The organism is Streptomyces sp. NPDC051907, from assembly GCF_040681075.1.
GTDB lineage: Bacteria > Actinomycetota > Actinomycetes > Streptomycetales > Streptomycetaceae > Streptomyces.
Map to the genome: position 1 here is coordinate 1 of NZ_JBFAYB010000010.1, position 98,595 is coordinate 98,595.

Below are 98,595 nucleotides of genomic sequence, written 5' to 3' on the forward strand. Positions count from 1 at the left end.
AACACGTAGCCCCAGCCGCCGTGGCGCTATTTTTCACGTGAAACATCGCCCCTCGGCGTATCTAGTGGCCGCCCATGTTTCACGTGAAACATGGGCGCCGATGCGCGCTCAGCCCTGTGTCGCCCACCACTCCTTGAGCGCCGTGACCGCCGCGTCCTGCTCCATCGGTCCGTTCTCAAGCCGAAGATCCAGCAGGAAGGCGTACGCCTTGCCGATCACCGGACCGGGACCCACGCCCAGGACCTGCTGGATCTGGTTGCCGTCCAGATCCGGGCGGATGGCGTCCAGCTCCTCCTGCTCCTTCAGCTGCGCGATGCGCTCCTCGAGCCCGTCGTACGCCTTGGAGAGGGCGCCTGCCTTGCGCTTATTGCGCGTGGTGCAGTCCGAGCGGGTCAGCTTGTGCAGCCTGCTCAGCAGCGGCCCGGCATCGCGTACGTACCGCCGCACCGCCGAGTCGGTCCACTCGCCCGTCCCATAGCCGTGGAAGCGCAGATGCAACTCCACCAGACGGGAGACGTCCTTGATCATCTCGTTGGAGTACTTGAGCGCGGTCATCCGCTTCTTGGTCATCTTCGCGCCCACCACCTCGTGATGGTGGAAAGAGACCCGACCGTCCTTCTCGAAGCGGCGCGTCCGCGGCTTGCCGATGTCGTGGAGCAGCGCGGACAGCCGGAGCACCAGGTCCGGGCCGTTCTCCTCCAGGTCGATGGCCTGCTCCAGGACGATCAGCGAGTGGTCGTACACGTCCTTGTGCCGGTGATGCTCATCGCTCTCCAGACGCAGCGCGGGCAGCTCGGGGAGCACATGGTCGGCCAGACCGGTGTCGACGAGCAGCGCCAGTCCCTTGCGCGGGTTCGCGGAGAGGATCAGCTTGTTCAATTCGTCACGCACGCGCTCGGCGGAGACGATCTCGATGCGGTCCGCCATCTCCTTCATCGCGGCGACGACCTCGGGGGCCACCTCGAAGTCCAGCTGCGCCGCGAAGCGGGCAGCGCGCATCATGCGCAGCGGGTCGTCCGAGAAGGACTCATGGGGCGTGCCCGGGGTGCGCAGGACGCGGTCGGCGAGGTCCTGCAAGCCGCCGTGGGGGTCGACGAACTCCTTCTGCGGCAGCGCGACGGCCATCGCGTTGACCGTGAAATCGCGCCGTACGAGGTCTTCCTCGATCGAGTCGCCGTAGGACACCTCGGGCTTGCGGGAGGTCCTGTCGTACGCCTCTGAGCGGTATGTGGTGACCTCGACCTGAAAGTCCTGAATGGTGTCCCCGACCTGGGCCCGCTTCTGCGACCCGACCGTGCCGAAGGCGATCCCGACCTCCCACACCGAGTCCGCCCAGGGACGGATGATCTTCAGAACGTCCTCGGGACGGGCGTCTGTGGCGAAGTCGAGGTCATTGCCGAGCCGCCCGAGCAGTGCGTCCCGGACCGAGCCGCCGACCAGGGCCAGATTGAATCCGGCCTCCTGAAAACGGCGGGCGAGGTCGTCGGCGACTGGGGAGACCCGCAGCAGTTCGCTGACCGCGCGGCGTTGCACCTGGCTCAGTGCGGTGGGGTTGTCTTCATTGGCGTTCGGCACAACAGAAAAGGGTACGTGCCCGGGCCGACCGGAGCGCCCCTGTTTATGGCGGCCCCAGAGGTGCCTTCCGATCATGTGGGGCACTCCGCGGCACTTCGGCGCGGCGCACCTCGTTACCATGCGTGGACGCAAGAACCGAGAACGACCAGCGGCAGCAGACGACGAGGGACGGGCGAGCGCGTGGCCGAGGCGGCAGACTTCCAGGGGATGAGTCCTTCTCCTGCCCGCCGATGGCTGCGTCGCACAGCCTCCTTGTTCCTCGGCGCTCCGCTCTTGGCCGGCCTGCTCTACGGCGGCCCGGCCACGCCCGCCGCTGCCTCCGAGCACACGGTTCAGGAAGCCACCGGCTCCCGCACCGTCGATGTGTCCCTCGACACGCTCACCCCGACCGCTCCGGAGAAGGACGACACCCTCACCGTCTCCGGCACAGTGATCAACAAGGGCAAGCAGACCGTCACCGACGCCCAGATCGATCTCCGGGTGGGCCCGAAGCTGTCCGGCAGGAGCGCGATCGACACCGCGGCCGAGCGGACCGGCTTCTCCTACGGGGTGGATCCGTCGCCCATCGGCGGCAAGCACACGGTCAAGATCCCCCGGCTCCCCGCCGGCATCAGCCAGGACTTCACGCTCTCCATCCCGGTCAACGACCTCGAGCTCGACGAAGAGGGGGTCTACCAGCTCGGCGTCTCCCTGTCGGGCCAGACGCCGAGCGAGCCCTCGAGCCGCGTTCTGGGGATCGAGCGGACGTTCCTCCCCTGGCAGCCCGAGGCCACGGAGAAGAAGACCCAGCTCACCTATCTCTGGCCGCTCATCTCGTCGACTCACCTCACCGCGGAAACCGGGTCGGACGAGCAGCAGACGCCTGTCTTCGAGGACGAGACGCTGGCAAAGGAGCTCGCCCCCGGCGGACGCCTTGACCAGCTGGTCTCGCTGGGCAGCGAGCTGCCCGTCACCTGGGTCATCGATCCCGACCTCCTGGCCACGGTCGATGCGATGACCAGGAACTACCAGGTCAAGAGCGGTACCTCCACCGTCGCGGGCAAGAACCAGGCCATCGCCAAGCGGTGGCTGAGCGCCGTCGAGGCCGCCGTACAGGGCCGCAAGGTGGTCGCGCTGCCCTTCGCCGATCCCGATCTGGCCTCCCTGGCCCACCGCGGCAAGAACGTCTCCGGCTCACTCAGCCATCTGCAGCCGGCCACGGAGGTGGCCGAGACGACGGTGGAGACGATCCTGCATGTGAAGCCCTCGATCGACTTCACCTGGCCGGTGGACGGAGCGATCGACTCCTCGATCGTCGACGTCGCCACGTCGGCGGGCGCGCACAAGGTGATCGCGCGCAGCGACAGCCTCGAGGACGATCTGACCTACACGCCTACGGCCGCACGGCCGATCGGCGGCGGTACGACAGCGGTGGTCGCCGACGCACGGCTCTCCACCGCCTTCCAGGGCGACATGCTCCGCTCTGAGAACTCCACGCTCGCGGTCCAGAAGTTCGCGGCCCAGTCGCTGGCGCTCACCCTCCAGCAGCCGGAGAAGCAGCGGAGCATCGTGGTGGCCCCGCAGCGGATGCCGACCGCGGCCCAGGCACAGTCGATGGCGAACGCACTGCGGGCCCTCGACTCGCAGCGCTGGACGCAGCCTCTCGACCTGATCGCGGCCGCCGGCGCCAAGCCGGACGCGGGGGCCACCACCAAGGTGCCCGCCGCCTCGCGCTACCCCGAGGGGCTGCGCAAGCAGGAGCTGCAGGTCCAGGCGTTCCAGGACATCCGCAACACGCAGAACACCCTCGACAACTTCAAGGTCATCCTCACGGCCCAGCACCGGGTCGTGACGCCCTTCGGCCGGGCCATCGACAGGGAGATGTCCTCGTCGTGGCGAGGCCACCAGGGCGAGGCCAAGCTGTACCGCGGCAGCGTGAGCGGCTACCTCCAGAGCCTCACCGAGGAAGTACGGCTGATCGAGAAGTCGGACGTGACCCTTTCGGGGCGCAGCGCGACCATCCCGGTCACCGTGCAGAACAAGCTGGTCCAGGGCGTCGACCACCTCGTGCTCCGGCTCCGCTCGGATATGCCCACCCGCCTGAATTTCGGGCAGGACAAGGGCATCACCGAGCAGCCCATCACGGTCGCCGGCGGCCACAGCCAGTCGGTGAAGTTCACGGCGGAGGCCAACGCCAACGGCCCGGTGTCGATGACGGGCCAGCTCTACACCGAGGACGGCAAGCCCTACGGCAAGCCCATGAAGTTCACGGTGAAGGTGTCCGAGCTCACTCCCACGGTGATGCTCGTCCTCGCCGGAGGCGTTCTGCTGCTCGTCCTCGCGGGTGTCAGGATGTACAGCCGACGCAAGCGCGCGGCGGCCCGCACCGCGGCCGCGCATGCGGCCGAGACGGCAGAGACAGCCGAGGACACCGCCGAGGCCGGCGCCCCCGAAGCCGATGCCCCCGAAAGTGGCATCGACAGCCCTGATCCCGGGCAGGCGAGTGACCCGACACCGGACACCGAACCGGAAAGCGGCGACCCGTCGGGCACGGGTGAGAAAGTGGACCGTTGAGCGATGTCGTGGCCGGCCGGCCGGGGACGATGAGGTGGGGTAGCAATGAACGCGCCGTACGACGGTGACCGCGGTCAGGACGCGGGCAGCGCTGCGCCCACTCCTGGCGCGGACCCCCAGCGCCCTGTGCCGGGCCAGGGCGCTCCGCCGCCCCGTCCCGCCGCTGATCAGTACGCCCAGGACCCCTATGTCCAGGACGCCTACGCCCGCGATCCCTACCAGGCGCAGGACCTGTCCGCTCAGGACCCGGTGACCGAGGCGCTCTACGACCGCGCGTCCCACCCTCCGCCGCCCCCGGGCACCTACCAGGACCCGCAGCCGCTCTACCAGCAGCCTGCGGCCTCTCAGTACGCCCCGGACCCCCGGATCTGGGCGCAGACCCCGCCGCCCGAGCCGGACGGCCCCTCGCGGCACCTGCCGTACGGGGACGATGCGCGGACCACCCAGTTCACGGGCGTCGACGAGCTGGTCACCCAGGCCGGCGAGGAGGAGCCCGAGCCTGACGCGTTCGCTCACCTCTTCCGCGATCAGCAGGCCTCCCCCCAGCCCGCCGCTGTGGCCCCGGAGCCGCCGCCCGCGCCTCCGGCCCCCCAGAAGTCCGGCGGCCGGGCCTCCAGCCTGCTGAAGTCCAGCGCCATAATGGCGGCCGGCACGATCGTGTCCCGACTCACCGGCTTCCTGCGGACCCTGGTGATGGCCGCCGCCATCGGCGTCGGCACGCTCAACGACTCGTACCAGGTCGCCAACGTCCTGCCGACGATGATCTACGTCCTGGTCGGCGGCGGCGCCCTCAACGCGGTCTTCATCCCCCAGCTGGTCCGCGCGATGAAGGACGACGACGACGGCGGCGAGGCGTACGCCAACCGGCTGCTGACCCTGGTGGTGACGCTGCTGGCCGGCGTCACGATCGTCTGTGTGCTGGCCGCACCGGTCCTCATCCGCATGATGTCGACGCCGATCGCCTCCGACCCGCAGAAGATGGAGGTGGCGGTCGCCTTCGCCCGCTACTGCCTGCCCACCATGTTCTTCATGGGCCTGCACGTGGTGCTCGGCCAGATCCTCAACGCCCGCGGCCGCTTCGGCGCGATGATGTGGACCCCGGTCCTCAACAACATCGTGATCATCGCGACCTTCGGCGCGTTCATCTGGGCGTTCGGCAGCTTCACCGAGTCGGGCGTCAACGCCGGGAGCATCACCCCGGAAGCCGTTCGCCTGCTGGGCCTGGGCACGCTCCTCGGCCTCGTCGTCCAGGCGCTGGCGATGATCCCGTACCTGCGCGAGGCCGGCTTCACGATGCGGCTGCGCTTCGACTGGAAGGGCCACGGCCTGGGCAAGGCCGTCGGGCTCGCCAAGTGGACGTTCTTCTTCGTCCTCGCCAACCAGCTCGGCATGGTCGTCGTCACCCAGCTCGCCACCGCGGCCGGCTCGCTCGCCGAGGACAAGGGCTTCACCGGCGCCGGCATCACGGCCTACAACTACGCGCTCCTGCTGTGGCAGATGCCACAGGCCATCATCACGGTCTCCGTGATGACCGCCGTGCTGCCGAGGATCTCCCGCTCGGCCAGCGACGGAGACCCCGCCGCGGTCCGAGACGACATCTCCTACGGTCTGCGGACCTCAGCCGTCGCGATCGTCCCGTGCGCGTTCGCCTTCCTCGCCCTCGGCGTGCCGATGGCGACGCTGCTCTACGCCGGCTCGGGAGCCGACGGCGCCCGAGGCATCGGCTTCGTCCTGATGGCCTTCGGCCTCGGCCTCATCCCGTACTCCGTGCAGTACGTCGTCCTGCGCGGTTTCTACGCCTACGAGGACACCCGGACCCCCTTCTACAACACCGTCATCGTCGCGGCGGTGAACGCGGCGGCCTCGGCCCTGTGCTTCCTGGTGCTGCCCTCGCGGTGGGCGGTCGTGGGCATGGGCGCCTCGTACGGCCTCGCCTACATCGTGGGCGTTGGCGTCGCGTGGCGCAGGCTGAAGAAGCGGCTGGGCGGCGACCTGGACGGCGCTCACGTCATGCGGACGTACGCACGTCTGTGCATGGCCTCCGTCCCGGCGGCGATCGTGGGCGGCGGGGTCGCCTTCGCCGTCACCAAGACACTCGGCAGCGGCGCCGCGGGCTCGTTCGCCGCGCTGACCGCCGGTGGAATCGCACTTCTGGGCGTCTTCTTCGTCGCGGCGAAGCGGATGCGCATCGAAGAGCTCAACGCCATGGTCGGCATGGTCCGCGGACGTCTCGGACGTTAGTGGCGACCGCACACTGCACAACCATCGGCTGGCGCCGTGTGTCGTGCATAGCACCGGACTGTGGGCACAATTGGCATGGCTGTTGGATATGGCGCAACGGATGGGGAGGCAGGAACGACGGTGGCGGAACGTAGCACGGCTGCCGTCGACGTGGCCGACAACAGCGGAGACGACCCGCTGACCGCACAGGCGGGCAAGGCCACGACCGACGGGGCGGCGGAATCCCAGGACTCGGCGGAGAAGACCGCGCCGGACACCAACGGCGAACGCCAAGGCGGCGAAACCGCCATCGCGACGCCCGAACTGCACAGCGGGCACAAGCTCGCCAGACGCTACCGACTCGAGGAGTGCGTCACCCGTCTGGACGGTTTCAGCAGCTGGCGTGCAGTCGACGAGAAACTGCGCCGCGCTGTCGGGGTTCATCTGCTCCCCGCCGACCACCCGCGGGCCCGCTCCGTCCTCGCGGCGGCGCGCTCCTCGGCGCTGCTCGGCGACCCCCGGTTCGTACAGGTCCTGGACGCCGTCGAGGAGAACGACCTCGTCTACGTCGTCCATGAGTGGCTGCCCGACGCCACCGAGCTCACCGCGCTGCTCGCCATGGGCCCGATGGAGCCGCACGACGCCTACCAGCTCGTCGACCAGCTCTCCCAGGCCATGGCCGCAGCCCACCGCGAGGGCCTGGCGCATCTGCGCCTCACCCCGGGAGCGGTGCTGCGCAGCTCGACGGGGCAGTACCGCATCCGCGGCCTCGCCGTGAACGCCGCCCTGCGCGGCATCACCGCGGACGGCCCGCAGCGCACGGACACTGAGGCCATCGGCGCTCTGCTGTACGCCGCGCTGACCCAGCGCTGGCCGTACGAGAACGACGCCTACGGCCTCTCAGGGCTGCCCAAGGGCGTCGGGCTCATCGCCCCCGACCAGGTGAGGGCCGGCGTCCACCGCGGGCTGTCCGAGCTCGCCATGCGCGCTCTGGTCAACGACGGCGCCACGGCCTCCCGCCAGGAGCCGCCCTGCACCACCCCTGAGGAGCTGGCGAAGGCCGTCGCGGCGATGCCGCGCATCCGTCCGCCGGAGCCTTCCTTCACCTCTCCGCCGGACTACCAGCGCACGACGTACCAGCAGGGCACCTACGGCCGTCCTGCGCACCGCCCGGGCTCCGCCACGACCCAGGCGGTGCCGACCCCTCCCGCACCGCTCCAGAGCCGCACAGGCAGGGTTCTGAAGTGGGCTGTGGCATCGCTTCTGATCGCCGCCCTGGGGCTGGGCAGCTGGCAGATCGCCGACAAGCTGATCAAACCGGACAACAAGCCGGTGGACCCCGGCACCACGCAGTCCAATCCGGGCGGCGAGAAGAACCCCGACGTGAAGCCCGTCAAGCCGATCCCCATCGTGGCGGCTCGCGACTTCGACCCGCTGGGGGACCAGTCCGAGAAGCCGGACGGGATAAGGAACAGCTACGACGGGAATCCGTCGACGTTCTGGAACACCGACGGCTACATCCGCAGCAGCGACTTCGGGGGCCTCAAGTCGGGCGTCGGGATCATGCTGGACCTGGGCCAGGTCCAGCAGGTCGGCTCCGTGAACGTCTCGTTCCTCGGCGGAGACACCTCCGTGGAGCTGCGGGCGGCCTCGGAGAGCGCCCCAGCCCAGCCGACGACGCTCGACGCCTTCACCAAGGTGGCCCAGGGGACCGGCACAAATGTGTCCCTCAAGCCCAAGAAGCCCGTGCAGTCGCGGTACGTTCTGGTCTGGCTGACCAACCTGCCGCAGACCAGCGAGGGCAACTTCCGGGGCAAGATCTCGGAGATCAAGATCACCAGCTGACGGCACCAGGGGAGGGGGCTCACCGTTGGACGACGCGACACTCGGCGACACAAGCGACCAGGACCTGCTGGCCCGCCACGTCGCGGGGGACCCGGATGCCTTCGGTGAGCTCGTACGGCGCCACCGCGACAGGCTGTGGGCCGTCGCCCTGCGCACGCTCGGCGACCGCGAGGAAGCCGCCGACGCCGTCCAGGACGCGCTGGTCTCCGCCTTCCGGGCCGCTCACACCTTTCGCGGCCAGTCCGCCGTCACCACCTGGCTGCATCGGATCACGGTGAACGCCTGCCTCGACCGGGCTCGCAAGGCCGCTTCACGCAAGACCTCCCCCGTGGACGACACCGAGCGGCTCGAGCAGCTGCTTGAGCCGCATGAGTCCGCTGAGGCCCCAGCCGAGCGCCAGGACCTCCACCGTGAGCTCCTCGCCGCACTGGCGAAGCTCCCCCCGGATCAGCGAGCAGCGCTGGTTCTGGTGGACATGCAGGGCTACCCGGTAGCCGAGGCCGCTCGCGTCCTCGATGTGCCGACCGGAACCGTCAAAAGCCGCTGCGCACGGGGGCGAGCACGCCTGTTGCCGATGCTCACTCATCTGCGCAGTGATGCAGGGGATAACCCCGACGTCAGCGTGGGAAGGAACCGGACGCCGGGGCAATCCGTCCCACCGGCATCGGGACCAAGGGACACAGGGCCGAGTGACCCTGCAGCTGTGAAGGGCGGAGGTGGGCGCGCGTGACATCGACGACCGACACGACTCAGCACCCGGACGTCTCGGAGATCTCCGACCTCACCGAGGGGCTCCTGACGCCCGAGCGCACAGGCGAAGTGCGCGAGCACCTCAATGACTGCCCCCTGTGCGCGGATGTCCGCGCGTCCCTCGAGGAGATCCGCGGGCTGCTCGGCACCCTGCCCGGCGCGCCGCGGATGCCCGCCGACATCGCCGGCCGCATCGATGCCGCTCTCGCCGCCGAAGCCCTTCTGAACGCCACGGCACCCGACGAAGCGGCTCATGTTTCACGTGAAACATCGCCCGCTGCCGAGCCGCCGGAGACCCCGCCCGCCGACCGTCCCGCAGGACACCCCCGCGCTGCGACCGGACCCGGCCGCAACCGCCGGACCCGTCGCCGCCGCACTGTGGTCCTCGGCACCGCCTTCAGCGCGGCCGCCGTCGGCGTGAGCCTCCTGCTGTTCCAGTCCATGCAGACCACGAGCAGCGACGGGGTGAAGAAGGAAGCCGGCGTCAGCGCCGCCGAGAGCGGCGCCCACGACTACTCCCAGTCCGGCCTCGAGGGCCGAGTGGAGGCTCTGCTCGCCTCTCAGCCCCAGCAGCCGCAACCGCGGATGAACAAGGAGCACGAGAAGGGGCCGTCCATCGACACCCAGTCGAGCCCCACCTCCCCTCTGAAGACTCCGAGGGTCGAGGTGCCTGCCTGTGTCCAGCAGGGGACGGGCCGCGCCGACTCCCCCCTTGCGGTGGAGCAGGGGACGTACGACGGCGACAACGCCTACCTCGTCGTGCTCCCGCACACCACGGACGCCACCAAGGTGCAGGCATACGTGATTGACGCCTCCTGTGTCGATGCGACCGACGCGCGCACCGGGAAACTGCTGCTCACCGACGCGTACCCTCGCCGCTGACATCTGCCGCCGCGCCGCGCTGCCGTCTCGGGAATGCAAGCCCCGTAGGATCCGTTGGGTGGGGTGAGAGTCGTTGACCCGCCCCGGTGGCAGTAAGCAGTCTGCAGAGACGAGGAAGAAACCCGTGAGCGACGTCCGTAACGTGATCATCATCGGCTCCGGGCCGGCGGGCTACACGGCCGCGCTCTACACCGCGCGCGCATCGTTGCAGCCGCTGGTGTTCGAGGGAGCAGTCACCGCCGGCGGTGCGCTGATGAACACGACCGAGGTGGAGAACTTCCCCGGTTTCCGCGAGGGCATCATGGGTCCGGACCTCATGGACAACATGCGCGCCCAGGCCGAGCGCTTCGGCGCCGAGCTGGTCCCGGACGACGTCGTGGCCGTCGACCTCAGCGGTGAGATCAAGACCGTCACCGACACGGCGGGCACCGTCCACCGCGCCAAGGCGGTCATCGTCACCACCGGCTCCCAGCACCGCAAGCTCGGCCTCCCCAACGAGGACGCGCTCTCCGGTCGCGGCGTCTCCTGGTGCGCGACGTGCGACGGGTTCTTCTTCAAGGACCAGGACATCGCCGTGATCGGCGGCGGCGACACCGCGATGGAAGAGGCCACGTTCCTCTCCCGCTTCGCCAAGTCCGTCACCATCGTCCACCGCCGCGACGCGCTGCGTGCCTCCAAGGCCATGCAGGACCGCGCCTTCGCCGACCCGAAGATCTCCTTCGCCTGGGACAGCGAGGTCGCGGAGATCCATGGCGAGCAGAAGCTCTCTGGTCTGACCCTGCGCAACACCAAGACGGGTGCGACCTCCGAGCTCGCCGTCACTGGTCTGTTCATCGCCGTGGGCCACGACCCGCGCACCGAGCTCTTCAAGGGCCAGCTGGAGCTGGACGACGAGGGTTACCTGAAGGTCGAGGCGCCGTCCACGCGCACCAACGTGACGGGGGTCTTCGCCGCGGGCGACGTCGTCGACCACACCTACCGTCAGGCCATCACCGCCGCCGGAACCGGTTGCTCGGCCGCGCTCGACTCTGAGCGCTACCTCGCCGCCCTGGCCGACAGCGAGCAGACCGCTGCGGTCTGACCCTGCGGTCGGATCCCTGCACACCACCCCCTCACACCCCGTAAAGAAGTAAGGAGGCCGCCGTGGCCGGCGCCCTGAAGAACGTGACCGACAGCTCCTTCGAAGAGGACGTCCTCAAGAGCGACAAGCCCGTACTGGTCGACTTCTGGGCTGCCTGGTGCGGTCCGTGCCGCCAGATCGCTCCGTCCCTCGAAGCCATCGCGGCCGAGCACGGCGAGAAGATCGAGGTCGTGAAGCTCAACATCGACGAGAACCCGGCCACCGCTGCCAAGTACGGCGTCATGTCCATCCCGACGCTGAACGTCTACCAGAACGGCGAGGTCGTGAAGACGATCGTCGGCGCCAAGCCGAAGGCCGCGATCGCCCGCGACCTTGAGAGCTTCATCGGCGAGTAGTCGCAGCCATCTGTGTTTCACGTGAAACACCAATGGGCTCATCCCCTTCCCGGGGATGAGCCCATTGTCGTTCTCAGGGTCACAGCGGCCGAAGCACCGGCTCCTTCTGCACGGCGCCCAGCAGCCGGTCCAGCGCCAGCTCCACGTCTTCCTTCCAGGAGAGCGTGGTCCGCAGCTCAAGCCTCAGCCGTGGGTACGTCGGATGCGGGCGCACGGTCTTGAAGCCCACCGCCAGCAGATGGTCGGCAGGGAGCACACAGGCGGGCTCCTTCCAGCGGGCATCGCCGAACGCCTCGATCGCCTTGAACCCCCGCCGCAGCAGATCCTTGGCGACGGTCTGCACGATCACCCGGCCGAGACCCTGCCCCTGATAGCCCGGCATGATCCAGGCGGTCATCAGCTGGACAGCATCCGCCGACACGGGACTCGTGGGGAACGCCGTCGAGCGCGGCACATACGCCGCAGGCGCGTAGAGGACGAAGCCGACCGGCACCTCGTCCACATAGACGACGCGGCCGCAGGAGCCCCACTCCAGCAGCACAGCCGAGATCCACGCCTCTTTCTCCAGCTCGGGCGTCCCCGCTTTTACTGCTGCTTCCCCGCTGACCGGATCAAGCTCCCAGAAGACGCACGCACGGCAGCGCTTGGGAAGGTCCGAAAGGTTGTCCAGCGTGAGCGGTACGAGCCGACGTCCCATGGCGGCACTTCCTCACTTCCTTCGCCTGCCGCCGCGTTTCGAGCAGCAGCGAGTGCGCTCCTCTCCCGGAGCAGGCTGCTGACGAACCCGCCGACGGCCCCAAGGCCCAATCCTGCGGTCACCAGTTGGCTGCGACTCACCGATCGCATGGCCCTCGCCCTCCCTCTGAGGTGGATCAAGGTGGATGCGCCATACCAGAACGCATCGTATCCACCCAGCACTGGCGCGGATACCGCCAGACGACAAAGGGCGGATCGTGTTCGGTAACAACCGCACACGGCCCGCCCTCAGTGTCGGCGTGGGAGGGCTCAGCCCTCGTCGCCGTCCTCGCTCTCCTCGTCGAGCCCCTTCTCCAGGACGCGTCCCTCGCCAGGGGCAAGGGTTCCGAGGATGCGCTCCAGATCGTCTATCGACGCGAACTCAACGACGATCTTTCCCTTCTTCTGACCGAGATCGACCTTCACTCTTGTCTCGAAGCGATCCGAGAGTCGGGAGGCGAGGTCCGTCAGCGCCGGCGACAACCGCGCACCGGCCCGAGGGCTCTTCGGCTTGGGCGTGCTCTTGGAGCTCGAGTTGAGCAGCGTCACAAGCTCTTCGACCGCGCGCACCGAGAGACCCTCGGCCACGATCTTGTGCGCCAGACGGTCCTGCTCCTCGGTGTCCGCCACCGAGAGAAGGGCCCGCGCATGGCCGGCCGACAGCACGCCCGCGGCGACACGGCGCTGGACCGGCGCCGAGAGACGCAGCAGCCGGAGTGTGTTGGACACCTGCGGTCGCGAGCGCCCGATCCGGTCGGCGAGCTGGTCGTGCGTGCAGTTGAAGTCCTCGAGCAGCTGGTCGTAGGCCGCGGCCTCTTCCAGCGGGTTCAGCTGAGCGCGGTGCAGGTTCTCCAGCAGCGCGTCCAGGAGGAGCTTCTCATCGTCCGTGTCCTTGACGATCGCGGGAATCCGCTCCAGGCCGGCCTCACGGCAAGCCCTCCAGCGGCGCTCGCCCATGATGAGCTCGTACCGCTCGGGACCCAGCTGCCGTACGACGATGGGCTGGAGGAGCCCGACTTCCTGGATGGAGGTCACCAGCTCCGCGAGAGCGTCCTCGTCGAACACCTCACGGGGCTGACGGGGGTTCGGCGTGATCGAGCCCAGTCGCAGTTCGGCGAAGTACGCCCCCGCCGTCGGGGCCGGCTCAGACGCCGCCTCCGGCTCGACGGGCATGCTCGCGTCCGGCGCTGTGGCAGCGGCGGGCAGCGTCGCCACCTTGGCCGCGGCCACACCGCGCTCGGCGGTCAGCACCGGCACCGCTCCCGGAGACGCCGACGCCCCAGGCTGGGGCGCCTGCTTCTCCTGTGGGGCGCCAGGGATCAGCGCGCCGAGCCCACGCCCCAATCCTCTACGTCGCTCACTCACTGGATCCCCTCCGAGGTGTTCTGGCGGTTCTGGCTGCCCACATGGGCATGCTGCGGGTCGTACTGCACCCCGACCCCCCGCAGCGCGATCTCACGGGCCGCCTCGAGATACGACAAGGATCCACTGGAACCCGGGTCGTAGGTCAGCACCGTCTGTCCATAGCTCGGGGCCTCCGAGATGCGTACCGAGCGCGGGATGCTCGTCCGCAGCACCTCCTCCCCGAAGTGGCTGCGGACCTCGTCCGCGACCTGGGAAGCGAGCCTGGTTCTGCCGTCGTACATGGTGAGCAGGATCGTCGACACATGAAGATGGGGGTTGAGGTGCCCCCGCACCAGGTCGACGTTCCGCAGGAGCTGGCCCAGCCCTTCCAGCGCGTAGTACTCGCACTGGATGGGGATGAGCACCTCTGCGCCGGCGACCAGTGCATTGACGGTCAGCAGGCCGAGCGAGGGCGGGCAGTCGATGAGGATGTAGTCCAGCGGCTGCTCATACGCCTGGATCGCTCTCTGCAGTCGGCTCTCCCGCGCCACCAGCGACACCAGCTCGATCTCCGCACCGGCGAGATCGATGGTGGCTGGGGCGCAGAAGAGACCTTCGACGTCCGGGACCGGCTGGACCACTTCGGAGAGCGGCTTGCTCTCCACCAGGACGTCATAGATCGAGGGGACTTCGGCGTGGTGATCGATCCCCAGCGCCGTGGAGGCGTTGCCCTGTGGATCCAGGTCGACCACCAGGACGCGCGCGCCATGCAGCGCGAGGGAGGCCGCGAGGTTGACCGTGGTGGTGGTCTTGCCTACGCCGCCCTTCTGGTTGGCGACAACCATGACGCGTGTCTGCTCAGGCCGAGGCAGACCCTCGCCGGCGCGCCCCAGCGCTTCCACTGCCAGTTGGGCAGCGCGACCAATGGGGGTGTCGTCCATCGGGGGCGGTGTTTCACGTGAAACATCCTCCCCCGCCGACTCGGTACGGGGACCGGGGACCGGATCGGTCATCGGTCCCGCGATGTTGGCGTCGGACCGCAAGGATTCACTCTCCTCGACTTCAGGCTCGCAATGCACAGAGCCTGCCATGCTTTCGGGGTCGTGAACCAGCGAGGCCCGTTGTTCTGTGGATGAATCCACCTCTGTGGACATCTCCGTAGCCCGCACGAGGGGCTTGCGGCCCTTGGACGGCGCGGCAGCACGGCCGCGGCTGATGATTCCGTGCAGCAGTGAGCGACGTTTCACGTGAAACACGATGCACGCGCCGCTTCACCACACCGGCTCGACACTCCGAAATGCGTACGTATGGCAGCTTGTATGGAGCATCGCTGATAGTCAGTACGGACAGACCAGATCGTTATCCAGCGGAGCGTCGCGCGGATCACATCGCGGAGCTCAGCGCCGCCGACGCGTACGGCTCGTCCGGGCCGCCTTAGCCCGCTTCGCGGCGAAGCGCACACCGCCGGGGCTCTCGCCGACCTCGACCCGCACCACCGTGGACAGCGGATCGACGATCCCCTCACCCACATGCAGCACCGACGTCTGCACGACGCCGAGCTTGCTCAGTGCGGCCCGGGCGCCCTGGATCTCCTCTTCGGCCGTGTCGCCCTTGAGGGCCAGCATCTCTCCGTACGGACGGAGCAGGGGCACCCCCCAGCCGGCCAGCCGGTCCAGGGGCGCCACCGCGCGGGCCGTCACCACGTGCACCGGCGGGAGCTTGCCGAGAACCTCTTCGGCGCGCCCGCGGACCACGGTGACATGGTCCAGCCCCAGCAGCTCGACGACTTCCTGGAGAAAGTTCGTACGCCGCAGCAGCGGCTCCAGAAGCGTGATCTTCAGATCTGGACGGACCAGCGCCAGCGGGATGCCCGGCAGGCCGGCCCCGGAGCCGACGTCGCAGACCGTGACGCCTTCCGGCACGACCTCGGAGAGCACCGCGCAGTTCAGCAGGTGCCGCTCCCACAGCCGCGGCACTTCTCGGGGTCCGATCAGCCCGCGCTTGACCCCGGCGTCCGCGAGCAGCTCGGCGTACCGCACGGCTTCCGGAAAGAACTCTCCGAATACCGTCTGCGCCTCTTCGGGCGCTTGGGGAAGCTCTGCTGCCTCCGTCACGGGAACCGTCCTTCCGTACCGCACTGCCGCTATGTGGACTGTGGTGGCTGACTATCAGGCTGACAAAGATCGGCCCCGCCTGCGAACAGACGGGGCCGAGTAAACGATGGAGGTCAGGCAGGGAGTACGACGACGAAGCGCTGCGGCTCCTCGCCCTCGGACTCGCTGCGCAGACCCGCGGCCGCGACCGCGTCGTGCACGACCTTGCGCTCGAAAGGCGTCATCGGGTTCAGCTTCACCGGCTCGCCGGTGCTCTTCACCTCGTTGGCGGTCTTGGCGCCGAGCTCGGCGAGCTCGGTGCGCTTCTTGGCTCGGAAGCCGGCGATGTCCAGCATGAGCCGGCTGCGGTCCCCGGTCTCACGGTGCACGGCGAGACGGGTCAGCTCCTGGAGAGCCTCCAGGACCTCGCCGTCACGGCCCACGAGCTTCTGCAGATCACGGCTGCTCGAGTCGCTGATGATCGAGACCGCAGCCCTGTCGGCCTCGACGTCCATGTCGATGTCGCCGTCGAGGTCGGCGATGTCGAGCAGACCCTCGAGGTAGTCGGCCGCGATCTCCCCTTCCTGCTCGAGGCGGGTCAGGGTGTCGCCACCCTCAGCGGCGGCGGAGGTGGTGCCTTCCGTCACGGATGGACTCCTTTTTACTTCTTGGACGACGGGTGCTTGGGCCGCTGCTGGCCCTTGCGCTGTCCGGGCTTGGGCTGGCGGGCGGAACCGGAGGCGGGCTTGGCGCCCTGCTTCGGCTTCGCGTCCTGGGGCTCGTCCTTCGTGAGCGAGGTCTTCGACACGGAGTCGGTCTCCTCGGCGTCCTTGGCCGCGGCCTGCTGGGCGGCGGACTGACGCTGGGCCTTGCTCTGGCGCTTGGGCTGCTGCCGCCTGTGCGCCGCGCCGCCCTCGGACTCGGCCTCGGCGACGTCGCTCTTGGCCACCGTGCCGTCCGCCTGGGCGGCGAAGCCGGCCTTGGCGAGGCCCGTGATGAACTTGCGCTCGTTGTCGTTGCGGTCCGTGCCCTTGGCCACGATGGCCTGGACGACGCCCCGCCTGCGGCGGCCGCGCACCTCGCCGTGGGAGGCGACGCTCTTCAGCAGACGCTGCAGGTAGTTGTCCTGCGCCTTGGAGCCCGGGGTGGGGTTCTGGTTGATCACGTACATCTGCTGGCCCATGGTCCACACGTTGGTGGTCAGCCAGTAGACGAGGACGCCGACGGGGAAGTTGATGCCCATCACGGCGAAGATGACCGGGAAGATGTACATCAGCATCTTCTGCTGCTGCATGTACGGCGTCTTGACCGTCAGGTCGACGTTCTTCTGCATCAGCTGGCGCTGCGTGTAGAACTGCGACGCGGACATCATCACGATCATGACCGCGGTGACGATGCGGACATCGGTCAGGGAGGCGTTCAGCGCCTCGACCTTCTCCGGGCTGTCCATGAACTTCGCGGCGATGGGAGCGCCGAAGATGTGGGCCTGCCGGGCGCTGTCGACCAGGCTCTGGTTCAGAACACCGACCGGGTTACCCGCGGCGATCTCGCTGAGCACGTGGTAGAGGGCGAAGAAGAACGGCGACTGCGCGAGGATCGGAAGGCACGAGGAGAGCGGGTTGGTGCCCGTCTCCTTGTACAGCTTCATCATCTCTTCGGACTGACGCTGCTTGTCGCTCTTGTAGCGCTCCTGGATCGCCTTCATCTTCGGCTGGAGCGCCTGCATGTTCCGGGTCGCCTTGATCTGCTTCACAAAAAGCGGAATCAGACAGATCCGGATGAGGATCACCAGGGACACGATGGACAGTCCCCAGGCCCAGCCCGTATCGGGGCCGAAGAGCGCACCGTAGAGGGAGTGGAACTGGACAATGACCCATGAAACAGGCGTGGTGATAAAGCTGAACAGACTGGCAAGCGTGTCCACTAATCAGGCTCCTTGAGCATTGGGCGAGGTCTCTGCGGCCGGGCTCGGGGGTTCGGGAGCCGACCTCAGGGGAGGCACATCAGCGGCGGAGTGCCCGCCCTTGCTGCCGCGCAAGGCGTCGCGCAGCATTTCGTGCCATCGCGGCCGCTTACGCGGAGGCACATGGTCCACGCCGCCCGGCGACCACGGATTGCACCGCAGGATGCGCCAGGCAGTGAGAGCTGTTCCCTTCACCGCGCCATGCCGGTCAATGGCCGTATACCCGTAGTGGGAACACGATGGGTAGTACCTGCAGACGGGCCCCAGCATCGGGCTGATCGTCCACTGATACAGCTTGATCAGAGCCAGCAGCGGGTACTTCATCGCGCGCCCCCTCCCAGCAGCCGCTGGAGAGCGGCGTCCAGGTCTCGGGCCAGCTGTGCATGTTCGGCGTCGCCCGCTCCGGGCAGCGCCCGTACGACCACCAGGCTACCGGGGGGCAGCAGGGCGAGCCGGTCGCGTATGAGGTGGCGCAGTCTCCGCTTGACCTTGTTGCGCACGACCGCCCCGCCCACGGCCTTGCTCACGACGAAACCCGCACACGTCGGGGGAGCGCTCTCCCCAGGCGCGTGCGGGTCCGTTGAACCGCTGCGTAGATGGACGACCAGGAGCGGGCGGCCTGCCCGGCGTCCTCGTCGTACCGCGGTCGCGAAGTCCTCGCGCCGCCTCAGCCGATTCTCGGTAGGCAGCACGTCATGACCTGTTAACGATCAGGCGGACAGGCTGGCGCGACCCTTGCCACGGCGGGACGCGAGGATCGCGCGGCCGGCACGGGTCCGCATGCGGAGACGGAAACCGTGGGTCTTCGCGCGACGACGATTGTTCGGCTGGAAGGTGCGCTTGCTCACTCGGGGGCTCCAGAAATGATTCGTAGATGGCGGGACATCGCCTGGCTGTCACCGTGCGCCCACGAGAAGCTCGCGATTACGCCCCAGTGCACACCGCTTCACGATCACAGACCGTGATCATTGCCCATCGGAGGCAGGCGGCAGCAGCCATCGACAACTCGACCTGGTTACGGTACGCGCGGCTACGCCATCCGGTCAAACCAGGCCGATGACGGGCTCCACTGTGCACAGGCTGTGGACAACAACTTGAACCGTACGGGTCGGCCTGACTACCGTGGCTGAACTCCGATTCATTTCCTGCCTGTCTTCCCATCCCGTCCCGAGAACCACACATTCGTGGGACGGGACCTGTGAGAGAGCGTGCCTTGTGGCTGATGTACCTGCTGATCTTGCCGCAGTGTGGCCACGAGTGCTGGAGCAACTCCTCGCAGAGGGCCAGCAGGGCATCGAGCCAAAAGACAAGCAGTGGATCGAGCGCTGCCAGCCGCTCGCGCTGGTAGCCGACACCGCGCTGCTCGCCGTGCCCAACGAGTGGGGCAAGCGCGTCCTGGAGGGCCGGCTCGCCCCGCTGATCAGCGAGACGCTCAGCCGTGAGTGCGGCCGCCCGATCCGGATCGCGATCACCGTCGACGACTCCGTGGGCGATGCGCCCGGCCCGCAGGCCCCGCCCGCTCAGCAGCCGCAGGCCCCTCGCTATCAGGGTCCGCAGCACGACGAGCGGCAGAACGATCCGTACGACAGCTATGGGCGCCGGCCCTCAGACGACGGGCTGCCGGACGTCCGCCCCGCCTACCCCGAGTACCAGCAGCAGCGCCCGGAGCCCGGCGCGTGGCCGCGTACTCAGGAGGACCTGTCCTGGCAGCAGCCGCGGCTCGGCGGCTTCCAGGACCGCGACCCGTACGCCACGGCCCGGCCGCGTCAGCCGCAGCACGACTACCGGCAGCCGCAGCCGCCCGAGCGCCAGCCGTACGAACAGCAGCGGCCCGAGCGCCATGACCTCCACGACCACCAGGGCCCGCACCGCGGCGGGCCCGGCGGCTCGACGGGCGGGGCCCCCGGACCGCTGGGAGCGCAGCCCGCGCCGGCGCCCGGCCCGGGAGAGCCGCACGCCCGGCTGAACCCGAAGTACCTCTTCGACACATTCGTCATCGGCGCGTCCAACCGGTTCGCGCACGCCGCGGCCGTGGCGGTCGCCGAGGCGCCGGCGAAGGCGTACAACCCGCTGTTCATCTATGGCGAGTCGGGGCTCGGCAAGACCCACCTGCTGCACGCCATCGGGCACTACGCGCGCAGCCTCTATCCGGGCACGCGGGTGCGGTACGTGAGCTCGGAGGAGTTCACCAACGAGTTCATCAACTCCATTCGCGACGGCAAGGGCGACACCTTCCGCAAGCGCTACCGCGATGTGGACATCCTGCTCGTCGACGACATCCAGTTCCTGGCGAGCAAGGAGTCGACGCAGGAGGAGTTCTTCCACACCTTCAACACGCTCCACAACGCCAACAAGCAGATCGTGCTCTCCTCGGACCGGCCGCCCAAGCAGCTGATGACGCTCGAGGACCGGTTGAGGAACCGTTTCGAATGGGGCCTCACCACCGACGTACAGCCGCCGGAGCTGGAGACGCGGATTGCGATCCTGCGCAAGAAGGCGGTGCAGGAGCAGCTCAACGCTCCACCGGAGGTGCTGGAGTTCATCGCGTCCCGGATCTCGCGGAACATCCGCGAGCTCGAGGGCGCGCTGATCCGTGTGACCGCCTTCGCCAGCCTCAATCGGCAGCCGGTGGACCTCGGGCTCACCGAGATCGTGCTGAAGGACCTGATCCCCGGCGGCGAGGACGCGGCGCCCGAGATCACGGCGAGCGCGATCATGGCGGCGACGGCCGACTACTTCGGGCTGACAGTGGAGGACCTCTGCGGATCCTCGCGCAGCCGCGTGCTGGTGACGGCCCGGCAGATCGCGATGTACCTGTGCCGCGAGCTCACGGACCTGTCGCTGCCGAAGATCGGCGCGCAGTTCGGCGGCCGCGACCATACGACCGTGATGCACGCGGACCGCAAGATCCGCGCGCTGATGGCCGAGCGCCGCTCGATCTACAACCAGGTCACCGAGCTCACCAACCGCATCAAGAACGGCTGACACAGGGCACGGGGCACAGGGCACACCTGGCAGGGCAGTCCGCCGGCCGCCCTGCGCCGGGCCTGCGGCCCCGCCTCACGGCCTCCACAGCCGCCGCGGAACGCCTTCGAGGGCGCTCTGGGACTCACGTCCCGGGGCGCCCTTCGTCGTTCCGCGATCTATAGCGGCTCCCGGGCAGTCGCTGCCCACGCTCGCGGACGTGGCCGACCGGGCCCGTCGCGCCGCAGACATCGCCGCAGGCGTCGCTGGGGAGGTCTCTGTGGACGTCGCCATAGGCGTCGCAGGAGCGCTCGCAGACACCGTTCCGGGCCCTGAAAAGGCTCCGCAGAGGCTCAGAGGAGGGCCCGCCGCGCCCCCACCGCCCACCCGCGGACGCCTCCCGGACGCCCTCGGGACACCAGCAGTGTTCGAATACGTGCCGAGGGGAAGCCTTTCTCCACAGATCTGGGGACGATCTTCCGTCCACAGCCTGGGGACTGGGAAGTTGTCCAGACTGCGTCCACAGGTGCGTCCGCCGAGACTTGATCACCCCAGGTCAGGCGCTTGTGGATTTGTGGTCAACCGCGTTCCACAGACTGTGGACACAGAAATCGTCCACAGGGCTCGATCGCGCTTGTCCACCGGCGGCCCACAGGCAGGGCCGTGTTGCCCACAGCTTCTCCACACCCCTGTCCACTGTTCGGCAACGAAACGCCCGTGCTCACCGGGTCGAGTGAAAGCCGTCACACCAACGAGGCCGGTTGGGCTGTGGGGAACGTGGGTAAAGCTGGGGACAGCTCTGGGGAGAAGTCCCCTCGGGCTGTGCATCGGATGTGCAGAACTTTCGCGCGTCCACAGAAGGACCGGGTTGTCCACCGGTCCCACCCACAGGCCCGGTGGACAAAAAAGTGGGTCTGACCTGCGCAGACGACGTTATCCACCGTTTCCACAGGCCCTACTACTACTCCCACTTAGAGTTACCGGGAAATTCGCTTCGAAGAAGGCCCTGTGCACAACTCGAGCCCGGAGCCCCCCACGCCTCTCGCCACGACTTGACCCCGACCCGCACCGACTGTCAGCGGCGTACGTCAGACTGGTCCCCGGCGATACAGCCGACGACGAAGGCCAGCAGGGCGAGCCAGCAACAGCAGGAGGCGGTTCCGGTGAAGATCCGGGTGGAGCGCGATGTACTCGCGGAGGCGGTGGCCTGGGTGGCCCGTAGCCTTCCGGCCCGTCCGCCGGCGCCTGTGCTCGCCGGCCTCCTTCTGAAGGCCGAGGACGGCGCGCTCAGCTTCTCGAGCTTCGACTACGAGGTCTCGGCCCGCGTCTCCGTCGAGGCCGAGATCGACGAGGACGGCACCGTCCTGGTCTCCGGCCGGCTGCTCGCCGACATCTGCCGCGCTCTCCCCAACCGCCCGGTGGAGATTTCCACAGACGGTGTACGGGCGACCGTGGTCTGCGGCTCCTCGCGGTTCACACTCCACACCCTGCCTGTGGAGGAGTACCCGGCGCTGCCGCAGATGCCGACCGCGACCGGTACCGTCCCCGGCGAGGTCTTCGCCTCCGCCGCCGCCCAGGTCGCCATCGCCGCGGGCCGCGACGACACGCTGCCCGTCCTGACCGGCGTACGGATCGAGATCGAGGGCGACACCGTCACCCTCGCCTCCACCGACCGCTACCGCTTCGCGGTCCGCGAGTTCCTGTGGAAGCCGGAGAACCCGGACGCCTCCGCCGTCGCCCTGGTGCCCGCCAAGACGCTGCTGGACACCGCCAAGGCACTGACCAGCGGCGACACCGTCACGCTGGCGCTGTCGGGCTCGGGTGCGGGCGAGGGTCTGATTGGTTTCGAGGGCGCGGGCCGCCGGACCACCACCCGTCTGCTCGAAGGCGACCTGCCGAAGTACCGGACGCTGTTCCCCACCGAGTTCAACTCGGTCGCCGTCATCGAGACCGCGCCCTTCGTCGAGGCCGTCAAGCGCGTGGCCCTGGTCGCCGAGCGGAACACCCCGGTGCGCCTCAGCTTCGAGCAGGGCGTGCTGATTCTGGAGGCCGGCTCCAGCGACGACGCACAGGCTGTGGAGCGAGTGGACGCGCAGCTGGAGGGCGACGACATCTCGATCGCCTTCAACCCGACGTTCCTGCTCGACGGACTGAGCGCGATCGACTCGCCGGTCGCCCAGCTCTCCTTCACGACCTCCACCAAGCCGGCGCTGCTGAGCGGCAGGCCCGCCGTGGACGCCGAGGCCGACGAGGCGTACAAGTACCTGATCATGCCGGTGCGCCTGAGCGGCTGACCCCACAGGTGTGCAACCGCGTCCGGGCGTAGGCTCGGACGCGGGAACGAACAGCACACAACGCTTAAGGAATCTCTGATGGAGCTCGGTCTCGTCGGTCTCGGCAAGATGGGCGGCAACATGCGCGAGCGCATCCGCCGCGCAGGCCACACCGTCGTCGGTTACGACCGCAACCCTGACCTCGCCGACGTCCACAGCCTCGAGGAGCTTGTGGGCAAGCTGAAGGGTCCGCGGGTCGTATGGGTGATGGTTCCGGCCGGAGCCGCGACCCAGTCGACCGTCGACGAGCTGGCCGAGCTGCTCCAGCCGGGCGACGTCGTGGTGGACGGCGGGAACTCGCGCTGGACCGACGACGAGAAGCACGCGGAGGAGCTCGCCGCCAAGGGCATCGGCTTCGTCGACTGCGGAGTCTCCGGCGGCGTCTGGGGCCTGGAGAACGGCTACGCCCTGATGTACGGCGGCGACGCCGAGCATGTCGCGCGCGTCCAGCCGGTCTTCGACGCCCTCAAGCCCGAGGGCGACTTCGGCGCCGTGCACGCCGGCAAGGTCGGCGCGGGCCACTTCGCGAAGATGGTCCACAACGGCATCGAGTACGCCATGATGCAGGCCTACGCCGAGGGCTGGGAGCTCCTGGAGAAGGTCGACTCCGTCACGGACGTACGCGAGGTCTTCCGCTCCTGGCAGGAGGGCACGGTCATCCGTTCCTGGCTGCTCGACCTGGCGGTCAACGCCCTGGACGAGGACGAGCACCTGGACAAGCTGCGCGGTTACGCACAGGACTCCGGCGAGGGCCGGTGGACTGTGGAGGCGGCGATCGACAACGCCGTTCCGCTGCCCGCGATCACCGCGTCGCTGTTCGCGCGGTTCGCGTCGCGTCAGGACGACTCCCCGCAGATGAAGATGATCGCGGCGCTGCGGAACCAGTTCGGCGGCCACGCGGTCGAGAGCAAGTAGCAGTCCCTTAGCCGGGGGAGGTCGGCGCACATCCATGCACGTCACGCATTTGTCGCTGGCCGACTTCCGCTCGTACGCCCGGGTCGAGGTCCCGCTCGATCCGGGCGTCACCGCTTTCGTGGGGGCGAACGGGCAGGGCAAGACCAATCTCGTCGAAGCGGTCGGCTATCTCGCGACGCTGGCGAGCCACCGGGTCTCCTCGGACGCGCCGCTGGTGCGGATGGGGGCGGACCGGGCCGTGATCCGGGCGGCCGTGACGCAGGGCGAGCGCTCGCAGCTGATCGAGCTGGAGCTCAACCCCGGTAGGGCCAACCGCGCCCGAATCAACCGGTCCTCGCAGGTCAGGCCGCGTGACGTGCTGGGGATCGTACGGACTGTGCTCTTCGCGCCGGAGGATCTGGCGCTGGTGAAGGGCGATCCCGGCGAGCGACGACGCTTCCTGGACGAACTGATCACCGCGCGCTCGCCGCGGATGGCCGGGGTGCGGTCGGACTACGAGCGAGTGCTCAAGCAGCGCAACACCCTGCTGAAGTCGGCGGCGATGGCGCGGCGGCACGGCGGGCGCGGAATGGACCTGTCCACGCTGGACGTGTGGGACCAGCATCTGGCGCGGGCGGGGTCGGAGCTGCTCGCGCAGCGGATCGATCTGATCGCCACGATGCAGCCGCTGGCGGACAAGGCGTACGAGGCGCTGGCGCCCGGGGGCGGTCCGGTCTCGCTGGAGTACCGTTCCTCCGCCGATGGCGTGGGCGGAGGCTTGGGCGCGAGCGGGCGGGTCGAGCTGCGGGCCGAGCTGTACGAGCAGCTGATCGGCGCGCTCGCGGAGGTCCGCAAGCAGGAGATCGAGCGGGGCGTCACGCTGGTGGGACCGCACCGGGACGAGCTCGTGCTCAAGCTCGGCGAGATGCCGGCCAAGGGGTACGCGAGCCATGGCGAGTCCTGGTCGTACGCGCTGGCGCTGCGGCTGGCCTCGTACGACCTGCTGAGGGCGGAGGGCAACGAGCCCGTGCTCGTCCTCGACGACGTCTTCGCGGAGCTGGACGCGCGGCGCCGGGAGCGGCTGGCGGAGCTGGTGGCGCCCGGCGAGCAGGTGCTGGTGACGGCGGCCGTCGACGACGATGTGCCAGGGGTGCTGGCGGGCGCGCGGTACGCGGTGGCGGACGGGGCGGTGGAGCGCGTATGAGCGAGGAGCCCGAGAAGGTCCCCGAAGCCTCCGGCGTCGACCTGGCGCGGGTCGCGCTGCGCGCGGCGAAGGAGCAGGCGAAGGCGCGGGGCGCGGCCGCGCAGCAGAAGAAGCAGGCGAGGCGGGGCGGCGGGCTGCGGTCCGGGGCGCGGGCGGACGGACGGGATCCGCTTCCGCTGGGCGCGGCGATCAACCGACTGATCACCGAGCGCGGCTGGGAGACGCCGGCGGCGGTCGGCGGGGTCATGGGCCGCTGGCCGCAGATCGTGGGCGAGGACCTGGCGAAGCACTGCGAGCCGCTGCGGTACGACGAGGACCCGGAGGAGCGGGTGCTCACGGTGCAGTGCGACTCGACGGCGTGGGCGACGCAGCTGCGGCTGCTGGCGCCGCGGCTGGTGGCCCGCCTCAACGAGGACCTGGGCCATGGGACGGTCCGTCTGATCAAGGTGCTGGGGCCGGGGGGGCCGCGAAAGGGGTATGGGCCGTTGCGGGCGCCGGGGAGCTTGGGGCCGGGGGACACGTACGGCTGAGGCGGGGGGTTCTCCCCCACCCCGCCCCTTCCCGAAACCGTGGGCTCCGCCCCCGGGCCCCCTCTCCGGGGCTCCGCCCCGGTCCCGAGGGCGGAGCTTCGCGCCGCGGGGGCGGCGGAGGGCGGGTTCGCGGCGATCCCGCCGCCTTCGGTACGGCAGCTTCGCGCCGTGAGGACGAGGCGTCTTGGCTGGCGGTGCGTGCCGGGCCGGCGCTGAGGCGTCCCGGTGGGGCAGGGGCTCCCCGTTCTCCTGCCCCCGGCGCGGCAGCTTCGGGCCGGTCCCGAGCCGTCCAGCGCTCACGGCGATCCCGCCGCCCTTCGGTACGGCAGCTTCGCGCCGGGGCCGACGAGGTCTCTCCGCTGGCAGTGCGTGCCAGGCCCCGAGCCGTCCACCGCCACGGCGAGCACGCCCCCTCCCTGAAGCGGCAGCTTCGCGTGCGGCCCGAGGAGGAGTTGCCCGGTGCCCCCGCCCCCCCTCGAAGCCGCCGCTTCCCGCAGCATCCCGAGCCCGCGGCCCGGACACCGCGTCAGCCCGAGGTGGAGCCCTCGAGCTCACTCCCCCCGTGGCCCAGCGCCGCACTATCGCGCCGTTCCGTCCGGCCGCCGCTCCAGCCCCCTTTGCCCGCAGATCCGGGGCCCTTGAGGCGCAAGGGGTATGTGTCCCACTGTGGGAGAAAGCGCGTGGGATGTGTGAGGCGTCCCTCACCGTAGCCAACGGTTGACAGGCCGAAGCGCTCAATGCCCGTGTGAGCCTCTTGGAGCCCCTTCCCGAATATGGGGAGTCGGACCGACTGGGTTCAGGGCGGCACATGCGGACTCAGCTACCGGCAAACCCCCATTCGTGTCAGCGGTACCGGTAGACTGGTGCACAATCCCGCCCACTCGCGGAACATGTCGAACGACGCAGCCGCTCCCGCCTGCCCGGAGAACGGCTTGTGCTGTGCCAGAAAGGGCGCTTCGTGGCCGATTCCGGCAACCCCAACGAGAACATCCCGTCCACCGACGCCGGCGGGAACGGCGAGGTCACCGCCTCGTACGACGCCAGCGCCATCACCGTCCTCGAGGGCCTGGACGCGGTCCGCAAGCGCCCCGGTATGTACATCGGCTCCACCGGCGAGCGCGGTCTTCACCACCTCGTCTACGAGGTCGTCGACAACTCCGTCGACGAGGCGCTGGCCGGTCACGCGGACACGATCGACGTGACGATCCTGGCCGACGGCGGCGTCCACGTCGTGGACAACGGCCGTGGCATCCCGGTGGGCATCGTCCCCTCCGAGGGCAAGCCGGCCGTCGAGGTCGTCCTGACCGTGCTGCACGCGGGCGGCAAGTTCGGCGGCGGAGGCTACGCGGTCTCCGGCGGTCTGCACGGCGTGGGCGTCTCCGTAGTGAACGCGCTGTCGTCGAAGGTCGCCGTAGAGGTGCGGACCGACGGGCACCGTTGGACGCAGGACTACAAGATGGGCGTCCCCACCGCCCCGCTGGCCAAGCACGAGGCCATCGAGCAGACCGGTACCTCGGTCACCTTCTGGGCCGACCCGGAGATCTTCGAGACCACCGAGTACTCCTTCGAGACGCTCTCGCGGCGCTTCCAGGAGATGGCGTTCCTCAACAAGGGTTTGACGATCAAACTCACCGATGAGCGCGAGTCGGCCAAGGCCACCGCGGGCGCCGACACCGCCGAGGAGCCGGACGAGGAGCAGGTCCGCACGGTCACGTACTACTACGAGGGCGGCATCGTCGACTTCGTGAAGTACCTCAACTCCCGCAAGGGCGAGTTGATCCACCCGACCGTCATCGACATCGAGGCCGAGGACAAGGAGCGCATGCTCTCGGTCGAGATCGCGATGCAGTGGAACTCGCAGTACACCGAAGGCGTGTACTCCTTCGCGAACACGATCCACACGCATGAGGGCGGCACGCACGAAGAGGGCTTCCGAGCCGCTCTGACGGGCCTGGTCAACCGGTACGCGCGCGACAAGAAGCTGCTGCGCGAGAAGGACGACAACCTCTCCGGCGAGGACATCCGCGAGGGTCTGACCGCGATCATCTCGGTCAAGCTGGGCGAGCCGCAGTTCGAGGGCCAGACCAAGACCAAGCTGGGCAACACGGAGGCGAAGACCTTCGTCCAGAAGGTCGTGCACGAGCACCTCACCGACTGGTTCGACCGCAACCCCAACGAGGCCGCGGACATCATCCGCAAGTCCATCCAGGCGCAGACCGCGCGCGTCGCGGCCCGCAAGGCCCGCGATCTGACGCGCCGCAAGGGCCTGCTGGAGTCCGCCTCGCTGCCGGGCAAGCTGAGCGACTGCCAGTCGAACGACCCCACGATGTGCGAGATCTTCATCGTCGAGGGCGACTCCGCCGGCGGCTCCGCGAAGTCCGGCCGCAACCCGATGTACCAGGCGATCCTGCCCATCCGAGGCAAGATCCTGAACGTCGAGAAGGCGCGGATCGACAAGATCCTGCAGAACACCGAGGTCCAGGCGCTGATCTCGGCCTTCGGCACCGGAGTCCACGAGGACTTCGACATCGAGAAGCTCCGCTATCACAAGATCATCCTGATGGCGGACGCCGACGTCGACGGTCAGCACATCAACACCCTGCTGCTGACCTTCCTGTTCCGCTTCATGCGGCCGCTGGTCGAGGCCGGGCACGTGTACCTCTCGCGTCCGCCGCTCTACAAGATCAAGTGGGGCCGGGACGACTTCGAGTACGCGTACTCCGACCGTGAGCGCGACGCCCTGGTCGAGCTCGGCAAGCAGAACGGCAAGCGGATCAAGGAAGACTCGATCCAGCGCTTCAAGGGTCTGGGCGAGATGAACGCCGAGGAGCTGCGCATCACCACGATGGACGTGGACCACCGCGTCCTCGGCCAGGTCACGCTGGACGACGCGGCGCAGGCCGACGACCTGTTCTCGGTGCTGATGGGCGAGGACGTCGAGGCGCGGCGCTCGTTCATCCAGCGCAACGCCAAGGACGTTCGCTTCCTCGACATCTGAGTCGGTCTCAGCTGACCGCACGAAAGGACTGACGACCAGCAATGGCCGACGAGAACACCCCTGCCACGACTGAAGAAGAAGAGCCGACTCTGCGGATCGAGCCCGTCGGGCTCGAGACCGAGATGCAGCGCTCTTACCTCGACTACGCGATGTCCGTCATCGTGTCCCGCGCGCTGCCCGACGTACGGGACGGCCTCAAGCCCGTTCACCGGCGCGTGCTGTACGCGATGTACGACGGCGGCTACCGGCCCGAGAAGGGCTTCTACAAGTGCGCCCGCGTGGTCGGCGACGTCATGGGCACGTACCACCCCCACGGCGACTCCTCGATCTACGACGCCCTGGTCCGCCTCGCCCAGCACTGGTCGATGCGGATGCCGCTGGTGGACTCCAACGGCAACTTCGGATCTCCCGGCAACGACCCGGCGGCCGCCATGCGGTACACCGAGTGCAAGATGATGCCGCAGTCCATGGAGATGCTGCGGGACATCGACGAGGAGACCGTCGACTTCCAGGACAACTACGACGGCCGCAACCAGGAGCCGACGGTCCTCCCGGCGCGCTTCCCGAACCTGCTGGTCAACGGCAGCGCCGGCATCGCCGTCGGCATGGCCACCAACATCCCGCCGCACAATCTGCGCGAGGTCGCGGCCGGCGCCCAGTGGGCGCTGGAGCACCCGGAGGCCACCCACGAGGAGCTCCTCGACGCGCTCATCGAGCGGATCAAGGGCCCCGACTTCCCGACCGGCGCGCTGGTCGTGGGCCGCAAGGGCATCGAGGAGGCGTACCGCACCGGTCGCGGCTCCATCACGATGCGCGCGGTCGTCGAGGTCGAGGAGATCCAGAACCGCCAGTGCCTGGTGGTCACGGAGCTTCCGTACCAGACCAACCCGGACAACCTCGCGCAGAAGATCGCCGACCTGGTGAAGGACGGCAAGATCGGCGGCATCGCCGACGTCCGCGACGAGACCTCCTCGCGCACCGGCCAGCGCCTGGTCATCGTGCTCAAGCGGGACGCGGTCGCCAAGGTCGTCCTGAACAACCTGTACAAGCACACCGACCTGCAGACCAACTTCGGCGCCAACATGCTGGCCCTGGTCGACGGGGTGCCGCGCACGCTCTCCCTGGACGCGTTCATCCGTCACTGGGTGCACCACCAGATCGAGGTCATCGTCCGGCGGACGAAGTTCCGCCTGCGCAAGGCCGAGGAGCGCGCGCACATCCTGCGCGGTCTGCTCAAGGCGCTGGACGCGATCGACGAGGTCATCGCGCTGATCCGGCGCAGCGACACGGTCGAGGTCGCGCGCGAGGGCCTGATGGGCCTGCTCACGATCGACGAGATCCAGGCCAACGCCATCCTCGAGATGCAGCTGCGCCGGCTCGCCGCCCTGGAGCGGCAGAAGATCGTCGCCGAGCACGACGAGCTCCAGGCGAAGATCAACGAGTACAACGCGATCCTGGCCTCGCCCGAGAAGCAGCGCCAGATCGTCAGCGACGAGCTGGCCGTCATCGTCGAGAAGTTCGGCGACGACCGGCGCTCCAAGCTGGTGCCCTTCGACGGCGACATGTCCATCGAGGACCTGATCGCCGAGGAGGACATCGTCGTCACCATCACGCGTGGCGGCTATGTGAAGCGTACGAAGACGGACGACTACCGCTCGCAGAAGCGCGGCGGCAAGGGCGTACGCGGTACGAAGCTGAAGGAAGACGACATCGTCGACCACTTCTTCGTCTCCACCACGCACCACTGGCTGCTGTTCTTCACCAACAAGGGCCGGGTCTACCGGGCCAAGGCGTACGAGCTCCCGGACGCCGGCCGTGACGCCCGCGGCCAGCACGTCGCCAACCTGCTGGCCTTCCAGCCGGACGAGCAGATCGCCGAGATCCTGGCGATCCGCGACTACGACGCCGCTCCCTACCTGGTGCTCGCCACCAAGGGCGGCCTGGTGAAGAAGACCTCGCTGAAGGACTACGACTCGCCCCGCTCCGGCGGCGTCATCGCGATCAACCTCCGGGAGACCGAGGACGGCAGCGATGACGAGCTGATCGGCGCCGAGCTGGTGTCGGCCGAGGACGACCTGCTGCTCATCAGCAAGAAGGCCCAGTCGATCAGGTTCACTGCGACGGACGATGCGCTTCGCCCGATGGGCCGTGCGACATCGGGGGTCAAGGGGATGAGTTTCCGCGAGGGGGACCAGCTCCTCTCGATGAATGTCGTCCGGCCCGGTACGTTCGTGTTCACTGCCACTGATGGCGGGTACGCGAAGCGGACCGCCGTCGACGAGTACCGCGTCCAGGGACGCGGCGGCCTCGGCATCAAGGCCGCCAAGATCGTGGAGGACCGCGGTTCGCTCGTGGGCGCGCTGGTGGTCGAGGAGACCGACGAGATCCTCGCCATCACGCTCGGCGGCGGTGTGATTCGTACGCGAGTCAACGAAGTCAGGGAGACGGGCCGTGACACCATGGGCGTCCAACTGATCAACCTGGGCAAGCGCGATGCCGTCGTCGGCATCGCTCGTAACGCCGAGGCCGGCCGCGAGGCCGAAGAGGTCGAAGGGGCCGACCCGGTCGAGGAGACCGAAGAGGTCGAAGGGACTGAAGCGGCCGACGTCGAGACGGCTGAGGCGGTGGCGGAGGGCACTGAGCCCTCGGCCGGGGAGCACGAGGAGTAGAGCGTGAGTGGAGCCACGGGCGCCGGATCGGCCGCATCCGGAGCGAACGGTGCCCGTGGCCCTGCCGCGGACTCCCAGGCTGGGGACGCCCCCGCCGACAGCAGGGGGAATACGGTGACGGACACCAGGGGGGCACAGCCGCCCTACGAGATGTACAGCGGCGAGCAGCCCGCCCCGCAGCAGGGCGGCCAGCCGTACCACCCGCCGCAGGCGTATCCCTCGCCCCAGGGCGGCGGCACGCAGGGCGGTCAGCAGCAGCCCGGTCAGGCCGGACAGCCCGGACAGACGGCCGCCGCGGTGCGCCATCCGCGGACGGGCGCCAGGACGACTCCGCGTACGCGCAAGGCGCGGCTGCGGGTGGCCAAGGCCGACCCGTGGTCGGTGATGAAGGTCAGCTTCCTGCTCTCCATCGCGCTGGGCATCTGCACGGTCATCGCCGCCGCGGTGCTGTGGATGGTCATGGACGCCATGGGCGTCTTCTCCACGGTCGGCGGAACGATCAGCGAGGCGACCGGGTCCAACGAGAGCAACGGGTTCGACCTTCAGTCGTTCCTCTCGCTGCCGCGGGTCCTCATTTTCACCTCGGTCATCGCCGTGATCGATGTGGTGCTCGCCACAGCCCTGGCGACGCTCGGGGCCTTCATCTACAACCTCTCCGCCGGTTTTGTGGGCGGCGTCGAGCTCACGCTCGCCGAGGATGAGTGAGCACGGACAACCGATTTTGGGACTGGCCCCGACGTGCGCTAATCTTCATGAGTCAGCGCGCAGCGCGGCGGGGCTATAGCTCAGTTGGTTAGAGCGCATCCCTGATAAGGATGAGGCCACAGGTTCAAATCCTGTTAGCCCCACTTTCACAGATCGGCCCGGACGGTGATTCACCGTCCGGGCCGATCTCGTTGTCGTCTCAGATGGCTCTATAGCGATCTCCAGCTGATCCCTTTGCCCATGGCTGGAGTTGAGACGTACGTTGGTGTGTACGTAGGTCACCGATCGGTATCGGTCGGTGTGTATAGTCGAGCGCCAGAAGTCCTCATACGTCAAGGAAAGACGAGGTCGCGCGGTGAAGAAGCTTCTCCTGGTCGCACTGGCCGCCATCGGCGGGCTCCTCGTGTACCGCCAGATCCAGGCGGATCGCGCCGAGCAGGATCTGTGGACGGAGGCGACCGACTCCGTGCCCGCAGGTTCGGGTGTGTGAGACGTAAGCTGTCTTGATCACGAAGCCCCGGTCGCGCAAGCGGCCGGGGCTTCGTGCTGCCTGCCCTTCGGGTGGGCTTTCGTGTTCTTGAGGCCGTCGGCGGCCCCCGGGTGCCGTCGGCCGCGCGCTGGCCGTCTGCGACCGATGTTGATGTTGCGTGACCGTGACAGCCGCAGTCTTGAGTTCACCTCCGCAAATCACTAGCTTGCGAGAGCAAAGCTGATGGCTATAGCGGCTGCGCAGCGGGGGCTGCTCGGGAGGGGACGCGAGTGAGGACACGACGACGCCTGGGGGGACGGCGCCTGGCCGGACGACTTCTTGGGGCGGGGGCGACGGTCGGAGCGGTGCTGCTGGCCCTGGCAGCGGGGCCGCTGCCGACCGCTGGGGCCGCAGGGGTCGATGGGGCCCGTGGGGCCGCTGAGGCCGCTGGACGGCCTCTCAAGGCCTATGGAGGGGCCGAGGCCGTCGCCCTGCCCGCCGAGGCGAAGAACGGGCTGGTGATGGTCCTCGACTCCTCCGGCTCCATGGCCGACGACGACGGCGCTGGCAGAAGCCGGATGGAGTCTGCCCGCTCGGCCGTCGCAACCGTCGTGGACGCCCTCCCCGACGGCTTCCCCACCGGACTGCGGGTCTACGGCGCGGACCAGCCGAAGGGCTGCACCGACACCCGCCTCGCCCTGCCCGTGCGCCCGCTCGACCGCGCCGGCATGAAGCAGGCCGTGGGCGCCGTGCAGCCCAAGGGCGACACGCCCATAGGGCTGTCGTTGCAGAAGGCCGCTCAGGACCTGCCGAAGGCCGCCGGCGGGGCGATCGGGACGCGCACGATCCTGCTGATCTCCGACGGCGAGGACAACTGCGGTGCTCCGCGGCCCTGCGAGGTCGCCGAGCGGCTCGCCGAGGACGGCGTCGGGCTGCGCATCGACGCCGTCGGATTCCAGGTGCGGGGCGCGGCGCGGGAGCAGCTTGAGTGCGTCGCGAAGGCGGGCAACGGCCGCTACTACGACGCCCCCGACGCCCAGTCGCTCGCCCGCCAGCTTCAGCGCTCCGCGCAGCTGTCGGCGGACGGGTACCTCTTCCGCGGCAAGCCGGTCGGGGGCTCGCTGACGCGCGACGCGGCCCCCGCCCTGGTGCCGGGGCAGTATCTGGACACGATCGGTCCCGGCGAGAAGCGGTACTACGCGGTCGACTTGGACGACCGGTCCACGGTCGACTTCTCGGCGACGGCGGTGCCGCAGCCCGGTGCGACGGTCGACGTCTTCGACGTACTGCGCACGAGGATCGCGTACGACGACGACAGCGCCTGTGAGCAGAGCGCCGAGCAGTTCCTCCAGAAGGAGGGGGCGACTCCGCTGACCTCGGCCGTCGCCCGGATCCCGAGCGCGAAGGGGAGCTCGCGATGCGACGAGGCGGGCCGGTACTGGCTCGTCGTCGAGCGCGAGACCCAGCGAGGATCGGATGCCGCGCGCTGGCCGCTGGAGCTGACGTACGGCGTCGAGGAGCCGCTGGCCGCGGAGGTGACGCCCGCTCAGTCGCAGCCGGAGTACGGCAAGGGCGGCAAGGACGCCACGCTGCCGACCGGCGACCCCCGGGACGTGCGGGGCGGCACCGGCTTCAACGACGCGCAGGAGATCGGTCCTGGCGTGTGGCGCGACAGGCTCCTGCCCTCGCAGACCCTCTGGTACAAGGTGCCGGTCGGCTGGGGGCAGCAGCTGAGGTACGACGTGGAGTTCGCCAACGAGCCGACCGTGGACGGCGGTTCGGTGCTGTCCCACGGAGCGACCGAGGTCTATACGCCGGCGAGGTCGCCGGTCGGCGGCGGCACCGGGGAGTTCACCCAGCAGACGATCTATGACGGCCGTCCCGCGGCGCTGGAGATGGGCACCGTGCCCGTCGCCTGGACCAACCGCTATGAGCCCCACCCCAACGTCTTCCCCGTCCACGCCACGGGCGGCTTCTACATCGCCGTCACGCTGGGCGCGAGGGCCGCGGAGATCGCCGAGAACCCGCGGATCGGCGTGGTGCTGCGGGTGGCGGTCCTCGGCGACGAGCTGGCCGGGCCGCAGCACAACGCTCCCGTGCTGGCTGAGAAGCCCGACAAGAGGGGTGATTCGGCGGCCAGGAGGGACAGCGAGGCGACCGCCGGGGCAGGATGGTCCGGCACTGCCCTCGCAGCGGCAGGCGGCGCCGCGGTCGTCCTGATCGTGATTCTGGTGCTCGTACTGGTACGGCGGACAAGGAGAAGCGCGTGAACAGGCGGCGCGAGCGCGGCTGGGGCCGGGCGACGCTGGCATCCATAGCGGCCATGTGCGCGGTGGCGGCGCTGCCCGGGCAGTCGTGGGCGGCCGCGGAGCACCCGTACGCGTTCGACAGCGAGGCGAAGCCCGTCCAGGGCGCCGCGGTCAACAGCGACGGGCCGACCCTGGAGGCCGGATCCGTCTACAAGGACACGATCAAGCCGGGCGAGAAGCGCTACTACCGAATCGACCTGGACGCCAAGGCCAGCGCCTATGTGTCGGCCGTGGCCGTCCCCAAGCTCGGCACGAAGGTCGCCTATGGCGACAAGCTCGCGGTGAGCATCGAGGACCGCTCGGGCGTCAAGTGCGGCGACGACGACGCCATGTTCCGTACCGGGGCGTTCGCCCGCCCCGTGGCCGCCTACGCGGACCGCACGATCGACAAGTCGAGCAGCAGCTGCCAGGAGTCCGGCGCGTACTACGTCCTCCTCCAGCGGACGAGCCAGGCCACCTCCACACCCGAGCCGTGGGAGGTGGAGATCCGTTTCGCCTCCGAGCCCGGGCTGACGGAGTCCGCGCCCACGGCGCCGCCCGAGAACTGGCCGTCCGCCTCCCCTGCCGCGCCCGCCGGAGGCCCGCAGAAGCGCGCCGGAGGCGCCGGCTTCGCGGAGGCCACCAGCCTCAAGCAGGGCGAGTGGCAGGACGAGATCGTCCCCGGCCAGACGCTCTTCTACCGCGTGCCGGTGGACTGGGGGCAGCAGATCTTCGCCAGCGCCGACCTGGGCAGCAGCACGGCCACCGACAGCTCCAAGAGCGTGTCCAACGCCCTGGTGCTGTCCCTGCACAACCCCGCTCGCGGGCACGTCGACGAAGAGGCGGGAGTGATCTACGACGGCAAGCAGAAGTCAGTCGCCCTGGAGCCGCTGCCGCCGGTGGCGTACGAGAACCGGTACGACTCCGCCGGCAGCGACGCCGCCATGCGCTTCGCCGGCTGGTACTACCTGTCGGTCACGCTCAGCCCAGAGATCGCGGATGCCTACGGCAAGCAGGCGCTGCCGTTGACCCTGCGGGTGAACGTCGACGGCAAGCCCAAGCCCGCTCCCGCGTATGCCGGGCCCGCCGGGGAGTTCGAGGTCTCCGACGACGACAAGAAGGCGGCGGACACCGGGAAGAGCGCCTCCGCGGCTGCCGACACCAGCACGATGAAGCTGGTCGGGGCGGCCGGGATCGGGGCCGGGACGGTGCTGGTGCTGGGCCTCGGGGCGTGGATGCTGCTGGCGCGGCGCCGGACGCCGGAGCCGGCTGCGCCCGGGGGCTACCCTGCGCCGATGCCGGGGCAGCCGGGTCTGGGGCAGCCGATGCCGGGGCAGTTCGGTCAGCCGCCGGTGCAGGGGCACGGTATTTCGGGGCCGTACGGTCAGGCGCCCGGGCCCTACGGCCAGCCGCCCGCCCAGTAGCCCAGGGCGCGGACCGACCAGCCAGCCGAGGCCAGAAAGGGTCAGGCCAGGCGTGGGTCAGGACTGGGTCAGAGCCCAGATGCCGACCGCGAAGCAGACCAGGGCCACCAGCAACACCGGGATCGCGACCCTCGGGGGCGGTCCCGGTCGTTTCTGTGCCGCGGAAGGTGGAACCTGCGCGCTCTGAGCGGTGTAAGCACGAGTAGGAGCAGGTTCGTACTGCACCGGGGCGATCTGCTGAGGAGGGGGGAAGCCGTGCGCGGGTACGGGGGCGGTCGTGGGCGTCGGGGTGGGCGTTGGCGTTGGCGTGGGGGTCGGCGTGGGCTCCGAGGCCGCGGGCATGGGAGGCGGTGTGGACGGCTGGGCCGCGTAGGGCAGTTGTGGAGGCTGCTGGGCGGGGTGCTGGGCCGGCTGCTGCACATGCTGCTGTACGGGTACGGACTGCTGTACGGGAGGCTGTGCCGCCTGCTGGGCGAACGGCTGCTGCTGCGGCGGCGGGGCCAGGTGGAAGCTGCCCGTCTCGGACGGCGGAAGCGGCGGCTGCGCGGGGACCTGGAGGGAGGGCTGTACGGGGGGCTGGGAAGTCTGTCCTGTCAGCGGGGCCTGGGCCTGGGGCTGCGGCGGGATCTGAGGGGCCGCCGCCGGGCTGGCGGGGCTCGCGGCCGGGCCGGTGGGGTCGAAGCCGGAGGGGAGCGGACCGATCTGGTCGAAGACCTCGACCGGCTCGTCGTCGGCGCCCGCGTCGGGAAGCAGTTCGACGGCCGCCGTGAGCGCCTTGCGCGCGCCCGTGGCCGTACGGAACCTGGCCTGCGGATCGGGCTGCAGCAGACCGGCGAGGACCTGCCACAGCGGCTCCGGGATGCCCTGGGGAGCGCCCGGGGTGCCGTTCTTGGCGAAGTGCTCGATCAGGGCGCGGGAGTCGGGCTTCTTGCCCTGGAGCAGATAGAGCGCGACCAGACCGACCGCGAAGAGGTCGGCTGTGAAGTCCGGCTCCGCGCCCATCATCTGCTCGGGCGCGAAGTAACCGGGCGTGCCCACCACATAGTTGGTCTCGGTCAGCCGGGGCTCGCCCTTGCGCATGGAGATCCCGAAGTCGGACAGCCGCAGATGCGGCCGCCCGGTTCCGGTGGCCTCCAGCAGGACGTTGGCCGGCTTGATGTCGCGGTGCACGACCCCCTCCGCGTGCACCGCGGCGAGTCCGGACAGCAGCTGGTCGAGCAGGGTGCAGACGAAACGGGGAGGCAGCGGGCCGTAGTCGCCGATGAGGTGCGCCAGCGATCCGCCGCTGACCAGGTCCATCGTGAACAGCACCTTGTCGTCGTCCGCGGCCCAGCTGGCCGGGGCGAGGACATGGGGATGGTCGATCCGCAGAGCCTGCTCCCGCACAAAGCGCAGCAGGGTGTGCGCATCGCTCTGCTGCAGGACCTTGGCCGCCACATAGCGGCGCCGCCGATGGTCCCAGGCACGCCAGACCGCACCGACGCCACCACGTCCGATCGGGTCGATCAGTTCGTACCGACCAGCGAAGACCTCACCCATTGTGCTGCGCCAGCTCCCGTTCCCTCGTGGAGGCGTGCTGCTGCCTCGGTCAGCCCTGGTGCGACTCGTAGTGGGCGACGGCGTCCGCGGTGCGTCCGGCGCCGTATACCCGGAGGAACTCTGCCAGTTCGGGGTGGCTCGGGGCGAGGGAGTCAGCGGCATCGATGATGTCGCCTGCCGCGGAGACGGAGCGCAGCAGCGACTGGATCTCCCGTACGACGCGACGCACGGTCGGGGCGCCGGAGCTGCTGGTGCTCTGGCTGGTGCCGGTGAGAACGGAGCCGCCCTGGGACTTCTTGACCTCTTCCATCCGGTCGGTGGCCTCGACGGCGCTGACGCTGCCGTCGGCGACCTGGCTCGCCAGCTCCTGGAGCGCCTGGACGCGCTGGACGACCGCTGGATTGCCGATCTTGGCCCGCTGACCGCTCATCAGCTGCGAGAGCATCGGCGCCGACAGGCCCAGCACGCCGGCGAGGCGGGCCTGGTTCAGGCCCAGGTCGTCGATGAGACGGCGGAAGAGCGCCCCCAGCGGCTCTCCGTACCAGCTGCGCTGCAGCTCTCTGGCTCTGGCCGTCGTTTCCTGCTGTGCCGCGTCCATGTGCGTCTCCCCATCGCTTCCCCAAGCGGGCTTCGCTGCTGCGAACCTCGACGAGCATCTTACGGAGCGTGGTCGCCCACCGGGAGTCCCAATCCTTTTGCAGGATCCAGGGGGTGAACCGGTACTCTGGTCTGCGGCGGTGGCCGAGGCAGTGATCTGCTCGGCTGTCTCCGCACTTCCGGGGCCTTAGCTCAGTTGGTAGAGCGCTGTCTTTGCATGGCAGATGTCAGGGGTTCGACTCCCCTAGGCTCCACTTGACTACACCCCTCTGACCTGCGAAAACGCGGTCAGAGGGGTTTTTCTGTTCTATTTGCCGTGCTGATGTGCCGGCACGGGAGTGCTGACGCGATCTCCGAGTGGCCCGCACGTGCGGGGCTTGGCGTGGGCTTCGTTCGCCCGATGGATCCTCCGGGTGCGAGGCCGTGCCTCCACCCAGGGAAGCGAAACAGCTTTGTCATGCCAGCCGCATCCCGTACTCGCGCCGCGGATCGGGCCGGGATTGGCCCGTCCGGGTGGTGTTCATCCGAAGAACTGCGCACGCGCGGCGTCGGTCCCCCACTTCTCGAGATGCGTACACATCATGAGAAAGGTATGTAGATCGCTCAACCCGAAAGCGAGGGGTCATGGCCGCCCTCAAGGTCAGGAATCTGTGGACCGTCTTCATCGCAGCGTTCGTCGCGCTGCTTGCCTCGGTGGGACTCACCACCGCTGCCGCCGCCGTGCGGCGGTCGTCCGCGCCGAAGCCGGCGCAGCCGCAGCAGCCGGGTCGCGCCGGAGAGCAGACCGCCGAGTCGACCGCTGAGTCGACCTCCGAGCCGACATCCGAGTCGACCGCCGGGCGGATCGCTCAGCGGACCGACGAGCGGGCTGAGGGGAGGACCGGCAGAAAGCGGGCCGACGGGCGGGCCAGCCGGGTGTTCGTGCCCGCGCCGAGTACGCGGACCGGCGTCAGGACGAGTACGCGGCTGACGGCGAAGCCCGCCGTTCGGCCCAGTACACGGTGGGTTCCCACCGCGCGCGACCGGTCGCTGCCGCCGACGATCAAGCAGCGCATCGGCGCCGAGGCGCACGGCGCGTGTCCGGCCGCCCGGCAGCTGCCCGTGCTCGAGTCCGACGGCGCCGATACGGGCCGCAGCAGCTCGGACTCCGCACCCGCGCCCGCCGCCGAGCCCGAGCTCGCCGCGGCAGCGTGAGGCGCCGGGAGCGTCTGTTCCTCCCGGCGCCTTCAGCCCCACGGGCGGTGTCCGATCAGCGACGTTCGTCGCGGTCAGAAGCCTCCGCCTCGGCCTGCTTCGCCTGCACCTCAGGGTCGAGATCCTGCGGGCTGCCGTCGACGGACGACAGCCGGCCACGGTCTGAGACCTCCGTGGCAGCGGGCGGCTCGACCAGCCAGTCGGGGTTGGCCTGCTTGTCCCACCACTTCCAGGCGATGAAGACGCCTCCGACCACCGCGCCGACGATCGCCAGCACCTTGGCCGCATGTCCGGCCTTGGCGCGCCGTTCGCGCTTCCTGACCAGCTTGTGGATGTCCTTCGCCGTCACCTGTCCGCGCAGCGCGGCCAGTGCGGCGACAGAGCGAGCCGTGGCCTCTTCCTTTACGGGCTGAGCGACGGCGACCGCGTGCTCGACACGCGGAACGGTGTAGTCAGCCGCCTGACGAGCGGCCTTGCGGGCCTGATACGCGGCCCGGTGGGCGGCCTCGTCGACCTTCGGCGGCACATGCGGCGCGACGCGCGCGTCGTACTGAGCACGGGCCTGACAAGCGGCCTGAGAGACTTTTGGCGCGAGCCGTACGCGCGCCTCGTGTGCGTAGTGCGCGGCCTGGTCCTTGGCCGTGCCGGCGTAAGGCGCCACCACTTCCGCGGCGTGCAGCACGCTGTCCTTCGCCGAACCGGTCGCGGCGCGCACGCTGTCCATGCGGGTCACGGGATCCTCCTCCTCGGTGGCGTTCTCGGGTGCTCGGGGTTCATCCCCTGTGGGGCACAGATTCGCCTTTCCACCCGTTTGAAAATCATGCCTGTAGAGAGCTGCCTCGGCATGCGGGGCGGGCATCCGGGTCATGTCGGGACCTTTGTGGACGACGATGCCACCTTTCGCCGCGCCGTGCGCCGCTTGTGGGTGGTCTCGGCGGCTTTTCTCCGTCGGGGGCGCTCCACGTGCGAGGATCGTCGGACGCAGGGAAGACGTCAGCGTGAGACGTCGGCGGAGGATTTACGGAAGGCGAATCGTGGCCGAGCAGCTTTACGCCACCTTGAAGACCAGCCAAGGCGACATCGAGATCCGGCTCCTGCCGAACCACGCGCCCAAGACGGTCAAGAACTTCGTGGAGCTCGCGACGGGCGAGCGCGAGTGGGTCAACCCGGAGACCGGCAAGAAGTCGAAGGACCGGCTGTACGACGGCACGATCTTCCACCGGGTGATCAGCGGCTTCATGATCCAGGGCGGCGACCCGCTGAGCAACGGCACCGGCGGCCCCGGCTACGAGTTCGCCGACGAGTTCCACCCCGAGCTCGCCTTCGACAAGCCGTACCTGCTGGCCATGGCAAACGCGGGCCCGGGCACCAACGGCTCCCAGTTCTTCATCACCGTGTCGCCCACCGCCTGGCTGACCCGCAAGCACACCATCTTCGGCGAGGTCAGCACCGATTCGGGCAAGCGGGTGGTGGACGCCATCGCGGGCGTCCGCGCCAACCCGCGCACGGACCGCCCCCTCGACGACGTCGTGATCGAGTCCGTCGTCGTGGAGCGCCGAGAGCGCTGAGTCCCCCGGGGAACCAATCCGCCCCGTCCGTCCGTAAGGATGGACGGGGCGATGTGTTGACCTCGTCGGATCGACCAGGAGATTGAGGGGACCTCATGGACCAGGCGCCAGGCAGTCCGCAGGAGTCGCAGGGCGCCCCCGGCGTGCCCAGCTGCTACCGCCATCCGGACCGTGAGACCGGCATCAGGTGCACCCGCTGCGAGCGGCCGATCTGCCCGGACTGCATGGTCAGCGCGTCCGTCGGGTTCCACTGCCCGGACTGTGTGCGGACCGGCTCCGGCACCGGCCACTCGCCGGGCGCCAACCGACCGCGCACCATCGCGGGCGGCGCGGTGGTGCCCGACCCCCATCTGGTCACCAAGATCCTCATCGGGCTCAATCTGGCGCTCTTCGTGGCGGTGCTCGTCACCAGGGACCTCGTCGACCGGCTCTATCTGATCGGGCTCGCCGGCAACCCGCGGATCGGCGAGGTGGTCGGGGTGGCGGACGGCGAGTGGTACCGCCTGTTCACCTCGATGTTCCTGCACGAGGCGATCTGGCACCTCGCCTTCAACATGCTGGGCCTGTGGTGGCTCGGCGGCCCGCTGGAGCAGGCGCTGGGGCGCGTGCGCTTTCTCGCGCTCTATCTGCTCTCCGGGCTGGCCGGCAGTGCGATGACGTACGCCCTCACGGAGCCCTACGAGGCCTCGCTCGGCGCTTCCGGCGCCATCTTCGGCCTGCTCGGAGCGACCGCCGTGCTGATGCGCCGGCTGAACTACGACATGCGGCCCGTCATCGCGCTGCTCGCGCTGAACCTGCTCTTCACCTTCACCTGGTCGGGCATCGCCTGGCAGGCGCACATCGGCGGTCTCATCGCAGGCGCCGTCATCGCCTTCGGCCTGGTGCACGCGCCGAGCAAGCGCCGCGATCTCGTGCAGTTCGGGACCTGTGCCTTGGTGCTGGCGGCGAGCCTGGTGACCATCGTGGTCAGGACCGCCTCGCTCACCTGAGCGGGAGCTTTCCCCAAAGTTGTCCACAGCGTGTGCTGGATCTTGTGCAAGCCGTGGGGAACACGTGTGCCCCTTGTCGCCGATCTGGGTTTTCCCAGTAGGGACAAGGGGCCGCGTACTTCACCGGCATGGCCGATGCGATCACACCGGCGTCAACGTTCAGAGAGTTATCCACAGATCGTCTGACCTTTTCCCCACTGTGGACAACGCTGTGGATAACCTCAGGGCAGGGCTTGACGGGCGGGCCGTCGAGCAGCTAGCTCTGCTACTTCCACTGGGTGGAGACGCCGAAGCCGGCGGCGATGAAACCGAAGCCGGCGACGATGTTCCAGTTGCCGAAGCTCTCGATCGGCAGCTCGCCCTCGGTGACGTAGAAAAGGACGATCCAGGCAAGGCCGATCAGGAAGAGCGCGAGCATCACCGGAGCGACCCAGCTGCGACTGGTCAGCTTGATGTTGGTCGCCTGCTTCGAGGACGGCGGCGGCGTGAAGTCGGCCTTCTTGCGGATACGTGACTTCGGCACGAGGGACTCTCCTGTCGATGCGCTGCGTTACCGCGCAGGGAAACTGGGCTGGCGCCGGGGCTGGAGCAAAGGGGGACCACTGCCTCCCCCGGGCGTCCGTTAGCGTAGTGCTTCCGCGGCGCCGAAGGAGATAAGGGTACGTTGAGCAATTCTGCCGACTCTCCCCAAGGGCCGCTTCGCCGCTCCGGCGCGCGTCCGGTCCGACTGCTCACCGCTGCCGTGTTCGCCCTTGCGGGCCTGATCTTCGTGACCAGCTTCAACACCGCCAAGGGCACCAATCTACGCACTGACGCCTCATTGCTGAAGCTCTCCGACCTGATCAAGCAGCGCAGCGCCAAGAACGGCGACCTCGAGGAGTCCACCGGCGCCGTGCGCGACGACGTCGACGCCCTCGCCCGGCGCGACGCCGGCTCCACCAAGGCCGAGGACGCGAAGCTGGGCGCCCTGGAGAAGGCCGCCGGCACCCGCAAGCTCAGCGGCCCGGCCCTGACGGTCACCCTGAACGACGCCCCGCCCGACGCCCAGGCCGCCCCCGGCTACCCCGAGCCGCAGGCCAACGACCTGGTCATCCACCAGCAGGACCTGCAAGCCGTCGTGAACGCCCTGTGGCAGGGCGGCGCCGAGGGCATCCAGGTCATGGACCAGCGGCTGATCTCCACCAGCGCCGTACGCTGCGTGGGCAACACGCTGATCCTCCAGGGCCGCGTCTACTCCCCGCCGTACAAGATCACCGCTGTCGGCGACCAGAGCGCGCTGAAGAAGGCGCTCGCCGAGTCCCCGGCGATCCAGAACTACCAGCTGTATGTGAAGGCGTACGGCCTCGGCTGGAAAGTGGACGAGCGCGATGCGGTGACTCTCCCCGGCTACTCGGGCACAGTGGATCTCCACTACGCGAAGCCCGTGAAGTAGCCCCCGGGAGGCGCCTCCCGGGAGCGGACGTCGGGGAGGGGCGGCCCGTGCCGGTGCGACTGATCGTCAGGACCTTCAGCGAGCTCTGCATCACCGTCGGCGCTGTGATCATGCTCTTCGTGGTCTACCTGCTCTTGTGGACCGGAGTGAAGGCGCAGACCGCTATGGACGGCGAGATCGACCGGCTGCTGGAGCAGTGGGGCCAGGGCTCGATCACGGTCCCCGAGCCGCCGGCGCCCGGTCCGGGGCGCGCCACGAGCCCCATACCGACGCCCACGGCGTACAAGAGCGGCGAGCCGTTCGCCGTCATGTACATCCCCCGCTTCGGCAAGGGCTGGGACTGGCCCGTCCTGGAGGGCACTGGGGTCGGCACCCTCAAGAAGGGCCTCGGGCACTACGCGGCCACCGCCGCGCTCGGGCAGCGGGGGAACTTCGCGGTCGCCGGCCACCGGCGCACCTATGGCGACCCGTTCAAGGACTTCCCCAAGCTGCGGCCCGGGGACGCGGTCCTGCTGACGGACGGGACGACGTGGTTCACGTACCGCATCGACGCCAAGCCCTACCGGACCGTTCCGGGCGACGTGGGCGTCGTCGACCCCGTGCCGCGCAAGTCCGGGTACGACGGTCCGGGGCGCTATCTGACGCTGACCACCTGCGACCCTGAGTGGGGCAGCAGCCACCGGCTGGTCGCCTGGGCGCATCTGGACGCCGCCCAGCCTGTGACCGACGGCAAGCCCGCAGCTTTCCACAGCTGACCCATGTGCCCCTGCGGCCCTTTAGTCTGGTGCGGTACCGAACGGAAAGGGACAGCATGTACGGCTGGATCTGGCGGCATCTGCCGGGCAACGCATGGGTGCGGGCGCTCATCTCGCTCGTGCTCGCCCTCGCGGTCGTCTACGTGCTGTTCCAGTACGTCTTCCCCTGGGCGGAGCCACTGCTTCCGTTCAATGACGTGACGGTCGACGGAGCGGGGGCCGCCCAGTGAGCGCGCGCATTCTGGTGGTCGACAACTACGACAGCTTTGTGTTCAACCTCGTTCAGTACCTGTACCAACTGGGCGCGGAGTGCGAGGTCGTGCGCAATGACGAGGTAGCCCTCTCCCATGCGCAGGACGGCTTCGACGGGGTCCTGCTCTCCCCCGGACCCGGTGCGCCCGAGCAGGCCGGCGTCTGCATCGACATGGTGCGCCACTGCGCCGACACGGGCGTCCCCGTCTTCGGCGTCTGCCTGGGGATGCAGTCGATGGCGGTGGCGTACGGCGGCGTGGTGGACCGCGCGCCCGAGCTGCTGCACGGCAAGACCTCCCTGGTCGAGCACGAGGGCAAGGGCGTCTTCGCCGGGCTGCCCTCGCCCTTCACCGCGACCCGCTACCACTCGCTGGCCGCCGAGCCGGCCGACCTGCCGGACGAGTTGGAGGTCACGGCGCGCACGGCCGACGGGATCATCATGGGCCTGCGCCACCGTGAACTGGCAGTCGAAGGAGTGCAGTTCCACCCCGAGTCGGTTCTGACCGAGCACGGCCACCTGATGCTCGCCAACTGGCTGGAGCAGTGCGGCGACATCGGGGCGGTCGGTCGTTCGGCGGGGCTCGCACCGGTGGTGGGCAAGGCTGTGGCGTGAGTGCCGTGCGCCCTGAGCACGAGCACGAATACGACCCGCTGACCGACCCGCTCCCGCCGGGGGAGCCTGGCTCGCCGTGGTACCGCGCGGCGGACGGACCGGAGGCCGAGGAGGCCCGCCGCCAGCCGCAGCCGCAGCCCGAGGAGTGGTACGACCCGCAGGGGTACCAGCAGGACTGGTACGCCCAGTCGGCGTCGGATCCGATAGCGCAGCCGGCGGACGACTACGCCGCCGCGTCCCGGCGGACGGCCGAGCCCTTCCCCGAGCAGCGAGCGACGGATCCCTATGCCGAGCAGCGGACTGAGTCCTTCCCCGGGCAGCGGACGGCCGAGCCCTTCCCCGGGCAGCGGGCCGCCGAGTCCTTCTCCGGCCCTTTCGCCGACCAGCGGACGGCCGACCCGTACGCCGACCAGCAGGCGGCCAAGTCGTACGCCGACCCTTTCGGGCCCATACCGGGGCCCGGGGGGACGCCCGTGCCGGACGACGAGACCGTCGCCCTGCGCACGTCAGACACGCGCCGTGCCACGGAGGTCCCCGGCCGGCTTGCGGCGGAGGTTCCGGCTGGGCCGGGGAGGGCCGAGCGGCGCAGGGCGGCGGCCAAGAGCCAGAGCCGGGGCCGACGACGCCCTGAGCCCGCCACCGGGGCCCAGACGGCCTCGGCGACGGCCTCCGACGCCCCCTCCCGGCCTCTCACCCGCATGGAGGCCCGGCGCGCCGCGCGGGCGCTGAAGGACAGCCCCGCCGTCGTCGCCAGCCGTGTCATCGGTGAGCTCTTCATCACCTTCGGCGTGCTGATGCTGCTCTTCGTCAGCTACCAGCTGTGGTGGACGAACATCCTGGCCGGGCAGCAGGCCAGCCGCGAGACGAACAAGATCCAGGACGAGTGGGCGAAGGGCCGCAAGCCCGGCGCGTTCGAGCCCGGTCAGGGCTTCGCCATCATGTACATCCCCAAGCTGGACGTCGTCGTCCCGATCGCGGAGGGCATCAACAAGCCCAAGGTCCTCGACCGCGGCATGGTCGGCCACTACGGCGAGGGGAAGCTCAAGACCGCGATGCCCGCCGACAAGCAGGGCAACTTCGCGGTCGCGGGCCACCGCAACACCCATGGAGAACCGTTCCGTTACATCAACCGGCTCGAGCCCGGCGATCCGATCGTCGTTGAGACGCAGGACGCGTACTACACGTACACGATGGCGAGCATCCTTCCCCAGACCTCGCCGAAGAACGTCGGCGTGATCGCCCCGGTTCCGGCGGGATCGACCTTCACCGGGCCCGGCAGGTACATCACGCTGACGACGTGCACGCCTGAATTCACGAGTACGTATCGAATGATCGTGTGGGGCAAGATGGTCGAGGAACGGCCGCGCAGCAAGGGCAGACCGGACGCGCTCGTCGGCTGAGGCGCAGCGCCGCCGAACGCCGGACCGCGGGGCCGACGAGGGACTTTCACGCTTCAAGACGGGAACAGGTGCAGTGGCACGTGCACGAGGCCGGATCGCCGGCGCCATCAGCGTCTTCGGCGAACTGCTGATCACCGCCGGCGTGGTGCTGGGACTCTTCGTCGTCTACTCCCTGTGGTGGACGAACGTCCTCGCCGACCGCGAAGCCGCCAAGCAGGGCGACAGGATGCGCAACGAGTGGGCGAGCAGGGGCCCCGGCGAGCTCGACACCAAGGACGGCATCGGCTTCCTGCACGTACCCGCCATGGGCAACGGCGAGGTGCTCGTGAAGAGGGGCACAGACCCCAAGCGCCTCAACGACGGCATCGCCGGCTACTACACCGACCCGATCAAGTCGGCGCTCCCCTGGGACGCCAAGGGCAACTTCACGCTGGCCGCGCACCGGGACGGGCACGGGGCGAAGTTCCACAACATCCACAAGCTCCAGGACGGCGATCCGATCGTCTTCGAGACGCGGGACACCTGGTACGTCTACAAGGTCTTCGACAAGCTCCCGGAGACCTCGAAGTTCAATGTGGACGTGCTGCAGCCGGTCCCGAAGGAGTCGGGGAAGAACAAGCCCGGCCGGTACATCACGCTGACGACCTGCACGCCCGTGTACACCTCGAACTACCGGTACATCGTCTGGGGCGAGCTGGTGCGCACGGAGAAGGTCGACAAGGACCGTACGGAGCCGACGGAACTGCGCTAGCGCAGTCGGCAGGCCACGGAGGCCGCGCGGCGGGGCGCGGGGGCGGTACGGGGGCTGCTGAGCGGCGCCGACGGCTGTCGGACGGGGGGCGGGCGGCCGCGGAGCTCGGGAGGGTGCCCCAGGGGCCCCCAGCGCCCCTCCCGGCCCACGAGCATCAGCCGCGGGGCTTCGGGCAGCCCCCCCCCACACACGCCCCTCGGCCACGAAGAAGCCCCGGCGCCCTTCAAGGGCGCCGGGGCTCTCCGCTGGTGCGGGCGTGTCGGGCTAGCCGCCGAGTCCGCCGTTGACGAGTCCGCCGTTGTTGCCGCCGTTCTGACCGCCGCCGTTCTGACCGCCGTTCTGGCCGCCGCCCCCGATGGTCGTCAGGGTGATCGTCGTCGTCTTCGGGTCGACCTGCGTGCCGGGCTGCGGGTCGAGGCCGGTGACGAACGCGGCGTCGTCCGGGGAGCTGCCGGGCTGGAACGTGATGTTCGTGAACCCGCTCTGGGCCAGGATCTGCTTGGCCTCGGCGACCGTCTTCGTCCTCACCTCGGGGACCGGGACCTGGACCTGCTGCGGGCCCTTGGAGACCTGCAGGGTCACCTGGCTGCCCTTCGCCGCGTTGGAGTTGCCCGGCGGGGACTGGTCGACGACCTCGCCCAGGGGCTTCTCCGAGTCGACGTCGACCCGCGCGACGGTGAAGCCGAGGGTCTCCAGCTGGCTCTTGGCCTGGTCGAACTGCTGACCGATCACCGGGGGCACCTCGCGGGTGGCCTTCTTGGCCACGGTGAGGGTGATCTCGGTGCGCTCCTCGGCCTGGGAGCCGCCCTTCGGGTCCTGCTTGAGGACCTCGCCGGGCTCTCCGTCGTTCTCGACCTCGATGATCTTGACCCGGAACTTCTTGTCCTCGAGACGCTCCGTCGCCCGCTCGACCTGCTGGTCGACGACGTCGGGAACCTCGATGGTGGGCGCGCCCTCGGAGACGACGACCTGGATGGTCTCGCCCTCCTTCATCTTGCCCTTGGACGGCGTCTGGTTGCAGATGCTGCCCTTGGGCTGGTCGCAGCGCTCCGTGCCCGACTGCGCGACCTTGACGCCCGCGTTCTCCGACAGCTTCTGGGCCTGCTTGTAGGTCTTGCCCACCAGCTGCGGCACGGGGAGGTCGCCCTTGCCGCCGGTCTCGCCGAAGACGGCCTTGCCGATCAGCACCGCGCCGACCAGGACGAGGACGCCCGCGAGCACCAGCAGGATCGTCGAGGTGCTGGACCTCTTCCCCCGTCGGCGGTCCGGACGGTCGTCGTAACCGCTATAGCCGCCGTCGTCGGGGTTGACCGGCGGCATCATCGACGTCTGGCCGCCCGGGTCGGCCTGGCGCAGGGCGGTGGTCGGCTGATCGTCGGGGGCGTAGCCGCCGCCATAGCCGACGGCGCCCATGGCCGCCGTCGCCGCGACGGGCTGGCCGTCGAGGCAGGCCTCGATGTCGGCGCGCATCTCGTCGGCCGACTGGTAGCGGTAGTCGGGGTCCTTGACCAGGGCCTTGAGGACGATGGCGTCCATCTCGGGCGTGATCTCGGCGTCGAAGTTGCTGGGCGGCTGCGGCTCCTCGCGCACATGCTGGTACGCCACCGCGACCGGGGAGTCGCCCACGAAGGGCGGCCGGACGGTGAGGAGCTCGTAGAGCAGACAGCCGGTGGAGTACAGGTCGGAGCGCGCGTCGACCTGCTCGCCCTTGGCCTGCTCGGGGGAGAGGTACTGCGCGGTGCCGATCACGGCCGCCGTCTGCGTCATCGTCATGCCGGAGTCGCCCATGGCGCGGGCGATGCCGAAGTCCATGACCTTGACCTGGCCGGTGCGCGTCAGCATGACGTTCGCCGGCTTGATGTCGCGGTGGACGATGCCGTTGCGGTGCGAGTACTCGAGCGCCTGGAGGATGCCGATGGTCATCTCCAGCGTGCGCTCGGGGAGCAGCTTCCGGCCGGAGTGCAGCAGCTCACGCAGCGTGGAGCCGTCGACGTACTCCATCACGATGTACGGGATGGAGATGTTGTCGACATAGTCCTCGCCCGTGTCGTAGACCGCGACGATCGCCGGGTGGTTCAGCGAGGCGGCCGACTGGGCCTCACGGCGGAACCGGGCCTGGAAGGACGGGTCACGGGCGAGATCGGCCCGCAGCGTCTTCACGGCGACGGTGCGGCCGAGCCGGGTGTCGTGGGCCAGGTAGACCTCGGCCATGCCACCACGGCCGAGCACCGAGCCCAGTTCGTACCGGCCGCCGAGGCGACGCGGCTCTTCCATAACTGTTCCAGCCCTCTCCGTCAGTCCCGACCGCACCCGTGTGTGGTCCGGCGGTGCGCTGTTCGCGCATACGCTACCCGGCACGTCCGACGCGATCCGCTCGCGACCGTCGTCTGATACCTGACCGGTATAGCAATGTGCAGGTATGGACGCCGTGCGTGAGGTGCGTCACTTCTTGCTGTCGAGCACCGCTTTCATCACAGCCTTGGCGATCGGGGCGGCCAGACCGCCGCCGGAGATGTCGTCCCGCTTCGCCTCGCTGTCCTCGACGACGACGGCCACCGCGACGGGCGATCCGTCGCCGACCTTCGCGTACGAGATGAACCAGGCGTAGGGGTTCTTGCTGTTGTTCTCGCCGTGCTGGGCCGTGCCGGTCTTGCCGCCGACCTTGACGTCCCCGCCGATCTTGGCGTTGGAGCCGGTGCCCTCCTCGACGACGGTCTCCATCATCTGCTGGAGGAGCTGCGCGTTCTTCGGGGAGAGCGGGCGGCTCATCTCCTCCGCCTCGGTGCGCTTGACGACGTCAAGGTTCGGGGCTTCCAGCTTGTCGATCATGTACGGCTTCATCAGCTTGCCGTCGTTGGCGATGGCCGCGGTGACCATGGCCATCTGCAGCGGGGTGGCAGCCGTGTTGAACTGGCCGATCGAGGAGAGCGCGTTGCCGGGGCGGTCCATGTTCTTGTCGTAGACGGACGCCGAGGTGCGCACCGGAGTGAACTGCTCGGCGTTGAAGCCGAACTTCTCCGCCGTCTCCAGCATGTCGTCCCGGCCCACCTTGTCGCCGAGCTTGGCGAAGACGGAGTTGCAGGACACCTTCATCGCCTGGTTCAGAGAGGCGTTCTCGCAGCCCGTGGCGTGGTTGACCATCTTCGTGCGGGTGTTGGGCAGGATGTACGGCTCTTCGGTGTCCGTGGCAGCTTCGATGTCCTCGACCTGGCCGTGCTCCAGGGCGGCGGCCGCGGTGACGACCTTGAAGGTGGAGCCGGGAGGGTAGACCTCGCGCAGCGCGCGGTTCAGCTTCGGCTTGTCCTTGTCCTTCTCCAGCGCGATCCAGGCCTTCTCGTCCTCGCGCGCGTAGCCCGCGAACGACGCGGGGTCGTACGAGGGCGTGGAGGCCAGCGCGAGGATCTTGCCGCTCTGCGGGTCGATCGCCGCGACGGCGCCCTTCTTGTCGCCGAGGCCCTTGAAGGCGGCCTTCTGGGCGGCGCCGTTGAGGGTGGTGACGACGTTGCCGCCCTTCTTCTTGTCGCCGGTGAACATCGCCATCGTGCGGTCGAAGAAGAGCTGGTCGCTGTTGCCCGTGAGGATGCCGTCCTCGATCTTCTCGATCTGGTTGGCGTCGTAGGCCTGCGAGGCGTACCCGGTCACCGGCGCCCACATGGGGCCGTCGACGTAGGTGCGCTTGAACTGGAAGTCGGTGTCGTTCGTCTCGACGGAGCCGGTGATCGGCTTGCCGTCGACGATGATGTTGCCGCGCTCGTTGGCGTACCGCTCGATCTGGACCCGACGGTTCTTGTCGTTGGCGTTGAGCTCGTCGGCCTCGAGGTACTGGAGCCAGTTGGTGCGCACCAGCAGGGCGAGGACGAGCAGGCCGCAGAAGATCGCGATCCGGCGCAGGGGCTTGTTCACGGTCGGACCACCTGGGTCATCTCGGCGTCGGGGGACGGAGCGGGCGCGGGCGCGGGCCGGCGGGCGGTGTCGCTGATCCGGATCAGGATGGCGATGAGCGCCCAGTTCGCGAGCACGGACGAGCCGCCGTAGGCGACGAACGGCATCGTCATACCGGTCAGCGGGATGAGACCCATGACACCGCCGGCGACGACGAAGACCTGGATGGCGAAGGCGCCCGAGAGCCCGATGGCGAGCAGCTTGCCGAACGGGTCGCGGGCGGCGAGGGCGGTGCGCACGCCGCGCTCCACGATCAGTCCGTAGATCAGCAGGAACGCCATCATCCCGGCGAGCCCGAACTCCTCGCCGAAGGTGGAGAGGATGAAGTCGGAGTTGGCGGCGAAGCCGATGAGGTCGGAGTCGCCCTGGCCCAGACCCGTGCCGAGCGTTCCGCCGGCGCCGAAGGACATCAGCGCCTGGCCGATCTGGTCGCTCTGCTCCCAGGTGCTCTGGGCGAAGGGGTTGAGCCAGAACTCGACGCGCTGCTGGACGTGCGGCTCGAAGGAGGCGACGCCGACCGCGCCGACCGCGGACATCACCAGGCCGAAGACGATCCAGCTGGTGCGCTCGGTGGCCACGTAGAGCATGATCACGAAGAGGCCGAAGAACAGCAGCGAGGTGCCGAGGTCGGTCTCGAAGACGAGGATCAGGATGGACATCGCCCAGACCACGAGGATGGGACCGAGGTCACGTCCGCGCGGCAGGTACAGGCCCATGAAGCGCCGGCTGGCCAGGGCCAGGGCGTCTCTCTTCACCATGAGATAGCCGGAGAAGAAGATCGCGATGATGATCTTGGCGAACTCTCCCGGCTGGATGGTGAACGGGCCGAGGCTGATCCAGATCTTGGCGCCGTTCACCGCCGGGAAGAACACCGGCAGGATCAGCAGGACCAGGGCCGCGGCCATCGAGATGTAGGTGTAGCGCTGCAGGATGCGGTGGTCCTTCAGCAGCATCAGCACCGCCACGAACAGCGCGATGCCGATGGCGGAGTACAGCAGCTGCTTGGGCGCGTCCGGGCTGAAGGCCCCGAACTGCGCTTTGGCGCGCTGGATCAGCCGCGGCGACTGGTCGAGGCGCCAGATCATCACCAGCCCGAGCCCGTTGAGCAGCGCCGCCAGCGGCAGCAGCAGCGGGTCGGCGTACTTGGCGAACTTGCGCACCACGAGGTGGGCCACCCCGGCGAGCAGGCCGATGCCCAGCCCGTAGCCGAGCACTCCCGTGGGCAGCTCGCCGTCGAGGGCGAGGCCCACGTTGATGTACGCGAACACCGGGATGACGACGGCGAAACCGAGCAGCATCAGCTCGGTGTTCCGTCGACTCGGTGCGTCGATCGCGCCGATCGTGGTCGTGTTGGTGACAACGCTCATGGTGGAGAAGGCCCCCTACGGCCGTTTACTGCTTACTGCAGTTCGAGGCCAGCTTCTGTTCGTCCTCCGAGAGGGTGGGACCCGGAGTGGGAGTGGCTGCGGTCGGCTTGGTCTTGGCGTTCTGGGACAGAGGCGTGCCGGCTGAGCCGCCCGCCTCGCCCTCGCCGGGCGGCGGAGTGCTCGCGCGGTCGGCCGCCTCGCGGCGCTGCTCTTCCTTCTTGCAGGCGTCCGCCTGGCTGGCGAGCTCGGTGATCTTCGCGCGGGCCTTGTCGAGGCTGTCCTCGGTGATCGTCGCCTCGACCTGCTTGCGCTGGTAGGGCGGGAGGTACTTGAGTTCGATCTCGGGGTGATCCTTCTCCACCTCCGAGAGCGAGACCCAGGCGAGGTCCTGGCTGATGCCCCGGTAGAGCGCGACGTGCTCGTTGTTGGAGCCGACGTAGTACTGGGTCTGGGTCCAGCGGTAGCCGCCGTACAGACCGCCGCCGACGACCGCCAGCGCGAGCCCGATGAAGAACGTTCTCTTCAGCCACTTGCGGCCGCCGCGCTCCTTGACGAAGTCCTCGTCGCTGTACGCGTCGAAGCTGCCCTCGGGCGGCATGCCGCTATAGCCGACGCCGTCGCCGCTGCCGGGCGGGCCGAAGCTGCCGGGCTGCGGGGGGACGGGGCGGCCGAGGCCGGCCGCGCGCCCCGCCGGGGTCTGCATGGCGCCGCCGTCGTTCAGCTGGAGCTGGTTCTCGGCGACCGCTCCGACGACCACCGGGGTGTCGCTCAGGCTCGCGGCCAGGGTGTCGTGGGAGTCGGCGTCGAGGACGTCGGCGACGATGCACGTGATGTTGTCGGGACCGCCGCCGCGCAGCGCCAGCTGGATCAGATCCTGGATCGTCTCCTGCGGGCCCTGGTAGCTGGCGAGGGTCTCCTCCATCGTCTGGTGGGAGACCACGCCCGACAGGCCGTCGGAGCAGATCAGATACCGGTCGCCGGCGCGGACCTCGCGGATGGAGAGGTCGGGCTCGACGTGGTCGCCGCTGCCCAGCGCGCGCATCAGCAGGGAGCGCTGCGGGTGGGTGGTGGCCTCTTCCTCGGTGATCCGGCCCTCGTCGACCAGACGCTGCACCCAGGTGTGGTCCTGGGTGATCTGCGTCAGCACGCCGTCGCGCAGCAGATAGGCGCGCGAGTCGCCGACGTGCACCAGGCCGAGCCGCTGGCCCGTCCAGAGCAGGGCGGTCAGCGTGGTCCCCATGCCCTCGAGCTGGGGATCCTCCTCGACCATCACGCGCAGCTGGTCGTTGGCCCGCTGCACGGCGGTGCCGAGCGAGGTGAGGATGTCCGAGCCCGGCACATCGTCGTCGAGCTGGACGAGAGTGGAGATGACCTCGGAGGAGGCCACCTCGCCGGCGGCCTGGCCGCCCATGCCGTCGGCGATGGCGAGAAGGCGTGGGCCGGCGTAGCCGGAGTCCTCGTTGCCTTCCCGGATCATGCCCTTGTGCGATCCGGCGGCGAAGCGCAGAGACAGACTCATGCGCACCTCGCCCGTCGGCTCGGGGTACAGCCGGTCTCGAGCCACACTGCCCACCCTCCGGTCGGGAGCCCGTCCCGGTCCGCTGTCGGGACCGCTGCGGCTCGCTCGCTCCGCTCGCTCATTGTCGTACTACTTCCGCAGCTCGATGACGGTCTTGCCGATGCGAATCGGCGCGCCCAGCGGAATCGGTGTCGGGGTGGTGAGTCGGGTCCGGTCCAGATACGTGCCGTTGGTGGACCCGAGATCCTCGACGATCCACTGGCCGTCACGGTCGGGGTAGATCCTGGCATGCCGGCTGGAGGCGTAGTCGTCGTCCAGCACGATCGTGGAGTCGTGTGCCCGGCCCAGCGTGATGGTCTGCCCCTGCAACGCCACCGTGGTACCCGTGAGGGTGCCCTCGGAGACGACGAGCTTGGTAGGCGCCCCGCGGCGCTGGCGGCCGGCGGGCTGCTGGCGCTGCTGAGGCGGCGCCGCCGCCTGGTTCTGGCGCGGCTGCTGGGTACGCGTGTCGGCATTGCGGCGTGAGCCGCGCTGCGTGACGCGCGTACCGAACAGGTCGCTGCGGATGACCTGAACGGCCACGATCACGAACAGCCACAGAACAGCCAGGAATCCTAGCCGCATGACCGTCAGGGTCAGCTCTGACATTGCCCCCGCTTCACCCTTCGGCTTGCCGGTAAACGATGGTGGTGCTGCCCACGACGATCCGCGAGCCGTCGCGGAGCGTAGCGCGGGTGGTGTGCTGCCCGTCTACCACGATGCCGTTGGTAGACCCGAGATCCTGGATCGTCGAGGGCGTTCCGGTCCGGATCTCACAGTGCCGGCGCGATACGCCGGGGTCGTCGATCCGCACATCGGCGTCGGTGCTGCGACCCAGCACCAGCGTCGGGCGGGAGATCTGATGGCGGGTGCCGTTGATCTCGATCCAACGTCGTACTTGAGCGCCCGCCATCGGGCCGGGGCCCGGTGTCGGGCGGCGGTCCGCGACGGGCGCGGGACCGGGCCGTCCGCCGCCCGGAGGCGGCGCGGCGGGCATGGGAGGCGCGGCGGTGGGCGGGTAGCCATAGCCGCCGCGGGCGCCGCCCTGAGGGGCGGCGGGGCCGGCCGGGGCGCGCTCGGGGGACTGTGACGTACTCGACGCGAGAGTGCGGCTGCGCACTCGGTACAGACCGGTGTCGAGGTCGTCGGCCTTCTCCAGGTGGACCTTGATCGGTCCCATGAAGCTATAGCGCTGCTGCTTGGCGTAGTCGCGCACCAGCCCGGAGAGCTCGTCGCCGAGCTGGCCGGAGTACGGGCTCAGGCGCTCGTAGTCCGGCGCGCTCAGCTCGACGATGAAGTCGTTGGGGACGACCGTCCGCTCGCGGTTCCAGATCGTCGCGTTGTTGTCGCACTCCCGCTGGAGGGCGCCCGCGATCTCGACAGGCTGGACCTCGGACTTGAACACCTTGGCGAAGGTGCCGTTGACCAGACCTTCGAGACGCTGCTCGAAACGCTTCATGACTCCCATGGGGCACCTCCTCCGTCGTTGCCGTCCTGGTACTGCTTACTGATCGTATCCACGCGTCGGGAAATCGGCTGGTTCCCCTTGTCTGCCCCGTCGATGAGTGTCACCTCTCACACGGATCGTAGAGGCGGCCTCATGACAGTGTCCCGCACCCGGCGGGTACCGAGGAGGAGTGGGGGCGGCCGCCTTCCGTTCCCCCTGTTCCCCGGTCGGGTCCCCGAAACAATCAGATGTGAATCCACCCTGTGCAGCGTGCTAATCTTCTGCATGTCGCCAAGGGGCCGCACCGAACAGGTGAGGCGCCGAGGAGCACACCCAATGCGCGGGTGGCGGAATAGGCAGACGCGCTGGATTCAGGTTCCAGTGCCCGAAAGGGCGTGGGGGTTCAACTCCCCCCTCGCGCACAGAGAGAAACCGATGAAACGGGTTCTCGCCAGAGACGAAAGTCCTGGTGAGGGCCCGTTTCTCGTTGTCCGGGCGCGAGGCTGCGGCTAGGTGGCCGGGCTCGGGGCGTTCCGGGCAGGCGGCTGCGGCTGGGCGGCGGACTCCGGGCGTTTCGACGTGAATGAACCCACATCGTGCTATCGGTCACGATGCGGGCTCTGATCTTCAGTCGATCTTCAGTCGATCTTCATCCGGCGCCCCTGGCCGTGATCGCCAGACGGTCGGTGCGACGTACCCGATAGAAGTCAGCCTGCCCAGTGGCGCCCGCCCGGCGTCACGCCCCCGAGGAGCCCAGAGCGGCTTCCGTGTCCTGGCCGCCCCACCCCTCTGGGGTGCGCCACAGGACGTGGACCTGGAAGACGTCGCGGACGGTGTCGGCCGCCCAGTCCTCGGCAGGCGGTTCGGACAGGACCAGATAGAGGCAGTCGGCCGAGGCGGCGAGGGTGTGGTTGATCTCGAGGAGACGGGTCGCTCCCGAGCGGAGGTCCGCGTACGTCGAGCGGCCCGCGCCCAGCGCCTCGTAGAGGCACAGGCCGCGCTCCGTGACGCAGCTGACGTCGACGACCGGCGAGTCAGTCGGCTGCAGGTCCGCCCAGAAGAGCTCCGACTTCAGCGCGTGGCGCACCGCCTCGTGCTTCTTGCACGTGCGGTCGGCTGCCGCCGAGGTCTCCAGCGCACGCAGGAAGCCCTCTTTCTTCGTTGTCACGGCCGCCTTCGTCGTCTCGGCGGCTTTCGTCGTCACGGCCGGTGTGGCGGGAGCTTCTTCGACGATGTGCACGGGTTCGACTTCCTTCTGCTCGGGTTGGTGCGCCGCGATGGAGGGCGCGCTCTCGGAGCCTGGGCTCGCGGCGTCGGAGCCTGGGTTCGCGGCGTCGGCCAGGCGGGCGCGGAGTGTCTCTTCTGCGTCGGCCAGGGCGCCGGCCCAGCCGGAGTTCGCCAGCCCGTCCGCCAGGGCGACGGCGTCCAGCGCGTTGTCCTTGAGGGCGCGGCCGGCGCCTGCCGCGAGGTCGCGGAGCACGGCCACGCGGCGCCTGTCCGGGCAGCCGAGCACACGCCGTACGTCCACCCAGTCCGCCTGGTCGCGGCGGAGGACGCGGTTGGCCATGCCCTGGAGCTCGGACAGACGGGTGCGGGAGTCCTCGGGAACGGCGCCGCCGCCGGTCGTCAGCTCGTCGAGCACGCTCAGCGCCGCTCTATAGCGCTCCGCCATCCTGGGCGAGATGGGCCGCCGGCCGCGCTGGTCGGCGGTGAGCACGCTCTGGTTCGTCTCGTTCGCGAAGACCCAGCAGTCCAGCTCGTCGCCCGGACGCGGCGGGGCGGAGCCGTGGCGGACCGTCAAGACCAGCAGGCGGTCGGTGTCGGGGGACAGCGCCTTGACCCGGTAGCGGCCGCCGGGCCCGGGGCCGAGAACCCGGACCCGGATGTCGGCCCCGATCTCGGGGACGTCGCCCGGTTCCGCGTCGGATCCCGTCTCGGCGGAGGGGGGTTCGGCGGTGCCGCCGGGGTCGGTGAGGACCTCCGGGAGCGGGGAGGTGTGCAGCACGGTCAGGCTCTGCGTGCTGCGGGTGAGGGCGATGTAGAGCTGACGCAGGCCGGCCGGGCCGCGGTCGGCGATGGTGGCGGGCTCGACGACCAGGACGTGGTCGTACTCCATGCCCTTGGCCTGGGCGGCGGCGAGGACGGACACCGCTTCGCGGCGCGGTCCGGTGATGTCGGCGCTCTGGTCGAGGTGGCGGCTGATCTCGTCGAGCCACCCGGAGTCGTCGGGAACGATGACGGCCACGGACCGCAGAGTGCGCCCGTCGCTCGTGCCCACCAGCCGGGTCACATGGGCGACGGTGTCGTCCAGGAGCTTCCACGGCTCGGTCGCCTGCGTTCGTACGGCGTTCTCGCCCGCCGCCCGGACGGCCTGCGGGTACGGGAGCGCCGGGGCGACCGTCCGCGCCAGCGGTGCGACGAACTCCATGATCTCCGCCGGCACGCGGTAGCTGGTGCTCAGCTCGGCGACCCGCCAGTCCCCGTCGTCGGACAGGAGCGTGCCGAGCCGGTCCCAGCTGACGTGGGTGTGCGGGCCGGTTGCCTGGGCGAGGTCGCCGAGGATGGTCATGGAGCCGCCGACAGCGCAGCGGCGGCGCAGCGCGCGGGCCTGCATAGGCGTGAGGTCCTGAGCCTCGTCGACGACGATGTGCCCGTAGCGCGGGGGGACCTCCCCGGTGATGAGGAACTGGAGCTCCTCCAGGCAGACGTGGTCGTCGAGGGTCCAGGGGTCGGCGTCGGCGGTGTCGGCCCGGGGGCGGTGCAGAGCCGCCTGCTCTTCCTCGTCGAGGACGCCGTCGGCGCAGGCGCGGAGCAGGTCGGGCGAGTCGTAGAGGCTGCGCAGGGCCTCCCGGGCGCCGGGCGACGGCCAGAAGCGTTCGACGAGCCGCTCGACCCGGCGATTGCGTTCCAGGTCGCGGCGGATCGTGCCGCCCTGCCCGCGGCGGGGCGCTATGGCGGCGAGCTCCTGCAGGAGGCGGTCGACGAACAGACTGCGGAAGCGGTCGCGGCGCTGCCGGTAGGGGCCGTCGCCGCCGCGGGCCTCGTCGAAGAGAGCGAGGACCTCGGACCGCGGAACGCGCAGGGTCGTGCTTCCGGCCGTGATGACGACGGCGGGCTCGTCGCCCTCGAAGGAGGGCGCTGTGGTGAGCTCGTCGAGGGCCTCGGGGCGGCAGTCGTTCTCGACGCGGCGCCGCAGGACCGCTGCCATCCGCTCGTCGGACTTCACCTGCCGTACCCGGGGACTGTCGGCGCCGAGGATCTCGCCGTCCCAGAGACGGGCGAGCTGGACGGCGTTGACGTCGCGGGTGCCGAGAGTGGGCAGGACCTGGCCGACATAGTCGAGGAACCGCTGGTGGGGGCCGATGACGAGGATGTCCTGGGCCTTGAAGTGGTTGTTGTTGACGAGCCAGGTCACGCGGTGCAGACCGACGGCGGACTTGCCGGTGCCCGGGCCGCCCTGGACGACGAGGATGTCGGCAGGGGAGCCGGTGACCAGCTTCATCTGGTCGCGGCGGATCGTCTCGACGATGTCCCGCATACGGCCGCTGCGCGAGCGCTGGAGCTCGCGCAGCAGGAAGTCGTCCGGCTGGAGCGGCTTACGGCGCTGGATGCGGGTGACGTCGCCGGGCGTGGGAGCCGGCTGGCGCTCTCCTCGCTGCGCCGGGACCGCATCCGGCCGCGTCGCGACGGGAGCCTCGGGTCCGGCTGCCCGCCCGGCCTCGTCCGCGGCCGGGCGGGGGTGCGGGATGGTCGCGGGCGCCGGGGTCGCGGGCGACGCGAGGGCGATCTCGTCGAAGTAGCCCTCGACGACCCGCTGCACGCAGTGCAGTCGCCGCCGCAGGACCACCTCCCCCGGCTCCTCGGGCAGCGCCTCGGACCAGAGTCTCGCCCGCGGGCTCGTCCATAACAGGACCACCGGCTCGTTCGCCGCGTCGCGTACGCCCCGGCGGCCGATGTACCAGGGGCGGGGCTCCTCGCTGGGATCCCCCGGCGCGTCGACGCGGGAGAAGACCAGCGCCTCGTCGCCGAGTCCGCCGTACGCCGTGGCCCGTGCCTCCGCGTCGATCCGGTTGGCGATGCCGTCCTTGCCGCTCGCCGACGCGGTGGCGGCCGAGGTCCCGCTCATCTCGGCCAGCCGCGCCGTATAGCAGTCGTATGCGTGATCCACCGCCTTCTGCTCGACGGCGATGGTCTCGTCGCGTGTGGTGGTGCTCATGTGCATCCTCCCTGCGGCGCGCCCGTGGGGCGCCGCTACGGGCCTGCGCCCGTACCCCGCTGAAACAACTATCAGAGACCGGACGGTGACCAACAGTCAGGACGACAGTTCTCGGGCGGGTTCTTGGATCTCCGTTCTCCGGGCGGGGACTTGGGGGAGGATGGCGCGTTTGGCCAGGGGCGCGGGTGGTGGCTTGGACGGGTGCACGGTCCGAGGCTCGGGCGGGTGCTCGGTCGGGCGTGGGGGCGGCCGAGGGCTGCTGCGCGGCATGGGCTCACGGGGGGCCTACGGGCGTTGTTCGCCGGTGGCCCTGGGGCCCGCCTACAGGCCGCTCACGCTCGCCGGAGCGGGCTCCGAGCCGCCCATGTCCAGCCTGAAGGGCGGGTACTCGTCCGTCATGAGGCTCGTGTAGGCGGCGACTCGGATCACCCAGCGGTCGAACCCGACGACCAGGTCGAAGATGTCCTTGGGGTACTTCTCGGTGAAGGCGAGGACGACGGCGGCGATGACCGTCAGCACGGCGATCAGACCGCCGCCCCACCAGCCGGCGCTGGCGCCGCCGGCCAGGAACGCGATCACGATGTAGTGCGGGATCGCCAGCAGCCACCACTTCACCAGGACGAGCCCTCGCGAGAGCCGCTCCGGGTAGGCGATGTCCAGGCGGGCCGGGTAGTCGGGTTCCGGGCCGAGGCTGAAGGGCGGGTAGCGGTCCGTGCCCAGCCCCGCGTAGCCGTAGTAGGAGACGCGCCAAGTCCACCGCAGGACACCGACGTTGAAGTCGAACAGCCCGCGCGGGTAGCGCTCGGTGAACAGGATCGCGAAGAACGCGACGATGCTGACCAGCGTGAAGGCGATGTAGAGGAAGAACAGCACGACATAGTGCGGGATCAGCATCAGCCACTTCACCAGCCATAGCCAGCGCGAAAGCGGTGCTTCCAGCACCGCTTCCACCCTGACGGGCGCGTATGAGGCAGGAGCCGTGCTCATGGCTCTCAACTCCCTCGAGCCGGGAATGCGCGGTCGCGGGTGGGCCGACTCCTACCCGCTCGGGTAGCGCTCGCAGGCGGACGTGCCCTGTGCGGTGCTGCCGTCGGGCCGCAGGGCGGGGGGACTGGGCCGCACCCGCGTGCGCGGTCGGCTCCGCACGCGCGTGCAGGGTGTGCTCGCGGTCAGTGCCGCACCTCCAGTGTGTTCCGGCACGGGAGCGAGCGCATGAGCAGGACGAATCCGCAGGCCGGGCCGGTGGTCTCACCCGTCGGCGGCTCCTGTCGCGAGGCTCAGGCTCAAGGGGTCGACCTTCGTCGCTCCAGGACGAGACGGAAGGAGGGCGAGGAGAGCAGGGCCCGCTGCTTAGGGTGCGGACGTGACAGCGGCGACGAAGAACCTGGCCCACGGGAAGATCTGGAAGATCCGGACCTGGTGGAAGTGGCTGGCGGCCCCCGAACTGTGGTCCCGGCGGCGGATCGCGGGCGAGACGGTCCTCGCACTGGTGCTGGGGCTTATGGCGGCCGGCACCGAGGAGGTGCTGGGCGGCACGGGCGTGCGGCTGTTCGCCGTGGGCGCGGCGGCGGCCGTGCTGTCGATGCTGCGCCGGCGCATGCCCATGACCGTGCTGGCGGTCACGGCCGCGCTGACCCCGCTGCTGGGCGGCTTCGCGCCGCTGACGATGCTCGTGGGCTGGTCGGCGGGCCGCAGGATCGTGGGTGCGGGACGCGCGCTGGCCGCATTCACGGTCGCGTACGCGCTCTTCGTGGCCGGCATGTTCGTAGACAGCTGGCCGGCGCCCGCGCCGATGACCCTGGTGCTGTTCACCACCCTGTACTTCCTGGCGACGAATGTCGTGCCCGGGCTGGCCAGTCGCTACTGGACACAGCGCCGCACCCTGCTGCACACCCTTCAGGAGCGCAACGGCCAACTGCTGCGGGAGCGGGCGATGGTGGCCGGGCAGGCGCGGCTGCGCGAGCGGCAGCGAATAGCCCAGGACATGCACGACAGCCTGGGCCACCAGCTGGCGCTGATCTCCGTGCACACGGGGGCGCTGGAGGTCGACCCCGAGCTGACCGCACGTCAGCGGGAGGCGGTGGGCGTGCTGCGGGACGCGTCCGTGACCGCGATGCACGAGCTGCGCGAGGTCGTCGGCATCCTGCGCGACGGCGTCGAAGCGCCCGCGCCGGCGGACGAGGCGGGGCGCCCCACGCGCGGCGCGGCAGGGATCGAGTCGCTGGTCGAGGCGGCCCGGGCCGCGGGGAACACGGTGGAGCTGCGGAGCACGGGAGGGATCCGGCCGCTCGCCGCCGCCGCCGACCACGCGGCGTACCGCATCGCGCAGGAGGCGCTGACCAACGCCTACAAGCACGCTCCTGGCGCTCCGATCACCGTGGAGCTGAGGTACGAGCCGGACTCGTTCGTCGTCGAGGTCGTCAACGGAGCGATGGCGCCGCTGGGGCCCGGGGAGGTCGTCAGCGGCGGGCAGGGGCTGACCGGGCTGCGCGAACGCGCACGGCTCGTCGGCGGGATGGTGCACGCGGGGCCCGCGGACGGCGGCGGGTTCCGGGTGGCGGGCGTGCTGCCGTACGGAGTCGTGGAGGCGACGCCTCTGGTGGGCGCCGAGGACGACTTCCGGCAGCAGGCGCCCATGGTGGGGCGGGGGATCGACGCTGCGGTCTGGAGCGGACCTGCGGGCGGTGGGCGTGCTTTTGGGCCTGGCGGTCCTGCCGGGCCGGCGGGTCTTGGCGGGCCGAGCGGTTACGCAGGGGCCGGTGGCGCCTACTTCGACTGGACGCTCTCTGAGCGGGAGTTGGCGAGGATCGGCAAGGGCAGAAGCAGGTCCAGCGGGATCGCCAAGGGGTGTGGGGTGGCGGCCGTGGCGTTGCTGGCGCTGGTGGTGGTCGGCGTCTTCGGGCTGCTCTTCCTGATGGGGCTGTTCAGCAAGGGAATGATCGACCCGGGGCAGTACGAGAACATCAAGGTCGGGGCGCCCGAGGACGAGGTGCGCGATCGGCTGCCCAGCGGGGACACCGTGGTGACGACCGGCCTGCATGGGAAGGGGCCGAAGGAGCCGGAAGGGTCTGAGTGCCTCGTGCTGATGTCCTCGGAGGTGGGGGAGAACATCGACACCGAGCCGGTGTTCCGCTTCTGCTTCAAGGACGGCAAGCTGATCGAGAAGCAGTCGTACGAGGTCAGCCGGTAGGCGTGCAGGCGTGGGGGTAGATGTGGCGGGTCCGTCGTCGGGCGCGGGGCAGCAGTTGGGATCCGCGGGTCCGTCGTCGGGCGCGAGGCAGCAGTCAGGATCCGCGGGTCCGTCGATCCGCGTCCTGGTCGCGGATGACGAGCCTCTGATCAGAGCCGGGATCCGCATGATCCTCACCTCCGACCCCGCCATCGAGGTCGTCGCGGAGGCCGCCAACGGGCGCGAGGCGGTCGACCTGGCGCGTGCGCACAGCGCGGATGTGGTCCTGCTCGACATCCAGATGCCGGTGATGGACGGGCTCACGGCGCTTGGCGAGCTGCGCAGAGCCGTGCCGGCGGCCCGGGTGATCGTCCTGACGACCTTCGGCGAGCGGGAGAACGTACTGCGGGCGCTGGAGTACGGCGGCGCGGGGTTCCTGCTCAAGGACACCGCGCCCGCCGAGCTGATCGGGGCGGTACGGGCGGCTGCCGCGGGTGACGCGTACCTCTCGCCCGGCGCCACCCGGCATGTGGTGGATCAGCTGGCCTCGGGGCGTGCCGCAGCGCGCAGTGAGGCTGCCCGGGCGCGGGTGGCTGCGCTGAGCGGGCGGGAGCGGGAGGTCCTGGCTCTGCTCGGCGAGGGCTTGTCCAACGCCGACGCGGGGCGGCGGCTGCATATGAGCGAGGCCACGGTGAAGGCGTACGTGAGCCGGATCCTGGCGAAGCTGGAGTGCGATAACCGGGTGCAGGCGGCACTGCTGGCGCGCGACGCCGGGCTGTAGCGGGTGGCGCACGGCGGGCGGTGTCTGTGCGGGTGTCTGTGCGGTGTCTACGGGCCGCAGGTGTCGTAGGCGATGTTTCACGTGAAACGTGCGCGGGGCGGTCCCCGCGGGCGTTCGGTCATCGGCCTGAGCGTGGCCCGGGGCGCGGGCCTGTCCCTGGCATGGGGCGCGCCGGGAGGCGGCGTGGGGGCTCATGGGGCTCGGCCGGTGGGCAGAGGCGCATCTGGGGGACGCGAGCATGACAAGCGCTGCCGCTGGCGCGGTGACGTGCTGACGTGGGCTGCTGGTGGGGCTTCTGGCCAGGAGTGCGTCGTCCGAGGTCGCTGAGGTCGGCGCGCCGTGCCGAGGTTATCCACAGGGGGAGACGATTGCCGGGCGTCGGCTGTACGGTCGGTGCCAGTTGATGTTGAAGGTGTACGGCGACGGGGGAGTGATCGCGTCATGAGCGAGTCCGAGACGGTACCGCAGCAGTCCGACGGCCCCCGGGGCGGTGGGCGCATTCCCGAGGTGCCCGGCTTCGCGCCGCGCACGACACACGGCGATCCAGACAGCGCGCCCTCCCCCAAGAGGGAGGGGAAGGCGCTGCGGGACCGGATCCCGCGGTCCTCGCACGACTCGCTGGTGCTCGCCGTAGCGCGCCCCGACGCCGTCCAGGCCGTCGAGGAGTCCAGCCGGGGCCGGGTGCCGGAGCTCGCTCCGATACGCGTCGGCCGCATGGCGGCCTCGCCCTTCGCCTTTCTGCGCGGCTCCGCCGGCCTGATGGCGCACGACCTGGTGGGCACGCCGGTCACCGGCGTCAGCGCACAGATCTGCGGCGACGCGCACGCGGCGAACTTCGGGATCTACGGCGACGTCCGCGGCGGTCTCGTCATCGACCTCAACGACTTCGACGAGACCGTCGTCGGCCCGTGGGAGTGGGACCTCAAGCGGCTCGCCGCCTCCCTGGTCCTGGCCGGCCGCGTCGCGGGCGCGGACGAGACCGTCTGCCGCGCCGCCGCCTTCGACGCCGTGGGCTCCTACCGGCGCACCATGCGGCTGCTGTCGAAGCTGCCCTCGATGGACGCGTGGAACGCCATCGCGGACGAGAAGCTCGTCTCCCACACCGACGCGCGGGACCTGGTGGGCACGCTGGAGAAGGTGTCGGCGAAGGCCCGCAACAACACGGGCGCACGGTTCGCCGCCAAGGCCACGGAGGAGTGCGGAGACGGCGGGCGGCGCTTCGTGGACGCTCCGCCGGTGCTGCGGCGGGTGTCCGACGCGGAGGCCGCAGCCGTCGCCACATCGCTCGGCGGGTATCTGAGCACGGTCTCGGAGGACCGGCTGCCGCTGCTCGCGCGGTACACCATCCACGATGTGGCGTTCCGCGTGGTGGGTACCGGCAGCGTCGGGACGCGGTCGTATGTGGTGCTGCTGCTGGACCACCGCGGCGAAGCGCTGGTGCTCCAGGTGAAGGAGGCGCGGGCGTCCGCGCTGCTGCCCTACCTCCAGGCCGCCGGGTTCCCGGAGCCGCAGGCCGAGCACGAGGGCCGGCGGGTCGTCTTCGGCCAGAAGCGGATGCAGGTGATAAGCGACATTCTGCTCGGCTGGACGACGGTCGACGGACGGCCTTTCCAGGTGCGGCAGTTCAGGAACCGCAAGGGCAGCGTGGACCCCGCCGCGCTCACCCCCGACCAGTTCGACGACTACGGACGGATGACCGGCGCCCTGCTGGCCAGGGCGCACGCGCACAGCGCCGACCCCCGGCTGCTCGCCGGGTACTGCGGCAAGAGCGAGGAACTGGACGAGGCGGTGGCCCACTTCGCCGTGGCGTACGCCGACCGGACGGAAGCGGACCACGCGGAGCTGCTCGCAGCGATCAAGAACGGCCGGATCGAGGCTGAGATGGGTGTGTGACGGGCCGCTCGGCCGCGCCCGTACGCTGGACGCGTGAGCCAGGATGCAGCCGGTGGTCCGACCACCCGGAACGACGAAGAGCAGGACCCGCAGGCTCGGCCGGAGGCCCGGCTGGAGAAGGCGGTGTCCGCGGCCGAGCAGGCGCTGATCGAGTTCGAGATCGCGCTGGAGACGTTCCGGGTGGAGGTGGAGAACTTCTCCCGGCTGCACCACCAGAGGCTCGGCCCGATGTACGCGCGCCTGGACGAGCTGGACGCCCAGATCGCCGAGGCCCGGGCCGCCCAGACCGGCGACCCCGAGGACCTGCGCAAGGCGCGGGAGGCGCGGGCCATGGTGATGCCCATGCCCGGCGTCGACGAGTTGTTCAACGACTGGATGGACTCCGACGGCCTGTCCCCCGAGGCCGCCGCGATGCTCAACGAACAGCCCGTGCGGGCGCCCAAGCGGGTGCGGCCCAGCGAAGAGGCGCGCAAGCTCTACCGCGAGCTGGCCCGCAAGGCCCACCCGGACCTCGCGCAGGACGAGACGGAGCGGGCGCGCCGCGAGGAGTTCATCACGCGCGTGAACGCGGCGTACGGACTCGGGGACGCGACGATGCTGCGGGAGCTGGGCGAGGAGTGGGCCGCCGGGCCTGTGCCGCCTGTGTCCCAGCTCAGCGAGAGCGAGGAGCTCTACGCCCGGCTCGAGTGGCTGTCGCGGCGCAAGGAGCTGCTGGCCGCGGTCGCCAAGGAGCTCGAGGAGAGCGCCATCGGCGCGATGCTGAAGATGGCGCCCGACGACCCGGACCGGCTGCTGGAAGAGATCGCCGAACAGCTCCTGGCACAGGTCGCCGAGCGTGAGGCAGAGCTGTCAGGACTGGTGCAGTAGGTTTTCTGAGGTCGCCCACAAAGCGCCGGAAGCCTGCTGAATACCCACGAGAGAAGGCATGACCATGAACTTCGCCCCGCTGCCCTCGGTGGAAGCCGCGGCGGTACCCTCCGACGCTCTCGTGCTGGACGTCCGCGAGATGGACGAGTGGGCGGCCGGGCATGTCGAGGGTGCGCTGCACGTTCCGATGAGCGACTTCGTGGCCCGCTTCGGCGAGGTGACCGAGGCGGTGGCCGAGGGCGGCCGTGCTTATGTGATGTGCCGGGTCGGCGGCCGTTCCGCTCAGGTCACCCAGTACCTGGTGCAGCAGGGCATCGAGGCCGTGAACATCGACGGCGGCATGCTCGCGTGGGAGGGCGCCGGACGCCCGATGGTCACCGACAGCGGCGCAGCGGCCGTCGTCCTGTGACCTCGGCGTACTCGGCGCTCTGACGCCCCGAGCTCTCCAACCGTCGACCTGCCGGAGCGCTCAGCCGAGGGGGTGCGCGGCCAGGAGGTCGCCTAGGGCCTCCTCATGGGCCGCCGCCGGGCCGAGCGAGAGCTCCAGCTGCTTGGCCCAGGCGTGGTAGCGGTGCAGCGGGTAGTCGGTGTCCGCCCCGAACCCGCCGTGCAGATGCTGTGCGGTCTGGACGACCCGTCGTACCCCTTCGGACGCCCAGATCTTCGCGACCGCGACATCCGCCGCCACGGGCAGCGGTCCCCCGACGCCCGCGCCGCCCCGTGGCGGGGAGAGCCGCCACGACGCCTGCCAGAGGGTGGCCTCCATGGCGCGCAGGTCGATATAGCGGTCGGCGGCCTGGACGGCGACGGCCTGGAAGGTCGCCACCGGGTAGCCGAACTGTTCGCGTTTGCCGGTGTACGCGCTGGTCATCGCGAGCACGCCCTCGCCGAGCCCGAGCGCGAGCGCGCAGGTCCCGGTGGCCAGGAGCTGCCGCAGCCACTCCCAGGCGCCGTCGGCGTCGACGATCTCGTGACGTTCGAGCCGTACGGAGTCCAGGGAGACCTCGGCGAAGCGCTCGCCGCTGGTGGAGATCTGCTCGGCGAGTGCGACCCCCTCACGGTCCCGGGGGACCAAGGCGAACACGGCCCGGCCTTCCTCGGTGTGCGCCGGCACCGCGATGCGGTCAGCGGAGTGAGCCCAGGGCACCCCCGTCTGCACGCCGTCGAGCAGCCAGTCCCCCCGGTCGTGGTCTCCGTCGGATCCGGCCCGGCGGGCGGCGACGGCCAGCTCGGCCGGGTCGTGGCCGGTGCGGCCGTTGGCCCCGACGGTGAGCACCAGCTCGCCGCGGCCGACGCGGGGAAGGATCTCGTCGCCCAGCTCCGCACTGCCGTACCGCTCCACGGCCATGGCGACCGCGCTCGTCTCCAGCAGCGGCACCCGGGCCAGCACCTTCGCCGACTCGCGCAGCACCAGACAGAGGGCGATGGGGTCGAGACCGGCCCCGCCGTGCTCGGGGGACACGACCAGACTCAGCAGATCGCTGTCCGCCAGCCTGGCCCACAACGGCCTGTCGAACTCCTGGGCCACCGCGCCCGCGGTGAGCGCGGGGCTCGGCACCGCGTCGGGCGCGACGCCCGAGAAGACCGCCTTCGCGGCCTCGACAGCCGCCTGCTGCTCCTCGGTGAAGGTGAAGTCCACAGCCCTGTCCTCCCACACGCACCGGCATCCGACGGATCTGACGGACCGTCAAGATAGAACAGGTTCTGGAAAAAGAACACAGCGTGGGGAGGGGAAGGGACGGCGGCGGGCCGTGGCGCCGAGGAGGTCTTGGCCTTCGCGGGCGTCAGCGGTCGAAGTCCAGCTCCACTTCCGGTGTGGCCGGGTGCGACTGGCAGGCCAGCACATAGCCCGCTTCGGTCTCCTCCGGCTCCAGCGCGAAGTTGCGCTCCATCCGCACCTCGCCCGAGACCAGGAACGCCCTGCACGTGCCGCAGACCCCGCCCTTGCACGCGTACGGCGCGTCCGAGCGGCTCCTGAGCACCGTCTCCAGCAGCGACTCCCCTTCCTGCACCGGCCACTTGCCCGACCGGCCGTCAAGGGTCGCGGTCAGCGAGGCGTGCGCCGGGGCGGCCGTCGTCGCCGGGCTGGGCGACGGGCTGTCGTCGACATGGAAGATCTCCTGGTGGATGCGGCTCCGGCTGACTCCGAGCCCGCGCAGGGCGTGCTCGGCGCCCTGGACCAGGCCCAGCGGCCCGCACAGATACCAGCCGTCCACATCCGCCACCGGAAGCAACGCCGGCAGCAGTCCCGTCAGCCGCTCCTGGTCCAGCCGTCCGGACGGCAGACCCGCCTGCTGCTCCTCCCGGGAGAGCGCCGTGACCAGCTGAAAACGGTCAGGGAAGCGGTCCTTGAGGTCGGCCACCTCGTCCAGGAACATCGTCGAGGCGGCGGTCCGGTCGCTGCGTATCAGACAGAACCGGGCCTGCGGCTCCCGTGCGAGCAGGGTCGCCGCCATCGACAGCACCGGGGTGATCCCGCTGCCGCCGACGATCGCCACGAAGTACCCGGGGCGAGGCGCGAGGAGGAAGCGGCCCATCGGGGGCATCACCTCGACCGTGTCGCCGACTGCGAGCTCCTTGAGGGCGAACGTCGAGAACTCGCCGCCGTCGACCAGCCGGATGCCCACGCGCAGCACAGGATCGTCGCCGGGGAGGGGAGCCTGGGCGCAGATCGAGTACGTACGGCGGATCTCCTCGCCGTCCACGAGCCGGCGCAGCGCCAGATGCTGGCCGGGGGTGTGGCGGAAGGCCTCGCGCAGCTCGGGCGGCACCTGGAAGGTGACGGCCACCGAGTCGTCCGTGAGCTGTTCGACGCTGCTCACCCGGAGCGGATGGAACATCTACAACTCCTTGAAGTGGTCGAAGGGTTCGCGGCAGGCCACACAGCGGCGCAGTGCCTTGCAGGCGGTGGAGGAGAACCTGCTCAGCAGCTCGGTGTCGGTCGAGCCGCAGTTCGGGCAGCGCACGGAGAGCGTGAGCGGCACCGGACCGTCCGCGGGGTGCGGGCGGGGCGGGGCTATCCCGAACTCGGCGAGCTTGCGTCGCCCTTCAGCGGTGATGTCGTCCGTCGACCAGGCCGGGGAGAGAACCTTGACGACGGAGACGTCCGGTATGCCGTGTGCGTGCAGCGCCTGCTCGATGTCCGAGGTCATGGCCTCGATCGCCGGGCAGCCCGTGTAGGTGGGCGTCAGCTCGACCTCGACCCTGCCGGGTCCGAGCAGCTGCACCCCGCGGACCACGCCGAGCTCTTCCAGCGTCAGGACCGGCAGCTCAGGGTCGGGCACGGAGCCGGCGACCTTGCGCAGCTCCTCTTCGAGCCGGGTCTCCGCCAGCAGGCCGTGGACCTTCGTCGGGTCGGTCGCCTCGGCCTGGTCGGTCACGTCGGTCACCATGACGCCCCCGGGTGGCTGCGGTGCAGATGCTGCATCTCGGCGAGCATCCGCCCGAACGACTCGGTGTGCAGACCCTGCCGGCCGGCTCCCGCCGCCCATCCGCCGGAGTGCGGCCCGGTCGGAACGGTCAGCGTGGCGCGCTCCAGGACAGCGGTGACCGTCGCGAGCCAATTCCTCCGCAGCGCCTCCCAGTCGACGTCCAGGCCCTCGACGGGCTGGAACATCTCGCCGGTGAACCGCCACAGCGCGTCGCACGCCCGCTGCATCCGCTCATGGCTCTCGGCGGTGCCGTCGCCGAGGCGGTCGGTCCAGTGCTCGGCGTGGTCCTGGTGGTACGCGACCTCCTTGACGGCCTTCGCCGCGAGGCCGGCGAACTCGCTGTCCCCGGCCGCCAGCTCGCTGTACAGCAGCCGCTGGTAGACGGAGAAGTAGAGCTGGCGGGCGATCGTGTGCGCGAAGTCGCCGTTCTCCTGCTCGACCAGCTGGAGATTGCGGAAGGCACGCTCCTCGCGCAGATACGCCAGCTCGTCCTCGTCCCCGACGAGGGAGAGCAGCAGACGCGCCTGGCCCAGCAGGTCGAGCGCGATATTGGCGAGGGCGACCTCTTCCTCCAGGACGGGCGCATGGCCCGCCCACTCCCCCAGTCGGTGCGAGAGCACCAGGGCGTCGTCGCCGAGGGCGAGAGCCGCGACGTTCACGGTCGTGGTCACAGGTGCTTCACTCCTTCCGGGATCTCGTAGAAGGTCGGGTGGCGGTAGGGCTTGTCGGCGGACGGCTCGAAGAAGGGGTCCTTCTCGTCGGGCGACGACGCGGTGATCGCGGTCGACGGCACGACCCAGATCGAGACGCCCTCGTTCCGTCGGGTGTAGAGGTCGCGGGCGTTGCGCAGGGCCATCTGCGCGTCCGGGGCGTGCAGGCTGCCCGCGTGGGTGTGGGCCAGCCCGCGGCGCGAGCGCACGAAGACCTCCCACAGCGGCCATTCGGTCGAGCTGCTCATACCGTCGCCTCCCCGGGCTTCGTGTCCTGCTGCGCTGTGGGCTGAGCGCCGTCCTGCGCCCGGTGCTTGGCGGCGTAGGCTCCGGCGGCCTCCCGGACCCAGGCGCCTTCCTCGTGCGCCCGGCGGCGCTGGCTGATCCGCTGCTCGTTGCACGGACCGTTGCCCTTGAGGACCTCGTGGAACTCGGACCAGTCGATCGCGCCGAAGTCGTGGTGGCCCCGCTCTTCGTTCCACCGCAGATCCGGGTCGGGGAGCGTGAGCCCGAGGGCCTCGGCCTGCGGAACGCAGATGTCCACGAAGCGCTGGCGCAGCTCGTCGTTCGAATGCCGCTTGATCTTCCAGGCCATCGACTGCGCCGAGTGCGCCGACTCGTCGTCGGGAGGGCCGAACATCATCAGCGACGGCCACCACCAGCGGTTCACCGCGTCCTGGGCCATCTCGTGCTGAGCGATCGTGCCGAGGGAGAGAGCGTGCAGCAGCTCATACCCCTGGCGCTGGTGGAACGACTCCTCCTTGCAGACCCGGACCATCGCGCGGGCGTACGGGCCGTAGGAGCAGCGGCAGAGCGGCACCTGGTTGGTGATCGCCGCGCCGTCCACGAGCCAGCCGATCGCGCCGACGTCGGCCCAGGTCAGCGTCGGGTAGTTGAAGATCGAGGAGTACTTCTGGCGACCGGTGTGGAGCTTGTCGAGGAGCTCGTCGCGGCTTGCGCCCAGGGTCTCGGCCGCGCTGTACAGGTACAGGCCGTGACCGGCCTCGTCCTGCACCTTGGCCATGAGGATCGCCTTGCGCCGCAGCGAGGGGGCGCGCGTGATCCAGTTCGCCTCGGGCTGCATGCCGATGATCTCGGAGTGGGCGTGCTGCGCCATCTGGCGCACCAGCGAGGCCCTGTACGCGTCGGGCATCCAGTCGCGTGGCTCGATGCGCTCGTCGGCCGCCACAGCGGCGTCGAAGTCCGCCTCGTACGTATCCGTAGTCACTGCCGTCATCCCGGCTCCCTACCGACCGATCGTTCGGTTCATTGACTTCAATGGTGGGTCGAGGGCCCGTAGGGTGTCAACCCTGTGGATAACTGACGTGGACCGATGGGGATCGGGGCGGGATGGACTCCTACGAGGACGAGGACGTCGAAGGCGTCGGGGGCTCGAGCTCCCAGCCGCCGTCCGCAGACGTCCCGCAGCCCCGTGACCAGCACGAATCCCTACCTGAGCGGTCTGCGGACGCGTCGCGGCCCCAGCCTGAGGATCCGCCGTCGGCTCTGGTCCCGCCCTCGCTCCAGCCCCAGAGCTCCCCCCGGAATCCCTCCTTGCCGGCTGCCGCCCCCGCCGTCGGCTCGGCCCCCGAGCCACCCGCCTCCCAGGGCATAGCCGCGCTCTCCCTCCCCTACCAGGTGGTCGCCGCCATCGCCCTCGCGGTCATCGGCGTCGTCGCCGGAATCCACCTGGTCATGGTCTTCCTGCACGTCGCCCCCTCCAACACCGTGACCAAGCAGCACGGCAAGGCGGTCGACGACTGGGTCTACCCCGAGTTCGAGCAGAACTGGAAGCTCTTCGCCCCCAATCCGCTCCAGCAGAACGTCTCCGTGCAGGTCAGGGCCGAGATCACCGACTCGGACAACAGCCGCCAGAGCACCGACTGGATCGATCTCTCCGCCGAGGACGGCAAGGCCATACGCGGCAGCCTCCTCCCCAGCCACGTCCAGCAGAACGAGCTCCGCAGAGCCTGGGACTTCTACCTCGGCTCCCACGACAGCGAGAACCGCCCCACCGGACTGCGCGGCCAGCTCTCCGAGTCGTACATCCGCCGCATCGTGATGCTGCGCCTGGAAGGGCGCGATCTGGGCGGCCCCGTCGAGCGCATCCAGCTCCGCTCCTCGACGCGCTCGGTCAAGGCCCCGGAGTGGAGCGACGAGAAGATCGACACCCGCCCTGCCCTGCGAGTTCTGCCCTGGTGGACGGTGACGGCAGCGGATCTGCCGCTGGACGTTCGCAACGGCCGCACGGAGGCAGGCGAGTGAAGGACACCCTCGACCGCAGGGTCGCCCACGCCGTGCAGCGCATCACCGCGACGGCCCTCGGCCCGTACCAGAGCGCGATCATCCGGATCGGCTTCGCCGGCACCTGGCTGCTCTTCCTGCTCCGCGAGCTGCCCCACCGCCATGAGCTGTACGGCCCCGAGGGGCCGTGGGGCTGGGACATGGCACGCCAGCTGATCGCCGACAACGACGCCTTCACCGTGCTCCTGTGGTCCGACGGCTCGCTCTGGTTCGAGTTCGTCTACGGCGTGTCCGTGCTGTCCAGCGTGCTGCTGATGCTCGGCTGGCACACCCGCGCCATGTCCGCGCTCTTCATGGTCTGCGTGCTGTCGCTGCAGAACCGCTCGATCTTCGTGGGCGACGGCGGCGACAACGTCATCCATCTGATGGCGATCTATCTGGTGTTCACCCGCTGTGCGCAGGTGTGGTCCCTCGACGCCCGCCGGATCGCGCGCTCGGGCGGGCCGGGCGGACCGGTCGGGGCGGGACGGCAGGGCCCGGTCCTGTGGACCGTCCTCGGCCTGCTGCTCCTCATCGGCACCGTCGTGGGCGGGCTGGGCGGCGAGTCGTGGCTCTTCGCCCTGCTCTGGGCGCTGTGGGTCCTCCACGGCGTGTGGTGGGCGGTGAACCGCTACGCGCCGGACAGCGAGCCGCGGCTCCTCCTCGACGTCGTCGCCAACCTCGCCCACAACGGCGCCCTCGTCGTGATCATGGCCGAGGTCTGTGTGATCTACGCGACCGCCGGCTGGTACAAGATCCAGGGCTCGCGCTGGCAGGACGGCACCGCGCTGTACTACCCCCTCAAGCTCGACTACTTCACGCCCTGGCCCGCCGTGTCCGACCTGCTCGCCTCGGGCGGAGTGATGGTGATGGTGCTGACGTACGGCACGGTCGTCGTGCAGGTCGCCTTCCCCTTCACGCTCTTCAACCGGCGGGTCAAGAACGTCCTGCTCGTGGCGATGATGCTGGAGCACGCGGCCATCGCCGTGCTGCTCGGCCTGCCCTTCTTCTCGCTCGCGATGATCGCCGCCGACGCGGTCTTCCTGCCGACCGCCTTCCTGCTCTGGCTCGGCGCGCGGGCGGCCCGGGGGCGTGCCCGGCTGCTCTCCCGGCGCCGGGCGGTCCCGCCGCAGCTGCCGGGGCGCCAGGACGAGCCCCGTACGCTCGTTGGGTGAGCACCACCGAGGAATCCACTCAGTACGACGAGGGCTACGGCTCCGAGATCGGCGTCGGGCCGCACCCGCAGCCGTGGCCGCAGGACGAGCGGTACGACCCCGAGCTGCTGTCCGGGGGCGACCGGCGCAATGTCGTCGACCAGTACCGCTACTGGTCGCGCGAGGCGATCGTCGCCGACCTGGACACCCGGCGGCACGGCTTCCATGTGGCCGTGGAGAACTGGGGCCACGACTTCAACATCGGGTCGGTGGTGCGCACCGCGAACGCCTTCCTCGCGCAGGAGATCCACATCGTGGGCCGGCGGCGCTGGAACCGGCGCGGAGCCATGGTCACCGACCGGTACCAGCATGTGCGGCACCACCCGGACACCGCTTCGCTGACCGAGTGGGCGGCCGCGGAGGATCTGCCGATCATCGGCATCGACAATCTGCCGGGGGCGGTGCCGCTGGAGCGGACCGAGCTGCCGCGCCGGTGTGTGCTGCTCTTCGGGCAGGAAGGCCCTGGGCTCACTGAGGAGGCGCGCAAGCACGCGGCGATGGTGTGCTCGATCGCGCAGTTCGGCTCCACGCGGTCGATCAACGCGGGCGCGGCGGCGGCGATCGCCATGCACGCGTGGGTGCAGCGGCACGCGGACATCCCCGCGCCCTAGGCCTTCGGTATGCGTCTGGGGCCTGTCACGGCGACCGGCCTACGACAGCGACCGGCCCATGTCAGCGACCGGCCCACGTCGGCGACTGACCTGCGACAACGGCGGCCCTGCGACAACCGGTGGACCTACGACAGCGGCGCTGCGTCAGGAAGGCCGCGCCGCTGCCTCCGGCGGGGCACGGCCTTCCGTCTGCCGCGTGCTGCTGTCGCGCCCTGGGGCGTCAGGCCTGGCGGCGGACCTCCACCACCCGGAAGCGGTTCGAGACGAACGCTCCGTCGCACAGGGCGGCGTTCGCCGCCGGGTTGCCGCCCGAGCCGTGGAAGTCGGAGAACGCCGCGGTCTGGTTGACGTACACCCCGCCGGTCAGGTTCAGCGAGAGCTGAGCCGACTCGTCCAGGCAGACCTCCTCGACGGCCTTCTCCGTGTCGGCGGAGGTGGTGTACGCGCCGACCGTCATCGCGCCCTTGTCGCGGACCGTGCGCCGCAGCAGTTCCAGGCCCTCCGTCGTGGAGTCCACGGCGACCGCGAAGGCCACCGGGCCGAAGCACTCGGAGAGGAACGCCGCGTCGGCGTCCGCGCCCTCCCAGAGCTTCCGCGCGCCGTCCAGCTTGACGATCACCGGCGTGCGCACGACCGCGCCCGGGAAGTCCGGGTTGGCGACCTCGCGCGAGGCCAGCGCCACCTCGCCCAGACCGGCGGCCGCCTCCAGGCGGGCCTTCACGTCGGGGTTGACCAGCGCGCCCAGGAGGGCGTTCGCTCGGGCGTCGTCGCCGAGCAGGCCGCTCACCGACGCGGCGAGGTCGGCGACCACCTCGTCGTACGTCTTCGCGCCGGCGTCCGTCGTGATGCCGTCCCTGGGGATGAGCAGGTTCTGCGGGGTGGTGCACATCTGGCCGCTGTACAGCGACAGCGAGAACGCCAGGTTGGAGAGCATGCCCTTGTAGTCGTCCGTGGAGTCCACGACGACGGTGTTGACGCCCGCCTTCTCCGTGTAGACCTGGGCCTGGCGCGCGTTGTCCTCGAGCCAGTCGCCGAAGGCCGTGGAGCCGGTGTAGTCGATGATCTTGATCTCGGGGCGGACCGCCAGGGTCTTGGCGATGCCCTCGCCCGGGCGCTCGACGGCCAGGCAGACCAGGTTCGGGTCGAAGCCGGCCTCGGCGAGGACCTCGCGGGCCACGCGCACGGTGAGCGCCAGCGGGAGCACCGCGCGGGGGTGCGGCTTGACCAGGACCGGGTTGCCGGTGGCCAGGGAGGCGAAGAGCCCGGGGTAGCCGTTCCACGTCGGGAAGGTGTTGCAGCCGATCAGCAGCGAGATGCCGCGTCCGGCGGTGGTGAAGGTCTTCCGCAGCTCCAGGGGGTCGCGCTTGCCCTGGGGCTTGGACCAGTCGGCGGCCGCGGGGGTGCGGGTCTGCTCCGCATACGCGTACGCCACGGCCTCCAGGCCGCGGTCCTGGGCGTGGGGGCCGCCCGCCTGGAAGGCCATCATGAAGGCCTGTCCGCTGGTGTGCATGACCGCGTGCGCGAACTCATGGGTCCGTGCGCTGATGCGGGCGAGGATCTCCAGACAAACCAGGGCGCGCGTCTCCGGGCCGGCCTCGCGCCAGGCGCTCATGCCGGCGCGCATCGCGGGGAGCAGGACGTCCACATCGGGGTGTGGATACTCGATGCCCAACTCCTGGCCGTACGGAGAGACTTCACCGCCTGTCCAGCCGTCTGTGCCCGGCTGGTCCAGCTCGAAGCGGGCGCCGCGCAGGGCCTCGAACGCGGCGAGGCCGTCGGCTGGCGCGCTCTCGCCGTAGGCCTTGGGGTGCTCGGGGTGCGGAGACCAGTACGCGCGAGTGCGGATCGCGTCGAGGGCCTGGTCGAGCGTCGGCCGGTGGGTCTCGGTCAGCTGCATAAAGGACCAACTCCTCGTCGAGCTGGGCAGGGGAGGAATGACAGAGTTAGAGTAACCGAACGATCGGTCGGTACAAGGGGGCCTGTCAATCCTGTGGAAAACTCATCGGGGAGGATCGCACCCATGACCGCCATCGCTCTCAGTCGCACCGTCGCCGTAGTCGGGACCGGCACCATGGGGCAGGGCATCGCCCAGGTCGCCCTTGTCGCGGGCCACCTCGTGCGCCTTTACGACGCCGTTCCCGGGCGCGCCGCCGAGGCCGCGGAAGCCATCGGCGCGCGCCTCGACCGGCTGGTCGAGAAAGGCCGGATCGACGCGGCCGAGCGCGACGCCGCCCGCGCTCGCCTGCATCCGGCCGCCGACCTCGCGGAGCTGGCCGACGCGGCCCTGGTCGTCGAGGCGGTCCTCGAAGACCTCTCCGTCAAGCAGGAGCTGTTCACCGCGCTCGAGGGCGTCGTCTCGGACGACTGCCTCCTGGCCACCAACACCTCCTCGCTCTCGGTGACGGCCATCGCGGCTGCGCTCAGCACGCCCGGCCGCTTCGTCGGCCTGCACTTCTTCAACCCCGCGCCGCTCCTTCCGCTGGTGGAGGTCGTCAGCGGCTTCGCCACGGAGAGCGCGGCCGCCACGCGCGCGTACGACACCGCGAAAGCGTGGGGCAAGACGCCGGTGCGCTGCACCGACACCCCTGGGTTCATCGTCAACCGCATCGCCCGGCCCTTCTACGCGGAGGCGTTCGCGATATACGAGGAGCGCGGCGCGGACCCGGCCACCATCGACGCCGTGCTGCGCGAGTGCGGCGGCTTCAAGATGGGGCCGTTCGAGCTCACCGACCTGATCGGCCAGGACGTCAACGAGGCGGTGACCCGGTCGGTCTGGGAGTCCTTCTTCCAGAGCCCCAAGTTCATTCCTTCGCTCGCCCAGCGGCGACTGGTCGAGTCCGGGCGGCACGGACGCAAGAGCGGCCATGGCTGGTACGCGTACGAGGACGGCGCCGAGCGCCCCGAGCCGCACACCGCGCCGCCCACCCAGCCGCCGGCCAAGGTCACCGTGGAGGGAGACCTCGGGCCCGCCCATGAGCTGCTCGGGATGATCCGCGAGGCGGGCATCGCCGTCCACGAGACCGACGAGGACAAGGGCACCAGGATTCTGCTGCCCAGCGGCGGGCAGCTCGTGCTCGCCGACGGGCAGACCTCGGCGGAGTTCCGCGACGTCGTCTACTTCGACCTGGCGCTGGACTACCGAGCGGCGACGCGGATCGCGCTCTCCGCCTCCGAGGTCACCGGCTGGGAGACGCTCAGGCAGTCGATAGGCCTGTTCCAGGCCCTCGGCAAGAAGGTGAGCGTCGTCGGGGACGTCCCCGGGATGATCGTCGCGCGTACGGTCGCGATGCTCGTGGACCTCGCCGCGGACGCCGTCGCCAAGGGGGTCGCCACGCCCGAGGACATCGACACGGCGATGCGGCTCGGCGTCAACTACCCGCTGGGGCCGGTCGAATGGGGCCGCAAGCTGGGGCGCGCCTGGGCGCATGAACTGCTGGACGAGCTCGACGCGCGCGTGCCCACCGGGCGCTACGCCCCTTCGCTGGGGCTCTACCGCCAGTCGTACGTCCAGATGGAGAAGGACGAGGCGGGCGCATGACCACGGCCAGACGCGACACGTACACGCCCGAGACGCTGCTGACCGTCGCCGTGCGGATCTTCAACGAGCGCGGCTACGACGGCACGTCCATGGAGCACCTCTCCAAGGCCGCCGGTATCTCCAAGTCCTCGATCTACCACCATGTGGCGGGCAAGGAGGAGCTGCTGCGCCGGGCTGTGAGCCGGGCGCTCGACGCGCTGTTCGCGATCCTGGACGAGCCGGGAGCCGTGCGAGGCCGCGCCATCGAGCGGGTCGAGTACGTCACGCGGCGCACCGTCGAGGTGCTGATGGACGAGCTGCCCTATGTGACGCTGCTGCTGCGGGTGCGGGGCAACACCAACACCGAGCGGTGGGCCCTGGAGCGGCGCCGTGAGTTCGACCAGCGGGTCTCCGATCTGCTGAAGGCGGCCGCCGCCGACGGCGATCTGCGGGCGGACATGGACATCCGGCTGGCGACCAGGCTGCTGTTCGGCATGGTGAACTCCCTGGTGGAGTGGTACCGGCCGCACGCGGGCGGCGGATACGACGGCGACCAGGTCGCCGAGGCGGTGGTGCGGCTCGCCTTCGACGGGCTGCGCACGGCCTCCTAGGGCGCGACCGGCGCCTATGGCGGCTCGGCCCCGCCCTCAGGGACGGCGTACGGGTGCTCCTGGGGCTCGTACGGGACCGTCGGCGCCCGCGCAGACTCGCCCGCAGCCGTACCGCCGCGCAGCCCCGTATCCCTTGGCCGTACCGCCCAGCCGTGGCCCGGCCGCGCCGCATGCCTCCCTCGCCCCTCGGGGGCTGGCCACGGCTCCTGAGGGCTCTATAGCGCTCGCCCCCTAGAGCGAGGGCTCAGAGCAGGGGCTCCGTCCCCGGGCCGGGGTCGAGGTCCGTCTCCTCGAAGACCAGCAGCGTGCGCGTCGACAGCACCTCCGGGATGGACTGCAGCCTGGTCAGGACCAGCTCGCGCAGCGTGCGGTTGTCCGATGTGTGCACCAGAAGCAGCACGTCGAAGTCTCCGCTGACCAGAGCGATGTGGACCGCCCCCGGCAGCGCCTGGAGCTGCTCGCGCACCGTGCGCCAAGAGTTCTGAACGATCTTGAGCGTGATGTAGGCGGAGGCGCCCTGGCCCGCCCGCTCGTGGTTCACGCGTGCGCTGAAGCCCCGGATCACCCCGTCGTCGATGAGACGGTTGATACGGGAGTAGGCGTTCGCGCGCGACACGTGCACCCGTTCGGCCACGGAGCGGATCGACGCACGGCCGTCCGACTGCAAGATCCGCAGGATGTCCCGGTCGATCGCGTCGAGCGGACGCGCTGGAGGCCCTTGCTCCGCGCGGTCCCCGCCTTCAGCCATTTGTTCAGCTGCCATGTCCCCCCGCCTCCCTAGCATGGACGACCTGTCTCTATCCCAAGCTGTGGAGAACCGTTTGTCCACAGGCTGAAGCCGCCTGTAGCCAAAATGCGTCCACGACCGAACAATCGGTAGGTGAGGCGGGCCACACTCGCGTGCCGTCTTCGTCGTCGCTCCCACGAGGAGGTGCTCGCGTTGAGAAAGAGCAGCATGACGGTCCAGGAGCTGCCCGGTGCCGCCGCCGGCTACCGGCCGACCCCGCCCCCGGCGTGGAAGCCCCGTACCGACCCTGCGCCCCTGCTTCCGGACCCGGAGCCGTACCGCGTGCTCGGCACGGACGCCGCGGCCGAGGCCGACCCCGAGCTGCTGCTGCGGCTGTACGCCCAGCTGGTGCGCGGCCGCAGGTACAACGCCCAGGCGACCGCTCTGACCAAGCAGGGCCGGCTCGCCGTCTACCCGTCGAGCACCGGACAGGAGGCGTGCGAGGTGGCGGCGGCGCTGGCGCTGGAAGAGCGGGACTGGCTCTTTCCCAGCTACCGCGACACCCTCGCGGCCGTCGCACGCGGCCTGGACCCCGTGCAGGCGCTGACCCTGCTGCGGGGCGACTGGCACACCGGGTACGACCCGCACGAGCACCGCATAGCGCCCCTGTGCACCCCGCTCGCCACCCAGCTGCCGCACGCCGTGGGCCTGGCGCACGCGGCCCGGCTCAAGGGCGACGACGTCGTCGCACTCGCCATGGTCGGCGACGGCGGCACCAGCGAAGGCGACTTCCACGAGGCGTTGAACTTCGCCGCGGTATGGCAGTCGCCCGTCGTCTTCCTCGTGCAGAACAACGGCTTCGCGATCTCCGTCCCGCTGGCCAAGCAGACCGCCGCGCCCTCCCTGGCCCACAAGGCCGTCGGGTACGGCATGCCGGGCCGGCTCGTCGACGGGAACGACGCCGCGGCCGTGCACGAGGTCGTCTCCGAGGCCGTGGCGCGAGCCAGGCGCGGCGGCGGACCGACGCTGATCGAGGCTGTCACCTATCGCATAGACGCCCACACGAACGCCGACGACGCCACGCGCTACCGCGGCGACGGAGAGGTCGAGGCCTGGCGCGCGCACGATCCGATCCGACTGCTGGAGCGGGAGTTGACGGAGCGAGGGCTGCTCGACGAGAGCGCGAAGCAGGCGGCGGCGGACGCGGCCGAGACGATGGCGGCCGACCTGCGCGAGCGGATGAACGCCGACCCGGTGCTCAACCCGATGGACCTGTTCGCGCATGTCTACGCCGAGCAGACCAGCCAGCTGCGCGAGCAGGCGGCGCAGCTGCAGGCCGAGCTCGATGCCGAAGGAGAGGCGAGATGACCACCGCCGCGGTGAAGCCCGCCTCCATGGCGCAGGCCCTGCAGCGCGCGATGCGCGACGCGATGGCCGAGGACCCGACCGTCCACGTGATGGGGGAGGACGTCGGCACGCTCGGCGGAGTCTTCCGGGTCACGGACGGACTCGCCAAGGAGTTCGGCGAAGACCGCTGTACGGACACCCCGCTCGCGGAGGCCGGCATCCTCGGCACCGCCGTGGGCATGGCGATGTACGGACTGCGGCCGGTCGTCGAGATGCAGTTCGACGCCTTTGCCTATCCCGCGTTCGAGCAGCTGATCAGCCATGTCGCGCGGATGCGGAACCGCACGCGGGGCGGGATGGCGATGCCGATCACCGTGCGCGTGCCGTACGGCGGCGGAATCGGCGGCGTCGAGCACCACAGCGACTCGTCCGAGGCGTACTACATGGCGACTCCGGGGCTCCATGTCGTCACGCCCGCGACGGTCGAGGACGCCTATGGGCTGCTGCGGGCCTCGATCGCCTCCGACGACCCCGTGGTCTTCCTGGAGCCCAAGCGGCTGTACTGGTCGAAGGCGCAGTGGTCGCCGGAGGCGCCGACCGCGGTCGAGCCGATAGGCCGGGCCGTCGTCCGGCGCTCCGGGCGCAGTGCCACGCTCATCACCTATGGGCCGTCCGTGCCGGTGTGCATGGAGGCCGCGGAGGCCGCCGCGGCCGAGGGCTGGGACCTCGAGGTCGTCGATCTGCGCTCGCTGGTGCCCTTCGACGACGAGACGGTCTGCGCGTCCGTGCGGCGCACGGGCCGGGCGATCGTGGTCCACGAGTCGACCGGGTTCGGCGGCCCCGGCGGAGAGATAGCCGCCCGGGTGACGGAGCGCTGCTTCCATCACCTGGAGGCGCCGGTGCTGCGGGTCGCGGGATTCGATATTCCCTATCCGCCGCCGATGCTGGAGCGGCACCATCTGCCGGGAGTGGACCGTGTGCTCGACGCGGTCGCACGGCTGCAGTGGGAGGCGGACAGCTGATGGCCCAGGTTCTCGAATTCAAGCTCCCCGACCTCGGGGAGGGGCTGACCGAGGCGGAGATCGTTCGCTGGCTGGTGGCCGTGGGCGACGTCGTCGCCATCGACCAGCCGGTCGTCGAGGTGGAGACGGCCAAGGCGATGGTCGAGGTGCCGTGCCCCTACGGGGGCGTGGTGACCGCGCGGTTCGGCGAGGAGGGCACGGAGCTTCCGGTGGGCGCCCCGCTGTTGACCGTCGCCGTCGGCGCGGTCGATCTGGGCGGCGCGGCGGGCACGGGCTCCGGTCCCGGGCAGTCGGCTCAGACCGCCCCCGCGAACGGATCCGGATCCGCGGGCTCGGCAGGGCCGGCGGGCTCCGCGAGCTCCGACGGTTCAGCCGCCGAGTCCTCCGGCAACGTCCTCGTGGGCTATGGGACGGGAGCGCCCGCAGCGCGCCGACGGCGGATACGTCCGTCCGCGCCCGCCAAGGCCCCGGCCGCCGTCGCGGCGCAGGCTGCCGCTCCCGCCGCGGCGCCCGCTCGGCGAGCGGCCGGCGTGGGCGTGGCACCAGGGGGGCCGGTGCCGGTCATCTCGCCGCTCGTCCGCAAGCTCGCCCGGGAGAACGGTCTCGATCTGCGGCAGTTGAGCGGGTCCGGGCCGGAGGGCCTGATCCTGCGGGCCGACGTCGAGTACGCCGTGCGCGCCGGTGGGACGGCCGTCGCGCAGGAGCCCGTGACCGCGCCCGCGTCCGCGCCTGTCGCCGCTTCGGCGTCGGCCGGGGCGCAGCCGCGCGGGGAGCGCATACCGCTGCGCGGGGTCCGCGGCGCCGTCGCCGACAAGCTGTCCCGCAGCCGGCGCGAGATACCCGACGCCACCTGCTGGGTGGACGCCGACGCGACCGAGTTGATGGCCGCGCGCGCCTCCATGAACGCCGCGGGCGGACCGAAGATCTCGCTCCTCGCGCTGCTCGCCCGGATCTGCACGGCCGCCCTCGCCCGCCACCCGGAGCTCAACTCCACGGTGGACATGGAGGCCAGGGAGATCGTGCGGCTGTCCGAGGTGAACCTCGGGTTCGCGGCGCAGACCGACCGAGGCCTGGTCGTCCCCGTCGTACGGGATGCTCACCGGCTGTCGGCCGAGGCGCTGACCGCGGAGTTCGCCCGGCTGACGGACGTGGCCCGGGAGGGCCGGCTGACCCCGGCGGATCTGACGGGCGGGACGTTCACGCTGAACAACTACGGCGTGTTCGGCGTCGACGGCTCCACGCCGATCATCAATCACCCGGAGGCGGCCATGCTCGGGGTGGGGCGGATCGTGCCCAAGCCATGGGTGCACCAGGGCGAGCTGGCCGTACGCCAGGTCGTCCAGCTCTCCCTGACCTTCGACCACCGGGTCTGCGACGGCGGCACCGCGGGCGGCTTCCTGCGGTATGTGGCCGACTGCGTCGAGCACCCCTCCGTGCTGCTGCGCACCCTCTAGACGTTCTGAGTCCGGCGGGCCCCACCGGTCCGTCGGTCCGCAGAACGAGATCCACCGAACGAGATCCGCAGAAGGAGACAGACCCCACAGAGATCGAATCGGGGCTCCCCGCCCACACGATCGCGGCTCATACTTCAGGGATGACCGCGTATGACGCCATCGTGCTCGCCGGCGGCGCCGCCAAGCGCCTCGGCGGCGCCGACAAACCGGCGGTGAGCGTGGGCGGGCGGGCGCTGCTCGACCGTGTGCTCGGAGTCTGCTGTGACGCCGGGCGCACCGTCGTCGTCGGCGGACGCCGGGCCACAGCGCGTCCCGTGCTCTGGGCGCGCGAGGACCCCCCTGGCGGCGGGCCGCTCCCCGCGCTCGACGCGGGAGTCCGGCAGGCGCAGGCCGAAGCCGTCCTCGTGCTCTCGGCCGATCTCCCGTTCCTGGGCGAGGGAACGGTCCGACAGCTCCTCGACGCCCTGGCCGCCGGCGGGCGAGACGCCGTCCTGCTCACCGACCCCGACGGCCGTGACCAGCCGCTTGTGGCCGCCTACCGCACCGAGCCGCTCCGCCGTGGACTGGGCGCGCTCGCGGCCGAGCACGGGAGCCTGACCGGGCTCCCCCTGCGGCTGCTGACACAGGAACTCGATCTCGCCCGGGTCTCCGCGGACCCCCTCGCCTCCTTCGACTGCGACACCTGGGAGGACATCTCCGCAGCCCGAGCCCGCATCAGGGAGCATGGGAACGTGCTGGACGAATGGATCACCGCAGTCAAGGACGAGCTGGGCATCGAACTCGACGTCGACACCGGCGTCCTGCTCGACCTCGCTCGCGACGCCGCGCACGGCGTGGCCCGCCCCGCCGCGCCGCTCACCACCTTCCTGGTCGGCTACGCCGCGGCCAAGGCGGGCGACGGCAGCCCGGAGGCGGTCGCGGAGGCCGCCCGCAAGGCCGTCGCGCTCGCCGCGCGCTGGGCAAAGGAAGCCGAGCAGGGCAGCGGGTCGGAGCCGGCCCCCGGCAGCGGTGGCTCCTCCGCGACCGGCGAGGCCGAGGCAGGATGAATGGTCGAGGGCACGAGGTGGACGCCGTGAACGGCATGGGCGAGGACGATCTGGACGGAGTCGAGGACGCCCTCGCGCTGGTCGGCAGGCAGACACGGCAGGAGCCCGGCGCCCGGCCACGGCCAGAAGGCGCCGCCGCGCCCGGTCACGGCCCGAACTCCGGCGAGCACACCGGTGAGCGCCCGAGCCCAGGCTCGAGCCCGGCCACCGCCGAGCACCCGAACTCCGGCGAGCGCCCCAACTCCGGCGAGCACCTGGCCACCGGACAGCACCAGGCCACCGGTGAGCGCCCGGCCACCGCCCGGCACCCGAACCCAGGCGAGAACCAGGCCACCGGAGAGCGCCCGAACCCCGGCGAGCACCCGGCCTCCGCCGAGCACCCGAACTCCGCCTCGCACCCCGCCTCCGCCTCGCGCCCCACCACCGCCCCGCATGCCGCCGCGACCCCCGACCGGAACCCCGGCGGGCGCCCGCCAGGCGATGCGGATTCCGGCGCGGATCCCGGCACGAAGCAGACAGACGACGCCGGCACACCCCACGACCCGGTGCCCGGCTCCCAGCCTGCCGCTGCCCGGCAGCGCGCCACTCCCTGGCCGCAGGCGCGCGCCCTCGCCGCCCGGATCGGCCGTGCCGCGCCCTCCCGAGCCGGCCATGTGCCGCTCGGTCAGGCCCTCGGCCGGACGCTCGCCGAGCCGCTCAACGCGCTCTGCGACCTGCCTTCCTTCGACACCTCCGCCATGGACGGCTGGGCAGTGGCGGGCCCCGGCCCCTGGACGATCCAGGAGGGCGACTCGATCCTCGCCGGGCACGGCGCGAGCGCCCCCCTCCCCGACGGCGCCGCCGTGCGGATCGCCACCGGCGCCCGCATCCCGCCCGAGGCCACCGCCGTGATCCGCAGCGAGCACGCCCGCGTCGACGCGGGCAAGGGCCAGCTGCACGCGGAACGCCAGGTGACCCACGGTCAGGACATCCGGCCGAGGAGCCAGGAGTGCCGCTCAGGCGAGCAACTTATGCCCGCAGCAAGCATGGTGACCCCGGCTGTGGTGGGCCTCGCCGCCGCGGCGGGCTACGACGAGCTGCTCGTCGTAGCCCGCCCGCGCGTCGAGGTCCTCGTGCTCGGCGACGAGCTTCTGACGGCCGGACTTCCGCACAACGGCCTCATCCGCGACGCGCTCGGCCCGATGATCGGCCCCTGGCTGCGGGCCCTCGGGGCCGAAGTGATCGCCACCCGGCGACTCGGCGACGATGCGGCAGCCCTCCATGAGGCCGTCGCCGCCTCGGACGCCGACCTTCTGATCACCACCGGCGGCACGGCCTCCGGCCCCGTCGACCACGTCCACCCCGTGCTGCGGAAGGCGGGCGCGGAACTGCTGGTCGACTCCGTCGCCGTACGCCCCGGCCATCCGATGCTGCTGGCGCGCCTCGCCCCGGACGCCGGCCGCCCGGCCCGGCATCTGGTCGGCCTGCCGGGCAATCCCCTCGCGGCCGTCTCCGGGCTGCTCACGCTCGCCGAGCCGCTGCTGCGGGGGCTGGCGGGCCGGCAGGACCCCGTCGCGTACAGCGTGCCGGTACGCGACGACGTGCACGGACATCCGTATGACACACGCCTCGTGCCCATCGTGCACCGCGGCGACCAGATCGCACCGCTGCACTACAACGGGCCGGCGATGCTGCGCGGGATCGCCGCCGCGGACGGCCTCGCGGTCGTCTTGCCGGGTGGGGCGCGGTCCGGGGACGAGCTGGAGGTCCTCGATCTTCCCTGGACGCCGATAAGCGCGTCGAACGTGCCGGGCACGTCCGACGCGCCGGGCGCCGACGGAGGATGTTTCACGTGAAACTTCCCGGTCAGGACACCATTGCCCGGGGAGCGGACGAGCATCTCGTCACCAGCCGGGTGAAACTCCCCCGTCGCGTCATCGAGCGCCCGCTGCGCCAGGTCGGCAAGCGGCTGCTGATGGCTCTGGGCGTGCTCATACTCACGGTGATGCTCGTCTGGATCGACCGTGAGGGCTACCACGACAACGCCGACGAGTCGGTCGACTTCCTCGACGCGGTCTACTACGCGACCGTCACCCTCTCCACCACGGGCTACGGCGACATCGTCCCGTACAGCGACGGGGCCCGGCTCATCAACGTGCTGCTGATCACGCCGCTGCGCGTGCTCTTTCTGATCATCCTGGTCGGCACCACCCTGGAGGTCCTCACCGAGCGGACCCGGGAGGAATGGCGGCTCAACCGCTGGAGGCTTCGCTTGCGTGACCACACCGTCGTCTGCGGCTTCGGCACCAAGGGCCGTTCGGCGATACAGACACTGACGGCCACGGGCCTGAGTCCCGAGCAGATCATCGTGGTCGACCCCAGCGGCAAGGTGATCGAGGCGGCGAACGCCATGGGCTTCGCGGGCGTCGTCGGCGATGCGACCCGCAGCGATGTGCTGCTCAGGGCCGAGTTGCAGCGGGCGCGTCAGGTCGTCATCGCCACGCAGCGCGACGACACGGCCGTACTGGTGACGTTGACGGCCCGGCAGCTCAACCGCGGCGCGAAGATCGTCGCCGCGGTGCGGGAAGAGGAGAACGCGCCGCTGCTCAAGCAGTCCGGCGCGGACGCGGTCATCACCAGCGCCAGCGCCGCGGGCCGACTGCTGGGCCTGTCCGTGCTCAGCCCCAGCGCGGGCGAGGTGATGGAGGACCTGATCCAGCAGGGCAGCGGTCTCGATCTGATCGAGAGGCCGGTGATAAAGGCGGAGGTGGGCCGCAGCGTCCGGGAGACGGACGACCTGGTGGTGAGCGTGCTGCGCGGTCACCGGCTGCTGGGGTACGACGACCCGGCGGCGAGTCCGTTGCAGCTCACCGACCGCGTCATCACCATCGTGCGTGCCGCGAACAAGTCGGCGGAAGGTCTGCCGGAGTAGCCTCGCCGCCATGCATGCGATCACGATTCCCGAACCTGGCGGTCCCGAGGCGCTCGTCTGGGCCGAGGCCCCCGATCCCGTGCCCGGCGAGGGAGAAGTCCTCGTCGAGGTCGTCGCGAGCGCCGTCAACCGCGCCGATGTGCTCCAGCGCCAGGGCTTCTACGATCCGCCGCCCGGCGCCAGCGCGTACCCCGGGCTCGAGTGCTCGGGCCGGATCGTCGCGCTGGGGCCCGGGGTGTCCGGCTGGGCGGTGGGCGACGAGGTGTGCGCGCTGCTGGCGGGCGGCGGGTACGCGCAGAAGGTCGCCGTCCCCGTGGGACAGCTGCTGCCGGTGCCGGAGGGGCTCGATCTGGTGACGGCGGCGGCGCTGCCCGAGGTGACGGCGACGGTGTGGTCGAACGTATTCATGATCGCGCACCTGCGGCCGGGGGAGACGCTGCTGGTCCACGGCGGTGCGAGCGGAATCGGCACGATGGCGGTCCAGCTCGCCAAGGCGGTGGGCGCGCGCGTGGCGGTCACGGCGGGCGGACCCCAGAAGCTGGCGCGCTGCGCCGAGCTGGGCGCGGACATCCTGATCGACTACCGCGAGCAGGACTTCGTGGAGGAGATCCGCAAGGCGACCGACGGGGCAGGGGCGGACGTAATCCTCGACATCGTCGGGGCGAAGTACCTCGACCGCAATGTGAAGGCGCTGGCCGTGAACGGCCGGCTCGCGGTGATCGGCCTCCAGGGCGGGGTCAAGGGCGAGCTGAACCTGTCGGCGCTGCTGAAGAAGCGCGCGGCGATCACGGCGACCTCGCTGCGGGCCCGCCCGTTGGGCGAGAAGGCGGCGATCGTGGCCGCGGTGCGGGAGCACGTCTGGCCGCTGATCGGCGCGGGGCGCGTACGGGCCGTGGTGGACCGTCAGGTGCCCCTGGACAACGCGGCGGAGGCGCACCGGGTGATGGAGTCGGGCGCCCACGTGGGGAAGATCCTGCTGGTGGCCCCGACGCAGTGACCGAGCGGCGACGAGGTGCGGGGGCGTACGGCTGCCCCCGCACCACGTCCCGCACCACACCCTCGCACCACGCCCCTGTACCACGCCTCGGCGGCCGACGAAGGGCAGCGGCGCCTTCAAGAGCGCTCACGAACCGCCCGTACGGGCCCGAGCGGACTGACGAGCGGACTGACTAGAGGTACGGGCCCGAGCGGATCGCGCCGTGCGGGGACTCGTCGTCCTCGTGCGAGGCGCCGGGCGGAAGAGCGCGGCGCATCTGCTCCAACTGGGCGCGGGCCGCCATCTGCTGTGCGAACAGAGCCGTCTGGATGCCGTGGAACAGGCCCTCCAGCCAGCCCACCAACTGAGCCTGAGCGATGCGCAGTTCCGCCTCGGAGGGGATCGCCTCGTCGGTGAAGGGGAGGGAGAGGCGCTCGAGTTCCTCGACGAGCTCCGGGGCGAGGCCGTCCTCCAGCTCCTTGACCGAGCTGTGGTGGATCTCCTTGAGCCTGACGCGGCTCGCCTCGTCCAGAGGAGCCGCTCTGACTTCTTCCAGCAACTGCTTGATCATGCTGCCGATCCGCATGACCTTCGCAGGCTGTTCGACCATTTCCGTCACCGGGACCTCACGCGACTCGTCGTCACCGTTACCGCCGCCGACTGCCATTCCGTCCTGTCCCACGACAAGGATGTGGGGGCTCTCCTGCGACCGTTCATTCCTCGGCATCTCCATGCCGCCATTCTCTCGCACGTGTGCGTCACCACACGGTGTGCCCCCGTACGAGGGTGATCCACCCTCGTACGGGGGCACAAAACGGCTGGCTATGGCCGTCGAGACCCGTTCCGGCCCGTCAGGAGGTCCGGAGCCCGGCAGAGCCCGCCCGGGGCCACTAGGCCGTTCGGGTGCCGTCAGCAGCCGTACTGGCCGCTGACGGCACCCTCCCGTCCCTTATAGGTCCTCCGGGGCTCCAGGGCCCTTTCCGAGCCCTTCGGCGCTGCTCCCGTCAGGTCGCCTCGCGGCGGGCCAGGGCGCCGCGCGAGCGGGTCACCAGCGCCGCCAAGAGCGCCGCGCCCACCGGGACCGCGACGAGCAGGGCCGCCAGAGTCGGCCAGGGCACCACGATCGGGACGTACGGCGCCGCGTCGGCGCCATAGCCCTCGTCCAGCGCCTTCTGGTGCCACGTCTCCTGTTGGCGCTGCTCGGTGAGACGCAACCCGATCGCCGGCAGTACGCCGGCCGCCGAGCCCAGCAGCACGCCCATGATCGCCACCACGCCGCACTGGAACCCGCTGAGCGTCCTGCGCACGCGCGGCGGCGCGCCGACCGCGGCCAGCGTCTTGAGATCCGCCTCGGCGTCCGCCTGTGCCAGGCCCGTGGCGATGCCCGCCGCGCCGATGGTGATCAGTCCGGCGAAGATGGTCAGCGACAGCAGGACGATGTTGTTCTCGCTGGTGTAGCCCTCCTCCACACGGAGGCTGATGTTCGAGCCGGTCTTGTCCAGCTCGCTCTCGAGCCGCTGGCGCTGCTCGGTGCTCGGCAGCTTGTCGGTGGAGAAGTAGGCCCCCAGGGGAGCCGTCTTCAGGCCCGCCGTCTTGACCGCCGAGGGCGGCACGATCATCGAGAAGCCATAGGAGTCGATCGTGTCGCTGACCTGGTGGGCGGCCAGCTTCTTCACCTCGCCCGGCGCCTCCTTGCCCGCGCTCGCCGCTTCCTGGGCAGCCTTGGCGTCGGTGATCAGACGGAGGGCGACCGTGCCGTCCTTGTGGAGGTTTTGCTTGTCGAACGAGACGATCTTGCCGGCTGCCAGCGCTTTCTCCGCTTCCGGGTCCTCGATCTCGAGGATCTTCAGCAGATTGGCGTCGGCGACCATGACACCGGCGTTGATGTAGTTGCCCCCGCCGAACACGCGGCTCGTGCAGCGCCAGTCCTTGTTGAGCTTGCGACGCTCGGCCACGGTGAACTTCTCCGCGGGGTCCTCGTCCGGCCTGGCCGGGTCGGTCTTGTACAGCGGGCACTCGTTCTCGTCGGGCACGATCACTTCGTAGTGACCGCAGCCCTCCTTGTCCGAGTACATCGGGCAGTTGGGATTGCCGACGGCGATCCGGTCCACATCGGCGCGGACGTCGATGGGCAGCATCTTCTGCACGGTGGCCCGCACCCCCGGGACGTCCCGGCCGCCGTCCTCTTCGAGGATCACGGAGACCGCGCCGTGCGGGAGCTCGGCCCGGTACTCCGCCTCGCCCTGGGCGTCCGTGCTCGCCGTGTACGTCGCGACGGCCACGGTGCCCGCGACGGCGGCCAGGACCGCGGCGACGGCAGGAGCCGTACGTCCCCGGTTGCGCACCGCGTCCCGCAGAGCCAGGCGCGGCGAGAGCGGAAGGATGCGGCCGACCCGGCCGAACAGCCCCACCAGGGCGGGGGTGAGCGCGACCACGCCCAGCTCCGCGATGGCGCTGCCGCCGGCGACGATGAGGAACTCGTCGGACATGATCGAGCCGTACAGCGCGATCACCGCGCCCAGAATCGTCGCGATCAGTCCGATCACCGGCAGCACCCGGTTGCTCTTGCGCACTCCGCGGCGGCCGGTGAGGGAGGCCAGCACGGTCTGACGAGAGGAGGTGATCGCCGGGACGATCGCCGCGAGCACACCCGTCAGCACGGCCAGCAGGCCGATGCCGAGCAGTTCGAGCGGACGGATGTCGAAGCTGCCGAAGCGCTTGCCCAGGTAGTCCTCGAGCCACGGTTGCAGTGCGAAGGTGAGGGCTATGCCGAGGACCGTGCCGATCACGGCCGCGGCCGCGCCGATCACCAGACCGCCGCCCAGGACGATGGCGCGGATATGACGGCGGTCGCCGCCGTTCGCGCCGACCAGGCCGAGCTGGCGGCGCGAGCGCCGGGCGCCGACCGCGAACGCGGGCCCTGCCAGCAGGCAGATCTCCAGCATGGCGAGGCCGACGACGGTGCCGAGCGCGGCGAGCTCTGCCGCCTGGGCGGCCGTGCTCTGCTTCCAGCTGCCCCAGCCGTCCTTCTGGAAGAGCGGCACCTCGGAGTCAGCGGGCGGGTCGAGGGCCACGGCGCGCGAAACGACCGTCACGCCCTTGGTGTTGGCCTCCTGGACCATGTTCCACGTGAAACCACCGGACAAGCCCACCAGGTAGGTGGTGGTCGACTCCGTGCCGGGAAGGCCGGCCTTCTCCAGAGCCTTGTCCAGCGGAGCGAGAAGGGCGCCCGGGAGGGCGTTGACCTGGTCGGTCTTCAGGGAGTCGGGGAGCTCGTACGAGCCGACGATCTTGTACTCGCGGTCGAAGCCGCGTGCCGTGAGCGTGCCGCCCACCTTCAGCCCGCTGGACTCCAGGAAGTGGGTCGTCGCGGCGACCTCGTCCGGCTTCTGCGGCAGTCGGCCGCTGTCGAGGACCATGATGCCCTTGGCCAGCGGGTCCGAGGACTTGAGCTCACGGATCTCGGTGTTCAGCAGTCCGTGCGTGGTCTTCAGCTTCGCCGAGCCGGAGGTGTCCGTCAGCGAGGTCGAGCCCTCGGGCATCGCCTTGGTGACGTTCGTCTCGCCGTCCGGCCACGGCTTGTTGTCGTAGTCGTCCGACGCCGGGGCCATGTTCTGGCCGTCCGGGCTCTGCAGGATGGGCGTGCCGCCCGTCTGGGCGTCGGAGATCTGGGCGTCGGCCGCGCCCAGCGTGCGCTCGAGCTTCTGCTCGGCGGAGAGCTCGGCGCTGCGCACGGTCAGGTCCGCGGCGCTCACGCCGAGGATCGGCAGGGCGATCATCGCGAGGACGAGGAAGCTGCGTCCCTTGGAGCGCCAGGCGTCGCGGCGGGCGATCCGCAGGGCGGCCCGCCAGGAGTGGTACCAGGCGTTCACAGTTCGGCCGCCTGGCCGAGGAGGGAGTCAGCCTGGCTGCGCACGGTCTGGTCGACGACCCCGCCGTCGCGGAGGAAGACCACCCGGTCCGCCCAGGCGGCGAAGCGCGGCTCGTGCGTGACGAGGATGCCGGCCGCGCCCGCGTCGCAGCGGGAGCGCAGCAGGGCGAGCACGGACTCGCCGGTCTCGGAGTCCAGCGCACCGGTCGGCTCGTCGGCGAGCACGAGGCGGCGGTCGCCGACGAGGGCGCGCGCGATGGCGACGCGCTGCTGCTGGCCGCCGGACATCTCGTCGGGGAAGCGGTCGGCCAGGTGGCCGAGCTCCATCTCCTCCAGCGCGGCGACGGCTTCGACGCGGGCCTTGCGGGCGGAGACGCCGTCGAGCTCGCGGGGCAGGGACACGTTCTCGGCGGCGGTGAGCGCGGGGATGAGGTTGTAGTCCTGGAAGACGTACCCGATGCTGCGGCGTCGCAGGGCGGCCAGCGTCTTGCGGTCGCCGGTGGTGATGTCGGTGTTCTCGACGATCACGCGTCCCGAGCTGGGGCTGTCGAGTCCGCCGGCGATGGTGAGCAGCGTCGACTTGCCGGAGCCCGAGGGGCCCATGACGGCGACGAGTTCACCGGGGAAGACGTCGAGGTCGATGCCGCGCAGAGCGTGCACCTCGGTGGCACCGCTGCCGTGTACGCGGGTGACGGCCTGCATCTGGAGCACGGGCTGCTGTGACGCCTGTGACTGGCGTGACATCTGGGACTTCTGATCGGACATGGGTGGGTCCCCCTTGGACGTACGCGAACGCACGAGCGGATGTACAGGAGAAAGCGGAGTGGAAGGAGAGTCGGTGGTGCGGAGACGCTCAGAGACGGGCGGCGGGGCGCCCGTCCCGCCCGGCGAGTGGGGCTTCGGCCGGATGAGCGGGCGGAGCCGTCGTCCCGGAGGCTCTGGGAGCGAAGCCCCCGAAGGAGGCTTTCGCCCCGGGAGGCTCTGGAGTGGAGGCTCTTGGAACGGAGGCTCTCGGCACGGCGGTTCGTGGAACGGCAGCCGGTGGACGGGAGCCGGAGGGTGGTGCCGGTAGCCGGTAGCCGGTAGCCGGTAGCCGGTAGCCGGTAGCCGGTAGCCGGTAGCCGGTAGCCGGTAGCCGGAGGGCGGAAGCGGGCCGACGGACGCGTCCGGGCCGGAAGCCGCCCCGCTGGAAGCCGCCCCGCCGGGAGCGGTCGACCGGAGGCCGGTCCACCGCAGCCGCCCCGGGCCGTGTGGGGCGGCGAGCTAGGTCGGTCGTGTGGGTCGTGCGCGTTGTGCGGGCTGCCCTCCCCGTGCGGACGCCGAGGTCGCCGGCTGGGTCGCGGGTGCGATCAGGGGAGGTGTCGCGGCCTTCGTGGGCCCGGCTCCCCGCTCGGCCGCCGCGGAGAGCCTGATGAGCCGCACTTCGCAGTGGTCGAGCCAGCGCGCCTCGGCCTCGGTCTGGAAGATCAGCTGCTCCAGGACGAGCAGCCAGGCCACGTCGTCGCGCTCCTGAGAGCCTCCGCTCTCGATCGCGGCGAGCGCCTGGGCCTTGAGCCGGGTGTAGTCCTGCATCGCCTTCACGGTGTGGTGGCGCTGGGACTGGATGACGTTGCGGATGTCCACGCCGGGTGCGCCGACCGCCATGGCGAGCTTGATCGAGAGCTCGTCGCGGGGCGGGCTGGTCCGGTCCACGGGCGTCTCGAACCAGCTCTTCAGCTCGGTGCGGCCGCTCTCGGTGATGACGTACAGCGCGTGGCCGGCGTCGTCCTCGCCGCTCTGGGCGACCATGCCGTCGCGTTCGAGGCGGTTGAGGGTCGTGTACACCTGGCCGACGTTGAGCGGCCAGGTGGCCCCTGTGCGGGACTCGAACTCCGTACGGAGCTGAGAGCCGTAGCGAGGGCCGTGCTCAAGGAGGGCGAGAAGCCCGTGGCGGATGGACATACTCAGTATGTATACCGAGTATGCCCGTCCTGGCAACCGTCCTGAGGCGGACCCTGGGCATACGTCCTGAGTCGGACGAGAAGATCACCGGCGGCGCAGGCGCACCCCGAGGAAGCCGATTCCCAGCCCCATGAGCGCCATCCCGACCCCCAGCGACAGGGGCGAGATCTGGTGCCTGACCGGCTGCGGGAGGGCCTGAGGCCCCTGGTCGCGAGCCGCGGCGGGCACCGTCCGGATCGGCGTGGGGGTCGGCGGTGCGACGCTCGCCGCAGGCGCCTCCTCCTCCAGTGCCTCGTCCTCCGTAAGGGGGGCCTCCGGTTCCGGCGGGCGCGTACGGGAGGGCGTGGTGGAGGCGGACGCGGGACGCGAAGCGGAGCCGGAAGGGGGCGCGGAACGGGTCGGGGAGTCGGACGCGCGTCCCGGCTTCGCGGACGGTCCGCGGCTGCGGTCCGCGTCCCCCTCCCGCGGAACCTTCCGCCCGGGCCGCGGCCGGCCCTCCCCGGCCGGCCGGCCGGCGAGCGACGAGGCGGCCGTGGGCTTGGCCGTGGGCGTGGGGCGGGGGCTCTCGCGCTCCTCGGCGCTCACAGCCCGCGGGTTCTCGCGCTGGTCCGCCTGCGCGGGGCGCGGACGGCTCTCGCGATCCTCCGCGTGGGCGGGCAGGACGGTCAGTACGGCCAGAGGCGGCAACAGCAAGGAAGCGAACGTGACAGCGCACCGCGTGCGGAGCTTCGGAGCCACCGGGTGACCCCCTCCCGTGCCGGGCTAGCCGAGGTCGAGATACCGATTCGGATATCGGACTCAGCGTCACATGCCATGAGACTTCTGGCATCTCGGGCGGTTGGGCAGTACACCGGACGAGATGACGGCCGTACGCGCATACGAACGGCCCGGCACGCGGTGCGCGTGCCGGGCCGTTCGTGTCCGTGTCACTGGATCGGCGGACCCCGTCCAAGAGCCCGTCCAAGAGCCCCGCCCCGAAGCCCCCCGAAGGCCGATGCCCGCCGAAGCGGGGACGGTCATTCCGGGAACGGCTGCTCAGGGAACGGCTGCTCAGGGGACGGCTGTTCAGACAGTTCCTCGGACGGCTACTCCGGATCGCCGGTGGAGACCTCGATGGTGAAGGAGGCGTTCTCCTCGTCGATGTCCGAGCCGGCGATCGGGAACTGCGAGACGACGACGTCCTCGCCCCACTGGTTGTTCGCCTTCGCCTTCACGTCGAGCTTCCAGCCCATCGTCGCGGCGCACGCCTTGACCGAGAGGATGTCCTTGAAGACGAAGTCCGGAGCCACGACCTTGGACGGGTCGTAGCGGCTCTCGTTGGCGTCGGAGCATTCCTCCGCCTTCATCGTGCGGTGCCGCTCCGGGCCCTTGTGGCCGGCCACGGCCGACTCGCTCGTGCCCGGGTCCGCCGTGCCGCCCTCCGGCTCGTCGTCCTTGTTCAGCGCGATCGCGGTGATCAGACCGCCGATCGCCAGAATGGCGACCGCGATGGCGCCGACGATGACCGGGGTGTTCCGCTTGCCGCCGCCGCCCGCGCTCCCCTGGTGGTGCTGGGGCTGCGGCTGCGGCGAGATCGTGTACGGAGGCGGCGTCGAGGCCATCGGGCCGGACGCGGGCGTCTGGTACGCCGGGGCGGGCGCGGGCGCCTGCGGGTAGCCGTACTGCGGCGTGGGCGCGGGCGTCGGCGGGCCGTACGGGTTCGGCTGGGGCTGGTAGGGCGTCTGCAGGCTCTGCGGCGCCGGCGTCTGCTGGTCCAGCGGCGGGAAGACCGCGGAGCCGACGCCCGCACCGCTGGTCGACGGCGCGCCGCCGATGATGACCGGTGCGCCGGTCTGCCCGGCGCTCGCCACCCGGGCGCACTCGTCGCGCATGGCGGCGGCGCTCGGGAAGCGCTCGTTCGGGTTCTTCTTCAGCGCCCGTGCGACCAGGGCGTCCATCGCCGGGGTGACGGAGCGGTTGATCGAGGACGGAGCGACCGGCTCCTCCTGCACATGCGCGTACGCGATGGCCAGCGGAGAGTCCGCGTCGAAGGGGATGCGTCCGGTCAGCAGCTGGAAGAGCATGATGCCGACGGAGTAGAGGTCGGACCGCGCGTCGACGCCGCGGCCGAGCGCCTGCTCGGGCGACAGATACTGCGGCGTGCCGACGACCATGCCGGTCTGCGTCATGGAGGTGACGCCCGACTGCATGGCGCGGGCGATGCCGAAGTCCATGACCTTGACCACACCGCGCTTGGTCATCATCACGTTGCCGGGCTTGATGTCGCGGTGGACCAGGCCCATCTCGTGGCTGGTCTCCAGCGCGGCGAGCACATCGGCGGTGACCTTGAGCGCCTTGTCCGCCGGCATCGCGCCGTACTGCGCGACGTCCGCCTGGAGCACGGATCCCAGCGGCTGGCCCTCGACGTACTCCATGACGATGTACGGCATCAGCGAGCCGTCGAGCTCGTCCTCGCCGGTGTCGAAGACGGACACGATGTTGGTGTGCGACAGCTTGGCGACGGCCTGCGCCTCGCGCCGGAACCGCTCGCGGAAGGACTGCTCGCGCCCCAGCTCCGTATGGAGCGTCTTGATGGCGACCTGGCGGTCCAGGGCGCTGTCGTACGCCAGGTAGACGGAGGCCATGCCGCCTTCGCCGAGCAGGTCGCGTAGCTGATACCGGCCGCCCGCTACGGAACCACCCGCATAGCGGCCCTGTGCGCCGTCCTGGCTCATGACTGTGCATCCCCCTCGGCGCGAAGGCCCCGTGGCCCGCGATGGTTCGCGTTGATCCGTGCTTCGTCGTACGTGCTTGGTCGTACGTGCTTCGTCGTACGTGATCCGTATTACGGGGCAAGTCTGCCCGAGGGGTCGGACACGTCAAGCCAGGCGCCCGTTCCGTGACCGTACGCACAACAAGCGTCTCGGAAGCGTTACAGGAAACCCATGGAATTTGCATGGCCGAGAGGGCAGAGGGTTTGATGACCGGTCCATCTGTAATCGGACACGCCACGTGAAGGCTGTAGCGTGACGTGACACAGGACCCTTGAGGACCCCAGCGAAGACCCGCACGCATAGTAGGCACGCGGACAGATACGACGGCGAGGACTGATGGCACCCGAACCCGAGGCAAGCGGCGGCGGAGTGCCCGATTCGGTGGATGCCTGGGGCAACGGCGGATTGGTGGGCGACGGCCGCTACCGGCTGACGCACCGCCTCGGCCGCGGCGGCATGGCCGAGGTGTTCGCGGCGGAGGACGTACGGCTGGGCCGCACGGTCGCCGTCAAGCTGCTCCGCGCGGATCTGGCCGAGGACCCCGTCTCCAAGGCGCGCTTCACCCGTGAGGCGCAGTCGGTGGCCGGTCTCAACCACCACGCGGTGGTGGCGGTCTACGACTCGGGCGAGGACGCGGTGGGCGGCCAGACCGTCCCCTACATCGTGATGGAGCTCGTCGAGGGCCGCACGATCCGCGATCTGCTGGTCAACGCCGAGGCCCCGCCGCCGGAGCAGGCGCTGATCATCGTCTCGGGCGTGCTGGAGGCGCTGGCCTACTCGCACCAGCACGGCATCGTGCACCGCGACATCAAGCCCGCGAACGTGATCATCACCCACTCCGGCGCCGTGAAGGTGATGGACTTCGGCATCGCGCGCGCTCTGCACGGCGCGCAGTCGACGATGACCCAGACCGGCATGGTCATGGGCACGCCGCAGTACCTCTCCCCCGAGCAGGCGCTGGGCAAGGCGGTCGACCACCGCTCCGATCTGTACGCGACCGGCTGTCTGCTGTACGAACTGCTGGCGCTGCGGCCCCCGTTCACCGGCGAGACCCCGCTCTCGGTCGTCTACCAGCACGTCCAGGACATCCCGGTGCCGCCGTCCGAGGTCTCGGACGTCTCGCCGCCGGAGCTGGACGGCATGGTGATGCGCTCGCTCGCGAAGGACCCGGACGACCGGTTCCAGAGCGCCGAGGAGATGCGCGGCCTGGTGCAGTACGCGCTGCAGATGCTCCAGCAGCAGGGCGGCCACACGGGCGCGTGGAACACCGGCCCGGTCGAGATGCACGAGGGCCCCGGCACCCCCGCGCGGGGGATGACCGGGCCGACGGCCATGCACCACCCGATGCACGGTGAGACCTCGCAGAGTCCGATCCTGCCGCCGAGGAACCCCGACGACGGGGCGTACGGCGGCGGCTATGGCGGGTACGACGGCGGCCAGCGGGACGGCGGGCGCGGCGGCAAGGGCGGCCGTGGCAAGGCGGTGCTGTTCGCCGTGCTGGCGGTGATCGCTATAGCGGTCGGCATCGCGTTCGCGCTGGACAAGACGGCTGACACCGGCAAGACGCCGAACGACAAGACGTCGGTCACCCAGACGCCGTCGACGCCGCAGGACACGCCGACGCCGACCGACGAGGAGACCGAGCAGAGCGAGTCGCCGGACCCGACGAACGGCAACCAGTCGCCGTCGTACTCGCCGTCGTACCGGCCCTCGTTCACGCCGAGCACCAAGCCGACGCCGACGACCGAGCCGACGGACAAGCCGACGACGGCCGACCCGACCGAGCCGACGGACGACCCGACGACGGCCGACCCGACGCTGCCGACGGACGAGCCGACGACGGACCCGACGGGGAACCCGGCAGACCCGGGCGAGAACAACGGCTGAGGACGCACGCGGGGGCTGCGGCGACTTCTCGCCCGGCCC

The 98,595-nt window shown here is 70.3% G+C and carries 81 protein-coding genes and 3 tRNA genes; 48 read left to right on the top strand and 36 right to left on the bottom strand.

Annotated elements, in window-relative coordinates; genetic code table 11:
* Nucleotides 1-108: 108 nt before the first annotated feature.
* Entirely contained in the window at nucleotides 109-1,575 is a 1,467-nt protein-coding gene (locus tag AB0M39_RS09125; protein ID WP_365361822.1) for a CCA tRNA nucleotidyltransferase, read from the bottom strand.
* A 180-nt stretch (nucleotides 1,576-1,755) separates the two neighbouring features.
* Between AB0M39_RS09125 and AB0M39_RS09130 the strand changes: the two genes are divergently transcribed.
* From AB0M39_RS09130 to trxA, 7 genes are all read left to right on the top strand, one after another.
* Complete coding sequence (locus tag AB0M39_RS09130) at nucleotides 1,756-4,128, top strand: DUF6049 family protein (protein ID WP_365361824.1); 2,373 nt, start codon at nucleotides 1,756-1,758, stop codon at nucleotides 4,126-4,128.
* 45 nt (nucleotides 4,129-4,173) lie between these two features.
* The gene (gene murJ, locus AB0M39_RS09135) at nucleotides 4,174-6,369 is read left to right on the top strand and encodes a murein biosynthesis integral membrane protein MurJ (protein ID WP_365361826.1); all 2,196 of its coding nucleotides are present in this window, start codon (nucleotides 4,174-4,176) and stop codon (nucleotides 6,367-6,369) included.
* Between the two features lie 120 nt (nucleotides 6,370-6,489).
* A complete protein-coding gene (locus AB0M39_RS09140) occupies nucleotides 6,490-8,193 on the top strand; it encodes a protein kinase family protein (protein WP_365361828.1) in 1,704 nt (567 codons plus the stop codon).
* 25 nt (nucleotides 8,194-8,218) lie between these two features.
* Nucleotides 8,219-8,923: an RNA polymerase sigma factor SigM gene (gene sigM, locus AB0M39_RS09145; RefSeq protein ID WP_365361830.1), complete on the top strand. Its 705-nt coding sequence runs from the start codon at nucleotides 8,219-8,221 to the stop codon at nucleotides 8,921-8,923.
* On the top strand, nucleotides 8,920-9,825 hold the full coding sequence (locus AB0M39_RS09150; protein ID WP_365361832.1) for a hypothetical protein: 906 nt from the start codon (nucleotides 8,920-8,922) through the stop codon (nucleotides 9,823-9,825). The genes sigM and AB0M39_RS09150 overlap by 4 nt, the downstream gene beginning before the upstream one ends.
* 124 nt (nucleotides 9,826-9,949) lie before the next feature.
* Nucleotides 9,950-10,906 (top strand): thioredoxin-disulfide reductase, encoded by a 957-nt coding sequence (trxB, locus tag AB0M39_RS09155; RefSeq protein WP_365361834.1) that lies wholly within the window; start codon nucleotides 9,950-9,952, stop codon nucleotides 10,904-10,906.
* 62 nt (nucleotides 10,907-10,968) lie between these two features.
* Complete coding sequence (trxA, locus tag AB0M39_RS09160; protein WP_365361836.1) at nucleotides 10,969-11,301, top strand: thioredoxin; 333 nt, start codon at nucleotides 10,969-10,971, stop codon at nucleotides 11,299-11,301.
* Nucleotides 11,302-11,380: 79 nt separating this feature from the next.
* Here trxA and AB0M39_RS09165 read toward each other — a convergent pair whose 3' ends face one another.
* From AB0M39_RS09165 to rpmH, 9 genes are all read right to left on the bottom strand, one after another.
* Nucleotides 11,381-11,998, bottom strand: a complete 618-nt coding sequence (locus AB0M39_RS09165; protein WP_365361838.1) for a GNAT family N-acetyltransferase — start codon at nucleotides 11,996-11,998, stop codon at nucleotides 11,381-11,383.
* Nucleotides 11,999-12,306: 308 nt separating this feature from the next.
* Nucleotides 12,307-13,401 carry a ParB/RepB/Spo0J family partition protein gene (locus AB0M39_RS09170; RefSeq protein WP_365361840.1) on the bottom strand — a complete coding sequence of 365 codons (1,095 nt, stop codon included), beginning with the start codon at nucleotides 13,399-13,401 and terminating at the stop codon, nucleotides 12,307-12,309.
* On the bottom strand, nucleotides 13,398-14,471 hold the full coding sequence (locus AB0M39_RS09175; protein ID WP_365362032.1) for a ParA family protein: 1,074 nt from the start codon (nucleotides 14,469-14,471) through the stop codon (nucleotides 13,398-13,400). The genes AB0M39_RS09170 and AB0M39_RS09175 overlap by 4 nt, the downstream gene beginning before the upstream one ends.
* Before the next feature lie 306 nt (nucleotides 14,472-14,777).
* Nucleotides 14,778-15,494, bottom strand: a complete 717-nt coding sequence (rsmG, locus tag AB0M39_RS09180) for a 16S rRNA (guanine(527)-N(7))-methyltransferase RsmG (RefSeq protein WP_365361842.1) — start codon at nucleotides 15,492-15,494, stop codon at nucleotides 14,778-14,780.
* A 113-nt stretch (nucleotides 15,495-15,607) separates the two neighbouring features.
* Entirely contained in the window at nucleotides 15,608-16,120 is a 513-nt protein-coding gene (locus tag AB0M39_RS09185; RefSeq protein WP_365361844.1) for a R3H domain-containing nucleic acid-binding protein, read from the bottom strand.
* A 14-nt stretch (nucleotides 16,121-16,134) separates the two neighbouring features.
* Entirely contained in the window at nucleotides 16,135-17,397 is a 1,263-nt protein-coding gene (yidC, locus tag AB0M39_RS09190; protein WP_365361846.1) for a membrane protein insertase YidC, read from the bottom strand.
* 3 nt (nucleotides 17,398-17,400) lie between these two features.
* The gene (yidD, locus tag AB0M39_RS09195) at nucleotides 17,401-17,760 is read right to left on the bottom strand and encodes a membrane protein insertion efficiency factor YidD (protein WP_365361848.1); all 360 of its coding nucleotides are present in this window, start codon (nucleotides 17,758-17,760) and stop codon (nucleotides 17,401-17,403) included.
* Complete coding sequence (rnpA, locus tag AB0M39_RS09200; RefSeq protein WP_365361850.1) at nucleotides 17,757-18,128, bottom strand: ribonuclease P protein component; 372 nt, start codon at nucleotides 18,126-18,128, stop codon at nucleotides 17,757-17,759. Before rnpA ends, yidD begins: the two co-directional genes overlap by 4 nt.
* 18 nt (nucleotides 18,129-18,146) lie before the next feature.
* Nucleotides 18,147-18,284 carry a 50S ribosomal protein L34 gene (gene rpmH, locus AB0M39_RS09205; RefSeq protein ID WP_010985740.1) on the bottom strand — a complete coding sequence of 46 codons (138 nt, stop codon included), beginning with the start codon at nucleotides 18,282-18,284 and terminating at the stop codon, nucleotides 18,147-18,149.
* A gap of 367 nt (nucleotides 18,285-18,651) precedes the next feature.
* On the opposite strand from rpmH, the gene dnaA reads away from it, so the two are divergent.
* From dnaA to AB0M39_RS09265, 12 genes are all read left to right on the top strand, one after another.
* Nucleotides 18,652-20,421 carry a chromosomal replication initiator protein DnaA gene (dnaA, locus tag AB0M39_RS09210; protein WP_365361853.1) on the top strand — a complete coding sequence of 590 codons (1,770 nt, stop codon included), beginning with the start codon at nucleotides 18,652-18,654 and terminating at the stop codon, nucleotides 20,419-20,421.
* Nucleotides 20,422-21,563: 1,142 nt separating this feature from the next.
* Nucleotides 21,564-22,694, top strand: a complete 1,131-nt coding sequence (gene dnaN / locus AB0M39_RS09215) for a DNA polymerase III subunit beta (RefSeq protein WP_365361855.1) — start codon at nucleotides 21,564-21,566, stop codon at nucleotides 22,692-22,694.
* A gap of 78 nt (nucleotides 22,695-22,772) precedes the next feature.
* Nucleotides 22,773-23,648 (top strand): phosphogluconate dehydrogenase (NAD(+)-dependent, decarboxylating), encoded by an 876-nt coding sequence (gene gnd / locus AB0M39_RS09220; protein WP_365361857.1) that lies wholly within the window; start codon nucleotides 22,773-22,775, stop codon nucleotides 23,646-23,648.
* 34 nt (nucleotides 23,649-23,682) lie between these two features.
* A complete protein-coding gene (gene recF, locus AB0M39_RS09225; protein WP_365361859.1) occupies nucleotides 23,683-24,831 on the top strand; it encodes a DNA replication/repair protein RecF in 1,149 nt (382 codons plus the stop codon).
* On the top strand, nucleotides 24,828-25,361 hold the full coding sequence (locus tag AB0M39_RS09230) for a DciA family protein (RefSeq protein WP_365361861.1): 534 nt from the start codon (nucleotides 24,828-24,830) through the stop codon (nucleotides 25,359-25,361). The genes recF and AB0M39_RS09230 overlap by 4 nt, the downstream gene beginning before the upstream one ends.
* 934 nt (nucleotides 25,362-26,295) lie before the next feature.
* Nucleotides 26,296-28,359 carry a DNA topoisomerase (ATP-hydrolyzing) subunit B gene (gene gyrB / locus AB0M39_RS09235; protein ID WP_365361863.1) on the top strand — a complete coding sequence of 688 codons (2,064 nt, stop codon included), beginning with the start codon at nucleotides 26,296-26,298 and terminating at the stop codon, nucleotides 28,357-28,359.
* A 41-nt stretch (nucleotides 28,360-28,400) separates the two neighbouring features.
* On the top strand, nucleotides 28,401-31,028 hold the full coding sequence (gene gyrA / locus AB0M39_RS09240) for a DNA gyrase subunit A (protein WP_365361865.1): 2,628 nt from the start codon (nucleotides 28,401-28,403) through the stop codon (nucleotides 31,026-31,028).
* A gap of 114 nt (nucleotides 31,029-31,142) precedes the next feature.
* Nucleotides 31,143-31,733 carry a DUF3566 domain-containing protein gene (locus AB0M39_RS09245; RefSeq protein WP_365361867.1) on the top strand — a complete coding sequence of 197 codons (591 nt, stop codon included), beginning with the start codon at nucleotides 31,143-31,145 and terminating at the stop codon, nucleotides 31,731-31,733.
* 69 nt (nucleotides 31,734-31,802) lie between these two features.
* Nucleotides 31,803-31,876: transfer RNA gene (locus AB0M39_RS09250), tRNA-Ile, on the top strand.
* 212 nt (nucleotides 31,877-32,088) lie between these two features.
* On the top strand, nucleotides 32,089-32,223 hold the full coding sequence (locus tag AB0M39_RS09255) for a DLW-39 family protein (protein ID WP_003958712.1): 135 nt from the start codon (nucleotides 32,089-32,091) through the stop codon (nucleotides 32,221-32,223).
* 344 nt (nucleotides 32,224-32,567) lie between these two features.
* Nucleotides 32,568-34,472 carry a VWA domain-containing protein gene (locus tag AB0M39_RS09260; protein ID WP_365361869.1) on the top strand — a complete coding sequence of 635 codons (1,905 nt, stop codon included), beginning with the start codon at nucleotides 32,568-32,570 and terminating at the stop codon, nucleotides 34,470-34,472.
* A complete protein-coding gene (locus tag AB0M39_RS09265; RefSeq protein WP_365361871.1) occupies nucleotides 34,469-35,914 on the top strand; it encodes a hypothetical protein in 1,446 nt (481 codons plus the stop codon). The genes AB0M39_RS09260 and AB0M39_RS09265 overlap by 4 nt, the downstream gene beginning before the upstream one ends.
* Before the next feature lie 57 nt (nucleotides 35,915-35,971).
* Here AB0M39_RS09265 and AB0M39_RS09270 read toward each other — a convergent pair whose 3' ends face one another.
* Nucleotides 35,972-37,453: a serine/threonine-protein kinase gene (locus AB0M39_RS09270; protein ID WP_365361873.1), complete on the bottom strand. Its 1,482-nt coding sequence runs from the start codon at nucleotides 37,451-37,453 to the stop codon at nucleotides 35,972-35,974.
* A 49-nt stretch (nucleotides 37,454-37,502) separates the two neighbouring features.
* Nucleotides 37,503-38,051: a DNA-binding protein gene (locus AB0M39_RS09275; RefSeq protein WP_365361875.1), complete on the bottom strand. Its 549-nt coding sequence runs from the start codon at nucleotides 38,049-38,051 to the stop codon at nucleotides 37,503-37,505.
* Between the two features lie 180 nt (nucleotides 38,052-38,231).
* Between AB0M39_RS09275 and AB0M39_RS09280 the strand changes: the two genes are divergently transcribed.
* Nucleotides 38,232-38,304 (top strand) — tRNA-Ala (locus AB0M39_RS09280).
* Nucleotides 38,305-38,674: 370 nt separating this feature from the next.
* Nucleotides 38,675-39,244 carry a DUF6344 domain-containing protein gene (locus AB0M39_RS09285; protein ID WP_365361877.1) on the top strand — a complete coding sequence of 190 codons (570 nt, stop codon included), beginning with the start codon at nucleotides 38,675-38,677 and terminating at the stop codon, nucleotides 39,242-39,244.
* Between the two features lie 55 nt (nucleotides 39,245-39,299).
* Here the strand turns inward: AB0M39_RS09285 and AB0M39_RS09290 are convergent, their stop codons facing one another.
* The gene (locus AB0M39_RS09290; protein ID WP_365362034.1) at nucleotides 39,300-39,977 is read right to left on the bottom strand and encodes a DUF5324 family protein; all 678 of its coding nucleotides are present in this window, start codon (nucleotides 39,975-39,977) and stop codon (nucleotides 39,300-39,302) included.
* 301 nt (nucleotides 39,978-40,278) lie between these two features.
* Between AB0M39_RS09290 and AB0M39_RS09295 the strand changes: the two genes are divergently transcribed.
* Nucleotides 40,279-40,812 carry a peptidylprolyl isomerase gene (locus AB0M39_RS09295; protein WP_365361879.1) on the top strand — a complete coding sequence of 178 codons (534 nt, stop codon included), beginning with the start codon at nucleotides 40,279-40,281 and terminating at the stop codon, nucleotides 40,810-40,812.
* Between the two features lie 95 nt (nucleotides 40,813-40,907).
* On the top strand, nucleotides 40,908-41,801 hold the full coding sequence (locus AB0M39_RS09300) for a rhomboid family intramembrane serine protease (RefSeq protein ID WP_365361881.1): 894 nt from the start codon (nucleotides 40,908-40,910) through the stop codon (nucleotides 41,799-41,801).
* Between the two features lie 265 nt (nucleotides 41,802-42,066).
* Here AB0M39_RS09300 and crgA read toward each other — a convergent pair whose 3' ends face one another.
* The gene (gene crgA, locus AB0M39_RS09305; RefSeq protein WP_365361884.1) at nucleotides 42,067-42,324 is read right to left on the bottom strand and encodes a cell division protein CrgA; all 258 of its coding nucleotides are present in this window, start codon (nucleotides 42,322-42,324) and stop codon (nucleotides 42,067-42,069) included.
* A 141-nt stretch (nucleotides 42,325-42,465) separates the two neighbouring features.
* On the opposite strand from crgA, the gene AB0M39_RS09310 reads away from it, so the two are divergent.
* The 6 genes from AB0M39_RS09310 to AB0M39_RS09335 all read left to right on the top strand — a co-directional run bounded on the left by AB0M39_RS09310 (nucleotide 42,466) and on the right by AB0M39_RS09335 (nucleotide 47,004).
* On the top strand, nucleotides 42,466-43,233 hold the full coding sequence (locus AB0M39_RS09310) for a DUF881 domain-containing protein (protein WP_365361886.1): 768 nt from the start codon (nucleotides 42,466-42,468) through the stop codon (nucleotides 43,231-43,233).
* Between the two features lie 47 nt (nucleotides 43,234-43,280).
* Nucleotides 43,281-43,988, top strand: a complete 708-nt coding sequence (locus AB0M39_RS09315; RefSeq protein ID WP_365361888.1) for a class E sortase — start codon at nucleotides 43,281-43,283, stop codon at nucleotides 43,986-43,988.
* A gap of 56 nt (nucleotides 43,989-44,044) precedes the next feature.
* On the top strand, nucleotides 44,045-44,218 hold the full coding sequence (locus tag AB0M39_RS09320) for a hypothetical protein (protein ID WP_365361890.1): 174 nt from the start codon (nucleotides 44,045-44,047) through the stop codon (nucleotides 44,216-44,218).
* On the top strand, nucleotides 44,215-44,853 hold the full coding sequence (locus tag AB0M39_RS09325; RefSeq protein WP_365361892.1) for an aminodeoxychorismate/anthranilate synthase component II: 639 nt from the start codon (nucleotides 44,215-44,217) through the stop codon (nucleotides 44,851-44,853). Before AB0M39_RS09320 ends, AB0M39_RS09325 begins: the two co-directional genes overlap by 4 nt.
* The gene (locus AB0M39_RS09330) at nucleotides 44,850-46,253 is read left to right on the top strand and encodes a class E sortase (RefSeq protein WP_365361894.1); all 1,404 of its coding nucleotides are present in this window, start codon (nucleotides 44,850-44,852) and stop codon (nucleotides 46,251-46,253) included. The genes AB0M39_RS09325 and AB0M39_RS09330 overlap by 4 nt, the downstream gene beginning before the upstream one ends.
* Before the next feature lie 73 nt (nucleotides 46,254-46,326).
* A complete protein-coding gene (locus tag AB0M39_RS09335) occupies nucleotides 46,327-47,004 on the top strand; it encodes a class E sortase (protein ID WP_365361896.1) in 678 nt (225 codons plus the stop codon).
* 264 nt (nucleotides 47,005-47,268) lie between these two features.
* On the opposite strand, the gene pknB is transcribed toward AB0M39_RS09335, so the two are convergent.
* The 6 genes from pknB to AB0M39_RS09365 all read right to left on the bottom strand — a co-directional run bounded on the left by pknB (nucleotide 47,269) and on the right by AB0M39_RS09365 (nucleotide 55,339).
* Nucleotides 47,269-49,278 carry a Stk1 family PASTA domain-containing Ser/Thr kinase gene (gene pknB, locus AB0M39_RS09340; protein ID WP_365361898.1) on the bottom strand — a complete coding sequence of 670 codons (2,010 nt, stop codon included), beginning with the start codon at nucleotides 49,276-49,278 and terminating at the stop codon, nucleotides 47,269-47,271.
* A gap of 168 nt (nucleotides 49,279-49,446) precedes the next feature.
* Nucleotides 49,447-50,907 carry a penicillin-binding transpeptidase domain-containing protein gene (locus tag AB0M39_RS09345; protein ID WP_365361900.1) on the bottom strand — a complete coding sequence of 487 codons (1,461 nt, stop codon included), beginning with the start codon at nucleotides 50,905-50,907 and terminating at the stop codon, nucleotides 49,447-49,449.
* Complete coding sequence (locus AB0M39_RS09350) at nucleotides 50,904-52,313, bottom strand: FtsW/RodA/SpoVE family cell cycle protein (protein ID WP_365361902.1); 1,410 nt, start codon at nucleotides 52,311-52,313, stop codon at nucleotides 50,904-50,906. Before AB0M39_RS09350 ends, AB0M39_RS09345 begins: the two co-directional genes overlap by 4 nt.
* 25 nt (nucleotides 52,314-52,338) lie before the next feature.
* Entirely contained in the window at nucleotides 52,339-53,832 is a 1,494-nt protein-coding gene (locus AB0M39_RS09355) for a Stp1/IreP family PP2C-type Ser/Thr phosphatase (RefSeq protein WP_365361904.1), read from the bottom strand.
* Nucleotides 53,833-53,961: 129 nt separating this feature from the next.
* Nucleotides 53,962-54,480 carry an FHA domain-containing protein gene (locus tag AB0M39_RS09360; protein ID WP_365361906.1) on the bottom strand — a complete coding sequence of 173 codons (519 nt, stop codon included), beginning with the start codon at nucleotides 54,478-54,480 and terminating at the stop codon, nucleotides 53,962-53,964.
* 10 nt (nucleotides 54,481-54,490) lie between these two features.
* Nucleotides 54,491-55,339, bottom strand: a complete 849-nt coding sequence (locus tag AB0M39_RS09365) for a DUF3662 and FHA domain-containing protein (protein ID WP_365361908.1) — start codon at nucleotides 55,337-55,339, stop codon at nucleotides 54,491-54,493.
* A 317-nt stretch (nucleotides 55,340-55,656) separates the two neighbouring features.
* Between AB0M39_RS09365 and AB0M39_RS09370 the strand changes: the two genes are divergently transcribed.
* Nucleotides 55,657-55,740: transfer RNA gene (locus tag AB0M39_RS09370), tRNA-Leu, on the top strand.
* A gap of 314 nt (nucleotides 55,741-56,054) precedes the next feature.
* Here the strand turns inward: AB0M39_RS09370 and AB0M39_RS09375 are convergent.
* Nucleotides 56,055-59,534 (bottom strand): AAA family ATPase, encoded by a 3,480-nt coding sequence (locus AB0M39_RS09375; protein WP_365361910.1) that lies wholly within the window; start codon nucleotides 59,532-59,534, stop codon nucleotides 56,055-56,057.
* 321 nt (nucleotides 59,535-59,855) lie between these two features.
* A complete protein-coding gene (locus AB0M39_RS09380) occupies nucleotides 59,856-60,521 on the bottom strand; it encodes a DUF4389 domain-containing protein (protein WP_365361912.1) in 666 nt (221 codons plus the stop codon).
* A 514-nt stretch (nucleotides 60,522-61,035) separates the two neighbouring features.
* Here AB0M39_RS09380 and AB0M39_RS09385 point away from each other — a divergent pair.
* The 5 genes from AB0M39_RS09385 (at nucleotide 61,036) to AB0M39_RS09405 (ending at nucleotide 66,653) form a co-directional block, all read left to right on the top strand.
* Nucleotides 61,036-62,724 (top strand): histidine kinase, encoded by a 1,689-nt coding sequence (locus AB0M39_RS09385; protein ID WP_365362036.1) that lies wholly within the window; start codon nucleotides 61,036-61,038, stop codon nucleotides 62,722-62,724.
* Nucleotides 62,725-62,848: 124 nt separating this feature from the next.
* Nucleotides 62,849-63,484 carry a response regulator transcription factor gene (locus AB0M39_RS09390; RefSeq protein ID WP_365362038.1) on the top strand — a complete coding sequence of 212 codons (636 nt, stop codon included), beginning with the start codon at nucleotides 62,849-62,851 and terminating at the stop codon, nucleotides 63,482-63,484.
* Nucleotides 63,485-63,925: 441 nt separating this feature from the next.
* The gene (locus tag AB0M39_RS09395) at nucleotides 63,926-65,377 is read left to right on the top strand and encodes a DUF2252 domain-containing protein (protein ID WP_365361914.1); all 1,452 of its coding nucleotides are present in this window, start codon (nucleotides 63,926-63,928) and stop codon (nucleotides 65,375-65,377) included.
* A 33-nt stretch (nucleotides 65,378-65,410) separates the two neighbouring features.
* On the top strand, nucleotides 65,411-66,244 hold the full coding sequence (locus AB0M39_RS09400; protein ID WP_365361916.1) for a J domain-containing protein: 834 nt from the start codon (nucleotides 65,411-65,413) through the stop codon (nucleotides 66,242-66,244).
* A 64-nt stretch (nucleotides 66,245-66,308) separates the two neighbouring features.
* On the top strand, nucleotides 66,309-66,653 hold the full coding sequence (locus AB0M39_RS09405) for a rhodanese-like domain-containing protein (RefSeq protein ID WP_365361918.1): 345 nt from the start codon (nucleotides 66,309-66,311) through the stop codon (nucleotides 66,651-66,653).
* Nucleotides 66,654-66,713: 60 nt separating this feature from the next.
* Here the strand turns inward: AB0M39_RS09405 and AB0M39_RS09410 are convergent, their stop codons facing one another.
* The 6 genes from AB0M39_RS09410 to paaA all read right to left on the bottom strand — a co-directional run bounded on the left by AB0M39_RS09410 (nucleotide 66,714) and on the right by paaA (nucleotide 71,622).
* On the bottom strand, nucleotides 66,714-67,883 hold the full coding sequence (locus tag AB0M39_RS09410) for an acyl-CoA dehydrogenase family protein (RefSeq protein WP_365361920.1): 1,170 nt from the start codon (nucleotides 67,881-67,883) through the stop codon (nucleotides 66,714-66,716).
* 145 nt (nucleotides 67,884-68,028) lie between these two features.
* Nucleotides 68,029-69,084, bottom strand: coding sequence for a 2Fe-2S iron-sulfur cluster-binding protein (locus tag AB0M39_RS09415; protein WP_365361922.1), 1,056 nt, complete (start codon nucleotides 69,082-69,084; stop codon nucleotides 68,029-68,031).
* On the bottom strand, nucleotides 69,085-69,579 hold the full coding sequence (gene paaD / locus AB0M39_RS09420; protein ID WP_365362040.1) for a 1,2-phenylacetyl-CoA epoxidase subunit PaaD: 495 nt from the start codon (nucleotides 69,577-69,579) through the stop codon (nucleotides 69,085-69,087).
* Between the two features lie 50 nt (nucleotides 69,580-69,629).
* Nucleotides 69,630-70,346, bottom strand: a complete 717-nt coding sequence (gene paaC, locus AB0M39_RS09425) for a 1,2-phenylacetyl-CoA epoxidase subunit PaaC (RefSeq protein WP_365361924.1) — start codon at nucleotides 70,344-70,346, stop codon at nucleotides 69,630-69,632.
* Nucleotides 70,343-70,633: a 1,2-phenylacetyl-CoA epoxidase subunit PaaB gene (gene paaB / locus AB0M39_RS09430; RefSeq protein WP_365361926.1), complete on the bottom strand. Its 291-nt coding sequence runs from the start codon at nucleotides 70,631-70,633 to the stop codon at nucleotides 70,343-70,345. The genes paaC and paaB overlap by 4 nt, the downstream gene beginning before the upstream one ends.
* Complete coding sequence (paaA, locus tag AB0M39_RS09435) at nucleotides 70,630-71,622, bottom strand: 1,2-phenylacetyl-CoA epoxidase subunit PaaA (RefSeq protein WP_365361928.1); 993 nt, start codon at nucleotides 71,620-71,622, stop codon at nucleotides 70,630-70,632. Before paaA ends, paaB begins: the two co-directional genes overlap by 4 nt.
* Before the next feature lie 113 nt (nucleotides 71,623-71,735).
* On the opposite strand from paaA, the gene AB0M39_RS09440 reads away from it, so the two are divergent.
* Genes AB0M39_RS09440 through AB0M39_RS09450 form a run of 3 tightly spaced genes read left to right on the top strand, consistent with a single transcriptional unit; the run spans nucleotide 71,736 to nucleotide 74,493 of the window.
* Complete coding sequence (locus AB0M39_RS09440; RefSeq protein ID WP_365361930.1) at nucleotides 71,736-72,650, top strand: DUF5819 family protein; 915 nt, start codon at nucleotides 71,736-71,738, stop codon at nucleotides 72,648-72,650.
* A complete protein-coding gene (locus AB0M39_RS09445; protein ID WP_365361932.1) occupies nucleotides 72,647-73,843 on the top strand; it encodes an HTTM domain-containing protein in 1,197 nt (398 codons plus the stop codon). The genes AB0M39_RS09440 and AB0M39_RS09445 overlap by 4 nt, the downstream gene beginning before the upstream one ends.
* Complete coding sequence (locus tag AB0M39_RS09450; protein ID WP_365361934.1) at nucleotides 73,840-74,493, top strand: TrmH family RNA methyltransferase; 654 nt, start codon at nucleotides 73,840-73,842, stop codon at nucleotides 74,491-74,493. Before AB0M39_RS09445 ends, AB0M39_RS09450 begins: the two co-directional genes overlap by 4 nt.
* A gap of 220 nt (nucleotides 74,494-74,713) precedes the next feature.
* Here the strand turns inward: AB0M39_RS09450 and paaN are convergent, their stop codons facing one another.
* Nucleotides 74,714-76,390 (bottom strand): phenylacetic acid degradation protein PaaN, encoded by a 1,677-nt coding sequence (paaN, locus tag AB0M39_RS09455; RefSeq protein WP_365361936.1) that lies wholly within the window; start codon nucleotides 76,388-76,390, stop codon nucleotides 74,714-74,716.
* A 123-nt stretch (nucleotides 76,391-76,513) separates the two neighbouring features.
* On the opposite strand from paaN, the gene AB0M39_RS09460 reads away from it, so the two are divergent.
* Nucleotides 76,514-78,031 carry a 3-hydroxyacyl-CoA dehydrogenase gene (locus AB0M39_RS09460; RefSeq protein ID WP_365361939.1) on the top strand — a complete coding sequence of 506 codons (1,518 nt, stop codon included), beginning with the start codon at nucleotides 76,514-76,516 and terminating at the stop codon, nucleotides 78,029-78,031.
* Nucleotides 78,028-78,621 (top strand): TetR/AcrR family transcriptional regulator, encoded by a 594-nt coding sequence (locus AB0M39_RS09465; RefSeq protein WP_365361942.1) that lies wholly within the window; start codon nucleotides 78,028-78,030, stop codon nucleotides 78,619-78,621. The genes AB0M39_RS09460 and AB0M39_RS09465 overlap by 4 nt, the downstream gene beginning before the upstream one ends.
* Before the next feature lie 244 nt (nucleotides 78,622-78,865).
* Here AB0M39_RS09465 and AB0M39_RS09470 read toward each other — a convergent pair whose 3' ends face one another.
* On the bottom strand, nucleotides 78,866-79,369 hold the full coding sequence (locus AB0M39_RS09470; protein WP_365362042.1) for an Lrp/AsnC family transcriptional regulator: 504 nt from the start codon (nucleotides 79,367-79,369) through the stop codon (nucleotides 78,866-78,868).
* 207 nt (nucleotides 79,370-79,576) lie between these two features.
* Between AB0M39_RS09470 and pdhA the strand changes: the two genes are divergently transcribed.
* The 7 genes from pdhA to AB0M39_RS09505 all read left to right on the top strand — a co-directional run bounded on the left by pdhA (nucleotide 79,577) and on the right by AB0M39_RS09505 (nucleotide 88,125).
* The gene (gene pdhA / locus AB0M39_RS09475) at nucleotides 79,577-80,716 is read left to right on the top strand and encodes a pyruvate dehydrogenase (acetyl-transferring) E1 component subunit alpha (RefSeq protein ID WP_365362044.1); all 1,140 of its coding nucleotides are present in this window, start codon (nucleotides 79,577-79,579) and stop codon (nucleotides 80,714-80,716) included.
* On the top strand, nucleotides 80,713-81,717 hold the full coding sequence (locus tag AB0M39_RS09480) for an alpha-ketoacid dehydrogenase subunit beta (protein ID WP_365361945.1): 1,005 nt from the start codon (nucleotides 80,713-80,715) through the stop codon (nucleotides 81,715-81,717). Before pdhA ends, AB0M39_RS09480 begins: the two co-directional genes overlap by 4 nt.
* Nucleotides 81,717-83,171, top strand: coding sequence for a dihydrolipoamide acetyltransferase family protein (locus AB0M39_RS09485; RefSeq protein WP_365361948.1), 1,455 nt, complete (start codon nucleotides 81,717-81,719; stop codon nucleotides 83,169-83,171). Before AB0M39_RS09480 ends, AB0M39_RS09485 begins: the two co-directional genes overlap by 1 nt.
* Before the next feature lie 140 nt (nucleotides 83,172-83,311).
* On the top strand, nucleotides 83,312-84,217 hold the full coding sequence (locus AB0M39_RS09490) for an NTP transferase domain-containing protein (protein WP_365361950.1): 906 nt from the start codon (nucleotides 83,312-83,314) through the stop codon (nucleotides 84,215-84,217).
* Between the two features lie 17 nt (nucleotides 84,218-84,234).
* The gene (locus tag AB0M39_RS09495) at nucleotides 84,235-86,052 is read left to right on the top strand and encodes a molybdopterin-binding protein (RefSeq protein WP_365361952.1); all 1,818 of its coding nucleotides are present in this window, start codon (nucleotides 84,235-84,237) and stop codon (nucleotides 86,050-86,052) included.
* Complete coding sequence (locus AB0M39_RS09500; protein WP_365361954.1) at nucleotides 86,040-87,128, top strand: potassium channel family protein; 1,089 nt, start codon at nucleotides 86,040-86,042, stop codon at nucleotides 87,126-87,128. The genes AB0M39_RS09495 and AB0M39_RS09500 overlap by 13 nt, the downstream gene beginning before the upstream one ends.
* Nucleotides 87,129-87,138: 10 nt before the next feature.
* Nucleotides 87,139-88,125 carry an NAD(P)H-quinone oxidoreductase gene (locus tag AB0M39_RS09505; protein WP_365361956.1) on the top strand — a complete coding sequence of 329 codons (987 nt, stop codon included), beginning with the start codon at nucleotides 87,139-87,141 and terminating at the stop codon, nucleotides 88,123-88,125.
* Between the two features lie 172 nt (nucleotides 88,126-88,297).
* Here AB0M39_RS09505 and AB0M39_RS09510 read toward each other — a convergent pair whose 3' ends face one another.
* The 6 genes from AB0M39_RS09510 to AB0M39_RS09535 all read right to left on the bottom strand — a co-directional run bounded on the left by AB0M39_RS09510 (nucleotide 88,298) and on the right by AB0M39_RS09535 (nucleotide 96,630).
* The gene (locus tag AB0M39_RS09510; protein WP_365361958.1) at nucleotides 88,298-88,837 is read right to left on the bottom strand and encodes a bacterial proteasome activator family protein; all 540 of its coding nucleotides are present in this window, start codon (nucleotides 88,835-88,837) and stop codon (nucleotides 88,298-88,300) included.
* 271 nt (nucleotides 88,838-89,108) lie between these two features.
* Entirely contained in the window at nucleotides 89,109-91,976 is a 2,868-nt protein-coding gene (locus tag AB0M39_RS09515; RefSeq protein ID WP_365361960.1) for an ABC transporter permease, read from the bottom strand.
* Entirely contained in the window at nucleotides 91,973-92,740 is a 768-nt protein-coding gene (locus AB0M39_RS09520) for an ABC transporter ATP-binding protein (protein WP_365361962.1), read from the bottom strand. Before AB0M39_RS09520 ends, AB0M39_RS09515 begins: the two co-directional genes overlap by 4 nt.
* A gap of 498 nt (nucleotides 92,741-93,238) precedes the next feature.
* A complete protein-coding gene (locus AB0M39_RS09525) occupies nucleotides 93,239-93,916 on the bottom strand; it encodes a PadR family transcriptional regulator (RefSeq protein WP_365361964.1) in 678 nt (225 codons plus the stop codon).
* Between the two features lie 84 nt (nucleotides 93,917-94,000).
* Nucleotides 94,001-94,609, bottom strand: coding sequence for a hypothetical protein (locus tag AB0M39_RS09530; protein WP_365361966.1), 609 nt, complete (start codon nucleotides 94,607-94,609; stop codon nucleotides 94,001-94,003).
* Nucleotides 94,610-95,001: 392 nt separating this feature from the next.
* Nucleotides 95,002-96,630, bottom strand: a complete 1,629-nt coding sequence (locus AB0M39_RS09535) for a protein kinase (protein WP_365361968.1) — start codon at nucleotides 96,628-96,630, stop codon at nucleotides 95,002-95,004.
* A 375-nt stretch (nucleotides 96,631-97,005) separates the two neighbouring features.
* Between AB0M39_RS09535 and AB0M39_RS09540 the strand changes: the two genes are divergently transcribed.
* Nucleotides 97,006-98,556: a protein kinase gene (locus AB0M39_RS09540; RefSeq protein ID WP_365361970.1), complete on the top strand. Its 1,551-nt coding sequence runs from the start codon at nucleotides 97,006-97,008 to the stop codon at nucleotides 98,554-98,556.
* Nucleotides 98,557-98,595: the final 39 nt, after the last annotated feature.

Excerpts from the sequence above, each read along its gene's own strand:
- murJ (WP_365361826.1), top strand. The coding sequence starts at position 4,174 with ATGAACGCGCCGTACGACGGTGACCGCGGTCAGGACGCGGGCAGCGCT.
- AB0M39_RS09165 (WP_365361838.1), bottom strand. The coding sequence starts at position 11,998 with ATGGGACGTCGGCTCGTACCGCTCACGCTGGACAACCTTTCGGACCTT.
- AB0M39_RS09175 (WP_365362032.1), bottom strand. The coding sequence starts at position 14,471 with ATGGCAGGCTCTGTGCATTGCGAGCCTGAAGTCGAGGAGAGTGAATCC.
- yidD (WP_365361848.1), bottom strand. The coding sequence starts at position 17,760 with ATGAAGTACCCGCTGCTGGCTCTGATCAAGCTGTATCAGTGGACGATC.
- gnd (WP_365361857.1), top strand. The coding sequence starts at position 22,773 with ATGGAGCTCGGTCTCGTCGGTCTCGGCAAGATGGGCGGCAACATGCGC.
- recF (WP_365361859.1), top strand. The coding sequence starts at position 23,683 with ATGCACGTCACGCATTTGTCGCTGGCCGACTTCCGCTCGTACGCCCGG.
- AB0M39_RS09230 (WP_365361861.1), top strand. The coding sequence starts at position 24,828 with ATGAGCGAGGAGCCCGAGAAGGTCCCCGAAGCCTCCGGCGTCGACCTG.
- gyrA (WP_365361865.1), top strand. The coding sequence starts at position 28,401 with ATGGCCGACGAGAACACCCCTGCCACGACTGAAGAAGAAGAGCCGACT.
- AB0M39_RS09270 (WP_365361873.1), bottom strand. The coding sequence starts at position 37,453 with ATGGGTGAGGTCTTCGCTGGTCGGTACGAACTGATCGACCCGATCGGA.
- AB0M39_RS09275 (WP_365361875.1), bottom strand. The coding sequence starts at position 38,051 with ATGGACGCGGCACAGCAGGAAACGACGGCCAGAGCCAGAGAGCTGCAG.
- AB0M39_RS09285 (WP_365361877.1), top strand. The coding sequence starts at position 38,675 with ATGGCCGCCCTCAAGGTCAGGAATCTGTGGACCGTCTTCATCGCAGCG.
- AB0M39_RS09300 (WP_365361881.1), top strand. The coding sequence starts at position 40,908 with ATGGACCAGGCGCCAGGCAGTCCGCAGGAGTCGCAGGGCGCCCCCGGC.
- AB0M39_RS09320 (WP_365361890.1), top strand. The coding sequence starts at position 44,045 with ATGTACGGCTGGATCTGGCGGCATCTGCCGGGCAACGCATGGGTGCGG.
- pknB (WP_365361898.1), bottom strand. The coding sequence starts at position 49,278 with ATGGAAGAGCCGCGTCGCCTCGGCGGCCGGTACGAACTGGGCTCGGTG.
- AB0M39_RS09350 (WP_365361902.1), bottom strand. The coding sequence starts at position 52,313 with ATGAGCGTTGTCACCAACACGACCACGATCGGCGCGATCGACGCACCG.
- AB0M39_RS09355 (WP_365361904.1), bottom strand. The coding sequence starts at position 53,832 with ATGAGTCTGTCTCTGCGCTTCGCCGCCGGATCGCACAAGGGCATGATC.
- AB0M39_RS09360 (WP_365361906.1), bottom strand. The coding sequence starts at position 54,480 with ATGTCAGAGCTGACCCTGACGGTCATGCGGCTAGGATTCCTGGCTGTT.
- AB0M39_RS09365 (WP_365361908.1), bottom strand. The coding sequence starts at position 55,339 with ATGGGAGTCATGAAGCGTTTCGAGCAGCGTCTCGAAGGTCTGGTCAAC.
- AB0M39_RS09375 (WP_365361910.1), bottom strand. The coding sequence starts at position 59,534 with ATGAGCACCACCACACGCGACGAGACCATCGCCGTCGAGCAGAAGGCG.
- AB0M39_RS09380 (WP_365361912.1), bottom strand. The coding sequence starts at position 60,521 with ATGAGCACGGCTCCTGCCTCATACGCGCCCGTCAGGGTGGAAGCGGTG.
- AB0M39_RS09385 (WP_365362036.1), top strand. The coding sequence starts at position 61,036 with ATGGCGGCCGGCACCGAGGAGGTGCTGGGCGGCACGGGCGTGCGGCTG.
- AB0M39_RS09395 (WP_365361914.1), top strand. The coding sequence starts at position 63,926 with ATGAGCGAGTCCGAGACGGTACCGCAGCAGTCCGACGGCCCCCGGGGC.
- AB0M39_RS09405 (WP_365361918.1), top strand. The coding sequence starts at position 66,309 with ATGAACTTCGCCCCGCTGCCCTCGGTGGAAGCCGCGGCGGTACCCTCC.
- AB0M39_RS09415 (WP_365361922.1), bottom strand. The coding sequence starts at position 69,084 with ATGTTCCATCCGCTCCGGGTGAGCAGCGTCGAACAGCTCACGGACGAC.
- paaB (WP_365361926.1), bottom strand. The coding sequence starts at position 70,633 with ATGAGCAGCTCGACCGAATGGCCGCTGTGGGAGGTCTTCGTGCGCTCG.
- paaA (WP_365361928.1), bottom strand. The coding sequence starts at position 71,622 with ATGACGGCAGTGACTACGGATACGTACGAGGCGGACTTCGACGCCGCT.
- AB0M39_RS09440 (WP_365361930.1), top strand. The coding sequence starts at position 71,736 with ATGGACTCCTACGAGGACGAGGACGTCGAAGGCGTCGGGGGCTCGAGC.
- paaN (WP_365361936.1), bottom strand. The coding sequence starts at position 76,390 with ATGCAGCTGACCGAGACCCACCGGCCGACGCTCGACCAGGCCCTCGAC.
- AB0M39_RS09460 (WP_365361939.1), top strand. The coding sequence starts at position 76,514 with ATGACCGCCATCGCTCTCAGTCGCACCGTCGCCGTAGTCGGGACCGGC.
- AB0M39_RS09465 (WP_365361942.1), top strand. The coding sequence starts at position 78,028 with ATGACCACGGCCAGACGCGACACGTACACGCCCGAGACGCTGCTGACC.
- AB0M39_RS09470 (WP_365362042.1), bottom strand. The coding sequence starts at position 79,369 with ATGGCTGAAGGCGGGGACCGCGCGGAGCAAGGGCCTCCAGCGCGTCCG.
- pdhA (WP_365362044.1), top strand. The coding sequence starts at position 79,577 with ATGACGGTCCAGGAGCTGCCCGGTGCCGCCGCCGGCTACCGGCCGACC.
- AB0M39_RS09480 (WP_365361945.1), top strand. The coding sequence starts at position 80,713 with ATGACCACCGCCGCGGTGAAGCCCGCCTCCATGGCGCAGGCCCTGCAG.
- AB0M39_RS09485 (WP_365361948.1), top strand. The coding sequence starts at position 81,717 with ATGGCCCAGGTTCTCGAATTCAAGCTCCCCGACCTCGGGGAGGGGCTG.
- AB0M39_RS09490 (WP_365361950.1), top strand. The coding sequence starts at position 83,312 with ATGACCGCGTATGACGCCATCGTGCTCGCCGGCGGCGCCGCCAAGCGC.
- AB0M39_RS09500 (WP_365361954.1), top strand. The coding sequence starts at position 86,040 with ATGTTTCACGTGAAACTTCCCGGTCAGGACACCATTGCCCGGGGAGCG.
- AB0M39_RS09505 (WP_365361956.1), top strand. The coding sequence starts at position 87,139 with ATGCATGCGATCACGATTCCCGAACCTGGCGGTCCCGAGGCGCTCGTC.
- AB0M39_RS09510 (WP_365361958.1), bottom strand. The coding sequence starts at position 88,837 with ATGGAGATGCCGAGGAATGAACGGTCGCAGGAGAGCCCCCACATCCTT.
- AB0M39_RS09520 (WP_365361962.1), bottom strand. The coding sequence starts at position 92,740 with ATGTCCGATCAGAAGTCCCAGATGTCACGCCAGTCACAGGCGTCACAG.
- AB0M39_RS09525 (WP_365361964.1), bottom strand. The coding sequence starts at position 93,916 with ATGTCCATCCGCCACGGGCTTCTCGCCCTCCTTGAGCACGGCCCTCGC.
- AB0M39_RS09535 (WP_365361968.1), bottom strand. The coding sequence starts at position 96,630 with ATGAGCCAGGACGGCGCACAGGGCCGCTATGCGGGTGGTTCCGTAGCG.
- AB0M39_RS09540 (WP_365361970.1), top strand. The coding sequence starts at position 97,006 with ATGGCACCCGAACCCGAGGCAAGCGGCGGCGGAGTGCCCGATTCGGTG.